Origin of the sequence: Bradyrhizobium sp. 63_E2_N1_3, from assembly GCF_052076005.1 — a bacterium.
Taxonomy (GTDB): domain Bacteria; phylum Pseudomonadota; class Alphaproteobacteria; order Rhizobiales; family Xanthobacteraceae; genus Bradyrhizobium; species Bradyrhizobium barranii.
Genome location: NZ_CP197235.1, coordinates 2,215,081 through 2,330,423, shown reverse-complemented (window position 1 = coordinate 2,330,423; position 115,343 = coordinate 2,215,081). Strand labels below are relative to the sequence as shown.

93 protein-coding genes, 1 tRNA gene and 5 pseudogenes (1 of these 99 running past the window's edge) are annotated in these 115,343 nt (G+C 62.8%); 38 read left to right on the top strand and 61 right to left on the bottom strand.

The features are described 5' to 3' along the window. Nucleotides 1–418, top strand: partial view of an AraC family transcriptional regulator gene (locus AB7531_RS10860; protein WP_084795007.1) — the final stretch only. It extends 623 nt beyond the left edge of the window; only the last 418 of its 1,041 coding nucleotides appear in the window; the start codon falls outside the window, past its left edge; it ends in the stop codon at nucleotides 416–418. Between the two features lie 250 nt (nucleotides 419–668). Further along, on the top strand, nucleotides 669–848 hold the full coding sequence (locus AB7531_RS10855; RefSeq protein ID WP_063981723.1) for a hypothetical protein: 180 nt from the start codon (nucleotides 669–671) through the stop codon (nucleotides 846–848). A 119-nt stretch (nucleotides 849–967) separates the two neighbouring features. Here the strand turns inward: AB7531_RS10855 and AB7531_RS10850 are convergent, their stop codons facing one another. The 3 genes from AB7531_RS10850 to AB7531_RS10840 all read right to left on the bottom strand — a co-directional run bounded on the left by AB7531_RS10850 (nucleotide 968) and on the right by AB7531_RS10840 (nucleotide 6,516). Beyond that, nucleotides 968–1,972, bottom strand: coding sequence for a helix-turn-helix domain-containing protein (locus AB7531_RS10850; RefSeq protein WP_245328571.1), 1,005 nt, complete (start codon nucleotides 1,970–1,972; stop codon nucleotides 968–970). 409 nt (nucleotides 1,973–2,381) lie between these two features. Next, the gene (locus tag AB7531_RS10845) at nucleotides 2,382–3,569 is read right to left on the bottom strand and encodes an ABC transporter substrate-binding protein (RefSeq protein ID WP_063981721.1); all 1,188 of its coding nucleotides are present in this window, start codon (nucleotides 3,567–3,569) and stop codon (nucleotides 2,382–2,384) included. A gap of 91 nt (nucleotides 3,570–3,660) precedes the next feature. Beyond that, nucleotides 3,661–6,516 carry an ATP-binding protein gene (locus tag AB7531_RS10840; RefSeq protein ID WP_063981720.1) on the bottom strand — a complete coding sequence of 952 codons (2,856 nt, stop codon included), beginning with the start codon at nucleotides 6,514–6,516 and terminating at the stop codon, nucleotides 3,661–3,663. A 408-nt stretch (nucleotides 6,517–6,924) separates the two neighbouring features. Here AB7531_RS10840 and AB7531_RS10835 point away from each other — a divergent pair, with 408 nt between their 5' ends. Continuing rightward, nucleotides 6,925–7,764 (top strand): Crp/Fnr family transcriptional regulator, encoded by an 840-nt coding sequence (locus tag AB7531_RS10835; protein WP_063981719.1) that lies wholly within the window; start codon nucleotides 6,925–6,927, stop codon nucleotides 7,762–7,764. A 188-nt stretch (nucleotides 7,765–7,952) separates the two neighbouring features. Here the strand turns inward: AB7531_RS10835 and ku are convergent, their stop codons facing one another. Further along, on the bottom strand, nucleotides 7,953–8,879 hold the full coding sequence (gene ku / locus AB7531_RS10830) for a non-homologous end joining protein Ku (RefSeq protein WP_063981718.1): 927 nt from the start codon (nucleotides 8,877–8,879) through the stop codon (nucleotides 7,953–7,955). 168 nt (nucleotides 8,880–9,047) lie between these two features. On the opposite strand from ku, the gene AB7531_RS10825 reads away from it, so the two are divergent. From AB7531_RS10825 to AB7531_RS10790, 8 genes are all read left to right on the top strand, one after another. Beyond that, nucleotides 9,048–9,416, top strand: a complete 369-nt coding sequence (locus AB7531_RS10825; protein WP_245328570.1) for a hypothetical protein — start codon at nucleotides 9,048–9,050, stop codon at nucleotides 9,414–9,416. A gap of 30 nt (nucleotides 9,417–9,446) precedes the next feature. Further along, nucleotides 9,447–9,896 carry a hypothetical protein gene (locus AB7531_RS10820; RefSeq protein ID WP_063981716.1) on the top strand — a complete coding sequence of 150 codons (450 nt, stop codon included), beginning with the start codon at nucleotides 9,447–9,449 and terminating at the stop codon, nucleotides 9,894–9,896. Nucleotides 9,897–9,898: 2 nt separating this feature from the next. After that, nucleotides 9,899–10,624, top strand: a complete 726-nt coding sequence (locus tag AB7531_RS10815; RefSeq protein ID WP_063981715.1) for an SOS response-associated peptidase — start codon at nucleotides 9,899–9,901, stop codon at nucleotides 10,622–10,624. A gap of 316 nt (nucleotides 10,625–10,940) precedes the next feature. Continuing rightward, nucleotides 10,941–12,137, top strand: coding sequence for an MFS transporter (locus tag AB7531_RS10810; RefSeq protein WP_063986161.1), 1,197 nt, complete (start codon nucleotides 10,941–10,943; stop codon nucleotides 12,135–12,137). Between the two features lie 2,277 nt (nucleotides 12,138–14,414). Beyond that, nucleotides 14,415–15,032, top strand: coding sequence for a LabA-like NYN domain-containing protein (locus tag AB7531_RS10805; protein WP_028160060.1), 618 nt, complete (start codon nucleotides 14,415–14,417; stop codon nucleotides 15,030–15,032). Nucleotides 15,033–15,726: 694 nt separating this feature from the next. Continuing rightward, entirely contained in the window at nucleotides 15,727–16,611 is an 885-nt protein-coding gene (locus AB7531_RS10800; RefSeq protein WP_441279947.1) for a hypothetical protein, read from the top strand. A 219-nt stretch (nucleotides 16,612–16,830) separates the two neighbouring features. Further along, entirely contained in the window at nucleotides 16,831–17,187 is a 357-nt protein-coding gene (locus tag AB7531_RS10795; RefSeq protein WP_063981714.1) for a PRC-barrel domain-containing protein, read from the top strand. A 146-nt stretch (nucleotides 17,188–17,333) separates the two neighbouring features. Next, complete coding sequence (locus AB7531_RS10790) at nucleotides 17,334–17,663, top strand: response regulator (RefSeq protein ID WP_245328568.1); 330 nt, start codon at nucleotides 17,334–17,336, stop codon at nucleotides 17,661–17,663. A gap of 92 nt (nucleotides 17,664–17,755) precedes the next feature. On the opposite strand, the gene AB7531_RS10785 is transcribed toward AB7531_RS10790, so the two are convergent. After that, nucleotides 17,756–20,785 (bottom strand): response regulator, encoded by a 3,030-nt coding sequence (locus tag AB7531_RS10785; RefSeq protein WP_256376498.1) that lies wholly within the window; start codon nucleotides 20,783–20,785, stop codon nucleotides 17,756–17,758. A gap of 39 nt (nucleotides 20,786–20,824) precedes the next feature. Continuing rightward, nucleotides 20,825–21,334, bottom strand: coding sequence for a PAS domain-containing protein (locus AB7531_RS10780; protein WP_063981712.1), 510 nt, complete (start codon nucleotides 21,332–21,334; stop codon nucleotides 20,825–20,827). Between the two features lie 1,155 nt (nucleotides 21,335–22,489). Between AB7531_RS10780 and AB7531_RS10775 the strand changes: the two genes are divergently transcribed. Beyond that, entirely contained in the window at nucleotides 22,490–22,825 is a 336-nt protein-coding gene (locus AB7531_RS10775) for a hypothetical protein (RefSeq protein ID WP_028160056.1), read from the top strand. On the opposite strand, the gene AB7531_RS10770 is transcribed toward AB7531_RS10775, so the two are convergent. Both AB7531_RS10770 and AB7531_RS10765 read right to left on the bottom strand, forming a co-directional pair. Next, nucleotides 22,806–23,393, bottom strand: coding sequence for a phosphatase PAP2 family protein (locus tag AB7531_RS10770; RefSeq protein WP_063981710.1), 588 nt, complete (start codon nucleotides 23,391–23,393; stop codon nucleotides 22,806–22,808). The two genes, AB7531_RS10775 and AB7531_RS10770, sit on opposite strands and share 20 nt — an antisense overlap. Nucleotides 23,394–23,496: 103 nt before the next feature. Beyond that, a complete protein-coding gene (locus tag AB7531_RS10765; RefSeq protein WP_187387967.1) occupies nucleotides 23,497–24,387 on the bottom strand; it encodes an SDR family oxidoreductase in 891 nt (296 codons plus the stop codon). 394 nt (nucleotides 24,388–24,781) lie between these two features. On the opposite strand from AB7531_RS10765, the gene AB7531_RS10760 reads away from it, so the two are divergent. Continuing rightward, on the top strand, nucleotides 24,782–25,900 hold the full coding sequence (locus tag AB7531_RS10760) for an NAD(P)/FAD-dependent oxidoreductase (RefSeq protein ID WP_084795340.1): 1,119 nt from the start codon (nucleotides 24,782–24,784) through the stop codon (nucleotides 25,898–25,900). 41 nt (nucleotides 25,901–25,941) lie between these two features. On the opposite strand, the gene AB7531_RS10755 is transcribed toward AB7531_RS10760, so the two are convergent. Then, nucleotides 25,942–27,276, bottom strand: coding sequence for an IS5 family transposase (locus AB7531_RS10755; protein WP_436855093.1), 1,335 nt, complete (start codon nucleotides 27,274–27,276; stop codon nucleotides 25,942–25,944). Between the two features lie 1,161 nt (nucleotides 27,277–28,437). Here AB7531_RS10755 and AB7531_RS10750 point away from each other — a divergent pair. Continuing rightward, complete coding sequence (locus AB7531_RS10750; protein ID WP_084795003.1) at nucleotides 28,438–28,599, top strand: DUF2934 domain-containing protein; 162 nt, start codon at nucleotides 28,438–28,440, stop codon at nucleotides 28,597–28,599. Nucleotides 28,600–29,271: 672 nt separating this feature from the next. Here the strand turns inward: AB7531_RS10750 and AB7531_RS10745 are convergent. Further along, nucleotides 29,272–29,904: pseudogene (locus tag AB7531_RS10745) on the bottom strand (IS110 family transposase); the annotation flags it as partial. A 340-nt stretch (nucleotides 29,905–30,244) separates the two neighbouring features. Here AB7531_RS10745 and AB7531_RS10740 point away from each other — a divergent pair. Further along, nucleotides 30,245–31,366, top strand: coding sequence for an IS630 family transposase (locus tag AB7531_RS10740; RefSeq protein ID WP_063981152.1), 1,122 nt, complete (start codon nucleotides 30,245–30,247; stop codon nucleotides 31,364–31,366). On the opposite strand, the pseudogene AB7531_RS10735 reads toward AB7531_RS10740, so the two are convergent. Further along, nucleotides 31,357–31,782 (bottom strand): annotated as a pseudogene (locus tag AB7531_RS10735) (IS110 family transposase); the annotation flags it as partial. The gene AB7531_RS10740 and the pseudogene AB7531_RS10735 overlap by 10 nt on opposite strands. Before the next feature lie 185 nt (nucleotides 31,783–31,967). Between AB7531_RS10735 and AB7531_RS10730 the strand changes: the two are divergent. Next, complete coding sequence (locus tag AB7531_RS10730; RefSeq protein WP_063981905.1) at nucleotides 31,968–32,318, top strand: transposase; 351 nt, start codon at nucleotides 31,968–31,970, stop codon at nucleotides 32,316–32,318. Continuing rightward, complete coding sequence (locus AB7531_RS10725; RefSeq protein WP_354133514.1) at nucleotides 32,267–33,115, top strand: IS3 family transposase; 849 nt, start codon at nucleotides 32,267–32,269, stop codon at nucleotides 33,113–33,115. Before AB7531_RS10730 ends, AB7531_RS10725 begins: the two co-directional genes overlap by 52 nt. Here the strand turns inward: AB7531_RS10725 and istB are convergent. The 4 genes and pseudogenes from istB to AB7531_RS10705 form a co-directional block, all read right to left on the bottom strand. After that, entirely contained in the window at nucleotides 33,079–33,981 is a 903-nt protein-coding gene (istB, locus tag AB7531_RS10720; protein WP_441279946.1) for an IS21-like element helper ATPase IstB, read from the bottom strand. The two genes, AB7531_RS10725 and istB, sit on opposite strands and share 37 nt — an antisense overlap. Before the next feature lie 8 nt (nucleotides 33,982–33,989). After that, a pseudogene (locus AB7531_RS10715) lies at nucleotides 33,990–34,613 on the bottom strand (Mu transposase domain-containing protein); the annotation flags it as partial. A gap of 2 nt (nucleotides 34,614–34,615) precedes the next feature. Then, nucleotides 34,616–36,019: pseudogene (locus AB7531_RS10710) on the bottom strand (ParB/RepB/Spo0J family partition protein); the annotation flags it as partial. A 538-nt stretch (nucleotides 36,020–36,557) separates the two neighbouring features. After that, nucleotides 36,558–37,802: an IS110 family transposase gene (locus AB7531_RS10705; protein WP_063982112.1), complete on the bottom strand. Its 1,245-nt coding sequence runs from the start codon at nucleotides 37,800–37,802 to the stop codon at nucleotides 36,558–36,560. A gap of 1,221 nt (nucleotides 37,803–39,023) precedes the next feature. Here AB7531_RS10705 and AB7531_RS10700 point away from each other — a divergent pair. Next, entirely contained in the window at nucleotides 39,024–40,046 is a 1,023-nt protein-coding gene (locus tag AB7531_RS10700; protein WP_441279945.1) for a tyrosine-type recombinase/integrase, read from the top strand. Nucleotides 40,047–40,107: 61 nt separating this feature from the next. On the opposite strand, the gene AB7531_RS10695 is transcribed toward AB7531_RS10700, so the two are convergent. The 6 genes from AB7531_RS10695 to AB7531_RS10670 form a co-directional block, all read right to left on the bottom strand. Then, a tRNA-Lys gene (locus tag AB7531_RS10695) sits at nucleotides 40,108–40,183 on the bottom strand. A gap of 180 nt (nucleotides 40,184–40,363) precedes the next feature. Next, entirely contained in the window at nucleotides 40,364–40,972 is a 609-nt protein-coding gene (locus AB7531_RS10690) for a Spy/CpxP family protein refolding chaperone (RefSeq protein ID WP_187387955.1), read from the bottom strand. A 199-nt stretch (nucleotides 40,973–41,171) separates the two neighbouring features. Next, nucleotides 41,172–42,185, bottom strand: a complete 1,014-nt coding sequence (locus AB7531_RS10685) for a TRAP transporter substrate-binding protein (protein ID WP_063981683.1) — start codon at nucleotides 42,183–42,185, stop codon at nucleotides 41,172–41,174. A 223-nt stretch (nucleotides 42,186–42,408) separates the two neighbouring features. Continuing rightward, nucleotides 42,409–46,011, bottom strand: a complete 3,603-nt coding sequence (locus tag AB7531_RS10680) for a beta strand repeat-containing protein (RefSeq protein ID WP_063981682.1) — start codon at nucleotides 46,009–46,011, stop codon at nucleotides 42,409–42,411. 173 nt (nucleotides 46,012–46,184) lie between these two features. Then, on the bottom strand, nucleotides 46,185–47,747 hold the full coding sequence (locus AB7531_RS10675; RefSeq protein WP_063981681.1) for a 2-isopropylmalate synthase: 1,563 nt from the start codon (nucleotides 47,745–47,747) through the stop codon (nucleotides 46,185–46,187). Between the two features lie 549 nt (nucleotides 47,748–48,296). Continuing rightward, nucleotides 48,297–48,542 (bottom strand): hypothetical protein, encoded by a 246-nt coding sequence (locus AB7531_RS10670; RefSeq protein ID WP_063981680.1) that lies wholly within the window; start codon nucleotides 48,540–48,542, stop codon nucleotides 48,297–48,299. 305 nt (nucleotides 48,543–48,847) lie between these two features. On the opposite strand from AB7531_RS10670, the gene AB7531_RS10665 reads away from it, so the two are divergent. Next, nucleotides 48,848–50,065, top strand: coding sequence for an SMP-30/gluconolactonase/LRE family protein (locus tag AB7531_RS10665; protein ID WP_063981679.1), 1,218 nt, complete (start codon nucleotides 48,848–48,850; stop codon nucleotides 50,063–50,065). Nucleotides 50,066–50,152: 87 nt separating this feature from the next. Here AB7531_RS10665 and AB7531_RS10660 read toward each other — a convergent pair whose 3' ends face one another. Next, nucleotides 50,153–52,042 carry a peroxidase family protein gene (locus AB7531_RS10660; protein WP_063981678.1) on the bottom strand — a complete coding sequence of 630 codons (1,890 nt, stop codon included), beginning with the start codon at nucleotides 52,040–52,042 and terminating at the stop codon, nucleotides 50,153–50,155. A gap of 225 nt (nucleotides 52,043–52,267) precedes the next feature. Here AB7531_RS10660 and AB7531_RS10655 point away from each other — a divergent pair, with 225 nt between their 5' ends. From AB7531_RS10655 to AB7531_RS10620, 8 genes are all read left to right on the top strand, one after another. Then, a complete protein-coding gene (locus tag AB7531_RS10655; protein ID WP_063981677.1) occupies nucleotides 52,268–53,368 on the top strand; it encodes an NAD(P)/FAD-dependent oxidoreductase in 1,101 nt (366 codons plus the stop codon). 299 nt (nucleotides 53,369–53,667) lie between these two features. Then, nucleotides 53,668–54,882, top strand: coding sequence for an ABC transporter substrate-binding protein (locus AB7531_RS10650; protein WP_245328639.1), 1,215 nt, complete (start codon nucleotides 53,668–53,670; stop codon nucleotides 54,880–54,882). A 102-nt stretch (nucleotides 54,883–54,984) separates the two neighbouring features. Next, nucleotides 54,985–55,860 carry a branched-chain amino acid ABC transporter permease gene (locus tag AB7531_RS10645; RefSeq protein ID WP_063981675.1) on the top strand — a complete coding sequence of 292 codons (876 nt, stop codon included), beginning with the start codon at nucleotides 54,985–54,987 and terminating at the stop codon, nucleotides 55,858–55,860. A 1-nt stretch (nucleotide 55,861) separates the two neighbouring features. Beyond that, complete coding sequence (locus AB7531_RS10640) at nucleotides 55,862–56,788, top strand: branched-chain amino acid ABC transporter permease (RefSeq protein WP_063981674.1); 927 nt, start codon at nucleotides 55,862–55,864, stop codon at nucleotides 56,786–56,788. After that, a complete protein-coding gene (locus AB7531_RS10635) occupies nucleotides 56,788–58,266 on the top strand; it encodes an ATP-binding cassette domain-containing protein (protein WP_063981673.1) in 1,479 nt (492 codons plus the stop codon). The genes AB7531_RS10640 and AB7531_RS10635 overlap by 1 nt, the downstream gene beginning before the upstream one ends. Nucleotides 58,267–58,307: 41 nt before the next feature. After that, complete coding sequence (locus AB7531_RS10630; protein ID WP_063981672.1) at nucleotides 58,308–59,543, top strand: ABC transporter substrate-binding protein; 1,236 nt, start codon at nucleotides 58,308–58,310, stop codon at nucleotides 59,541–59,543. Nucleotides 59,544–59,731: 188 nt separating this feature from the next. After that, complete coding sequence (locus tag AB7531_RS10625) at nucleotides 59,732–60,781, top strand: methyltransferase (protein WP_063981671.1); 1,050 nt, start codon at nucleotides 59,732–59,734, stop codon at nucleotides 60,779–60,781. A gap of 156 nt (nucleotides 60,782–60,937) precedes the next feature. Next, nucleotides 60,938–62,248: an ABC transporter substrate-binding protein gene (locus AB7531_RS10620; protein ID WP_063981670.1), complete on the top strand. Its 1,311-nt coding sequence runs from the start codon at nucleotides 60,938–60,940 to the stop codon at nucleotides 62,246–62,248. Between the two features lie 204 nt (nucleotides 62,249–62,452). Here AB7531_RS10620 and AB7531_RS10615 read toward each other — a convergent pair whose 3' ends face one another. From AB7531_RS10615 to AB7531_RS10575, 9 genes are all read right to left on the bottom strand, one after another. Then, on the bottom strand, nucleotides 62,453–63,622 hold the full coding sequence (locus AB7531_RS10615; protein ID WP_441279944.1) for a Gfo/Idh/MocA family protein: 1,170 nt from the start codon (nucleotides 63,620–63,622) through the stop codon (nucleotides 62,453–62,455). A gap of 49 nt (nucleotides 63,623–63,671) precedes the next feature. Next, nucleotides 63,672–63,986: a septal ring lytic transglycosylase RlpA family protein gene (locus AB7531_RS10610; protein WP_063981668.1), complete on the bottom strand. Its 315-nt coding sequence runs from the start codon at nucleotides 63,984–63,986 to the stop codon at nucleotides 63,672–63,674. Nucleotides 63,987–64,088: 102 nt separating this feature from the next. Next, entirely contained in the window at nucleotides 64,089–64,934 is an 846-nt protein-coding gene (locus AB7531_RS10605) for a CmcJ/NvfI family oxidoreductase (RefSeq protein ID WP_063981667.1), read from the bottom strand. 306 nt (nucleotides 64,935–65,240) lie between these two features. Then, complete coding sequence (locus tag AB7531_RS10600; protein ID WP_063981666.1) at nucleotides 65,241–66,179, bottom strand: ABC transporter substrate-binding protein; 939 nt, start codon at nucleotides 66,177–66,179, stop codon at nucleotides 65,241–65,243. After that, complete coding sequence (locus AB7531_RS10595; protein ID WP_063981665.1) at nucleotides 66,176–67,276, bottom strand: LLM class flavin-dependent oxidoreductase; 1,101 nt, start codon at nucleotides 67,274–67,276, stop codon at nucleotides 66,176–66,178. Before AB7531_RS10595 ends, AB7531_RS10600 begins: the two co-directional genes overlap by 4 nt. 29 nt (nucleotides 67,277–67,305) lie before the next feature. Continuing rightward, nucleotides 67,306–68,478, bottom strand: coding sequence for an acyl-CoA dehydrogenase family protein (locus AB7531_RS10590; RefSeq protein WP_063981664.1), 1,173 nt, complete (start codon nucleotides 68,476–68,478; stop codon nucleotides 67,306–67,308). Next, nucleotides 68,472–69,272, bottom strand: a complete 801-nt coding sequence (locus AB7531_RS10585) for an ABC transporter ATP-binding protein (protein ID WP_063981663.1) — start codon at nucleotides 69,270–69,272, stop codon at nucleotides 68,472–68,474. The genes AB7531_RS10590 and AB7531_RS10585 overlap by 7 nt, the downstream gene beginning before the upstream one ends. After that, nucleotides 69,266–70,288: an ABC transporter permease gene (locus tag AB7531_RS10580; RefSeq protein ID WP_063981662.1), complete on the bottom strand. Its 1,023-nt coding sequence runs from the start codon at nucleotides 70,286–70,288 to the stop codon at nucleotides 69,266–69,268. The genes AB7531_RS10585 and AB7531_RS10580 overlap by 7 nt, the downstream gene beginning before the upstream one ends. Next, nucleotides 70,266–71,369 (bottom strand): ABC transporter substrate-binding protein, encoded by a 1,104-nt coding sequence (locus AB7531_RS10575; RefSeq protein ID WP_063981661.1) that lies wholly within the window; start codon nucleotides 71,367–71,369, stop codon nucleotides 70,266–70,268. Before AB7531_RS10575 ends, AB7531_RS10580 begins: the two co-directional genes overlap by 23 nt. Before the next feature lie 475 nt (nucleotides 71,370–71,844). On the opposite strand from AB7531_RS10575, the gene AB7531_RS10570 reads away from it, so the two are divergent. Continuing rightward, nucleotides 71,845–72,825 (top strand): ABC transporter substrate-binding protein, encoded by a 981-nt coding sequence (locus tag AB7531_RS10570; RefSeq protein WP_063986156.1) that lies wholly within the window; start codon nucleotides 71,845–71,847, stop codon nucleotides 72,823–72,825. 128 nt (nucleotides 72,826–72,953) lie between these two features. On the opposite strand, the gene AB7531_RS10565 is transcribed toward AB7531_RS10570, so the two are convergent. Then, a complete protein-coding gene (locus tag AB7531_RS10565) occupies nucleotides 72,954–73,433 on the bottom strand; it encodes a hypothetical protein (RefSeq protein WP_063981660.1) in 480 nt (159 codons plus the stop codon). Nucleotides 73,434–73,770: 337 nt separating this feature from the next. On the opposite strand from AB7531_RS10565, the gene glgC reads away from it, so the two are divergent. The 4 genes from glgC to AB7531_RS10545 all read left to right on the top strand — a co-directional run bounded on the left by glgC (nucleotide 73,771) and on the right by AB7531_RS10545 (nucleotide 77,994). After that, nucleotides 73,771–75,033 carry a glucose-1-phosphate adenylyltransferase gene (gene glgC / locus AB7531_RS10560; protein WP_063981659.1) on the top strand — a complete coding sequence of 421 codons (1,263 nt, stop codon included), beginning with the start codon at nucleotides 73,771–73,773 and terminating at the stop codon, nucleotides 75,031–75,033. Beyond that, nucleotides 75,030–76,490 carry a glycogen synthase GlgA gene (glgA, locus tag AB7531_RS10555; protein WP_063981658.1) on the top strand — a complete coding sequence of 487 codons (1,461 nt, stop codon included), beginning with the start codon at nucleotides 75,030–75,032 and terminating at the stop codon, nucleotides 76,488–76,490. Before glgC ends, glgA begins: the two co-directional genes overlap by 4 nt. Nucleotides 76,491–76,736: 246 nt before the next feature. Further along, on the top strand, nucleotides 76,737–76,997 hold the full coding sequence (locus tag AB7531_RS10550; RefSeq protein ID WP_028150382.1) for a SemiSWEET transporter: 261 nt from the start codon (nucleotides 76,737–76,739) through the stop codon (nucleotides 76,995–76,997). Nucleotides 76,998–77,310: 313 nt separating this feature from the next. Continuing rightward, on the top strand, nucleotides 77,311–77,994 hold the full coding sequence (locus AB7531_RS10545) for a nucleoside deaminase (RefSeq protein ID WP_187387954.1): 684 nt from the start codon (nucleotides 77,311–77,313) through the stop codon (nucleotides 77,992–77,994). A gap of 24 nt (nucleotides 77,995–78,018) precedes the next feature. Here AB7531_RS10545 and AB7531_RS10540 read toward each other — a convergent pair whose 3' ends face one another. Both AB7531_RS10540 and AB7531_RS10535 read right to left on the bottom strand, forming a co-directional pair. Beyond that, nucleotides 78,019–78,789, bottom strand: coding sequence for a phosphorylase family protein (locus AB7531_RS10540; protein WP_063981657.1), 771 nt, complete (start codon nucleotides 78,787–78,789; stop codon nucleotides 78,019–78,021). Nucleotides 78,790–79,305: 516 nt separating this feature from the next. Then, a complete protein-coding gene (locus AB7531_RS10535) occupies nucleotides 79,306–80,100 on the bottom strand; it encodes a DODA-type extradiol aromatic ring-opening family dioxygenase (protein WP_063981656.1) in 795 nt (264 codons plus the stop codon). Between the two features lie 160 nt (nucleotides 80,101–80,260). On the opposite strand from AB7531_RS10535, the gene AB7531_RS10530 reads away from it, so the two are divergent. Next, a complete protein-coding gene (locus AB7531_RS10530; protein ID WP_014493109.1) occupies nucleotides 80,261–80,440 on the top strand; it encodes a hypothetical protein in 180 nt (59 codons plus the stop codon). Between the two features lie 7 nt (nucleotides 80,441–80,447). On the opposite strand, the gene AB7531_RS10525 is transcribed toward AB7531_RS10530, so the two are convergent. Both AB7531_RS10525 and AB7531_RS10520 read right to left on the bottom strand, forming a co-directional pair. Continuing rightward, on the bottom strand, nucleotides 80,448–81,920 hold the full coding sequence (locus tag AB7531_RS10525) for a carboxylesterase/lipase family protein (protein WP_441279943.1): 1,473 nt from the start codon (nucleotides 81,918–81,920) through the stop codon (nucleotides 80,448–80,450). Nucleotides 81,921–82,001: 81 nt separating this feature from the next. After that, entirely contained in the window at nucleotides 82,002–82,178 is a 177-nt protein-coding gene (locus AB7531_RS10520; protein ID WP_231143017.1) for a hypothetical protein, read from the bottom strand. A gap of 262 nt (nucleotides 82,179–82,440) precedes the next feature. On the opposite strand from AB7531_RS10520, the gene AB7531_RS10515 reads away from it, so the two are divergent. The 3 genes from AB7531_RS10515 (at nucleotide 82,441) to AB7531_RS10505 (ending at nucleotide 85,951) form a co-directional block, all read left to right on the top strand. Next, nucleotides 82,441–85,131 (top strand): flavin-containing monooxygenase, encoded by a 2,691-nt coding sequence (locus AB7531_RS10515; protein WP_063979743.1) that lies wholly within the window; start codon nucleotides 82,441–82,443, stop codon nucleotides 85,129–85,131. Between the two features lie 130 nt (nucleotides 85,132–85,261). Continuing rightward, nucleotides 85,262–85,534: a hypothetical protein gene (locus AB7531_RS10510; protein WP_063979744.1), complete on the top strand. Its 273-nt coding sequence runs from the start codon at nucleotides 85,262–85,264 to the stop codon at nucleotides 85,532–85,534. Between the two features lie 111 nt (nucleotides 85,535–85,645). Next, a complete protein-coding gene (locus AB7531_RS10505; RefSeq protein ID WP_063979745.1) occupies nucleotides 85,646–85,951 on the top strand; it encodes a hypothetical protein in 306 nt (101 codons plus the stop codon). Nucleotides 85,952–86,270: 319 nt separating this feature from the next. Here the strand turns inward: AB7531_RS10505 and AB7531_RS10500 are convergent, their stop codons facing one another. The 11 genes from AB7531_RS10500 to AB7531_RS10450 all read right to left on the bottom strand — a co-directional run bounded on the left by AB7531_RS10500 (nucleotide 86,271) and on the right by AB7531_RS10450 (nucleotide 100,748). Then, the gene (locus AB7531_RS10500; protein WP_166343542.1) at nucleotides 86,271–86,426 is read right to left on the bottom strand and encodes a hypothetical protein; all 156 of its coding nucleotides are present in this window, start codon (nucleotides 86,424–86,426) and stop codon (nucleotides 86,271–86,273) included. A 115-nt stretch (nucleotides 86,427–86,541) separates the two neighbouring features. Then, nucleotides 86,542–87,057, bottom strand: a complete 516-nt coding sequence (locus AB7531_RS10495) for a septal ring lytic transglycosylase RlpA family protein (protein WP_063979766.1) — start codon at nucleotides 87,055–87,057, stop codon at nucleotides 86,542–86,544. Between the two features lie 152 nt (nucleotides 87,058–87,209). Then, nucleotides 87,210–87,377, bottom strand: coding sequence for a hypothetical protein (locus AB7531_RS10490; protein ID WP_166101541.1), 168 nt, complete (start codon nucleotides 87,375–87,377; stop codon nucleotides 87,210–87,212). 30 nt (nucleotides 87,378–87,407) lie between these two features. Beyond that, nucleotides 87,408–88,658 carry a DUF1501 domain-containing protein gene (locus AB7531_RS10485; RefSeq protein ID WP_441279942.1) on the bottom strand — a complete coding sequence of 417 codons (1,251 nt, stop codon included), beginning with the start codon at nucleotides 88,656–88,658 and terminating at the stop codon, nucleotides 87,408–87,410. Nucleotides 88,659–88,660: 2 nt separating this feature from the next. Continuing rightward, nucleotides 88,661–90,124 carry a DUF1800 domain-containing protein gene (locus tag AB7531_RS10480; RefSeq protein ID WP_063981653.1) on the bottom strand — a complete coding sequence of 488 codons (1,464 nt, stop codon included), beginning with the start codon at nucleotides 90,122–90,124 and terminating at the stop codon, nucleotides 88,661–88,663. A gap of 185 nt (nucleotides 90,125–90,309) precedes the next feature. After that, the gene (locus AB7531_RS10475) at nucleotides 90,310–92,322 is read right to left on the bottom strand and encodes a serine hydrolase (protein ID WP_231143023.1); all 2,013 of its coding nucleotides are present in this window, start codon (nucleotides 92,320–92,322) and stop codon (nucleotides 90,310–90,312) included. A gap of 62 nt (nucleotides 92,323–92,384) precedes the next feature. Then, nucleotides 92,385–94,904: a M56 family metallopeptidase gene (locus AB7531_RS10470; RefSeq protein ID WP_063981652.1), complete on the bottom strand. Its 2,520-nt coding sequence runs from the start codon at nucleotides 94,902–94,904 to the stop codon at nucleotides 92,385–92,387. Continuing rightward, nucleotides 94,901–95,293, bottom strand: a complete 393-nt coding sequence (locus tag AB7531_RS10465; protein WP_014493096.1) for a BlaI/MecI/CopY family transcriptional regulator — start codon at nucleotides 95,291–95,293, stop codon at nucleotides 94,901–94,903. Before AB7531_RS10465 ends, AB7531_RS10470 begins: the two co-directional genes overlap by 4 nt. 208 nt (nucleotides 95,294–95,501) lie before the next feature. Then, entirely contained in the window at nucleotides 95,502–97,154 is a 1,653-nt protein-coding gene (locus tag AB7531_RS10460) for an NAD-dependent malic enzyme (protein WP_084794999.1), read from the bottom strand. A 162-nt stretch (nucleotides 97,155–97,316) separates the two neighbouring features. Beyond that, on the bottom strand, nucleotides 97,317–98,315 hold the full coding sequence (locus tag AB7531_RS10455; RefSeq protein WP_354102693.1) for a tripartite tricarboxylate transporter substrate-binding protein: 999 nt from the start codon (nucleotides 98,313–98,315) through the stop codon (nucleotides 97,317–97,319). A 99-nt stretch (nucleotides 98,316–98,414) separates the two neighbouring features. After that, on the bottom strand, nucleotides 98,415–100,748 hold the full coding sequence (locus AB7531_RS10450) for a mechanosensitive ion channel domain-containing protein (RefSeq protein WP_063981649.1): 2,334 nt from the start codon (nucleotides 100,746–100,748) through the stop codon (nucleotides 98,415–98,417). A gap of 727 nt (nucleotides 100,749–101,475) precedes the next feature. On the opposite strand from AB7531_RS10450, the gene AB7531_RS10445 reads away from it, so the two are divergent. After that, the gene (locus AB7531_RS10445) at nucleotides 101,476–102,360 is read left to right on the top strand and encodes an MBL fold metallo-hydrolase (protein WP_063981648.1); all 885 of its coding nucleotides are present in this window, start codon (nucleotides 101,476–101,478) and stop codon (nucleotides 102,358–102,360) included. A 142-nt stretch (nucleotides 102,361–102,502) separates the two neighbouring features. On the opposite strand, the gene AB7531_RS10440 is transcribed toward AB7531_RS10445, so the two are convergent. The 10 genes from AB7531_RS10440 to AB7531_RS10395 form a co-directional block, all read right to left on the bottom strand. Next, nucleotides 102,503–102,757, bottom strand: a complete 255-nt coding sequence (locus AB7531_RS10440) for a DUF3551 domain-containing protein (protein WP_063981647.1) — start codon at nucleotides 102,755–102,757, stop codon at nucleotides 102,503–102,505. 13 nt (nucleotides 102,758–102,770) lie between these two features. Further along, nucleotides 102,771–103,808: a patatin-like phospholipase family protein gene (locus tag AB7531_RS10435; protein ID WP_063981646.1), complete on the bottom strand. Its 1,038-nt coding sequence runs from the start codon at nucleotides 103,806–103,808 to the stop codon at nucleotides 102,771–102,773. Further along, a complete protein-coding gene (locus AB7531_RS10430) occupies nucleotides 103,805–104,734 on the bottom strand; it encodes a polyphosphate kinase 2 family protein (protein ID WP_063981645.1) in 930 nt (309 codons plus the stop codon). The genes AB7531_RS10435 and AB7531_RS10430 overlap by 4 nt, the downstream gene beginning before the upstream one ends. Then, nucleotides 104,694–105,713 (bottom strand): branched-chain amino acid ABC transporter permease, encoded by a 1,020-nt coding sequence (locus tag AB7531_RS10425; RefSeq protein ID WP_063981644.1) that lies wholly within the window; start codon nucleotides 105,711–105,713, stop codon nucleotides 104,694–104,696. The genes AB7531_RS10430 and AB7531_RS10425 overlap by 41 nt, the downstream gene beginning before the upstream one ends. Next, nucleotides 105,710–106,591, bottom strand: a complete 882-nt coding sequence (locus AB7531_RS10420) for a branched-chain amino acid ABC transporter permease (protein WP_063981643.1) — start codon at nucleotides 106,589–106,591, stop codon at nucleotides 105,710–105,712. The genes AB7531_RS10425 and AB7531_RS10420 overlap by 4 nt, the downstream gene beginning before the upstream one ends. Before the next feature lie 13 nt (nucleotides 106,592–106,604). After that, the gene (locus AB7531_RS10415) at nucleotides 106,605–107,309 is read right to left on the bottom strand and encodes an ABC transporter ATP-binding protein (protein ID WP_028150400.1); all 705 of its coding nucleotides are present in this window, start codon (nucleotides 107,307–107,309) and stop codon (nucleotides 106,605–106,607) included. Nucleotides 107,310–107,312: 3 nt separating this feature from the next. After that, nucleotides 107,313–108,080 (bottom strand): ABC transporter ATP-binding protein, encoded by a 768-nt coding sequence (locus AB7531_RS10410; RefSeq protein WP_063981642.1) that lies wholly within the window; start codon nucleotides 108,078–108,080, stop codon nucleotides 107,313–107,315. Between the two features lie 15 nt (nucleotides 108,081–108,095). Then, a complete protein-coding gene (locus AB7531_RS10405) occupies nucleotides 108,096–109,406 on the bottom strand; it encodes an ABC transporter substrate-binding protein (RefSeq protein ID WP_063981641.1) in 1,311 nt (436 codons plus the stop codon). A gap of 95 nt (nucleotides 109,407–109,501) precedes the next feature. Further along, a complete protein-coding gene (locus AB7531_RS10400; protein WP_063981640.1) occupies nucleotides 109,502–110,206 on the bottom strand; it encodes a hypothetical protein in 705 nt (234 codons plus the stop codon). A gap of 29 nt (nucleotides 110,207–110,235) precedes the next feature. Continuing rightward, nucleotides 110,236–111,261, bottom strand: coding sequence for an ABC transporter substrate-binding protein (locus AB7531_RS10395; protein ID WP_063981639.1), 1,026 nt, complete (start codon nucleotides 111,259–111,261; stop codon nucleotides 110,236–110,238). A 139-nt stretch (nucleotides 111,262–111,400) separates the two neighbouring features. On the opposite strand from AB7531_RS10395, the gene AB7531_RS10390 reads away from it, so the two are divergent. Beyond that, entirely contained in the window at nucleotides 111,401–111,850 is a 450-nt protein-coding gene (locus AB7531_RS10390) for a cupin domain-containing protein (protein WP_015684397.1), read from the top strand. A 73-nt stretch (nucleotides 111,851–111,923) separates the two neighbouring features. On the opposite strand, the gene AB7531_RS10385 is transcribed toward AB7531_RS10390, so the two are convergent. From AB7531_RS10385 to AB7531_RS10370, 4 genes and pseudogenes are all read right to left on the bottom strand, one after another. Then, the gene (locus tag AB7531_RS10385; RefSeq protein WP_063981638.1) at nucleotides 111,924–112,697 is read right to left on the bottom strand and encodes an anti-sigma factor family protein; all 774 of its coding nucleotides are present in this window, start codon (nucleotides 112,695–112,697) and stop codon (nucleotides 111,924–111,926) included. Continuing rightward, entirely contained in the window at nucleotides 112,694–113,203 is a 510-nt protein-coding gene (locus AB7531_RS10380; RefSeq protein WP_210387729.1) for a sigma-70 family RNA polymerase sigma factor, read from the bottom strand. Before AB7531_RS10380 ends, AB7531_RS10385 begins: the two co-directional genes overlap by 4 nt. Before the next feature lie 49 nt (nucleotides 113,204–113,252). Then, nucleotides 113,253–114,721 (bottom strand): annotated as a pseudogene (locus tag AB7531_RS10375) (YncE family protein). A 9-nt stretch (nucleotides 114,722–114,730) separates the two neighbouring features. Then, nucleotides 114,731–115,267: a DUF305 domain-containing protein gene (locus tag AB7531_RS10370; protein ID WP_063981636.1), complete on the bottom strand. Its 537-nt coding sequence runs from the start codon at nucleotides 115,265–115,267 to the stop codon at nucleotides 114,731–114,733. Between the last annotated feature and the right edge of the window lie 76 nt (nucleotides 115,268–115,343).

Genomic DNA, 115,343 nt, shown 5'->3' with positions numbered 1-115,343 from the left:
CCGCAGTCTAGTCACGCATATCGCAACTTTGGAGCGACCATGTCCACCAGATGTACCTCTTCTGCCCTCGCGCTTGGAACGCGTACAAGAGTACGTCGACGCGCACCTCGACGATCCGCCAACGCTAGCCACATTGGCCGGTGTGGCGGGATTGTCGCAAAGCCATTTCGCTGCGCAGTTTCGAAGAGCGACGGGCAACGGGCTACACGACTACCTTCTCCACAGGCGCATCGAACGCGCGAAGGTGATTCTATCGAGCACCGATATGCCAATCGTGGAGCTCGCTCTCTTCGTCGGCTTCCAGGGGCAGGCGCACTTCTCGACTGTCTTCAAAGCACGCGTGGGTGACACTCCGGCACGCTGGCGACGCAATGCTGCGAACAAGCGATATGAGCCTTCGAAGGTAAGCCACGCGTGAAGTTGGTCGTGAGCACCTGGCCCACTCGAATGCTTGATTTAGGCGATAGGCAGTACGCACAGCCAACCTGCCTCCTCGCTTTCCTGCGAGCGCGACCGGCGCCCCGTTGAGGCCCTGCGGTCCTGTATCGTCGCTGCTCAAAGTCCCCAAACCGGGCGGCTCAGCACCTCAACACCTGGTCCACTTTCGGCGCCGGCTGGTCAACCCGCGTCGCCAACGTCAAGCAGATCGGCCAGGTCTGGCGACCGGCGTGGTCGGGCCGAAGCCGATCGATGCGTACCTCCACCAGGACGAAGCCAAGGCTTACGCTAGCGACGTCGCGCAGCCCGCAGTGGACCCCGGCAATGCCGTCAAGGGCGGCTTCGGCTCGGGCACCGTCGGCACCATGCAGCAATGCGTGAAGCATCAGGTCGAGCCGATACCAGCTTGATTCCAAAACTAGCCTGCTGACGTAGCAGGAGCACCTGACGAAGATTGCAGAAGGAATCGCCCTCGGATTTTTGCTGGCAACGTCGTCGCTAATTGCCTGACAGTTCGGACGGCCGCGAATTATACGAGCGCCCCTTCTTGATGACGCGGGCTGACCAGGGGCCTTTGACGGCTCCGGTCAGATATCGCAGCCATGGCAGTTCTCCTCCAGCGCGCTGGAGTTTCATCCGTGAAACGCTTGAAAACAGTTGAGAAATGCGATTGCTCTTGAAAGCCCACGGCTAGGGCCACTTCAACGAGCGGCAGATTGGTGCCCGAGAGAAGCTCTTTGGCATGGTCAATTCGCCGGTGAAGCACATAATGATGCGGTGGGTAGCCGGTAGCCACCCGAAACTGTGCCGCGAAATACATCCGCGATAGGCCAGCCGCCTCGGCGAGATCGGCGAGGCCGATGGATTCCGCGAGATGCTCATCGACGTATTCGCGGACACGCTTGAGGCGCCAGTTAGGTAGAGCATTTTCAGCTTTTCGCGCGTTCCCTAACCGCGCAATGTGCATTGTCAATGTCTGGCAAAAACAATCCGCATAAGCGCCATCACTTGCCGCGGCATTCGCGATCAGCGTTTGGCCAAGCAATTCCGCTAGTGGATCGCGAATGACGAGGTCGTTCAATACCCCCAATGTCCGACCGAGACCAGCCTGCTCCCGGCATTTACGAAGATAACCGGACGATACATGCAAATGCAGAAAATCGCAGGGATCTCGAAATTCAGCAACCAAGGCCTTGCCCGGTCCTGCGATGTGTATCGTCCCCGCTAGCATTGGTCCGTCGAACACTGTCAACGAATCTCTCGTAATTTTGACATGTGTTGGCTTGAGGGCGACCGAGATCACATGCCGGAGAGATAACGGCGCCCGCACCTGTCGGCATACCGCGCGAATATCGGTCCAGCGCGAGACGACAATATCGGCATCGATCCGGGGGTCGCTTTCAACGTCAGGAAGACAACGCCAACTTCTCTCAGCGCGGAGGCGAAAGCGGTCTTTCCGGTAGAGCAATAGTTCCGTGGCGGACGGAACTGCAGTCGGCAGGCTGTAGCTGTCTTTGAATGCGCACGCGTGCATTGATGTCTCCCATCAGACAAGGTCGCTTTTGGCAGTTGCCATAGCACGCAGCATAGGATTTGCTTCGCAAAGAGGCCCGTAATTGCTCGTTAACCTCCGAAAAAACTTGTTGCTTGCATCTTCCGGCTCGGCGGCAAGCCGTGTCCTCCTTCCCACGCCCACACAATATTTGGTTCGGCGACGAAGCGGCCATACGCTCGACCCGATCGGTCACGTCCGAGCGTATTGCTACAGTTCCAACTCGTGCCGCCGAAGTGCCGTGGCCGAGCGCAGACTCGATCGCACTGAAACGCGCACAACGCGGCCCATTCTTGCCAGTAGCTTGATTTTATGAACGTTCAGCGGCAGCTGGTCCCAGACTGGGATATGCCGGCAGATTGGTCGGTGGATCGACGCGATCGAGACGCGCTTACCGATCGTCTAGTGTGTCACCGAAGCCAATCCAGCTCTTTCCGTTGAAGCGACGCAGCTGCGATTGTTGGAACGGCAAGTAATCCTCATGGCTGGTCGTTACCGTTATTCCGGGTAACAGTAGCGGCAGCGCAATCTCACGAAGTGATGCGGCCTGGCGCATGATGTTTTCACGACTGAGATCCTTCCCGCACGCTTGCAGAACTCTCGTCAAAAGTCCCGCATAATGATAGCCCGCGGAATAGTTGGAATTGTTTAGGTCTGCCCCGGGCAGGTATTTCTTCATGAATTCCAGGAAGTCCTTCACACCGGCGTCACCGGCCCATTGAGGATCGATCGTGTCCTTCTGATTGCTCGACGAAATCAACCCAATCGCATTTTCGAGACCCGCTGGCTCGAGAAACGAGATCGAGGAGGCCGACGCCGGAACAAAGAAGGCGTCCGGCTTCCAGCCGAGTTCGGCCACTCCTTTGATGAGCTGCGACGTGAATTTTCCGATCGTGACGCCGAACAACACATTAGCGCCAGATGCCTTCAACGTCGCCAATTGAGAGCTAATCGTTGGCGCGCTCGTCTCGTATTTTTCTTCGGCGACGATTGCGGCTTTTGCTTCGTTTCCCAGGCCCCGTTTGAAACCCGTCACATAGTCGCGGCCAAAATCGTCGTTCTGTGACAGTATTGCGATCTTGGCGTGAGGTATGTTCTGCAGGATGTGCTTGGCGTATATGGCCCCCTCGGTTTCGTAGGCGAGCATTCCTGGCATGGTCCATGGAGAATTTCTTGGGTCAGCCCATTTCGTGGCCCCACTGAGCACGAACAGCTGCGGAATGCCCTTCGCATTGAGGTAACGATGAACTGCACTGTTGGTCGCAGTTCCTAGCGAGCCGAACATCAACAACACCCCCTCCTGCTCCACCAATCTACGCGTCTGCTCGACGGTTTTGGGAGGAGAGTAGGCATCGTCCACGCTGATGAATTTTACCCTTCGGCCGTTGATGCCGCCCTCCGCGTTGATTTTGGCGAAGTAGGCTTCTTGGACCCGACCAATGATACCAAAGCTGGATAGCGGCCCACTATACGGTAGCGTTTGGCCGATGCGGATCTCGCCCATGACGCTGTCTGCTAGCCCGAGGGAGCTGCCGTAGACCAAAAATACAAAGGCCAATGCCGCTCGAAATAATGTCATTGCTGCCTCTTACTTTCCATGTGTGGCGACCTGCCCCCGGCACGCACAATTCGTTGCAGTCCACCCACGCAACTCGCCAGATCCGCTCAGACTAATCTAACCTGTCCAATACTGCCTTGCAGTCTTTCAGATCGGTCGTTTCAAAACCTTCGGTAAACCTACTATAGATCGGGGCAAGTATAGCTCGAGCATCGTCGATACGACGTTGAATAGCTCGCAATCTGGCCGCGTTTGTCGCCGCCCGCAGTTCCCAAGCCAAAGCAGACTGCCCGCCCGCAACCGCGAGTGCGCGCAGATAAAGGGCCTCGGCTTGGGACAAATCTGTTTGCCGAGCGGCCATGACGATAGTCCCCTTGATCCTCAGGAACTCCGGTAGAAAGAGCAGTTGCCCGTTTCTTTCAATGCGGGCGATGGCTTCGTCGATTTGTCTGAGCGCCTCCTCATATTGGCCCAGTATCCGCAACCCTTCTGCGGAAGCGGCGAGGAACGCAGGGTTGTGCAACTCATACCTGCCAACATGCAGGGTTTCGATAGCATCACGCACCATGCCGACCCCTTCTTTGGCCTGACCACGATTAATCAGCAGAGTCCCCCTAAGACCAATGCCGATCGCTTCGTAAGGCCCAAGAGAATGCTTTCTGGCGTGAGCGAGGAGACGGCCAATCATATCCGCCGCGTCCGCCTGATTGCCAAGTCTAAGAGATGTGAAACTCGTAAAAATCAGGCAAATGCAGAATGTTGACGGGTCCCTCAGAGTTGCGCCCTCCTTGATTATATCCCTGCCGATCCTCATGGCCTGATCCGGAAAGCCACGCACCCAGAGAACGGATCCCAAACCACATCGCGTACGCGCTTGGATGTCACGATCAAAAGCAACATTGGTCCCGTACGATCGAGAACTATCGCGTTTTGGCATTGGCGCCCCCCAATTCGTCTGTGCGCTTTTGCAGTCTCCCGCGAAGTAGTGGGAAAACCCCAGCGTCCAATTCGCTATCGCGACACTCGAGCTATCGCCAAGACTTGCGGCGACGTCCTCGCTCTGCTGCGCAAGGGCGAAGGCTTCGTGGCAGTCTCCTATCCTCTGATGGAATACATGCAGCTTTTCGAGAAGCCGCAGCTGATTCCGCAAATCTCCGAGCTCTTCGGCGAGTTTCAACCCTCTTAAAAGAGCGCCTCGTGCTTCGTCGCTGTTTCCCGTGGCAAACATTAGTGAAAGTCCAAGTGCTGATCGCAACTCCATCTCGCGAGCGCTCCCGCGATCCGATTCATCGAACGCGGTGATCGAGCGCTCGGCCCAACGACGACATTCAGTTAATAGTGACATCTCCAAGAACAACCGCACTGTCGCAGCCGCGAGTGCAATGCCAACCCGAATGTCACCGGGGTCAGAGAAACACCATTCGAGCCCTGCCCGCACATTATCGAGATGCTCGGCGTACGCTGAAAGGCCTTCGACCCCGGACGATGTGTGGTCGATTCGCTCAAAAATCCGTTTGTAATAGCTCGCGTGACGCCGTTTGATGTAGTCTAGTTCTCCGCTCCCAGCGAGCTTTCCCAAGCCATAAGCTCGGGTGGTGTCGAGCAATCGGTAGCGCGCCGCTTTGTTGTCGCCATCCGTCGCGAGGAGCGATTTTCCGATTAAGCTGGCAATTCCGGTGACGACTTGCGCGTCATCCAGGTCAATTCCAACAGCGATCGAGCGAGCCGCTTCGAGAGTAAAATTGCCCGCGAAGACCGAGAGCCTGCGAAGAATCAAGCGCTCAGATTCTGAAAGCAGGTCGTAGCTCCAGTCCAGGGTTGCGCTTAGGGTCTGATGCCTCGCGAGCGCGGTGCGCTTACCTTCGCCAAGGAGGTTAAGGCGGTCGTTCAACAGTGCCGCCGTTTCCCGAATGCCATAAGCATCGACGCGGCCGGCGGCGAGCTCAATGGCGAGGGCAATTCCGTCTAGTCGACGGCAAATATCACCAACTATCGAGGCATCGGCATCGTGCAGTTGGAAATACTGCCGCCCAACGGCGGCTCGTTCCACAAAAAGCTGCACCGCCGGAAAGGCGAGTGCCCGCGCCGCTGTGAGGTCGGCATCTCCTGGCGGGCTACCCAGAGCTGCAAGCGAATAGACATACTCGCCCTCAACCCTTAGCGATTCCCGACTTGTTGCGAGGATATGCACCTGCGGCGCGCTCGCGAAGATCTCTTCGGCTATTGCTGCGGCGGTCCCGATCACGTGCTCGCAGCTATCGAAGATCAATAGGCCCCGTTTGTCTCGAAGGAAATTCACAAGTCCCTTGCTGGGATCAGTGAAGCGAACCCCGAGTCTTAATGCCGAAGCTATCGCACTGGCCACCAGAGACGGCTCATTCAGAGGACCGAGGTCGGCAAAGCATACGGCACCTGCAAACTCTTCGAACAATCCGTGAGCCACCGAGACAGCAACAGTTGTTTTTCCTATGCCGCCCGGGCCGACCATCGTCACAAAGCGTCGCTCCGACAACTGACCTGATATCTCGTGGACCACTTCATCGCGACCAATCATTCGGGTCAAACGAGGCGGCAACTTTCGAGCGATGAATGAGGCTGGGTTGTGCGGAGCGTCGGCTTGCAGCGGCCCCAAGCGAGAGATTGGCGCCACGAAGCAATAGCCCTGGCCCGGAATTGTTGCCACATAGCGCGCTCCGGCGTCTCCTTCGCCGAGCGCCTTACGGAGCATGGCAACTTGAACACGAAGGTTTACTTCATCGATCGTGACGCCGGGCCATACTTGAGCGATCAAATCCTTCTTGCCGACCACTTTCCCAGCGTGCTCGACCAGAACGGCCAGAATTTCGAAGGCTCGGACCCCAACCTCAATCGGAACGCCCTCCTTTTCCAGAATTCTCCGCGAACCGGACAAACGGAAAGGACCAAACAAAATCTCTTGATCTGCCTTTGGATTTTTGCGGTCGATCATCTCAACACATTGCCGATCCGAACAGGTCGATCAACGTACGATCGTCAGCCTCCCAACGACACCCTGCCGCGTTCAAAACCATTACGGAGTTGATACTTCTGGGCCAACCGGCACTTTACGGCTGTTTGAGCACCCTCGTCGAGGGGCGCCGATTTCCTATTTAAAACCTCTGCCTTCGCACTTTCCGGAGATCGAATAAGGTTCTCTTGTGCGATGCACAAGATACAGCGTGGACGGAGTAAATGGCCCGTCATCGGAATGGTATGATTGCGACACGCACTCGCTCTGCGCCGAATAAAGGCGCCGCCTGCGATCCGATTGATCCAACTAGGGTGTCGGACTCGTTCAGCAACGTCAGCAAAGAGCGAGGTCCGAAAAATAACCGACTGCTTTGCGTGGGGTGATCCGATGAGTTCCAGTGCAGATCTTTCGACAATTCTAAACCGCATTCTTGATACGGCGGCGGATAATCTCAGGATCGCCAAGATTCTCGTTCAAATGGGGCTTGATCCCAACAATATCACTTACGACGCACTGTTTGATCGGCTGCTAGAAATTGTGTTGGCCAATATCACGCTCGCCAACATGTTTGCCTTGGTCGGCGCAATCTTCTTTGTCGCTACTTTGTTGATGCAGAGAATGGTGCCGCTGCGGGTCGCGAATATGGTCGGGTGTGCATTCTTCGCAACCTCTGGCGCGCTTTCCGGAAGCGTCGCCACCTTTCTGCTTTATCTGCTGTTGCTGCCGGTCAATGCCGTTCGTCTCCGCCAACTGCTCAGGCTCGTTAAGAAGGCACGTAACGCGACGCAAGGTGACATGTCGATGGAGTGGATCAAGCCGTTCATGACCGAACGCAAATATCGCCGCGGCGATACCCTATTCAAGATTCATGACACCGCCAACGAAATGTTCTTGACCGTGACGGGCAATTTTCTGGTCAAAGAGATCAACGTCGAGATCCCGCCCGGACGCCTCATGGGAGAACTTGGCTTCCTTACGCCCAATAACTGGCGAACCGGAACGGTCGAGTGCATAGAAGACGGACAAGTCCTGACTATAACTTATGAAAGGCTGCTTGAAATCTACTTTCAAAGTAATCAGCAATTCGGCTACTACATCCTCCTCCTCACCAGTCAGCGTCTGCTGGAAAACAACCAGCGCCTCCAGGAAAACATCGCGCGGCTGGAAGCAACTCTCGCACAGGAGAAGGCGGCGCGAGAGACGGCGGCCGCGCGTGGCATAGCTTAAAACCTTGGCCTTACTGCTCCACCATTGGTGGCACGACTGTCACGCAGTGCGGGTCTCGCGAGGCAGAGATGTCCGCTATGGGGTCATTAGCGGAAGTGGCGGCTTCCCTTTGCTATATCTGGTCTGCCCCCGAAAGCAGACATCCAGCGATCGGTTGAACTCGCCGTCAAAAGCGGCGGTCACCCCGCCTAAGCCGACTTCCGCCGCTGGCCCGACACGGGTTTCTTCGCCGCTACTTCCTTCACCGGCTTCTTGCCTTGGATCGTCATCAGCATCTCTTTTTGGCCCGCCGCCGCCTTGCGCGGCTTCTCGGCGGGCTTTGCTGCCTTCGCCGGCGCAGCCTCCCGACCGACGCTCTGCCGCAGCGCCTCCATCAGATCGACCACGTTTTCGCCTTTGGGCCGTTCCTTCGGGCGAATGGTCTTGCCTGCGCGCTTCTGGTTGATCAGGTCGACCAGCGCGGTCTCGTAATGATCCTCGAATTTCTCGGGGTCGAACGTGCCCGTCTTCTGGTTGACGATGTGCCTTGCGAGGTCGAGCATGTCCTTGGTGACTTTGACGTCCTGGATCTCGTCAAAGTACTCCTGCTCGGAGCGGACCTCGTAGGGGTAGCGCAGCAGCGTACCGACGAGACCCTTCTCCAACGGCTCGAGCGCGATAATGTGTTCGCGGTTGGTGAGAACCACGCGGCCGATCGCCACCTTGTCCATCTCCCGGATGGTCTCCCTGATCACCGCGAAGGCGTCGTGACCGACCTTGCCGTCGGGACGCAGGTAGTACGGACGGATCAGATAGCGCGGGTCGATGTCTGCCTTGTCGACGAACTCGTCGATCTCGATGGTCCGCGTCGACTCCAGCGCTAGCTCCTCGAGCTCCTCCTTGGTGACCTCGATGTACTGTCCTTTGTCGAGTTCGTAGCCCTTGACGATGTCCTCGTTCGCGACCTCGTCACCGGTATCGGCGTCGACCTTCACGTACTTGATCCGGTGACCGGTCGCTCGATTGAGCTGATTGAACGAGATCTTTTCGGATTCCGATGTCGCCGGGTAGAGAGCCACCGGACAGGTGACGAGCGACAGACGCAAGAAGCCTTTCCAGTTGGCTCTCGGGGCCATGTTACGCAGAACTCCAGTTCGGGACGGCTCGGATTCAAGACGAACGACAGGGCATGGTCCCGACAGCATGGACGGGCCCACCAGAGGATATTTTTCATGCCGGCTATCGACTCTTTTGTTCCTGTTATGTTCTATTGAAGCATGACGGACCGACCCGTGAGCTGGCGCATGCCGAACCCGAAGGAGATGGATAAGATGGCCGCTTTCGTCGGTAGAAACGTGCCTCGGGAGCCCGGATTGGCTCCGGAAGCTGATCTGCCGCCGGAATACTGGCAGGCGCTTCTGGACGACCCTCGCGCAGAGAGCAGGTCGGGCCCATCTGGAGGGGCGCTGCGGTTGAGCCAGATTCCTCAACATATTCTGAGGGTGGGGTGCCGGCGCTGCGCCAGGGTCGTCGAGATTCAGAAGGTCGATGCCGTCCGCCTTTATGGTCGGGAGGCGCTCTGGAAGGATGTCGGACGGCGGCTCTTGGACAATACCTGCACGCAGCGGACCGGGCGCCACGAGGAAGATGGCTGCTGGCCTGCGTTCGAGTAGTCGCCGGCGCGGCCGGAACTGGATGCTGCCATGGCACCGAAACATCACCCGACGCCCCTCAGCGGCGGCGACCGCAAGGCGCTCACCAAGGAATTGGGGAGGGCGCGCACGATGACGACGATTCTCGCGGGCCAGTCTGCCGAAGCCCGCGCCAAGGGCGAGATCCTCATCCGACAAGCCGACAAGCTGCTCTGCGAATCGTGGAATGAGAAAATATGGGCCGAAGGAGGACCGATCGACCCATCGCCGACCGTCGATCAGGCCATCAACGGCGGTTACGCCTGGCTTGAGATCGAGTGCTCGCGGTGCAAAACCCGGCGAGACGTCGACCTAGCGGCGCTGCGCCATCCACCGACCACATTCGTCCATGACTTGGCGAGCCGCCTCCGCTGCAGCAAATGTAGCAAAGCAGGTCGCCGGCCTTCAGCTACCCTTCTGCAACTCGCATCGCGCTCCCGCCTGGCCGTTCCGGAGACCTGACTGTGTGCAATCTCTATTCGATGACCAAAAACGTAGATGCGATCCGCCGCTTGTTCGGGGCGCTGAACAGCCGCGTCGGAAACCTGCCGTCGATGACGGGCATCTTTCCGGACTACCCAGCGCCGATCGTTCGCAACGGGGCCGAGGGACGCGAGCTCGTCATGGCACGTTGGGGCATGCCTTCTTCGGCGCAGGCGCTCATGGATGCGACCAGGAAACGCGCAGAGAAACTTGAAGCCAAGGGCAAGACGGTAGACTTCAAGGAGCTGCTGCGGCTGGAGCCGGACAGTGGCACGACCAACATCCGCAACACCAGCAGCAAGCATTGGAAGCGATGGCTCGGGCCAGACAATCGCTGTCTGGTGCCGTTCACCAGCTTCAGCGAATACGACACCATCGACGGCGAGAAGGCGCCAGTGTGGTTTGCTCCGGATGAGAGCCGCCCGCTGCTCGCGTTCGGAGGCATCTGGACGAACTGGACTTCAGTGCGAAAGGTCAAGGAAGGCGAGACAACCAACGACCTCGATGGATTTCTCACCACCGAGCCAAACGCCGAGGTATACGCCGCCCACCCGAAAGCGATGCCCGTTGTTTTGACCACGCCGGGTGAAGTTGAGACTTGGATGAAGGCGCCTTGGGATGAAGCCAAAGAACTTCAGCGTCCGCTTGCAGACGGCGCGTTGCGAATCGTGGCACGTGGCGTGAAAGAAGATTTGGCCGCAATATAAAACTCGTCGGGGAACGTCCCAACGCCGGACCCAAGGCCGCCGCGCGGAAGCTCCTCGAGCTCGCCGCCATAAGCTAACCTCTCGCCGGGAAACGGACCGCGCATGGGCGGGTCCGCGCAGGTCCAGAGAGGCATGGCAGAGATCCAGAAATGAGCGCGAGGCATTAGCGAGGTGACGTCGTTGCACTCTAATCGCCAAGGTCGGCGGAACTAACATGATGGGCACAGGTTATTTTCCAGTCCGCTCCGGCCATCGGCGGGCCATGTCCGCTTGCGCGAGACTCTATTCGATCGGCAGCTTCACGCTCGGCCTCTCTATGATATCGCGCTCCCCTTCCCGCATCTGGCCCCTCTACGCCGTCAACTTTTTCATGGCCGACATGCAGTCGGGCATCGGGCCGTTCGTGGGCGTATTCCTGCAGGAGCGTGGTTGGGCCACCGGATTGATCGGCACCGCGATGACGATCGGCAATGTCGCGGGCATGCTGGTAACGACACCGATCGGCGGCTTCATCGATTCTAGCCGCAACAAGCGGCTGTGGGTCGTCATCCCCGGCATCTGTGTCGTTCTGGCATCCGCAATCATCCTGATCTCACAGAATTTCTGGGCGGTGACGTTCTCGCAGGTTGCGCAATCGCTGGCGAGTGCCGCGATTGTGCCGGCAGTAACCGGCATCACGCTCGGCATCGCTAATCAAAAAGGCTTTAATGCGCTGAACGGACGCAACCAGGCATTCAACCATGCCGGCAACATGGTCGGCGCGGCGCTGTCGGGCTATCTCGGTTACAAATTCGGCTACGTGACCGTGTTCGTACTCGCCGCGATTTTTGGCGCCATCGCGGTGGCTTGCGTATTGATGATCCCGGCCAAGGCGATCGACGATCGCGCCGCGCGCGGCGGCAAGGAGGACGATCCGGATAGCCCGCCGAGTGGTCTGTCCATCCTGTTCAAGCACAAGCCGCTGCTCGTGCTTGCGCTGGCGCTCGCAATCTTCCATCTCGGCAACGCCGCGATCGTCCCGCTCTATGGCCTTGCGGCCGTCGCAGAAGCACAGGCCGACGGTCCGAGCTTCGTAGCAATCACGGTGGTGATCGCGCAGGGCGTGATGATCGCGACATCGCTAGTCGGCATGCAAGTCGCGGGCAAGCGCAACTACTGGCCAGTGCTGCTGGTCTCTTTCACGATGCTGCCTGTTCGCGGCGTGCTCGCTTTCTTCGTCATGGGATGGTGGGGTGTTGTACCAATGCAGGTGCTCGACGGCATCGGGACCGGACTGCAGACTGTCGCTGTCCCGGGCATGGTCGCGCGCTCGCTCAACGGCAGTGGCCGCATCAATCTCGGCCAGGGAGCCGTGATCACCGTGCAGGGGATCGGCGCAAGCCTCAGTCCCGCACTCGGCGGCTGGATCGCGCAATGGATCGGCTACGGCCCGACCTTCCTGCTGCTCGGCTGCTTTGGGCTGGTGTCAGTCGCGCTGTGGCTGGTGTTTAGCCCGGCCGTCAAGAATTATTAGGGATTGTCATGACGAGGAGCGCGCGACGAAGCCGTCCAGACTGCCTAAGCGAAGGGCTTCTGAGCAAGTCGTGCCTGCGCATTAAATAGGTTTCCCGGTGTGACCTAGCTGACATTGCGCTGCGACCGAGCTGCGGTAGGTTGTTGATCACCGGGGATGGCTGCATATTTCACTTAGATCATTTCACCCGATTTTTTTCGAGAATGAGGTCGCAGCAGTCCCCCTGGTGCGGCCTTCGTTCTAGCACCCCAGCCGCCACACTATTTTCATTTTTTGTCGGAATCAAAATGGTGTCGTTGCTTCATTTTTGAGGACCGCATTCATGACAAAGGAAAATTGCTTAGTCGTTCACGCGGCTGGAAAACAGTTGGATTTGCTGCGCGGAGAAGCTGCTCGCATTGCGAAGGGCACCAAATTGGGTGGTGGACCGATCGCGCAGACATCGGCACTCGCTTCTGCTTTGAGGATGCAAAGGCGAAGGAAGCCTTTGCGTTGACCTGCGACAATTTCGGCATTCGGTACCAGGACGGCTAGCTTAAAAGATGCCTGCGTCGGCCCTACTTCAACGTAATGCTATCGACCCGCTGGCATGGTCGACACAAGTAAGCGTGTACTGCGGGCAGGCTAGCAATCTTCGGAAGTGTAGCGAGATACACCATCGGTCGCCTACATTCTTGGCAGATGAGGATAGGCGGATTGTCCTTGTTGCGGCGGCCCGTCATTTCCTCGCTCACTTCAGAGCGCGGCAACATAGTTCTGGATGACGCCGAGCACACCTCCGTTGAAATACCGAAGCCTATCGAAATTCGGCAAGTTCAACGTGAGGCCCTTCGCGCAAGACGGAGGACGTTCACGAGACGTAAAGCACGCGCGCTAACATCGCGGCGGCATTGTTCACAAGTGGACCATGCGTGGGAATGGATGCAGCCTACCCTCGCTGAGCGTCGGTTGGATTCGCCTCCGTTCCGAAGCTCAAGCGGCCTCAGCTATCCCCCTTCCAAAGCTGAGGTCGCTTGCTCCGTCCGAATTGCGACACCAGAACTTCGGACGAGAGTCGATCCACGCGGGAATTTAGGCGTTACTGCGGCTTTGCCGGCTGCTGGTTCTCGGGCCGGACCGTCTTGTTGCTGTCTGGCATTTTGTCTCGACCCTGATCTCCATTGTCGTCTTTGCCGCCAGAAGTGGACGTACCACTTCCGCTACTCGAACCAGGCGACATGCCAGTGGTGCCACGCGGGTCTCTGCTCGGCGCCGTCGAGCTGGCTGCCGGGTCACCATTGACCGCCCCACGTCCGCTTGGTGAGCCGGCGGGCTGCGCCGACGCAGCAGCAATCGAGACAGCCAAGCCGGTTGCTAATAGTAGGATTAGTTTCACCGCAAACTCCCAGGGTTGTCGCGCTTAACCCGCAGGAAGTCCGATCCGTTCCAAAGACCTAAGCCGGCGCAAGCTGAAGAGGGATCAATGACCGTCTTCGTCTACGTGAACACCGCCAAACAGGTCGGCGACGTCGACCAAATCAAGGTCTTCGCCAGTGTCGATGCCGCAGAAACGGTTCGAGGAGAATGACCCCTAAGGGGTGGCATTTGAGTACGACGTGATAGGGCTGCCGGCGTCGTTCGTTCTCGCAGACGCAAACACTCCCAGCGCTTACGCACCGGAAGCGTTTTTCCAATCAACGAATTGGTTCTTGCAAAGTAGATCCGTACGCGCCACGCCACACTGCGCGAGCCCTCTCATGAACGCCGCGATGGAGAGCCTTTTCCGAGAGTCCGAGAGCATCCAAGCGCAATCGGCCTTTGGCTATCTCAGGCCAGTTGAGTTCGGGCGCACGTTGGGAATTATCTCAACCGGGTATACGTCAACCGGAAGCGGCACATTGCTGGGTCTCCAATACGACGCGGTGAGGAGCAGCAAAAAAGTCGCTCGTGCAGCCATATACTGTGCCGCTGGTCGGCTGCGCTCAGTACCCTGCAGGACGATTTTACCCGCTTCGCCAGAAACACACCAGCGCCAGCCGCGACCGCGCCGTGTGATCGAACTATCAAAGACAGGAAAATCCACATCGCTCATGAGACGCATACTCCAAAAACGACCACCTAAAATAGCCACATTACTCAAGAATTTTAAATGGGCTAACTTCTTTGTGGCTAAGGAGTTCCTCCTCGCCATGCGATTGCTTGAAGCTTAAAGTATTTTTCGTGCGTCTCGAAGTCCTTCGTTCAATTGCTGGTCTCTCGGCGAAGACCTAAATCGGCTCTCTGGAAAGCCCGCAAGTCATGTCATCCGCGTCGACTAACAAGATTGCGCTTTTCATCGATGGCGCGAATCTTTACGCGACGGCGAAAGCCCTGGGCTTCGACGTCGATTACAAACGCCTGCTGGAGGAATTTCAGAGCCGCGGGAAACTGTTTCGGGCATTCTACTACACCGCAGTCATCGAGGATCAGGAGTTTTCCTCGATCCGTCCCCTGCTCGATTGGTTGGACTACAACGGGTTCACGGTCGTCACCAAGGCGACTAAAGAGTTTGTCGATGCATCCGGCCGCCGCAAGATCAAGGGCAACATGGATATCGAGCTCGCGGTGAACGCCATGGAGCTCGCCGAACACATCGACCAGATGGTGCTGTTCTCGGGCGATGGCGACTTCCGCTCTCTGGTCGAAGCCGTGCAGCGCCGCGGCGTGCGAGTCACGGTGATTTCCACTATCGCCAGCCAGCCGCCGATGATCGCCGACGAGCTGCGCCGCCAGGCCGACGTCTTTACGGATCTCGTCGAGCTGCAGCCGAAGCTTGGCCGCGTCCCATCCGAGCGCCCTGCCCCACGTGATCGCGAACCGCGGGGACACATGCCGAAACTCTTACAAGAGCCGAAAGGAAACGACCCTCCTGGCTAGTAAGGGTCGCCCGCATCGATGAATTTGCGGCAGAACCACTTCAATAGAACAGCATTACCGACATCCAAGCAGTCAGCGACGCGCATAAACCAATTCCGAGATACGGCAATGCCTGGCGCATCCCAGACGCGAAAATATGCTGCCAGCTTCGCATTCCTGCCGGCGACCGACGCCGAATCTGCGTCTGCATCGACCGGCGCGGAACAACTAGCGCCGAAGGCCAATTGAGGACCTGCCAAGCATCGCCGCCGATGCTGGCGGAGCAGCCCCGGTCTACTTGCCCCCAAGCCCCCCAACCGGGGCCGTCTCCCCGACCTTGAGAAACGGCATGTGAGGATTTTACAAGTACGGCATGACCAAGGGCGGAATGATGAAGCCTGACGCGTCCGGCCAGGGCGGCTCTGGTCCCGGCAGCGATCAGGCCGGCCCCAAAGCAACAGGAAGTAAGCCTGGCTCCTCCGGGGATTTGCTTCCCAGCCGCGTTGTCTTACCCCGCCAACGCGGCTGTTCTTTTACGACCGGAGTCGCGCGAGTGCGCCACCTGGCGGGAAACGTCTGGATCGAGGAACCCTTACGCACGCCTGGCATTGAAGTGGCGAAGAGGAGGACTTCGCATGAATGGAATCATCTATCTCGTTGGCCTGATCGTCATCGTCATGTTCATTTTGTCTCTACTCGGTCTCAGGTAGACGCCATGGCCATTGAACCAATCTCCGGGATCGCATCCGAAACAGCCACCGCATCCAACTTAACCAGGCTCTGGGGATTGCAGTGGACACCCATCGTCGTTGGAGCCTTCGTCGCTACGAGTTTGTCCCTGATACTGATCTCCTTTGGAACAGCGCTTGGACTGGGCATGGCCTCCGCTGCGCTGACCTGGAGAGATGCTTCCGTTGCGCTATGGCTGTTGTCGGGCGTCTACCTGATCTTTCAGTCCCTCATCAGTTTTGGCTGCGGCGGCTATTTTGCCGGGCGCGTGCGGCCACCTTACGCTTCCGCGACCGATGACATCGAGACGCGCGACGGACTGTATGGCGTTGCTGCCTGGGCGCTCGCGGTCTTAATCGGAGCTGTTCTGACCGCGCTGATAGCGGGTGCTGCAAACCGCCCGTCCGCAACGACTCAACCGCCGTCTGCTACCGAACCGTCGATCCTAAGTTACGAGCTTGATCATCTCTTCCGTGCGCCCCGGCGGCCGCCGAACGTTGATCTGACGGGTGAGCGTGCTGAAGCCGCGCGAATTCTAGCCACTGCTTCGAGTCACGGCGGCGTCCTCCCCGAGGATCGCACCTATCTTGTTCAGCAGGTCACTGCATTGACCGGGCTCGCAGCGACGGACGCCGAGAGGCGAGTTGATACGACGCTGGCAAATGCGAAGAGCGCGATCTCGAGGGCTCGTGCGGCAAGTATCATCATCGCCTTCTCGGCGGCTGCAGCGTTGCTGTTCGGAGCCGCGGCGGCTTGGGCTGGTGCAGAAGCTGGAGGCCGGCATCGCGATGGCGAGCCGATTTCCGAGTGGATGGCTCATTCCAATCGATGGCACAAAAGCCGCGTCGCGGATCCCCGGCCACTACCTTAACCTCATTTTTCCGCACAGGGTGACAGGCTGGAAATCCTGTGACCTTCCGCTGCGCCGGTTGTCGGGGGTGGTGAATTCATCGCGACGCGCGAAGTACGAGATCAGTTTTTGCCGCGTCGCTCGCTTTTCCATAGCTCTCCCGCCGAACCTTTAAAACGTAGGAACGATCGCCTCTCGATCGCAGTTGTCGTGCGTCAATGTTTCTAGGAGGAGACGACGATGGAAACGGAAAGGCGTGAAACAGGTACGCTGATCGGTAGCGACAAGGTCGAAGGCACAGCGGTCTATGGGTCCGACGCCATGAAGATCGGTTCGATTGAGCGCGTCATGATCGACAAGGTCAGCGGCCAAGTGTCGTACGCGGTTCTCGGCTTCGGTGGCTTCCTCGGCATCGGGGACGATCACTACCCCCTGCCCTGGCAATCGCTGAAGTACGACACAGGTCTTGGCGGCTACCGGACCAATCTTACCGCCGACAGGCTTCAGGGCGCGCCGAAGTACGGCAACGACAATGCCTGGGACTGGAACGACCCGGGACGCGCAAGAGCGGTGAACGACTACTATTCTGGGTTCTGACGGTTACCGGCAAGCCCGCTTGCGAGAGCGGGCCTGCCGCGCCGGTCAACGCGCCTGCTGTCGGCAGAAGCGCTCCACCCGTCAGTTGAAGGAGTCGCCAGTGCGATGCTCGTCGTCGAGGACGACGCCTCATACGCGAGCTCGTCGTGGAAACTTGGCGGGAGGAAGGATACGACTACGCGGCGCATGGCGCAGAGGCATTGGCGTGGTGCGGGCGGCAGGTTGTCGACGTTCTGATCACCGACGTCAGGTTGCCCGGCGGCATCGACGGATGGAAGATCTCCGAACATTCTCGAGAACACGACCCCGATCTACCCGTGATCTATGCGACCGGTTTCTCTCCCGTCACACCCCGTCTGGTGTCCGAAAGGCTAACACCGCAGAAGCCCTATCATGCGGACGACGTCGTCAGGGCCGTCAGCCGGGTTCTGCGGATCGAGCATAGGGGCCCTTGCAGTTCCATCGATGGCTCTTGATGAAGATCAACGTTCTTGCTAGGCCGAGAACCAGGCCGTCTGACGAGGCGTGCATGTCACTGCTGAAGCCGAGCCGCAAACGAACCGCTGCGTCAGCCGCGGTCCTTGAGCAAGTATAGGCCCGAGCGTTCCGACCCCACGAGTTGCGAGGCCGTCTGAAGCAACTGTTCCTGCGTAAAGGGCTTCGTCAGCACCATCGACCGAGCGAAGCTTTCCGGCAACGCCTGACGCCCATAACCCGTCACGAACACGAATGGGACATTCCGCCGAGTGAGCGCCGCAGCAATCTCGTCTACGGGTTCTCCCCGCAAATTGGCATCAAGCAGCACTCCGTCGAACGAACCTTCCTCGACCGCCCGAAGCGCGTCCTTCACCGAACCGATGGGACCCTCGACGTTCACACCGGCGCCTTCCAGACCAGCGACGATGTCGAGCGCAATCAGGGGCTCGTCCTCGACGATCAGGAATCGCTTGCCTTTGAGCGGTTCGGCTGGTGCGGCCTGACGCATGCTGCGTGGACGACTTGACGATGTGGACCGGCCGCGCTCTTCCGGCGCAATCGATTTTTCCGCGCTGAGAGGCAGCGTGATCTCCCAGCGTAAGCCCTCCGCCTCCGCGGACACGTGAGAGCTTCCACCCTCGCTCTTCGCGGTCTGTTCGATGAGGTTGGTTCCGAAGCCGCGTTTGAGGGGCGATTTGACCGGCGGCCCACCTCGCTCGCGCCATTCCAGCCGCAGCTTGTCGTCGTTCACCGCCCAGCCCACGTACACAGTACCCTCGGGCTTCGACAGGGCGCCGTACTTGACCGAGTTGGTGCCGAGTTCGTGCAGCATCAGTGCCACGTGCAACGCGACCTGCGGCCCAAGCCGTACCGGGGGACCAGAAGCTACCACACGAGAAGCATCGTGCGCAGCAAGCTGATCGCGCAGAATGTCGAGGAGATCCGCGTGCTGCCAGCCGGACTGACTGAGGAGCCCGTGCATACTCGAAAGCGATTGAATGCGGCCGCCGAAACTCACCGCGAACTCGGCCGGGTCCTTCGCGCGCCGGAGCGTCTGCTGGGCGATCGCCTGGACGACCGCGAGCATGTTCTTCACGCGGTGGCTGAGTTCGCTGACCAGAAGGCGCTGCGTCTCGTCGTGCCGCCTTCGCTCGCTGACGTCGCGCGCGGATCCGAACCATTCGACGATCTCGCCGTCCTCGTCGAACACCGGAACGGCTCGCGAGTGCACCCAGCCCAACGTACCGTCGATCTGCTTGACCTGATGCTCGAACTCGAACGGTGTCTTGGTCCGGATCGCCTCGTCGATGGCCGACAAGACCTGCGGCTGATCGTCCGGATGAATGTACGTTTCGAGCCAGGTCTTGCTCGGGCTCTCCGTATCGCGGACGGAGTCCTTGCCCTGGAGGTTGCGCATCTCGCTCCAGTCTGGACTCATGCGATAGACAATGTCCGAGGTCGCGGTGACGAAGGCGCGGTACCGTTCTTCGCTTTGACGAAGGCTTTCCATCACCTCGCCACGCACGCTTGCGATCTTCAGATGCGCGTCTACGCGCGCCAGCAGTTCTCGCGCAGTGAACGGCTTCACAATATAGTCGTCCGCGCCGGCACGGAGGGCCTCGACCTTGGTCTGCTCGCCCGCACGCGCTGAAAGCAGGATCACTGGCAGTGACCTGGTGCGGGGGTCTGCGCGTAGCCGCGTCAGCAATTCCATCCCGCCAATCCGCGGCATCATCACGTCACTGAGCAGGAGATCGGGCAGTTTTCGGGAGATTGCTTCCAAGGCCGCCTCACCGTCCGGCACCGCGTGGACGCGGTAATGCTCGCCGAGAATGCGCGTCAGATATTCGCGCATGTCGGCGTTGTCGTCCGCCAGCAAAACGAGCGGCCGTTGCGCTTGAGGCGCAGCAGCCTGTTCCACGGGCAACGCGACCTCGATGATCTCGTTAGGCACGGCCGAGGTATCGGGAAGCCAGCGCAGCGCCTCTTCAACGAACGGCCTCGCGCTCAGGCCCGTCGAGGCTTGCGTGCGGACGCCGCCGATCTGCCGTTGTGGCAAATGAGCGGTGCCGTTGGGTATCGTCACCCGGAATGTCGAGCCTTTGCCAAGTTCGCTTTCGGCGGTGACCTCGCCGCCGTGTAGCCTCGCAAGCTCCTGCACAAGCGCAAGCCCGATGCCAGAACCTTCGTAGGTCCTGCCCCTCGCACCCTCCACGCGGTGGAAGCGCTCGAACAGCCGAGGCAGCTCAGCGGTCGAAATGCCGGTGCCGGTATCGGCGACGACGAGCTCGAACTGCTCGTCTGCCTGTCGCAGGGACACCTCGATCGTACCTTCGAATGTGAACTTGAAGGCATTGGACAGGAGATTGAGGACGATCTTCTCCCACATTTCCCGGTCGACGAAGGCGGTGTCCGAAAGCGGCGGGCAATCGACGACCAGTGTCAGACCAGCCTTCTCGATCGCCGAGCGGAATTCGCTGGCAAGATGCGCCGTCATCTCGGCGAGATCGGTCGCCTCATAGACGGCCTGCACGCGCTCCGCCTCAATCCGCGAGAAGTCGAGCAACGTGTTGACAAGTTTGAGCAGGCGCAAGCCGTTGCGGTGGACCAGGTCCATCTGATCGAAGTACGCGGCCGGAATCGTCGCTCCACCAGACTCGCGATTCATCTCTTCGAGCGACCCAAGCATCAAGGTCAACGGCGTGCGGAATTCATGGCTGATGTTGGAGAAGAACCGCGTCTTGCCGCGGTCGATCTCGGCGAGCGCCTCGGCTCGCCGGCGTTCGGCCTCCAACTCCCGCTGGTTCTGTTCGGCCCTGACCCGTTCCGTGACGTCCATGCCCGTCGGCACGACGACGACCACGCGGCCGGACGCGTCCCGCACCGGCATGCAGGCGAAGTCAACGATGTGCTCCGAACCGTCACCCCAAAAATACAGCGACTCGCCGCGGAACGGCTCGCCGGCTATAGCCTGCTCGACGGCGTGACGGACCCACGCCATCACCTCCTGCGACCGATTCCACCAACCGCACTCCCAGAACGGGCGGTCGAGGACGTCCGCACGCTGGAAGCCGCAAACCTCGAGGGCCGACCGATTGATGTCGAGGACCGTCCCGTCCAGGCGGAGGCGCGCGGCGAACAGGCCCTGGTCGTAGACTGCCTAGAACTGCTCGGTAACCTCCCGCAGTTGACGGTTGGCCTCCTGCAGCTCTTGCGCCCGCAGCATGACTTCGAGCCGCATGGTCTCGTCTGCAAGCGCGGCCACGCGGTCGCCCCGGGTGATGTCGGTGACGTCTTCGACCCGGTGCATGATGTATTGAGCCCGCCCGTCCGGTCCGATCACCGGAGAGTTCAGGGGCGACCAGTGCCGTTGCTCAAAGTCGCCGCCCGGTCCGCGGACGTCGTACCTCTGTACGGCCATCGTATCTGGTCGACCCCCGGCAAGGACTCTTTTGAGGGACGCGCGGAGGTTCGTGATTCCGGTCGCAGACGGATCTTCGGGGTTGTCCGGGAAGACTTCGAACAGAGGGCGACCTATGATCGCATCGCGTTCCGTGTGAGTGGCCCGAAGGTAGGCATCGCTGGCGTCCAGGATGGGGAAAGTCTCGTCGGCGCCGAGGACAAGGAATAGCGCGGGAGAGCTTTCGAAGATTTTGCGATAATCCACCATGACCAGCCGCGCCCCGTTTCAGAGTACCGAGCGATACCCGAAAAAAGAAACCTACCGGCGAAGCATACAATCCTACCGGTGATGCTAAAACTGAGAGATAACCGATTGTCTGGATTCAGGTTCCTTCGGGCCTGTTGGACGGGCAGCCCGATGCGGCCGTCACTGGCGCCGATCTTCGGCGCGCAAAACTCGGTTTTCGTGGCATCAAGCGGAAAAAAGACAGGCCATACCCGGCACCCGCGTGCCCCACGACTGCTGAAGATGCGCAAGGTCCGCGAAACGTGCCCACCTCCGGGCGCTGTCTCCTCCAACGGCTGTAACTTATGGCCGCGAGGCCCTCAATGTATCGGCACAAAGTGTAATAGCGAAACACTGAGGTTCTGCTTGTCTGGAGCGCGCCACGCCGATCTTTCTCAGCCCCAAGCTTCCTAGATTGGCGAGGACATGCAGGGTCCCCGTGCGGTCTTTGACCTCGCCGGGCCGGTGGTCGCGAGATAGTCCTAGACGATGGACGGAGCGGCAGACCGGCAACGGCGTTTGGAGTTGGGTCGCTGGTGAACAGAGCATGGTCCGGCGCGTGAACTTGCCACCATGGTGAGCGGCTCATTCGATGATCTCAGCCAATTCTGCCACCAGACGTATCTGATCAGTTCGTTGGTGGCTCTCGCGAAGGCGTGTGGCGCCTGGCGTGGAGCCCAGGCTTTAGCACAGGGCGAGGCAGCGAGCGTACGCCGGGTCCCGCTCTCCGATATTGGGCAGGAAACGGCCCGTTAACCCCCAAAGCCCATCATTATCCCGACTAGCGCATAGTCGATATCAACGAACTCCCACTGGAGTCGTCGCTGAACTCAACCCGGCGACGGCATTTTTGTTGGACCGATGGACTATCGAGCTTTCACAAACGACAGCATCACGATGATGTATGAAAGTGTTCGCGGCGCTCTCGCGTCGGACGATTCTCAGAAGGCTGCCGGAGAGAAACCGCGCTTCCAAGTTCGCGAAACGTCTAATTGGCGGGAGCATGCCGCCAATCTAGAGACCGAAATGCTTCGTCGGGGCATGTTCTTCGAGATTATTGATTGGTCCGAAGATCAGGGGCGATTGCCTCTCTAGTTCTGCTTTACGGAACTTTAATAGGACGTTGCCAACGTTGAGATGATTGCAAATCGTCGCGGAAAGCCTGAATGCGATTCTCCGGAAACGCGAAAGGCCATCCTCGATATCGTTTCGGACGATCATCGCAATCCGCTGGTCGAATTCGCCGCCAGGAATTCCACGGCCAAGGTCAGCCTGGAGAATAACAAGCCGCTCTACCTTCTCGGCGAGAAGATCGTGACGACCTCCAGGAGCAATCAGAAGCACACCTTGCAATGCAGCGGCGCGATTTCAGTCACGGTGGGTGATGTGAAGGCCTCGAAAGAGATCGAGTTTTCCGTGCAGAAGGCGACAGACGGCAAGCTCTCAGTATCAATCACGCCCTTTCAATTCTAGGGCGTCGCGGGTCGCGGCGACGTCCCGCCAATGTCCAAGGCCGCAAGAGTCGTTCGACCGCGGCGCCAAGCGCAAAACCGGCAACGACGTCGCTTGCCCAATGCGCAAGCAGCGAGATCCGCGTCAGCGAAAGTGCGACCGTGATAGCACGCACGGTGCGACGCCGCGCTGGCGGCAGCAGACCCGCTGCGGACGCCAGTGCACCCATGTGGACGGCATGACCGGATGGAAAGGCATCGCGTGCCCGCCCGGAGACGGGAACGCCATGCCGGTGACCGACGATTGTCAGCCGATCAGGTCTGGTCTGGTCGAACGCGGATTTGAGGATATGCGGTAGGACGGCCGTCACGAGTGAGGCCGTCAGAATGTGATTTGCGAGTCGGGCCTGCTGCGGCTTGCGGAGCTGGACATAAAGCCAGCCTGCCGCCGCCAGTGCGAGCAGCACATGCTCGTCCGCGCCCCAAGTGAGGGCCTTGGAAGCGTCCTCGACCTCGTAGTCGGTGTGAGCCGCGATCTCATCGGCGATCGCGACATCGATCCGTGTAGGTTTGACTGTTACGAGCGCCATCGGTCCAGGCAGGGGTCCAAAGCTGGCGACATGTTCTCCATGACAGTTTTGTAAAACTCAGGACCGATGATGGTTCCTGAGCTCAATCGTCTGCCTTCAGCGATTACGGCTGTCCTGATCCGCCTGCCGAGCCATAAACCTGCCCGGTCGCATAACTCGCATCCGCTGCGGCGAGCTGCACATAGATCGAGGCGAGCTCAGCGGGCTGGCCTGGGCGGCCGAGCGGCGTCATGCCGCCGAACTTCTCGAGCTTCTCCATCGTAGCGCCGCCCGAAACCTGGAGCGGCGTCCAGATCGGCCCCGGCGCAACGCCGTTGACCCGAATGCCCTTCGAGGCGAGCTGCTTCGCCAGCGACTTCACGTAGTTCATGGTCGCCGCCTTGGTCTGTGCGTAATCGTAGAGATCGGGTGAGGGATCGTAAGCCTGCTCGGACGTCGTGCCGATGATGCAAGAGCCGGGCTTCAGATGCGGCAGTGCTGCCTTGATGATCCAGAACGGTGCGTAGATGTTGGTTTTCATGGTCGCGTCGAAATCCTCCGACGAGACGTCGAGGATGGAGGTGCGCGTCTGTTGACGAGCGGCGTTGTTGACGATGATGTCGAGACCGCCGAGGCCCTGCATAGCCTGCTCGACCAGCTTCTTGCAGAAGGCTTCCTCCTTGAGGTCGCCGGGAAGCGCAAGGCCGGTACGGCCTTCCTTCTTGATCAGGGCGATGACCTCCTGTGCGTCGGGCTCTTCCGCGGGCAGATAGTTGATGGCGACATCGGCGCCTTCGCGTGCATATGCGATCGCGGCCGCGCGGCCCATGCCGGAATCGCCGCCTGTGATCAGCGCCTTGCGGCCGGCGAGCCGCCCGGAGCCCTTGTAGCTTGTCTCGCCGTGATCGGGACGCGGTTCCATCTTGCCGGCGAGGCCGGGCCAGGGCTGTGACTGCTTCTTGAATGGTGGCTTCGGATAGCGGGTGACGGGATCGACCAGGTCCTGCTCGGCCATATCAGTGTTTCCTTTCGCTGTTGAAGATGCCAGCGAAGCCGCAGCGAGCGTCGCGCTCGCCGCGCGGACGATTTGCCGGCGGGATACTGAAGTCTTGTCTCGATGTGCCATGAAGGGCTCCGCAACTTTGCAGTCTCAACCAGCGGAGCGGAGTATCGTTGCTAAACGAGGGCGCCGGATCCCATTTGAGATCCACAATCCCTCAGCTGCGCCGTCACGTAGGGAACGCCACAACCTTTGATGAGTTGCCCTTACGGTGCCCGAGCGTTTGTGGGAGCGTCTTATCTTTAGAGATGACAACATCGAACAGGACGACCTGCGAAGCCCATATTCGCCGTGGGCCAATCTACCACCCCCGAACATCAAGCCTGTGACCGAGAGTTTCCGCTGCGATGTGCTGATCGTTGGCGCCGGCATCACCGCCGCTCTGGTCGCCGAACGCCTGACCCGGCAGGGCCGGCAAGTGGTGGTGATCGATCGTGAGCTGCCGAGCCTCGGTAGCACGGTCGCAAGCACGGCGATGCTGCTGTGGGAAATCGACCGTCCGCTTCTCGAACTCACGCAGCTCTACGGTTTTGAAAAAGCAGTTCGCTGCTATCGCGCGAGCCACGGTGCAACGCGGGCATTGATGTCGCTCGTCGCGCATCATGGAATTCCCTGCGAAATGCGGCCGCGTCTTTCGCTCTATCTTGCCGTGGGCGATAGTCCAAAACTCATCAACGACGAGTATGCAGTCAGGTCCCGCGCCGATTTGCCGTCACATTTGCTCGACTATGCCGGATTACTGCAGCGTTTCACGGTCGGCCGGGCTGCCGCGATCCTGTCAAGCGATGCGGCCGACGCCGATCCCGTGCGACTGACGCGCGGCCTGCTCGGCATTTCTGTCAAGCGCGGCGCTCGTCTGCTCAAAGCCGATGCGATTGCGTTTGACAGCGCCGGATCGGGCGTAACTGTCGGTCTTGAGGGCGGACTGTCGGTTGAGGCGCGCGACGTGGTGCTTGCGACCGGTTATGTGATGCCGGACATTGTGCGACCCAGAGCCCAAAAACCAGCGTCCAGTTGGGCGATCGCAACGGTCCCGCAGCCACACAATCTCTGGCCTGAGCAAGCACTGATCTGGGAGGCGTCTCAGAACTATCATTATGCGCGTACGACAACGGACGGTCGAATCATCGTGGGTGGTGAGGATGATGACACTCTCATTCAGCCAGACGCCCGCGATGCAGCGACGCCGGACAAGGTGAAGGCGCTCAGGGCATATCTGAAAGCGCTTTGGCCGCAGGCATCCGGCGATGTGGCCTTCAAATGGTCGGGCGCCTTCGATACCACCAGTGACGGGCTACCCCTGATTGGGAGAGTTCCTGGTTACAGGAATGTCTTTGCTGCTTTCGGCTACGGCGGGAATGGCATCACATTCAGCTTTCTCGCGGCAGAGCTGATCGCCAGCCTGCTTTCGGGAGGCACTTCACTCCTACTTGATGATTTTGCGATCGACCGTGACATCGTCGGCTGAAGAATAGAGTCGTTCGTGAAGAACTGGCGGCGGCGCCCGGCTCAAGCGGTGTTTCGAGCCGGGACGGTCTCGAAGAAGGCTCGGATGATGACACGCAAGAGCTCTGCGAGCCATCGCAGCAGCAGACCGAAGTTATAGCCGGCGGCGGCGAGAACAGTGTTGATGCGGTCGCCGAGGCGTCCCTTGAGATAATTTCTGTCCATGCGGTGCTCGGCCTTGACGTGGCCGATGACAGGCTCGACAGCCGCGCGACGCTTCATCTCGCGACGGATGGAAGCTGTGACGCGGCGGACCTGACCCGAGATCCAGACCCTGAACCGATGCGGGTGGTTGTGACCGCGATATCCTTTGTCGACGTGGATACGGCGAGTCTCCACCCCGGTGAGCTTCTCCATGTCGGCGATTACGGGACCGAGCGTGTGCCCATCGAAGGGATTGCCATGCAGGGCCTTGGCATGGAGCACGAACTGGCCGCCCTTCGGAGACGTCACAGGGGTGGCGATGCTGACCTTGCAGCCGAACTCGTAGGGCGCGCGGGCTTTACCTTTGCCGATGCACTCAACCTCCGGAGCATGTAACGCATAGACCTTCGGACCGCGCTGATGCTGATCCTGGCTGCGCACCTGCTGCGCTAAACCGAGCAACGGGCCGAAGCGAGCTTCCAGCACCGTATCGCCATCAATCTTGCGGCGGATGTCGCGGATGATCCGGCCAAGCCGTGTCCGCAGGAACTTGAGCTGCCGCCGGGCGCGTTTGAACTGGTGGGCGTGGGTATAGCGGCCGGTCATGATGGCGGCGCGCTTGGCCAGGCGCAGATAGCTCTGGCGTAGCGGCACACGGTTGCACTTGGCGAGCCCGACCAGCTTGGTGATTGCTCGATGCAGCAGCCGCGCGTCGGTCGGATGTGCAACCGCCTTGGGCTGCACTGTGGTATCGACGACCACCCGTTCCAGGTCCTTGGGACCGATGGCGCCGGTCTTGTGCGCCACTGAAAGACTTTCCTGGATCAGGGCGACGAGCTGTTCCTCGCCGAGCCGCTGCCGCCAGCGTGTCATCGACGATCGATCGAACGGCAGACGGTGGCAGAAGCTCAATTCGCCGCAGAAGTATTGGTAATAGGGGTTCTCGATCCAGCGAGCGCACAGCACCTCATCTGACAGGTTGTGCATGTGCTTCAAAATGAACAGGCCGGCGACTAGCCGCGTCGGCAAGCCCGGCTGGCCCGACCCTGCTTGGCACACTGAACTGAAGCGCTCATTCAGGATGTTCCAGTCGATCAGCGCTGCCAACCGCACCAGCGGATGACCCATGTCGATGATCTGATCAAGCGCCGGAAGCAACAGGTCTTTCTGGCGATCATCCCTCGGCTTGCTCATCGCATTCCCCAATGTCGACGACGCCGTCAGGGAATCACGAATCGCCCAAAAGCAAAATCCTAAAACGCAAGAAAGCGAGGTCCAACACCCCGCTTTCCTGCAAAATCGAATACTACATCAAGACAAATTCTGCTTATTTCTCAGATCAATCCGCATTCTTCACGGACGACAATAGAGCTGGGCGTGAGGACAGGCCGGCTGCACCGCATTCACGCAAGCGATGGGCCATAAGGTGATGTAGCAGGATGGTGAGCACGAAAGAGGCCGCCAACTGAGGCGGCCTTACTCACTCTTGAATTCCGCAATCTTTCGATCTTGACACCATAGTTCTACGTCGCACCCGTCAGCTAAGGATCTGGCGCGCTTCCTGGCTTCGATTTCGTCCTCGCACATTAGATCGATGCGAAGCTCGATATGTCCGTCGAGGCCCATAATATATGCGCGGTACTCTTGTTTCTGCTGCCCGTCCAATGCTTGAAGCCCGTATTTTGAGTTACTGCGTGTTCCGTTCATGCATACACTCGCGTTTGCAAATCGTTCGATGAGTCGAATTCATTGATCTATTCCTCGGTTGGCCTGAGACGGCCTTATTCCTCCGGGGGTTGTAGGCCCGACGACGTTAGCCACCCGTCTATATGAGAAGCGGTTTCGTGCTGCCGCAGTTTGCGTTCTAGGAGATCACGCCGCGGTCCTGGCGGCGTGTTTTCCAATTCCGCTATGATGCGGGTTCTTTCCACGTTCAGATTGTCGTCAATGTGGGATTGTGGGCGTCGTCCCATGGCACTCTCCTTTCCCTGCGTGAATTGGGCGGGAGCGCAACCGGCGTTCTCATCACCGATCAAAGCACGGTGCCAAGCGGTGAAGGAACCAGTGTGCACCCGGAACCAGAGTGACGCCAGAACAATAGTAGCCCAGCAAACGTCTGCCGGGGTCAGAAGCCGACTTCGGGCCATCGGCCGGGATACGGCTGATATGGGCCTTGGCGGATGATCCGGCCGACAAGGCACGTGGCGAGACGAGGAAGATCGGGCGGCGGCATACCTGAAGACAAGGAACGACTCTCCGAAGCTCGAATTGGCTCTTTAGGATGAACTTGGCCCGGCGGTCCTGCCCTTTGTGCCTCCTGTCCAAAGCAGGACCTGCGCTCTGGGAGATTTCGTGATGGCCCACCCAACCGAGGAGCAGATACGGAAACGCGCGTTTGAGCTGTGGGAGCAGGCGGGCAACCCCGAAGGACGCCAAGACGAGTTCTGGGACCAAGCGCAGAAGGAACTACAGGGCGCAGAAGAGCGTGGTGACCCCAACAAGGGGGCCGACATTTAATTCCGCTGTCGCCCTACTTTGGCAGCGCTCCAATCTTAGTTCACCGTGCTCTGCCGTTAGCCAAGCGGGAGCATGCTCCGACCATGCGCTGAGGTGGGTTACTCGAACGTACGCGCGTCGCATTTATTCGCCGCCACCCCCGTCTCGCGCAAATGTCCGAGTTGGGTCATAAGCCGACCTCACGCCAACGGTCCCAAAAACGTCAGCTTAGGGCCAACAGGGGAAGCAGCGCGGCTTGGCCGTTCACTGAACAAGCGCGTCCTGATAGCGTCCGGTGCGGCCAAAGCCTGGAATGTCAATCGGCCCTTTAATTGCGGTTTGTTGTCAAGCTACCATTCTTCCTCTCTCCAGTGACACGCTGGTAGCGATTGCTCCGTCGGAGCTGGTCAGGTTGCGGAGACGGAGCGATCGCGGATGGCGAGACGATTGCCTAGCGGGATTGGCAATCGACGTCGTTGGCGGCTTCAGCGGGTTGGGTTGATGTCGTAGCTGGGGTCATGGTCCTTTCCGAGGTCGCGAGCGCCTCATGATGATGTCCGGATCGGGCGCCTCAACGTTTGCAGCGGAGTGCGGGCGAACCGCCACCAGCCGATTGACCGAGGTCACCACGACCACCGTCCCAGCGGGACATCGCCAGTCCGGCGGACCGGACCAGGAACTTGCGAGCAAATATCAGATTGGCTTCGGCTGGCCCCAGTCGAACGATGTGCCATCGACCCAGATGCAGTGGAGAATCACGGCGATCTTTCGGGCGATGGCGACCTTTGCCTTCTTCATGCCGATCCGCTTGGCGAGCTTCATGCCCCAGGCCTTTAGGGAAGACCACTTTTTGGTTCGATAAAGAAGGACAGTGGCGGCCTCGAACAAGTAAGTTCGGAGAAGCCGGTCGCCCCATCGAGATATCTTTCCGTTGGTGTCGGTTTCGCCGGATTGGCTGCGCCTCGGCGTAAGGCCTAGGTAGGCGCCGACCGTCGAAGCCGATCGGAAGCGCGAGGGGTCATCGATCGTGTGGCGGAACGTTAGGGCCGTCACGACACCGACCCCCGGGACCGTCATCAGGCGACGCGTCGTCTCGTCCAGCTTTGCCAACCGGCGGACCTCGTTGTCGAACTTACCTTGTTGCTGACAAACGTTCTCGTGGATCGAGAGCAGCGGCGATATCACGCTGAGAAGCAAATGATCGACGCCCAAGAGTTCGCTGACCTGGTTGCGGAACTGTTGGCCGATCGCGCGAGGGAAAAGCAATCCACATTCCTTGATCAAGCTGCGAACCTGGTTCTCGATGTCTCGGCGCATGGACACTAGTGGCTCTGCACAGTGATTTTGACAGGTTGGGTCCGGCGGTCAGATTAGCTCCGGCAGGAGTTTCGGATCAACGAGGACCTCGATGCTGCGAGGCGTCCTTGGCTGCCGTCTGATGAGGCGGGCGCGTTCCAGTGTCAGGACCATCTGGTGAACCGTAGGCGGGCTGACGCGGAAATATTCCTGCATGTCGGTTTCGGCCGGGGGCCTGCGATGCAGCCGGGTATAGAGGTGGATAAAAGCCAGATACTGCCCCTGCGTGGGCGTGAAGGGTTTTGTCGAAGGACTCACGCCGGCCATCCGATTCAGTTGTTCGTGCGTGCCTCGAACGAGGAGGCACGCCATGAATGTACGCTATCGGGTCGAACTCAGCCAAATCGAGCGCACCGAACTGAGGGCGCTGCTCAGCGGCGGCAAGCATGCGTCCCGCAAGCTCAAGCGAGCGCAGATTTTGCTGGCCGCCGATGCCGAGACCAGCGACGAGGAGATCGCAAGGAGCGTCGGCGTGAGCGGCTCGACCGTGTACCGGACCAAGCGACGCTTCGTGGAAGGCAATCTGGAGCGGGCGCTGAGCGAAGAGCCGCGTCCCGGGGCGGAGCGCAAACTCACGGGCAAGGAAGAAGCCTTGCTGGTGGCGACAGCCTGCGCCAGTCCGCCAAGGGGCCGTGCCCGCTGGACGCTAAAGCTGCTGGCGGGTGCGATGGTCAAGCTCACCGAACACAAGAGCCTGTCGCACGAGACGGTTCGGCGGCGCCTGGCCGAGAATGCCCTCAAGCCCTGGCGCAAAGACATGTGGTGCATTCCGCAGGTCGACGGCGAATACGTCGCCCGCATGGAGGATGTGCTCGACCTCTATGCCGAGGCACCCGACTCCAGGCGGCCAGTGGTGTGCTTCGACGAAAGCCCGGTGCAACTCATCGGCGAAACGCGTCAGCCCATCCCGGCCAAGCCCGGCAGGCTCGAACGTTACGATTATGAGTATCGTCGCAATGGCACGGTCAATCTCTTCGTTCTCCTCGACGTGCATCGTCCCTGGCGCAAGGTCAAGGTCACCGAGCGGCGAGCGGCAAGGGATTACGCCCAATGCATGCGTGATCTCGTCGACATCCATTATCCCGACGCCGAGATCATCCGGGTCGTCCAGGACAATTTATCGACCCACTCCGCCGGCGCCCTCTATCAGGCGTTCCCGCCCGCCGAAGCCAGGCGGATTTTGCGACGGCTCGAGTTCCACTATACCCCAAAACACGCAAGCTGGCTCAACATGGTCGAGATCGAAATCGGCGTCCTGCGGGGCCAGTGCCTGGATCGCAGGATCGACGACCCTAAGCGACTGCGCCGCGAAATCACCGCCTGGGAACGACAACGAAATGCCGCCCGCTCCCGCATCAAATGGATGTTCACAACAGACAAGGCTCGCGCCAAAATGGCTGGCGCCTACCCCGCCACTTCCAAAGAGTCATAATCTCTGTGACGAGGTACTAGCCGAGATCTGGCGACAAGGATCGCTCGGATCTTCTGGCTTTCCTCACTTTTGACTTTGACCTCTCGATACCATCCAACCCGCACCAGTTCGGCAAGGCCTCGCGCATCATTCTGATCGCTCTTGTTCATTCGGACCGACAAAGCTGCGTGCGCATGCCGAGCGTCGATGCAGACCACCGGAAGCTCAACCCTGCGGAGTTCATGCCATAGCCAACTCGCCATCGCACCGGTCTCGAAGCCGATACGCTCGGCATGAGGCGCATGTTTGCTAAGCAGGTCAGTCAAGACACCAGGATTAGACTTGGCTTTTCCTTCGAAGATTACTTGACCAGTCTCGTTGACAACGCACACAGCGGTTTCTCTCTGTGAGACGTCCAGCCCGACGTACTGCTTCATGGGAGCTCCTTCGAATCATTTGATTGCGAGGGCTCAACGATAACGGAGCTTGTCTGCCACGAGCGCCGACCGCAATTACGTCATCGTCTGTAAATTTGACCCCTCATTGGAGTGGGCCCTCCAGGGGGGACAGGTTGGCTTTCAGTAATTGACCGGACGGCCGGGCTTTCAGAGGATGAAGGCCCATGGCAAAGCACCGAACCCACAGCGTCGAGTTCAAACGGCAGGTGTCGCAAGAGTATCTGAGCGGCGAGACGCTGCACGGGCTCGCGAAGCGGCATGACATCTCCCGCAATCTGATCCGGATCTGGGTCGAGAAGTTTCAGGCAGGCGCTCTCGATGAAGATTTGGCGGCGGCCGATCTTCTCCAGGATTATGAGGCGCGAATTGCCGCCCTCGAGAGGCTGGTCGGGAAACAGGCCCTGGAGCTCGAGTTTCTAAAGGGGGCTCTGCATGCACGACCGCGGAGGAGAAGCGAGCCTACATCCGCGATCACCGGCCCCGCGGCCTCTCCGTCACGGAAGGATGTCGGCTGATGGGGATTGCGCGCTCGACTTACTATGACCGCTCTGAGAAGGCGGCCGATGATACTGCGATCGTTGAGGCGATCGCCACTATCTGCGACGAGTTCGAGCACTATGGCTGGCGTCGCGTCCAGGCTGCGCTTCGCCAGCAGGGCCTGATCGTTAATCACAAGAAGATCCGCCGCCTGATGCGTGAGCATGACCTTCAGCCGAGATTACGTCGCCGCTTCATGGTGACAACAGACAGCGATCACGGTCAGCCGACCTTCCCGAATCTCGCCACCGACATCACTCCCACCGGTACCGACCAACTCTGGGTGGCCGATATCACATATGTCGCCATCGCCGGCGGCTTTGTCTATGTCGCCGTCATCTTGGATGCCTGGTCACGGCGAGTGGTCGGATACGCCATCAGCCGCTCGATCGACGCCCGGCTGACGCTCGCGGCCCTGGCCGCCGCGATCGAAGGCCGCAAACCACCTCCCGGCTGCGTGCATCATTCCGATCGTGGATCACAATACGCTGCGGCTGCCTATCGCGATCATCTTGCCGCCCACGGCTTGATCGGCTCCATGGGCCGGCGCGGCAACCCATACGACAACGCCACGGCGGAGAGCTTCATGAAGACACTCAAGGTCGAAGCCGTTTATCCGATGGCATTCGAAACCTTCATCGACGTTGCCGAAAACCTTCCGCGCTTCCTTGAGGAGGTTTACAACCGTCGACGGCTTCACTCGGCACTCGGTTATCTCAGTCCTGTGCAATTCGAGGATCAACACACCCGGCGAACGGTCAAACCAGCAGCCTGACCCCGTCTGCTCCGAGGGGCCCACTCCACATCGGCGTCCAATTTTGACCCCTTCGTGCGCCGCGGTTTGACGGTAGCGCTCGGCTCGTTGGAGCTGGCCGGGATAGCGGAGACGAGACGAGCGCGGGTGGCGTGATCGTCGTCGCGGCTTTTGAAGCGCCAGCTGTCATTGCCGGTCTCGACGATGTCACAGTGATGGGTCAACCGATCGAGCAGCGCGGTGGTCATTTTGGCGTCGCCGAACACGCTCGGCCATTCGCCGAAGGCGAGATTGGTGGTCACGATGACGGAGGCGCGCTCATAGAGCCGGCTGACGAGGTGGAAGAGAAGCTGGCCACCGGACTGGGCGAAGGGCAAATAGCCGAGTTCATCCAGCACAATGAAGTCCATCCGGGTCAGATGCTCGGCGAGCCGTCCTTGCCGTCCGTTGCGGGTCTCGGTCTCGAGGCGATTGACGAGGTCGACTACGTTGAAGAAGCGGCCGCGGGCACCGGATCGGATGCAGCTTCTGGCGATGGCAATGGCCAGGTGGGTTTTGCCTGTGCCGGTGCCGCCAACCAGCACGACGTTGCGTTGTTGGGCGATGAAGCCGCCGCCAGCAAGATCATTGACGAGTGTCTGATTGATCGGCGTGCCGTCGAACTGGAAGTCGGCGATGTCCTTGGCAAGCGGAAGCTTGGCAATGGTGAGCTGGTATTTGATCGACCTGGCTTGCTTCTCGTTGATCTCGGCGTTGAGCAGGTCGCCGACAATGCGCTGAGGTTCGTGCTGGCGCTTGACGGCAGTTGCCATGATCTCGTCGAAGGCAGCCTTCATGCCGTAGAGCTTGAGTTCGCCCATGAGGTCGAAGATTTGGGTTCGTTCCATCAGATGGTCCTCCGGAGGTTGTCGTAGCGGGCACAATCGGCGATCGGTGCATGACGGAGCGTCAGTGCGGCCGGCGTCATGATGTTGGCCGGTGGGGCGGGTTCACGTTGACGGGCCAGGATATTGAGAACGACATCGGCCGAATGGACGCTGTGACTGAGCGCTTCGGCACAGGCCGCTTCCACCGCGGGCAGACCGTCAGTCAGCACCGCGTTGAGGATGTCGACCATCTGCCGATTGCCGTCGTCGGTGCTGGCAAGCTTGCGCCGGATCCGCTCGATCGCGGCTGGCAGCACCCAGTCTTTGAAGGGAGCACCGTTGCGCAAGGCGCCGGGTTTGCGGGCGAGCACCGGCACATAATGCTAGGGGTCGTAGACGGTATCGCCGCGGCCAAAGGATCGCGGGTGCTCGGCAACGATGCGTCCATCCTGACGGATCACGATGCGATCGGCATAGGCTTGAACCTCGACCGGTCGTCCGACTGCGCTGGCTGCGACCGAGTACTTGTTGTTGTCGAAGCGCACCAGGCAGGTCTTCGAGACCGATGCCGTCACCGCATGGAAGCCGTCGAAGCGGCCGGCATAGGGAACGAGTTTGGGGCGTTCGGCTTCGAACACTTCCCAGATCGTCTGGCCGCCACGATGGCGACGTCTGGCTGCTCACTCAGATTGAGGCGCAGCCCCAAGGTGCGATGCGCGGAGAGGTCGCGAACCAGCGTGTCGGACAGTCTCTGTTCCCCCTCTTCTTCCTCGTTTTCCTCGTCGCCTCCTTCACCATCGCGGGTGGCTTGATCGTCGCCGCCACCCTCCTCATCCGAGGCCAGTCCGTCACCGTCCTCCTCAGCTTCGGGATGGGTTTTGTCGTCCTCGGCGCGGATGAAACCCCGTTCGATCCTGACGCTGCCGTCATGATTAAGGATGACGAACGCGCCACCGCGCGTGACGTCGCCGCGATCGTAGGCCTGCCGTTTCGCCTCAAACTGCTCGATTTGGTTCTCCAACTCGCCAAGCCGCGCATCTACCTCGTCAGGCAGTTCGTCGGCTGTCTGATGCTGTTCGGTCAGCCGGTCGAACTCCGTTTGAGCGACCTCAAGGGCGGTCTGATCTTCCGCCGAAAGGTCGACCGGATGCGGGTAGGCACGGCGCATGCCGTGGGCGTGCGGGAAGTCGAGATGGGGCTCCGTCCACTTCCATCCCTCGGCTGCCCGTAAGGCGTCCGCCTCCCGGCCAAGCCGTGCTGTCACCAGGAGATCGAGCAGCGCCACGTCTTCCAGATAGCCGCCGCGATCCTCGGTAAAGAGGTCGCGCAGGATCGTACCGCCTGCCTCGATATAGGCCTCGAGCCCGACAAACCGCGCGCGGCGATCGGTTGCAGCGACATGGGTTTCGGTGAGCAGACGCCGGATCGTGCTGGCATCACGGTCGTAGGACAGACGCTCATAGACGCCTTCTTGCCGAGCCTGATCGTCGGTGATGGCAAAAGCCATCAACTGCTCCAAGATCAGTTCGCCATCGCGATAGAGCTCGATCAATTTTGGCGAAACCGCACCCAACCGCAGGCGTTGCCGCACCACATGCGGCGTCACCCCGAAGCGCGCGGCGATCTCCTCCGCGCCGAAGCCACGCTCCTCCGCAAGCCTCCTGAACGCCTCGAACTGATCGGCGGGATACATGTTTTCGCGGGTGACATTCTCGTCCAGGCTGATTTCGTGGGGGTCATTCGCGGTGTCGATGATGCAGCGGATCGGCTCGGTCTTCTTGATCTCCTTCCGCTTCACCCGCAGCAGCTGTGCAAGCCGCCTGCCCTCGCCGATGGTCACGAGATAGAACCCCGTGGCCGTTCCCGCTCCGTCGAACTCGGGCTCAACCACCAGATTTTGCAGGATGCCCTTGGCGGCAATACTCGCCGCATAACCCTCGATCGCCGCCTCGCTGTGCGGCGTCTTGCGCGCATTGTTCGGGGACTTCTTGAGCTTGTTGAGCGGAATGAAAACCTCCGTCCCGTTCGCGGGAATGATTTCAACTGATTTGGCCGACATGATCATTCTTCCTTTTGCTTCCATGGGTGCAGCGCGCACTCCGCGCCTGCACCCCTGCCCGTCGGCGAGACCGGGGGTAGCAAGCGCCAGGGCGACCCGAGCGGAGGGGACTCCCCACCTTTTGCAAGAGCCTTCTTCTCGCAAGTTCGCTCAAACATTTGCAGCTTCCCGTTCTCACCTTTGGGCAGGGTGAAGAGCGCAACATCGCGCTCGAAGCCCTGCCTCGCGGCGAGCAGCGGGTGTGCAAGCGGAGCGAGTGCCTTCGCGGGGAACCGGCTGCAGGGAGCGTAGATATCTGTCGCCGATCGCGTCAGTGAGAAGCGACCGAAGCTGGGCGGAAGGCACTCCGCAGCGCGCTGAGGGCGGAGCCCTAAGCCTTCGCCGCGGGAGCGCAGCGACGCGCAAAACAACGCCGGCACGGCAACAACACTCCAAGTGTCATCGCTCGCAGATGTGAAGAAACGACTGGTTACATCCGGGCCTGTCGTCGTCGCGACGCTACGCAATTTGGAAGCTTCGCGTCTCGCCGACGACAGGATCAGGCCGCAGCGGACTGCGGCGGTCGGCCGTTGTCGAAGAGTTCGCCGGTCCTGAGCATGGCACAAGCAACGCCAATCAACCTGCTGCCGATTGATCGGAGCGCGCGAGCATGGGAATGCCCGCGCTTGCGTAAGGCGGCATATCGATTGCGCGTTTGGAAGTCATGCAGCACCGCAACGCGTGCCCAATGATAGACAGCGGTCCTCAGACGGTGCGGACAAGACTGCCTCATGACCACGACAATTTGCTTACCGCTGCGTCGCGTGACGGGCACGACGCCCGATAATCCCCGAAGCGCCTGAGCGTCTCGGCGAACGATCGCATCGTGTCCTTCGGACAGAAGTGCCGCGAGGACGATCGTTCCGATTCCAGGCATCGACCGCAAGATCTCGGGATCGGCGTGAGGCGCGATGCCGGTCGCTGATGGAAGTTCGGCCACCGCCGAACACAGGCGCTCGAGTTCCTTCATGGCAAGCTTCATCTGCTGCATAACCAGCCGCAGACGGCCTAGAATGAGCTCGCAGTGCGCCACGCAGGCCTCCGTCACACCGGATGCAACAGATATCGGTGTGCTGCGGAGATGATTGAGCAAGGTGTCCGCAGTCCACCTCTTTACCCTGCTCTCCTTAAGGCGCCTTGCGATCGTCGACGTCCTCACGGCGCGTGCCCTTGCCGGCGTGGGGATCAGATCCCAAAGATCCAATATCCACTGCTGCGACCAGTCTTCCGCGAGCTCAAGCATTTGCGGGAAATAGCGCCAGAGCTGATGACGAAAGCGGTTGGCCAGGCGATTGCGTTCGGCAGACAAGTCCTCCGTCATGCGCGACCACTCACGTAGCTGAATGATCGTCGGATGCACTGGCTCCAGGAATCGATAGAAACGGCTATCGGTCCGCAGAGCATCAGCGAGCACGAACGCGTCGAGCCGATCATCCTTGGCGCCGGCCATGGTGAAGCGATCTCGAAATCGATCGAGCTGCTTTGGATTTAGCGCATGAACCAGGAAGCCCGAATCCATCAAGCTCTCGACGACGGGCCCATGCGGGACCTCGATGCCAATCGCGATCCGGCCTGGTTCAGCACCCGTCGTGCGCTGGATCCAGTCTGCCAGTTCAGCCAACCCGTCACCGCTATGTTGGAACGAACGATGGCCGAGTTTTGCGCCTTGGGCATCCAATGCGTAAGCGTAGTGTGTCGCCGATGCCCAATCGACACCCACGTAGGCAGCTATGTCTTCATTCATTCCCTTCCCTCCTTCGCAGTCGGGCAGCTGCGATCTTCGCCGGCCCTGTTCTGGCGCTCAATGGCGCAACTCCCCACGGGGCGTCGAACGCAGCTCATCCGTCGGGGCACTCGTCCCCTCTGGGCGCTCACGGCGCAGGATCACCAGGTGGCTCCCAACGAATCAGCCCGTAGGCCAACGATAGCCCCGTGAGGAGCATCCTGATTGGAACAGGGATCGCCCGCCCGCAAGGGCCGCTCGATAGACGCGGGTCTGCACGAGCGCATGTCAGCCGTTCGAGAAGGTGACGCCCTCGAAAGCACGGAAGACCGGGGAGACCGCTCGGGTCGGCGCCGGCGCCAGCCGGCGCTTTACCCTGGCGCGCGCGAGGGGCAGCGCCCATTAGGTCTCAAGCGTTAGAACGTTGAGCAAGTCAGCGCAGGCCAAAACAAGAGATCGAAAACAAGAGCAGAGTGAGAGAATCAAAAGAGGCACCCGCAGGAGGGTCAGCATAGCGCCGACGCGTAGCGGCGGGACCCGGGACCGAGTGCAGTCGCGAGACCGGTTAACAAGGCACCCGCGCGACGGGCAGTGATAGCGGTGCCGCGCAGCGGCAGCCCTTCGTGCGAGTGCCTCCGGCGAGCGACACATTATATCTGCTTGCGTGAGGGATCGAAGCCGAATGGCCGAGACGCAACGCGCTCGGTTCACGAGAGCCCGATGCGGCGACAACCGCACGCGCACCCAAATCAGAATCAGTGAGACAGCGGCGGGGAGAGTGAGCCGATCCAGGATCGCCATCTTCGGCGATCGACGGATTTCGTCGCATCTCAAGACAATGTGAGCCGCCTGATCTGGCTTGATTCTTCTTGCGTGATCGCATTCCTACAAGGCTGCAGCTTGATCTCCGTGCCGGTGCTTGCAGTTGCGCCAGCCAGCGAAAGTGCGATCTTCCAATTACCTCGGCGTGGTGCTGTCACGACTGGATAATTCCGATGGATTCTGTTCGGGGCGGTATTGGCCAGCGCCTGGTGTCGCGTGACCAAGCTGCCTCATACTGTGGTCTGTCAGTCAGCACCTTCTCGAACTGGGTAAAAATCGGAAGACTACCCTCTGCTCTTTCTGGCACGTCGCGATGGGACTTGAAAGCGATCGATCTCGCGTTAGACTCGCTGAGTGGACTACTCAGAACTCAAACTCCGGACGTTGCGACATCCGCGCTGGACGAGTGGAGAGCAAAGCGTGCGCGTCAATCTCAAAGGGATTCATAAAGTAAAGGTGACGCTCTCAAGCGGCGAACCAAAGACGTACTATTACGCCTATCGCGGCGGCCCCCAGATCAAGGCAGAACCAGGCACCCCTGATTTCGTCCAGCAATACCAGGAGGCGCATTCGAACTTACGGCAGCCACGCGGCGGCACCTTCATGTCAATCATCGCGCGATACAAGGCGGCACCGGAATTCACCAAGATCGCAGCGTCCACTCGCCGCGATTATCTGAGGTACATCAAACTCATTGAAGAAGAATTCGCTGACCTGCCGATCGCCGCTCTCGCCGATCACAGGATTCGCGGCGACTTCAAAGGCTGGCGCGACAAATTCGCCAACACGCCGCGCAAGGCTGATCTCGCCTGGACGGTGTTGGCGCGCATTCTGTCCTTCGCGAAAGATCGCGGCATTATCACCAGCAATCCTTGCGAGCGTGGTGGTCGGCTCTACGTCGCAGACCGCCGCGACAAGATCTGGACCGAGCAGGACATTGCCGCAGTTCTATCAGTTGCATCTGAAGAGATCAGGTTGGCGCTGATCTTGGCTTTATGGAGCGGTCAACGACAAGGCGACCTTTTGCGCTTACCTTGGTCAGCCTACGAGAGCCCTCATATTCGTCTCCGCCAGTCGAAAGGCGGGCGCCGCGTAGTGATGCCTGCCGGCACTCCCTTGAGAGCTCTGCTGGACACCACGCAGCGTCGGGGACCTCTTATCCTGACGAACACGCTCGGCCGGCCCTGGACTTCCGACGGCTTTCGAACATCGTGGGCAAAGGCCTGCGAACGGGCGGGCATTGGCGACCTGACGTTTCACGATTTGAGGGGCACCGCAGTGGTTCGGCTGGCGATCGCTGGCGCCAGCGTACCGCAGATCGCGGCCGTGACCGGCCACTCGTTAAAGGACGTCGAGGCCATTCTGGACGCGCACTATCTTGGTCGCGACATTCAGCTTGCAGAAGCTGCGGTACTCAAGCTCGAAGCGAGAACAAAACTGTAAAACGACCTGTAAAATGAGGTCGCCTACTCTACCAAGCCAGATGCTAAGTGCTTGATTTATATGGTGGGCGCACCAGGGCTCGAACCTGGGACCCGCTGATTAAGAGTCAGCTGCTCTACCAACTGAGCTATGCGCCCGAAAAGCGGTCAATGCCTTGCGAGGCCGGTCGTTTAGCAAAGCGATCCGGGTATGGCAAGCGATGTGGCGCATGTTTTCCAAGGTTCTTCCACAGGCCCGAAAATGCGAAAAGCCGCTGGATTCCAGCGGCTTCGCCAAGGCCAATCCCGGGGTTAATTCCTCGGGAAATACGGGGAGGCTCAGAGCCGGCCCTCGCGATCCCGGTCCGGGCCGCCGTCACGGTCGAAACGGTCGCCTTGGAAGCGGTCCATGCCGCGCTCCATCATGCGGTCCATGCCCCGTTCCATGAAGTGTCGGGACGGGCCGTCCCCACCGCCGCCGAACGGACCACGGTGGCGGGTCAGCACGGCAAGGCGCCGCTTCTGGCCCTCGTCGAGCGTCTTGTAGAGCGGATCGGCGGCATCGGCGATCTTCTTCAGGGCGGCGGAGGTCGCGCCCATGTCCTCGGCGCGCTGGCGCAGGCGGGCGACCGGATCCTCGGGCTTGTCGGCGTTCTTGCCGGCGTCACCCGGGCCGGCATTCATCCGCGCGTTGGCGCGGTCGATGCGCAGCTTGGCGAAGTCGCGCACGGCAGCCTCGACCGGCGGCCACAGCTTCTCCTGGTCGGCGTTGAGCTTCAGCCCGGCATGGACGGCGGCGATCCGCGCGTCGACGAAGGCGGCACGATCCTCCGGGTTCATGCGGACGTGGCGGAAGTGCTCCATCCACGGGCGATGAAACTGGGCATAGACCGCGCCCGAGCCGGCGATGCTGAGCACGGCGATGGCGGCGATGGTGAACTTCCTCATACGGACCTCCTCTGGAAGGATGCCGGCGAGGATGAGCGCCGGACGGCTGGCGCGCAACTTACAACTTGGACAGAGAGAGCGTTCTTACGAAGATGTAACTCCCCTGAATGTCCATTCAGATGCAGACTGAAATGTTTTGCAACAAAAAGGGCCTCCGCGCAGGCTGCACGGAAGCCCCGTCATTGATGGTCGATCCTGATCAGTTCGTCGTGCTCTTCGATTCCTTGAGGAACTCGTCGATCAGCGGCTGGCCGACGCGGCCTGCGGCGTCCTTGTAGACCGGCTCCATCGCCTTGCGCATCGCCTCGTCCTGCTGCGGCGTGAGCTTGATGATTTCGCTCTTGCCGCTCTTCTTGATCTCGGCCAGCGCGTCGTCATTCTCCTTCTGCGACTGCGCGTTGTTGAAGTCGGTCGCCTCCTTCATCGCCTTCGACAGCTGGTCGCGGATGTCGGCCGGCAGATCGTCCCAGAACTTCTTGTTCACGATCACGACGTAGCCGATGTAGCCGTGATTGGTCTCGGTGATGTACTTCTGCACCTCGTGCATCTTCTGCGTATAGATGTTCGACCAGGTGTTCTCCTGACCGTCGACGACGCCGGTCTGCAGCGCCTGATAGACTTCCGAGAACGCCATCACCTGCGGCAGCGAGCCGAGCGACTTGAACTGGGCCTGCAGCACGCGCGAGGACTGGATGCGGAACTTGACGCCCTGGTAGTCGGCGGGCGTGACCAGCTTCTTGTTCGCGCTCATCTGCTTGAAGCCGTTGTCCCAATAGGCAAGGCCGGTGATGCCCTTGGAGTCCAGCAGCTTGAGCAGCCGGAGGCCGAGCGGGCCTTCCGTCACCTTCCGCAGCGTCTTCAGGTCCGGAAGGATGTAAGGCAGATCGAACACCTCGAATTCGCGGATGCCGAGCGGGCCGAACTTGGAGTTGGACGGCGCCAGCATCTGCACGCTGCCGAGCTGGAGCGCCTCGAGCTCTTCCTTGTCCTTGTAGAGCGTCGAGTTCGGGTAGACTTCGATCTTGACCTTGCCGCCGGTGTACTTCTCGGCGAGCTCCTTGAACTTCTCCGACGCCTTGCCCTTCGGCGTGTCGGTGGCGACGACGTGGCTGAACTTGATGATGATCGGCGATTGGGCCGATGCCGGCCCGGTCAGGGCCAACGCCCCGGTCAAGACCGCAACCGATGCCGCAGCCCAAATGAGTTTCCGCATGCTTCCTCCCGCACGTTTTTTGGTGGGGCACGAACCGTCGCCCCCAAAGCCTTAGATTCAAGACTTGAAGGCAGGATTATAGGGAAGCGGACACAGGCGCCATTGCCCCTTAGCAGGGGGCGGCTTGCAAAAATGCGGTATCCGGAGGGGACATCTGCCGGACTGGCTCACGCAGGGCGATGGCAGGGAAACCCTGCCGTCGCCGCTGACGCCTCTCGCAACCTCAGCCGTGCAGCGCCGGCGCGAGCTGGGCCTGCTGCGCGACCGCCGGATCGGTGATCAGGGTGCCGCCGTGCCCGTCCGAGGACAGCGCGAAGTCGGCCGCGCTGTACTGACCGAGCAAGTGCAGCGTCGCGACGTGGGTGCCGTCGGAGACCGTCAGCGTGCCGCCGGTGTTGTCGTTGTTCTGCGCATAGGCCATCGACGTCAGACCGTCGCTGAACAGGATGTCGCCGAGATCGAGACTGTCATGGTCCTGCCAGCCGGAGATCGTTCCCGTGAAGGCCGACGCCTGGGCCAGCACCAGCGAGGCATTGGGACCGGCGAAGATCACGTCGTCGATCGTGCCGCCCGCATGGACAAAGGCGAGCGCGCCCGAGCCGATCGTGGTGTCATCCGCGCTGCCGCCGGCCTGCACGTACTGCGTGCCGGACAGGACCGTCGTGCCGGTCGCACTGCCATACACATATTGCACGCCGCCGTTGACGATGGTGGCGTTGGCGGCGCCCCAATCGACCTGGACTCCGCCGGCATTGATCGTGGTACCGGTCGCCGTGCCGTCGGCGTACACGCTCTGCTGGCTGCCGGCGTTGACCGTCGTGATCGACGCGTTGCCGTGGAGATACTGGAGGGCACCATTGCTGATCGTGGTCTGGACCACCGTGCCGCCATAGACCGACTGGACGCCGCCATCCATGGTGGTGTTGATCGCGGTTCCACCCAGATAGACGTCCTGCCCGCCGCCATGGATCGTCGTGTCCGAGGCCGTGCCGCCGCCCTCGACGGCCTGCAGGCCCGAATTGATCGTCGTGAGGCTCGCCGAGCCGAACACGTACTGACCGCCGCCGTTGATCGTCGTGATGATCGTGAAGCCCCAATCGATCTGGATGCCGCCGGCATTGATGGTGGATCCGGTCGCACTGCCGTCGATGTAGACGTTCTGCTCACCCCCGGCATTGACGATGGTGTTGAAAGCATTGTTGTGAACGTGCTGGAAGCCGCCATTCGCGACCGTGGTCTGGATCGCAACGCCGAAGACGTTCTGGGTGCCACCGTCCACGGTGGTGTTGGTCGCGATACCACCGCCAAGGATATCCTGGTCGCCGCCGGCCTCGATCGTCGTGCCGTCGGCCGAGCCGCCGATCTGGATGTACTGATTGCCCGAGATCACGGAGTTCGAGGCCAGACCGAACACCAGCTGCGCGGCGCCCGCGGCAACCACCATTCCATTGGCCGCGCCCTCCAGCACGACCGCCGCGCCGCTCTCGACCTGGATGTCGGAATAGCCGGCCGCGTCCTTGATCCGCCAGACGCCGCTCTGGACGTCGAGCTTCTCGACATTGACGACGGTGCCAAGGAGCGAACCGGAGCCACTTCCCGACAGCACCAGCGTGTCGACGCCGTCGCCGCCGTCGATCGTGCCGGTGACGATCGAAGCGGTGGCGAGATTGATGCTGTCGTCGCCTGCGCCCATCGAGACGTCGCCGATGATGGAGCCGCTGTTGGTGAGCGTATCGTTGCCGCCGTCGGTGGCGACGCTGCCGAAAATGCTGCCCGTGTTGATGACGGTGTCGCCGAAGGTGCCGACGATCGAGATCGCCTCGCCGTTGTTGCCGCGGATCGTGCCGTCATTGATGATGGTCATGACGCCGAAGGCGCTACCGTCATTGCTGTCGTCCACGGTGATCGCGCGCTGGTCACTGATGATCAGGCCGCCCACCTCGTTGTGGACGAAGCCGCCGCCAATCGCGAGCGCCTCGTTGAGGCCGTTGGCGCCGCTGGTCAGGCCGACCGCCGCGATCGTCCCGAAATTGTCGATCGAGACCAGGCCGTCGACATCGACGCCGTCGGCGTCAGCACCGCCGACCGCCGTGCCGGTGATGGTGCCGCGGTTGGTCACTGTTGTCGTCGTGTTAGCCGCGCTGTCCATGTTGATGCCGGAGCCGCTGCGGCCGATGATCGTGCCGTCGTTGTTGACGGTGATCGGCTGGTCGCCGGTGATGGCGTGGCGGGCGCCGTCGATGATTCCGCCGGCGTAGTTGTTGACCACGCCGCCGGTGTTGACCGACTGGAAGTCGATCGCGTCGTTGCCGGACGAGGCCGCCGAGGCATTGTGGCTGACGATCTGGCCGTAATTGTTGATGGTGGCGTTGGCGCCGGGCCGGATCGCGTCGGCATCGGCCGCCGAGATCACGCCGGTTGCCGCGTTGTTGATGACGGCATTGGCGCCGCTCGAATTGATGTCGTCGAGATCGAGCGCCTGGCCGGCATTGCTGCCGGTCCCCGTCGACGAGATCGTGCCCTCGTTGTTGACGGTGAAGGTGCCGCTCTTGCCCGAGACCAGGTTCGAGATCTTCACAGCGTCCTTGGTCGCGGTGATGGTGGCGCCGGCCTTGTTGTTGATGGTGAGGCTGCCGCTGGTCGAACCGCTGGTGGCGATCGCGCGGCTGGTGCCGGTGATAGTGCCGGAATTGTCGACCAGTGTGCCGGGCGAGGTGCTGCCGCCGATCCAGGTGACCGGGGTCGAGCCCGACAGGGTCGCGCCGGCGAGGACGGTCAGATGATCATTGTTCGCCAGCGTGATCGGGTTCGACGAGTTGCCGGAGACGAGAGTGCCGTCGTCATTGGCGATGGTGCCGGTCGCCGTCGCGGTGCCGATCGTAACCGCCGCGCCCGGATTGCTGGCGCTGGTGAGCGTGAGCGTAAAACTCTCGTCGGGCTCCGCGGTGGTGTCGCCTGAGATCGTGATGGTGATTGTCGCCGAGGACGCACCGTCGGCGAAGCTGCCGCTGAAGGTCGCGGCCGGCAGCGTGCCGCCGAAATCGGCTGCATCGGTGGTGCCGGCGGCGAAGCTGCCGGAGAAGCTGAGCACGCCGGTGGTGCCGCCGGTGCGCGCAATGGTGAAAGTCATGGTCTTGGTGCCGCTCTGCCCCTCGGCGACCGACACGCTCGCCGGCGAGAACGAGATCGTCTGCGTGGCTGGAGCCGCAACGGTGAAGGCGGTCGTCGGGAACGGCGCGTCGGGCGTGGTGCCGTCGGTGCTCTGGTCGCCGCTGCCGTTCTGGGTCGCCCAGTTGGCGGAGTTGCCGATCGCGGCGAGGTAGTCCGCAAAGCCGGCAAGGCCCGAGCGCGGGCCGTTATAGCCGACGATGTCGAGGCCGCCGGTGAAGCTGACCGCGGTCTGGCCGGCAACGAGGCCGGTGCCGGTCAGCGTGCCGTCCGAGGTCGCATAACCGACATTGGAGATCGCGGCGAGAAAGGTCGGCGCCGTCGAGGTGCCGACATAGGCGTAGACGACCTCGCTGTCGTTGGACAGGCCGGTATTGTTGGCGTTGGTGAAGGTCGCCGAGCCGGCGCTGGTGCCGAACGTGCCCTTGCCGATGTTGTTGATGTCGATGACGGTGCCGGCGGGAATCGCGCCGGTCGCGGTCCAGGCGATCGTGCTCTCAGCATTGCTGCCGGTGGCGAAGGCGGAGCCGTTCCAGTTGCTGTCGGTGAAATTGATGACAGTGCCCTGCGGGATGTCGGTCAGGGCGACAAAGGACAAATTATCGTTGCCGTCACCGTTGAAACCGGTGAAGGCGATCGAACCAGCGGAAAGGGGCATTCCAAATTCTCCAGCAGCAAGGGCGCGCGACGCTGCCGGTTAATGGAATGTTAACATGACATGTTAATAACATATTTATTGCGATGCACCCCCACATGACGGGATCGTGTGCCAAACGAAAAACGCGGCGCCAAAGACGCCGCGTTTGCCGATGAATTGACGAGGATGAAGCGTCAGCTCGCCGCTGCCGTCGTCACCGTATCGCGCTGGCGCTTCATGACGATCTTGTTGAGCGCGCCGAGATAGGCCTTTGCCGAGGCCACCAGCGTATCCGGATCCGCTGCGCGTGCCGTCATGGAACGGCCGTCATGGGACAGCCGCACCGAGACTTCGGCCTGCGCGTCGGTGCCTTCGGTCACCGCATGGACCTGATACAGCTCGAGCTTTGCCTCATGCGGCACCAGCGCCTTGATGCAGTTGAACACCGCGTCGACCGGCCCGTTTCCTTCGGCTTCCTCGATCCTGATCTGGCCGTCGACGTCGAGCTTCATGGTCGCGCGCTGCGGGCCGTGGGTGCCGGCGATCACGGTCAGCGAGGTCAGCTTGATGCGGTCGTGGGAGGCCGCCATCTCCTCGTCGACCAGCGCCTCGATGTCCTCGTCGTAGATGTCCTTCTTGCGGTCGGCCAGTGCCTTCATCCGCGTGAACGCATCCTCCAGCTGGTTGGCGCCGAGCTTGTAGCCCATCTCCTCCAGCTTGTGCACGAAGGCGTGGCGGCCGGAATGCTTGCCGAGCACCAGCGACGACTGCTTCAACCCGACCATCTCGGGCCGCATGATCTCGTAGGTCGAGGCGTCCTTCAGCACGCCATCCTGATGGATGCCGCTCTCATGAGCGAAGGCGTTGCGGCCGACGATCGCCTTGTTGTACTGGACCGGGAACGAGGTTGCGGCCGACACGACCTTCGAGGCGCGCGTCAGCTGCGTGGTGTCGATCTTGTTCCACCACGGAAACACGTCGTTGCGGACGTTGATGGCCATCACGACTTCCTCGAGGGAAGCGTTGCCAGCCCGCTCGCCGATGCCGTTGACGGTGCACTCGATCTGCCGCGCGCCGCCGGCAATGCCGGCCAGCGAATTCGCCACGGCCATCCCGAGGTCGTTATGGCAATGAACCGAGAATACCGCCTTGTCGGAGTTCGGCACGCGCTCGATCAGCGTGCGCATGAAACGGGCATATTCCTCGGGCGTGGTGTAGCCGACGGTATCGGGGATATTGACGGTGGTCGCGCCGGCCTTGATCACGGCCTCGACGATGCGGCAGAGATAGTCCATCTCGCTGCGGGTGGCGTCCTCGGCCGACCATTCGACGTCGTCGATCTGGTTGCGGGCGCGGGTCACGTTGGCGATCGAGAGCTCCATCACCTGCTCCGGCGTCATGTTCAGCTTGACGCGCATGTGCAGCGGCGAGGTCGCGATCACGGTGTGGACGCGGCCGCGCCTGGCGAATTTCACCGCTTCGGCGCAGCGGTCGATGTCCTTCGGGTTGGCACGCGACAGGCCGGCGATCACCGAGTTCTTGGAGCGGCGGGCGATCTCGCTGACGGCCTGGAAGTCGCCTTCGGAGGTGATCGGGAAACCGGCCTCGATGACGTCGACGCCCATGTCGTCGAGCATCTCGGCGATCTCGATCTTCTCCTCGAACGTCATGGTGGCGCCGGGGCACTGCTCGCCGTCGCGCAGCGTGGTGTCGAAAATGATGACGCGGTCCTTATCGGACTTGTTCACGGGGGCCATTGCAAAATTCCTTTTGAGCTTTTTTGCGCCGTCAGTCTGCTGGGCGCTTGAGGTGTCCGGTGATCTCGACCAACCCCTGAGCGCCCAGGCGCGTGGCGCCCAGCCGGCCCTCAGGGGCAAGTAAGAAGAAGGCCGCCAATCAGGAGGGTGGGCAGCAGCGCGGCCGGGATCGTGGCGGCGGCCAGAGCCACCTCCCCCGAAATCCCATCGATTTGGCCGCGAATCAGCATTGCCAGACCCTTTTGAGCCCTCAAATCCTCGGTCAAAACCGTTGACGGTTGGTTGCCGGGAGGCTCGATGCGCCGTTTCTAGACGAGAAATGGCCGCAACCGCAACGCCAAAAGATGGTCAGGAGGACTGACCTGCCGCCAGATCTGCAATGTACGGCGCGACGACCGGTCCGTCATCGCGCGGCTCATACGGCAAATCCGAATTACGTAGGCTGGAAATACGACGGTGTCGCCGGGCAGCGCGAGGGACCCACGAGACCGGAGCGATATACGGGAAGGTCGTCCGGATGTCGCACCCCGTACCCGCGTTGCGGTCAGGCTATCCCGCGCGGCGGGCGCGGGCCCTGCTCTCCCACCGATCCAGCATCTGGCCAAGCTCGCCGGTGGCCGGGGGCACGATCTCGTTGGTGTTGGCGGGTGCGGCGGCGCGGAGCCAACCCGGCTCGGTATATTCGCGCCAGCGGCGCGCCTCCGCGCGTCGTTTGCGGGAGGCGAGATCGCGGGTGAAATAGCCGGCGGCGAACGCGATGGCGAGCGCAATGACCAGTGCGACAACGGCTAACACAATGAACTCCGGCTGATACCCCGGAAACGTTCTGCCATCATCGCGCGTGAGGTCAAGGCTTGACAGGTCCTAAAAACGGCACCGGTTAACCGCGCAAAGCGCGACGACATGCCCCGAACGACGAGACCGGGACGAATTGCCGCTTCTGCCCTCGCCTCGCCGCAATGCCGCCGCGTTCCAGCCTTCGCAAGCCTGCCATCGCGCGGAGGATGCGCACCTGCCCCTCGCAACCGGCCGCGGACCGGACTAACCTTCGCCCGCTCGGCCGGATCAACCGGCCAGCCGAACATAACCGGGAGGACGCGATGAAACGCCCAGAGCAGCGTGACCAGGATGCTGCGCTTTCACGACGAACACTTGTGCGGGGACTTGCGCTCGGCGCTGCGGCGACCGTGGCCGGCCCTGCGCTGGCCCAGACCGGACCTGCCGCCCCGCCAACGACGATCACCACCCCGCCGCGCGATTTCGGCCCCAACGGCGCGCCGACGACTTATTTCTCGGACCCCGACATCATCACCGTCGATCCGTCCTTCGACGATCTGGCGCAGCCCAACACCGCGATCAAGCGCCTCTACACCGGCTTGTTGTGGGCCGAGGGCCCGGCCTGGAGCGCGCAGGGCCGTTATCTCCTCTGGAGCGACATCCCCAACAACCGGCAGATGCGCTGGACCGAGGACGACGGCCGCGTCAGCGTGTTCCGCACGCCCTCCAACAATTCCAACGGCAACTCGTTCGACTTCCAGGGCCGGCAGCTTTCCTGCGAACATCTGACCCGGCGGGTGACGCGCTACGAGCATGACGGTACCGCCACCGTGCTCGCGGATTCGTACCAGGGCAAACGCCTGAACTCGCCGAACGACATCGCCGCGCATCCCGACGGCAGCTACTGGTTCACCGACCCGCCCTATGGCGGCCAGCTCTATGAAGGCGAGCCCGACGTGGCGGGCGGCCCGAGCAATGCAGGCGGCAAGCTCAATCCGCGGATCGGACAGCCGGCCGGCTTCGTGCCGGGCAAGCGCGAGCTGCCCACCAACTGCTATCGCATCGATCCAAGTGGCCGCATCGACCTCGTCGTCACCGAGGACCAAGTGCCCGATCCCAACGGCCTATGCTTCTCACCGGACTACAAGAAGCTCTACGTCGCCTCGACCGGCAAGGGACCGGGTGACACCGGGCCCGGCGGCAAGGGCGAGATATTCGTGTTCGACGTCGGCGCCGACAACAAGCTCTCCAACGTGAAGAAGTTCAGCGACTGCGTGATCGACGGGGTGAAGTGCGGGCCCGACGGCCTGCGCTGCGACGTCAACGGCAATGTCTGGTCCTCCAGCAACGCCGGGCGCGCCGTCGGCTATAGCGGTGTGACGGTGTGGTCGCCGGCGGGCAAGCTGCTCGGCCGCATCCGCCTGCCGGAAGTGTGCGGCAATGTCTGCTTCGGCGGCCCCAAGCGCAACCGCCTGTTCATGGCCGCGAGCCAGTCGCTCTACGCCGTGTACACGGCGACGCAAGGCGCCGGCCCAGGCTGACGCGGGACGAGCAGGATCACGACACGGCGCCGGCGTGCCCCGCCGGCGCCGAATGATGCTGTATTGCTCGTTTGAAGCGACCCAGCATTATCCCCATTCGTGAAGATGCATCTCATGCGGCTTTACGCCCAGCAGGTCGATGGTCTCGGAGCCGACCTGCAACAGCGTTCCGCCATGATGGTCAGATGATTTCGTGACGTGAACGTCGTTCGAAAATTGCAGTTTGTCCTGTTTGGGATCGAAGTCGGTGATGACCGCGGTGTTGTGCTTACCTGCGAGAACACCAAGGTCGAATTCGAATGTGTCGGCACCGGCACCTCCGGTCATGGTCATGCGGCCGGCCGCGGCGACCAGCGTGTCATCCAGATCTCCGCCGGTCAGGGTATCCCTGCCGGGAGATCCGACCACAAGCTGCGCCATGCCTGCTGCAGCCTTTTCTCCGGTCGGGTCTACGCCGCCCAGCGTGCCGCTGTGCCGCTCGGTGGCGACGAAGGCATCGCTCTGCATCGCAGTGGTATCGGTGTCGCGCAGAATGAGGTCCGACAGCGTGGTGTTCTTTATCTCATTCAGGGTCTGCTTATCGAAGCCCTGGTTCTCGAAGTAGTAGCGATCGCCGTCGCGCAAAGCGGCGAACTGGTCGGCGATGATTATGCCGAAGGTGGGCCCGATGACGGCTCCTGGCGCATGATCCTCAGCCAATCCACCGGCCCACAAATCGACGGCATCGATCGAACCATAGGCTTTCTCGAACGCTGCTGCCGTCGCCGGATCAGAGCTGAACTGATCGAAGCTGGTGTAAGGCGCAAGCCCCAGCGCCTCCCGGGTTTGGTTCAGTGTACCCAGCCCAAGATCATGGCCGCGTTGGATATTGATCGCGGCCAGATCCATGCCGTCCGGAGGATCGAACAGGAGGTTTCGCAAGCCATCGACAATGTGAGCGTCCAGCGGGTTGGCCAGGTCCCCCGACAGATGCCGCAGCAGGCCATCCGCACCAGTCGCCTTGAAAGTCGCCGTGTCTTCGAAGAACGATTGCGCCAGCGTCTGCTCCGACGTAAAGGCGCCCAGATTGCTGGTCGCACTGATCTCGTCGGAGACGATGGAGTGACCGAAGCGAAAGGCCGCACCGGCAAACTCTTCGGTGATCCGCGCGTCCGCCGTGCGGTCATAGCCTTGGTACGGCTTGATGGCGCCCTCGCCCAACAGATGCGGCAGGAACTCGTTGTAGGTGATGTTGACCATCTCGGCCGTGGTGATGGCCTTGGCCGTCTCGTATAGCTTGTCGCCGCTCCAGTTCGGATGGTCCTCGTGCAGTCGATCGACCTGGTAATTGTGCTCGCGCACAAACAAGACTTGCAAGGCGGTCAGGTCGGGATTCTCCTGCGCCCGTACGTCACCGGCCGCAAAGACGTTGCCGTGCTCGGTCTCGACGATCGGGAGATTGTCTCCCGCCGACACCTTCATATGGCCGTCGGCCGTTCGCAGGCTCGCTGCGGTGGCCGCGTCGGAACCGTAGATCTGCGATCCGTCCAGCCAACCCGTCACCGTATTGATCGCGGCTGCCGGGTGCCCGGTGACCCCCGTCGCAGGATCGATCGCCACCCGCGTCAACGGGATCATGCTGCCGGGCGGCAGAAACTCATCATCAGCCGGGACCTTGATCGAGATATCATCCGTGCCTGTGCCCTCCTTCTGCAGATCCAGATCGTGATCGATGAACTGGCCCCACGCATACATCATGCCTGACAGCGCGACGCCGGCGTCATCCACCAGATGCGGGCCTTCCTCGCCATCGCCAATATCCGTCTGCGCCACGAAAATGTTGCTGATCTCACGCGGATTCGGACCTCGCGTCATTTCATTGACCCCATCGACGAAATTTGCCGGCCCCAGCCGAGCAAAGTCGGTGTCGGCCTGGTTCAAGGTGGGATCCACACGATTGTTGTTGGAGCCGTCGATGCTGCGGAATCTGAGCGCCATGGTTTACCCTCCCCGTAGAGTGTCCGCCCCAGCGCCTGCTCCATTGGCGGCTTGCGGCATGACGCTTTTATGATTCTTTATGACGCTCGCATGATCGTTGAGTGACGACATTCGATATACGACAGAATTGCACCTCTAGCGGCGAAGCGGCAATCTTGGCCTGAATGATCGTGCCGAACAGGCGATGTTGCGCACATCAGCGCAGCACTATCCAAGGAACAAGCCATGCGCGTCATCATCTGCGGCGGCGGCGTGATCGGGGCCTGCACCGCCTTGTTTCTCCGGCGCCACGGCATCGACGTCATCGTGGTCGAACGGACCGAGGTCGCGGCCGCAGCCTCCGGCAAGGCCGGCGGCTGTCTGGCGCGTGACTGGTGCGCCGGCTCGCCGCTCGACGCACTCGCGCGGCGGAGCTTTGCGCTTCACGCGCAGCTGGCGCAGGAGATCGCCGGCGATTGGGGCTATCGCCCGATGACCGCATATAGCGGCTTTGTTGCGTCCGACGGCGATCCGCGCCGGAATGCACCATCCGCGCTCGGCTGGCTCGCCAACGGCGTCGTCATCGCGCAGCGCATCGGTACGACGCAGACGACTGCGATCGTTCATCCCCGCAAATTTACGTCGGCCGTGATGAACGCGGCAGTCGCGCAAGGCGCCAAGCTTCGCGTTGGCCGCATCACGGGCATCGCGCGCGACGCGAATGGGACGACCGCGAAGGGTGTCGAGGTCGAAGGCAGCCTCGTTGAGGCGGACGCCGTCGTGATCGCGATGGGACCATGGTCGCTGCTAGCCGCGCAATGGATGCGCCTGCCCGCCGTTTATGGCCAGCGCAGCCCGAGCATCGTGTACGACATCGGCCCCGACGTTCCGGCCGATGCGTTGTTCCTGGAGTATGACGAGGACGGCAGCGCCGTGTCGATCGAGGTCTTTCCACGCGCCGATGGCAGCACGCATATCACCGCACTCTCGGACATCGCGCCGCTGCCGCTCGATCCGGCGGCCGTAACGCCGGACGTCGATGCGATCGCGCGCCTGCAAATCATGTGCGAACGGCTGTCGCCACTGTTTCGTCCCGAAAAGATCATCGCGCAGCAGGCCTGCTTCCGACCGGTGACTGAGGACGGCTTGCCGTTGATCGGCAAGGTGCCGCGGAGCGAAGGCCTCTATGTTGCGACCGGGCATAATGTCTGGGGCATCCTCAATGCGCCCGCCACCGGCGAAGCGCTGGCGCAGCTGATCGCCAAGGATGCGACGCGTGTAGACTTGTCGCCATTCGATCCGGCCCGATTGAGGCCGCTCGATCCATCGTTGCTGCAAGCGCGCTGAACCGGCATCGCTGCGCGTCTTGTAGCCCGGATGGAGCCAGGCTACCGCTCGCTGGAAGGCTTCGACGCTCACGCATGCCCGCCGACAGAATCTGCATGCCTGCGCGCGTCATGAGTGTCTCGCACCTATCCTGCCCGCAATTTACGCAGCGCTAGACTTTAGTCCGTCTCTACCAATCCTGAACGCGGTTTCACTTGCCGAGAATGCCGTCGCCGTTATAGTTGCGACATAATGGCTCACAAGAGGCCTGTTCAAAGGGAGAGAACAACATGAAAAAACGACTCTCTGTTGCATTGCGAATGGCGCTCGGTGCGGCCGCAACAGGCGCGATGATGGCAGCGTCAGGCGCGGCACTTGCAGCCGATCCCCTCAAAATCGGCGTGATCGCGGAAGCGCAGGCGATCGCAGGCGCCTCCATTCCGCAGGCGGCGCAGCTTGCCGCCGACGAGATCAACGCCAATGGCGGCGTCGACGGCCGCAAGATCGAGATCATCTCTTACGACAATCATTCCTCGTCGGCGGATTCAGTGCGTGCGTTCCAGCGCGCGGTGAACGAGGACAAGGTCAACGTGGTCATCGCCAGCTATATCAGCGAGGTCGTGCTGGCGCTGGAGCCCTGGGCCTCGCGGCTGAAGACGCCGTTCGTCACGCCGGGTGCCGCCTCCAACGAGATCAGCAAGAGCGTTCACGCCGATTACGAGAAGAACAAATACACCTTCCACGGCTATCTGACCTCCGCCGCGCTGGCGCTCTCGGTCTGCGACGGCGCCAAGGACCTGCTCGTCGACAGGATGCACATGAAGACCGCGGTCATCATGAGCGAGGACGCCGCCTGGACCAAGCCGCTCGACGTCGGCTACGAGGAATGCCTGCCCAAGATCGGGCTGAAGGTGCTCGACCACATCCGCTTCTCGCCCGATACGACCGACTTCACGCCGATCTTCAACAAGATCGAGGGCTCCAAGCCCGATGTGATCATCACCGGCATCTCCCATGTGGGCGTGCAGCCGACCGTGCAGTGGAAGAACCAGCAGGTGCCGATCCCGATGTTCGGCATCTCCTCGCAGGCAACCAACGAGACCTTCGGCAAGGACACCAACCAGGCGGCCGAAGGTGTGCTCTATCAGGGCGTCTCCGGGCCCGGCGTCGCGGTGACGCCGAAATCGGTGCCGTTCGCGGAGAACTTCAAGAAGAAGTTCGGCAATTATCCCTCCTATGCCGGCTACACCGCCTATGACGAGGTCTACTACATCGCCGACGCGGTGAAGCGCGCCGGCTCGACCGACGCCGACAAGCTCGTCGCCGCGCTCGAGAAGACCGACTGGGAAGGCACGATCGGCCGCGTCCAGTTCTACGGCAAGGACGATCCGTTCACCCACTCGATCAAATATGGCAAGGGCCTGATCACCGGGCTGATGCTGCAATGGCAGGACGGCAAGCAGAGCGCGGTCTGGCCCAAGGACGTCGCCAAGGTCGACGTCAAGTTCCCGAGCTTCATCAAGCTCAGCAACTAGCAGGACATGCTCCCGGGACCACCTCCCGGGAGCTTCCACATGCGGCTCTCCGCAGCACCTTTCCTCAAAGCGGCAGCTCGGCTGCCACCCGGCCAATCATAGATGCGAGCTTTCCAGATATTGATCGATGGCTTTGCCATCAGCGCTCTCTACGCTCTCGGTGCCACCGGCTTCACCCTGATCTTCGGCGTCTCCGGCGTGCTCAACCTCTCCCACGGTGCCATCATGGTGGCCGCAGCGGTGGCGGCCTGGGCCGCTGCCAGCATTCTCAACGTCGGCACCTATGCCGGTGCACTGATCGGGGTCGCCGTCGCTCTCCTCACCGCCTTTGCGACCTATTTCGCAGTGGTGAAGCCCATTCAGGACTCCCGGCGCATCCCCAATGAGGAGAAGGAGATCTTCGTCCTCACGGGAACGCTGCTCTGGGGCATCATGATCCAGGAGCTGATCGCCTATTTCTTTACCAACAACGCCAAGACCGTGCTGCCGATCGTCGAGGGAGTCGTCGAGATCCTCGGCGTCCGCACGCCGAAGAACGAGATCTTTACGGCGATCGTGTGCTGCCTCGTCATCGCGCTGCTGTGGCTGCTCGTGAATCGCACCCGCACCGGCAAGGCGGTGCTGGCGGCGTCGATGAACCCGCGCGGCGTGACGCTACTCGGCCTCGAGCTCACCAACATCTACATCGTGGTGTGGGGGATCTACGGGATCCTCGCCGGCATCGCCGGCGTGCTGCTCGGGATGTTCCTGGGCGTCAGCTCCTACAGCGTCGGACCGCTGACGGCGAGCGCGTTCTCGATCGTGGTGCTCGGCGGCCTCGGCAGCGTCTCCGGCTCGCTGATCGCGGCCTTCGTCGTCGGCTATCTCGAAACGTTGACGGCCTATCTGGTCTCGCCGGCCTACCGCACCATTCCGGCGCTGCTGCTGCTCGTGTTCGTGATGTATATCCGGCCCCAGGGCCTTCTGGGGAGGCGCTGAGATGTCCACCTTCTTCACCTCCCGCCTGTTCTTCATCTCGGTCGCGCTCGTCATCATCGCGGCGACGCTGCCGCTCTACGTCTCCGGCTACGTGCTCGGCCTGCTTACCGTCGCGTTCTATTTCGGCGTGTTCGCGATGGCCTGGGACCTGCTGTTCGGCTTCGCGGGCGAGGTCAATTTCGGGCCCACCTTCCTGATCGGCGTCGGCGCCTACACCGCCGGCATTCTCAATGCCCAGTTCGGCTGGTCGGTCTATCTCTGCATCGTGCTGGGGGCGCTCGCCTCCGTCATCGCGGGCCTCGTGCTGGCGTTGCCGGCTTTGCGCGTGCGCGGGCCGTATTTCGGCCTAACCACGCTGGTCGCGGTGTTGATGTTGCAGAATTTCATCGTGGTGTTCGCCGATCTCACCGGCGGCGAGATCGGCCTGACCATCCCCGACGTCATCACCATCAACGCCGGCGCCAACTACTGGATCGCGCTCGGCTTCATGACGATCTCGGCGGCGATCCTCTACGGCCTGTCGCAATCCCCGATTGGCCTCGTGCTCCAGGCCAGCGGCCAGGATCCGGTGCAGGCCGGCGCGCTCGGCTTCAACATCATCAAGCACAAGCTTGCCGCCTTCATCGTCAGCGCGTTCTTCTCTGGTTTATCCGGAGCGCTGCTGGTGTTCTATTTCGGCACCGCCTCGGTCGGTACCGTCGTCGACGTCGCGGTCGGCGTGAACGTGATCGTCTCGGCCGTGCTCGGCGGCCGGCGCACCGTGCTTGGCGCGGCACTGGGCGCGATCTTCCTGATCGTCGCCGGTGAATTCCTGCGTCCCACCGGCGAGCTCGCGACCTTCATCGTCTCGGCGGTCGCGCTGCTCGTCGTGCTGTTCTTCCCCGGCGGCTTCCTCGGAGCGGCCCTCTCGCGTGAGGCGCGCTCGTGATGGATATGATCGCAAACCGGCCCGTGCTCGACGTCCGCGGCCTGACGAAACGCTTTGGTGGATTGACGGCGGTGAAGAACCTCGGCTTCGAGGTGAACGCCGGCGAGATCTTCGGCCTGATCGGGCCGAACGGCTCCGGCAAGTCGACCGCGATGAAGAGCGTGATGGGCATCGAGCGCCCGACATCGGGCGAAGTCATCTTCGAGGGCGAGAACGTCGCTGGCCTGCCCGCGCACAAGATCGCGCGCAAAGGCTTTGGCATGGTGTTCCAGCACTCGCGGCCGCTGAACCGGCAGACGGTGCTGGAGAACATCATGGTCGCGCTGCTGCCGGACAGCCTGTTCATGCTGTTCCCGGACAAGGCGCTGGTCGAGCGCGCCAAATGGATCGCGGACCGCGTCGGGTTGGGCAGCGTGATGAACCGCCGGCCGCCGACGCTGCCTTTCGCCGATCTGCGCCGGCTGGAGCTTGCGAAGGCGATCGCGCGTGACCCGAAGGTCGTGCTGGTGGACGAACCCTTTGCCGGGCTGACGCGGGCGGAGGTCGACGTCTTCTCCGACCTGATCCGCAGCTTTCGCGACGAGGGCCGCGCCGTGATGCTGGTCGACCACAACGTCAAGAGCGTTGCAGCGCTGGTCGACCGCGTGCTCGCGATGTATCTCGGAGAGGAGATCGTCACGGGCAAGGCCGACGACGTCATGAAGAACGAGACGGTGCGCCGGGTCTATCTCGGCGGCGCCATCGAAACCCATGCGCGGCCCGAGACCAGCTTCAAGGACAAGGTGCCGCTGCTCCAGGTCGAGAATGTCAGCGTGTTCTACGGCAAGGCGCAGGCGCTGGAGAACGTCTCGATCCACGTCCACGAGGGCGAGTTCGTCTCAATCGTCGGCCTCAACGGCGCCGGCAAGACCACGCTGTTCAACACCATCTCCGGCTTCCTGCCCTATAGCGGCGAGATCGTGCGCGGTGGCGACAAGTTGCGTGGCACGAGCCCGGCGAAGATCGCGCGCAGCGGCCTCGTGCAATGCCCGGAATCGCGCGAGCTGTTCGGCGAGATGAGCGTGCGCGAAAACCTCGATCTCGGCGGCCAGCATCTCTCCGACGACAAGCGCGCCGCGCAGCTCGCCTGGCTGTTCGAGCTGTTCCCGATCCTGAAGGAGCGCCAGGGCCAGATGGCACAAACGCTCTCCGGCGGCGAGCAGCAGATGCTCGCGATCGGCCGCGCGTTGATGATGCAGCCGCAGATCCTGATCCTGGACGAGCCGACGCTGGGCCTCGCTCCCGTCATCCTCGAGCAATTGTCCAAGGCGCTGACGAAGCTGCGGCAGACCACCGCGATCACGGTGCTGCTCGGCGAGCAGAACGTCACCTTCGCGCTGCCGCATGCCGACCGCGTCTATGTGCTGGAGCACGCCCGCATCGTCTGGGAGGGCGATCCCGGCCGCTTCGCGAGCGAAGCCGGCGCCGATTTTCTTTAAGTCCGTCAACATCAATAAAAAACATAGAAAGGGAAACGACCATGCGACCTTCAATCCTCGGCAGCAGCCTCCTCACCTCCGCGCTGGCGCTGTGCCTCGCCGCCCCCGCCTACGCGCAGTCGAACGATCCGATCAAGATCGGTGTCATCGCCGAAGTGCAGTCGATCGCGGGCGCTGCGACCCCGGGCGGCGCGCAGATCGCTGCCGACGAGATCAACGCCAAGGGCGGCATTCTCGGTCGCAAGGTCGAGATCGTCACCTATGACAACAAGAGCTCGTCGGCCGACTCGGTGCGAGCCTTCCAGCGCGCGGTGAGCGAGGACAAGGTGTCGGCCGTGATCGCGAGCTATATCAGCGAGGTCGTGCTGGCGCTCGAACCCTGGGCGGCGCGGCTGAAGATGCCGCTGATCACGCCGGGCGCCGCCTCGAACGAGATCACCAAGGCGATCCACAACGACTACGAGAAGAACAAGTACACTTTCCACGGCTATCTGACGTCGGCGGCGCAAGCCCAGCTCGTCTGTGATGCCGCCAAGGATCTGCTGGTCGACAAGCTCAAGTTCAAGACCGTCGCGATCATGAGCGAGGACGCCGCCTGGACGAAGCCGCTCGACGTCGGCTACGAGGCCTGCCTGCCCAAGGCGGGCCTGAAGGTCGTGGAGCATGTGCGCTTCTCGCCCGATACCACCGACTTCACGCCGATCTTCAACAACATCGAGGGCAAGAAGCCTGACGTGATCGTCACCGGCATCTCGCATGTCGGCGTGCAGCCGACGGTGCAGTGGAAGAACCAGCAGGTGCCGATCCCGATGTTCGGCATCAGCGCGCAGGCGCTGAGCCCGACCTTCTGGAAGGACACCAATGGCGCCGCCGACGGCGTGCCGTCGCTCGCGGTGGCGACGCCCGATGTCGCCGTGACCGCCAAGACGAAGCCGTTCGCGGCCGCCTTCAAGGCCAAGTTCGGCACGCCGCCGGCCTATACCGGCTACACCGCCTATGACGAGGTCTACTTCATCACCGAAGCGATCAAGCGCGCGGGCTCGACCGATCCCGACAAGATGGTCGCTGAACTGGAGAAGACCGACTACGAGGGCACGATCGGCCGCATCCAGTTCTACGGCAAGGACGACGAGTTCACCCACGGCATCAAGTCCGGTCCCACGACCGTGTCCGGCCTCGTCTTCCAGTGGCAGGACAGCAAGCAGGTCGTGGTCTGGCCCGAGAAGATCGCGGAAGGCAAGCTGAAGTTTCCAGCCTTCGTGAAGCTGTCGCAGTAACCGGCTCGTCCCGGCATCAGGCCCACCGCTCGTTCGCGAGCGGTGGGCTTTTTCTTTGTTCTTCAAGAATCTTTGTCCTTCAGGAAACATGCTGCGCCGCGGCCGGCCCGTAGCGACCTTGGGTCACGTTGACGTTTTGCCGCAACCTCCGCCATGTACCCCGCCGGTGATGAAGCGGAGCATCTCAGATGGACGCAAGCATCTCTCCCGGACAATCTCCCGCACCTCAAGATTTCGCCCAGATATTCAGGCTGATCGGTGGGTACCGCATTTCGCAGGCCCTGCGCGTTGCCGTCGAGCTTGGCATTCCGGATCACCTGGCGGCAGGCCCGCGCCATTGCGACGATCTGGCGACAACGACCGGAAGCCATGCTCCGACGCTTTACCGGCTGCTTCGCTTCCTGGCCGGTGCCGGCCTGCTCGACGAGACGTCTCCGAAGCAGTTTGCGCTGACACCTCTTGGGTCTACCCTCCGCGCCGATATCCCGGCTTCGATCTGTCCGGTGGTGCGGCTATGGCTCAGCGAGTCGCACTGGCAATCCTGGAGCCATCTTCTGCACTCCGTACAGACCGGCCAGCATGCCTTCGATCACGCACACGGGACGGGGATCTTCGACTATTTGCGCGAGGACGCCGAGCTCTCCGCGATTTTCAACGCGACGATGACAACCAGCTCCGCCCGGTTGGCCAATGCACTTCTCAAGCACTACGATTTTCACGGGATCGGCCGCATCGTCGATATAGGCGGCGGACATGGTTTCACGCTCACAACGATTCTGGCCGATCACCCGACCATGCAAGGCGTGCTGTTCGACCTTCCCGATGTCGTAGCCGGTGCTTCTCTGGAGGCGATTGGAGGCAGGAACCGATGTGAGATCATCGGCGGGAGCTTCTTCGAAACCGTTCCGGCAGACGCAGACGCCTACATCCTGAAGCAGATCATCCATGATTGGGACGACGATCAATCGCTGGCAATCCTGCGAAATGTTCGCGCGGCAATGCCAGGACATGCTCGGGTTCTGCTGATCGAACGACGGATCGAGCCAGATCATCGCGACGCCATGCGCGTGCTCCATATCGACATGGAGATGCTGGTCAATGTCTCCGGCATGGAGCGCACCGACGCCGAATATCGAACCCTGCTGGAGCAGGCCGGATTCCGATTGGCGAGGGTGGTGCCGTTGCTCGACGGCGCAGGCTTTGCGGTATTCGAGGCGATGCGCTCCGACACGAACTGAAGTCGGGCAGATCGCTCGATGCGTCTTCGCAGTTGCGTTCTGCGCCATGACCCGCCTATCGACCTTTCGCCATGTTGACTTTCCATCGTCCCGCTCCCCATAATTCGCAAAAAAATAACAAGACCAATCAACAGACGGGTTTTGAGGGAGGATAGGATGCCGACTTCACGCAGGCAGCTGCTGAAGAGCACTGCGGCTGCCGCCGCTGCACTCAGCCTCGATTGGACCCGGGCCCAGGCGCAAGCCGAGAATTTGCGCATTGGCCTGATCTACGACCTCACCGGCCCCTTCGCCGCCGGCGGCTCGGTCGCCTCGTCAATCGGCGCGCAGATCGCGATCGATCTCGTCAACGAGAAAGGCGGTGTCGGCGGCAAGACCAAGATTGCTCCGGTCGCCGCGGATTCCCAGAGCAAACCCGACGTTGCGATCAACGAGGCCGAACGCCTGATCAGTCAGGAGAAGATCGACATCATCAACGGCGTCTATGCGAGCTCGCATGCGGTGCCGCTCGCGGCCAAGGTCGAGCAGCAGAAGAAGATCCTCTGGATCACGACCGCGGTCTCGACCGCCGTGTTCAAGGACAAGAACCTACAATACGTGTTTCGAGCGCAGATCCATTCCGACCAATATGGCCAGGCCTTCGCGAGCTTCCTCGCCGAGCATGCGCAAGGCAAGCTCGGTATGGATCCGAAGGACGTCAAGGTCGCGCTGATCCACGAGGACGGCCCGTATGGCGTCGGCGTCGCGGCGGCCGACGAGGCCTATGCCAAGCAGGCCGGCATCCAGGTGGTGCTGCGCGAGGGCTACTCCGCCTCGGCGCCCGACCTGTCGGTGCTCGTTACGAAAATCAAGCGCGCCAAGGCCGACGTGATCTCGCATGCCGGTTACAACCCCGACATCACCCTGTTCCTGCGCCAGGCGCGCGAGAGCGGATTGCGCTTCAAGATGTTGTTCGGCGCCGGCGCCGGCTACAGCCAGCTCGACAAGCTGCGCGCGACCTTCGGCGCCGACATCGACAATTTCTGCAACATCGATCCGGTCCCCGCGCAATTGCTCGATCCCGCAAAGCTCGCACCGGGCATCGGCGATCTGACCAACGCCATGGTCACGCGCTACAAGGCCAGGACCGGCGCGACCGAAGTGCCGCCACACTGCTCGATGGGTTTCAACCAGACCTGGGTGCTGCTCAACAACGTGCTGCCGGTCGCCAAGGAGAAATACGGCAGCTTCGATCCCGAGGCCATCCGCAAGGCCGCGCTCGACGTCGACATTCCCGCCGGCGGCACCATCCAGGGCTACGGCGTCAAGTTCTTCCCGCCGGGCACGCCGCTGTCGGGCCAGAACGAGCGCTCGACGCCGGTGGTGATGCAGAACGCCGGCGAGCGCATCTCGGTGGTGTGGCCGACCAACATCCGCACGCAGGACCCGGTGTTTCCGCTGCCGAAGGGCTCGACCTACGGGGCGTGAGGTGATGCGGACGGTCTCTTCCCCTCTCCCCTTGTGGGAGAGGGTGGCTCGCCGCGTAGCGGCGAGGCGGGTGAGGGGTTATCTCCGCAAGCAAATCTCTTACGTTCGAACTCGCGGAGGGAGACCCCTCATCCGGCGCTCCGCGCCACCTTCTCCCACAAGGGGAGAAGGGATGGCAGCGTGCCTGCGGTCTCTTCAGCGGCCCTACAACACCACCCGCTGTCCCTCCTCCGCGGCCCAGTAGCCCGCGTAGTTCACCTTGATCGTCTCATACGCCAGCGCCAGGTCCGACAGCGGCTGCCTCCCGCTCGCGGCGCATTCCATGAAATCCTGGATCTCCTGCAAGTACCCGCGCGTCCACTCCTCCTCGAGGCAGACATATTGCCAGCCGGTTTTGCGGTCGACCTTCTCGGTGATGTAGACGCTGGCGAGCTTCTCCTCGCTGGTCTGGTAGCTCATCAGATGCGTGTTCGGGGTGATGTTGGCGAACAGCGAACCGCCGGAGGTGTAGGTTTCGATCAGATTGCGCACGCCGCCCATGATCATGTCGCCGGAAAACACCGTCGCTTTGGTGCCGTCGGAGAAGGTCGCCGTCAGCGTGCCCCAATCTTCGACATCGACCGGATTGGCCTTGATGTAAGTGCGCTCCTCGGGCTTCAGGGCTGCCGTGACGTTGCCGACATCGCCGGTGACGCTGGCGACGTGGATGGTTTCGCCGCGCGCCCTGGCCTCCACCTGCTTGAGATAAAGCACGGCCGAGAGCGGATGGCAGCCCATGCGGATCAGCGAGCCGCCGCCGGTCATCGCCCATTGCGCAGCATGCGCGGCGTGCGAGCCGGAATGGCTCTCCTCACCCTTCATGAACAGGATCTTGTCTTTCGTCGCCCTGATGATCTCCGCGGTCTTGGTCACCGCGGGCGCGTAGACCCAATCCTCCGCATACATGAAGAGCTTTCCGGTGCGCTCGATCGCGGCGCGGGTCGCGTCCATCTCCTCCAGCACCCGCTCATACATCAGCGCCTTCGGTACATGCTTGCCGATCGGCTGCGCGTCGCCTGCACGGCCGAAATAGCCGGCGAACGGCTTCTCGCAGATCACGTGCTTGCCGGCCTGCATGCTGGCGACGATCATGTCGGCATGGAGATTGGGCGGGGTGCAGATGTCGATGACATCGAGCTCGCGGTCCGCGATCAGTTCGGCGAAGCTGCGATAGACCCGCGGAATCCCGTGGCGGCCGGCGAATTCGACGACATGATCGCTGCGCGCCGCGACCGCCGCGACCTCGACATCCACACCGTAGACGCGGCGGAACGCATACACGTGCAGCTCCGACACGAAGCCGCAGCCGACAAGCCCCACCCGAATCCTGGCCATAGCCCCCCCTTACCCTTGCGTTGGGCGGCACTATAGCGCGACGGCCAGCCTATTCCACCGAGACCCGCACCACGCCGGCACTCATCATGCCGAGCGCTTTGGCCGCCGGCACCGAGAGATCGACGATCCGGCCGCGGATGAAGGGACCGCGGTCATTGACGCGGCACTGGATCGACCGGCTGCCGTAGGAGACTCTCAGCACGGTGCCGAACGGGCGCGTGCGGTGAGCGCAGGTCAGTTCGCTGCCCTTACCGGCTTTTCCGTAGCCGTAGTATGAGGCAAGCCCGCTTTCGGCTTGCGCGACAGAAAATGCAGAAAGCGAAAAAGTGGCCAGACTGAAGAAAAGCGTCGTCTGCGTTCGCACGGCACCGCTCCCGGTTGCCCTGCCCGGCGCTGCAAACGTCGATTTGTTCCGGTAAGTTCCAGGAACACTGCCGGGCGCGCCCGGCAGTGCCATCACACATTGTTACTGTTTATGGAACACCAGCGTGCGGACTTCGATGCTTTCGCGCGGAGCCGCATCGGCCGGCGTGGTCGGATCGACGAAGGCCGTATGCGGCCCGAACCGCGTCCGGCCGTCGGTTGCGGAATCGTAGCACTTGAGCAGCAGCGCCTCGTCCGGCGTCATCTCCGGAAAATAGAACCAGCGGTGGTTCGGATTGTATTTCACCGAATAGGTCTCGCCGCGGCGATTGGGATAGATCAGATCGGAGGCGACGAGATCGTCGGGCGCAACCGTCGTGCCGTCTGCCATCGCCAGCGGTGAATCGCGCAAGGGTCCGCGGATCGGCCGCCAGAGGTTGATCACCTGCACACGGCCTTTCAACAGCGCGTCGGCTTCGTCGGGCAGATGCTCACGCACGCGGTTGGCGCCGGAGACGGCGGTCTGGTCGACATGGACGCGCGTCGCAGGCTGGCGCGGGCCGCCATCGCGAATATCCGCCGCCCCCTCGACACGCCTGCGCACGGTATGATCGAAGATGACGACCCGATCGGCCTTCAGCGTCGCCCGCAGGAACGCCTCGACGGCGGGGTAATAGACCGCCCGGATTTCCTCGTCGTTGTAAAAGTCCTTCACCTGCGTCGGGTGACGCACCAGCGCAAAGCCCTCGCGATCGAGCGAGAAATCGTCCGCGATCAGGCGCGCATCGAAGATCGGGACCTGATGCGGCTCCGGCAACGACGTGCTCTTGGGCTCGCCCGGCGGCGGATCGAAAGCATAGGTGCGCGGCTTGCCGGAAACCGGCGCGAGGTAGTTGAGTTCAGCAGTGACGAAGGGAAGCGATTCGATTTTTGTTTCTTGCAGGCCCATGGCCGGTCTCCCGATGTGGTCGTCTGTGTGATTTTTGCGGGGATGCGGTGTGGTGCAAGCGAGGCGATGCAAATAGCAATGGGGCTGTTGTCGGCGGTGAGGAACGCAGAAGAAATGTTTCGAGGGTAACCCGGCGTACGCTACTCCCCTTCTCCCCTTGTGGGAGAAGGTGGCGCGAGCGCCGGATGAGGGGTATCTATCCGCGAGCTCCATCGCGAGAGGTGGTACGCGGAGAGAGACCCCTCACCCGTCTCGCCGCTACGCGGCGAGCCACCCTCTCCCACAAGGGGAGAGGGAAAGCGCGCACTACAATCCCGCCTTGGCGATCGCATCCGCAAACGAACGGTCGACGATCTCGGCCGCATCGAGCTTCTGCTTGATCAGGCCCCAGCGGAAATAGAGGTCGATCGTGCTCTGCTCGTCCGCGACCACGCCGTCGTCGATCGGCGCGATGCGGATCTTTGCGCGCGACAGCCAGTTCTGCGGCACGGCGGTCGGGATGTTCATCAGCTTGCCCCAGGTCGCGGCATAGCTATCGACGTTGCTCAGCGACCATGCCCGCGCCGCCGTGAGGCGCCGGATGAAGTCCGTCAGCTCCGCGCGCTTGTCGCGGATGGCGTCGGGCCGTGCGACCTGGAAGCTCAGCCCCGGCGTCAGGCCCTCCGAGGTGATGACACGGCGCGATCTGAACAGCACCTCCTCCTGGCTCACATAAGGCTCCCAGGTCGACCAGGCATCGACGGAGCCTTGCGTGTAGGCGATCTTGGCATCGGACGGCGCCAGGAACGCGATCTGCACGTCGGACCCAGCCCAGCCGTTCTTCTCGAGCGCAGCGAGGATCAATTGATGACCGATCGAGCCGCGGCCGGTCGCGATCTTCTTGCCGCGCAGGTCGGCGAAGGACTTGATCGGCGAATTCTCGGGCACGAGGATGGCGAGCCCCTCGCGGGTCTGACGGATCGCGGCGATCGCCTTCACCGGCGCGCCGGAGGCGGCGGCGAAAGTGAAGGGTGCATCGCCCACGATACCGGTCTCGATCGCGCCGGCGCTGAGCGCCTCCAGCAGCGGTGCCGCCGCCGGAAACTCCTTCCACTCGATCTTGTACGGGACGTCCTTGAGCACGCCTGCCGCTTCCATCACGGCCTGCGAGTTGCCCTTCTGGTCGCCAACGCGCAAGGTGGTTTGCGCCGCTACGAGCTCCAACGAGCCGAACAGCAGCGCACCGGCCAGCATGAGACGGATCATTCCGCCGCCTCGCCGCGAACGGCCTGGCGCTTGGCGACCAGCTCGCGCGTCAGCGGGATCAGCTCGCGGCCATATTCAATGGCGTCGATCAGGGGATCGAAGCCGCGGATCAGGAAGTGGCTGATGCCGAGATCGTAATAGTCGCCGAACACTTCGGCGACTTGCTCGGGCGTGCCGACCAGCGCGGTGGTGTTGCTGTTGGCGCCGGTGAGCTTGGCGATCTCGGTCCAGAGCCGCTTGTCGATCCGGCTGCCCTGGTCGGCGAGCGCGAGCAGGCGCCGCGCGCCGGCCGTGGCATGGCCGTCGGCGGGCTTGCGGTAGCCGGTCTTGTCCTGGAGCGCGGTGGCACGTGCCAGAATCTCTTCCGCCTTCTCCCAGGCCTGCTTCTCGGTCGAGGCAATGATCGGCCGCACCGAGAGGCTGAAACGCGGCGTCGGCCGTCCCTGACGAACCGCCGCGTTGTGGACGCGGGAGGTGACGTCGCGCACCTGGGCATAGGATTCACCCCACAGCGCAAAGGTGTCGGCATGCTTGCCCGCGACCTCGATCGCCGCATCCGAAGCGCCGCCGAAATAAGTCCGGATGCCCTCGGGACGATACGGCTTCACCTGCGAGAACGCGTTCTCGACCTGGTAGTACTTGCCCTTGTAGGTGAACGGCTTGTCGCTGGTCCATTCGAGCTTGAGGACATCGAGGAACTCGGAGGTGCGGGCGTAGCGCTCGTCCTTGTCGTCGAGCGTGTTGCCATCCTGCCGAAGCTCGGTCGCATTGCCGCCGGTGATGACATGCAGGGCGACCCTGCCGCGGGAAAACTGGTCGAGCACGGCGAACTGGCGCGCCAGCAGCGTCGGCGCGGTGAAGCCCGGCCGCTGCGCGATCAGCACATTGAGGCGGTCGGTGACGCCCAGCACGTGCTGGGCAATCTGGAGCGCGTCCGGCGTCGTCGAATGAAACGCCAGCAGGGCGCGGTCGAAGCCGGCATTCTCGTGCGCCTTGGCCACCGTCTCGATGTGGGTGGGGTTGAGGACCGGCCCTTCGCGAACGACGGTCTCGGACGAATTGTTGTTGCTGATGAAGCCGATGAACTCGATCGACATGATCGTCTCCCTGTTTGTTGTCCTGAAAGCTAGAGGCCCAATGCGGCGCGGCCGAGGCCGGTGCGGGTGGCATCGTCCTGCGGCGTGTGCACGCGGCCGCACAAGACATCGCGATAGTGCCGCTCCAGCGGATTGGTGCGGGACAGGCCGTGATTGCCGGTCAGCGATAGTGCATCCTCGACCACGGCGACGGCGTTGTTGGTCACCGTCAGCTTGATCACGTTGGATTCGCCGGTGGAGAGATCGACGCCTTCGTCGAAGTCGCGGGCGAACGTCTCGATCAGCCGTGCATTGACTGCGAGCCTGGCCTCGATGGCACCGAGGATCTCCTGCGCCCGTGGCAAGGTCGCAAGCGGCGCGCCGAGGCTGGCGGGGACGCGCTGCTTCAGGAACTGGACGAACCAGTCGCGCGCGGCGCGGGCAACGCCGTCATAGATCGCGGCGACGAACACTGTGTGGACGGTCGCCTGCGCGATGTCGGGCGCACGCCACTCCTGGGGATTGCGGACATCGACCTCGGCATCAAGCGGGATCACGACATCGTCGAAGATGACATCATGGCTGCCGCTGGCGCGCAGGCCGTGATGATCCCAGGTCTCGACGATGCGGGTGCCCGGCAGTCCCGCCGGCACCAGGAACTGGCCGACGCGCGGCTCGGCCTCATCCGTCCGCGCCCAGACCAGATACCATTTCAGGATCGGCGACCCCGTCGAATAGATCTTGTGACCGGTCAGGCGCCAGCCGGTCTCGGTGCGGCGCGCGATCGTCGCCGGCAGGCCGCCGCGCGCGGGCGAGCCGAGCTCGGGCTCGACGCGGAGCGCGTTGACGAGTGCGAGGCCCTCGACGCTCTCACGCGCAAGCTTGCGCGACAGCTTCGCCGGCCAGGTCGGGCTGCGCCCCATCACCAGATGGTTGATGTAGTGCATCGACAGCACCAAGGCGGTCGAAGGATCGGCCTTGCCGATGATGCCGATGACGCGCGCGGCGTATCGTGCGCCCGCCCCGGCGCCGCCATGAACGGCCGGCACCGTCAGCGACAGCAAGCCCGCCTCGGACAGCTCGCGAAAATTCTCGAAGGGAAAGCTGCCGGTGCGGTCGTGCTCGGCTGCACGCGCAGCAAAGCCTTCGGCCAGCGCCTCGGCGCGCGCGATGTAGTCGGGCTCGCTATGGGCCGCCCGGCCCTTGGCTACAGAGGTCACCATGTAGCGTCCAATCCCAACAAGCCGAGGATCTGGCGGCGCAGATCCGCGAGATATGGATCGCCGCGATGGCGCGGATAGGGCCGGTCGACACGGATGTCGGCCTGCACCCGCGCCGGGCGGTCGCTGAACACGATGACGCGGTTGGCGAGCACCAGCGCTTCCTCGGCGTCATGCGTCACCAGCAGCGTGGTAAAGCCCTTGCGCTGCCAGAGCGAGACGAGCTCGGCCTGCATGGTGATACGGGTCAGCGAGTCGAGCTTGCCGAGCGGCTCGTCGAGGATCAGGATTTTTGGATCATTCACGAGCGCGCGGGCGAGCGCGACGCGCTGCGCCATGCCGCCGGAGAGCTGATGCGGATAAGCATTGCGGAACGACGACAGACCAACGAGATCGAGCGCGTCATCGACACGCTGCCGCTGGCTCTTCAAAATGCCCTGGGCCTCGAGGCCCAGGGCGACGTTGTCCCAGACCGACCGCCAGGGAAACAGGGTCGGATCCTGGAACACGACGACGCGCGATGGATGCGGCCGGGTGATGCGCGCCTCGTCCTCGCGGAGCGTTCCGGCCTTGGGCTGGTCGAGGCCGGCGACGAGCCGGAGCAAGGTCGACTTGCCGCAGCCGGAGGGGCCGAGCAGCGCGACGAACTCGCCCGGCTCAACGGAGACGCTGACGTCGCTGAGAACAGGCAGCTCAGTGCCATCGATGTCGAAGGCGTGGCTGACCTGCTCGATGTCGAGCGCGGCGCCGGCGGCCGGCGGGGGCGCGATTTCGGCCAGTGCGGTTGCGGCTACCATTTCACGGTCCCCTTCTGCCAGACCAGCAGGCGATCGCGGATGGCGAACAGCAGCGTGATGGCGCCGGAGCAGAGCAGCGACATCACGATCAGCGCCGCATACATGTTGGCGTAGGCGGCCCAGCCCTGCGCCCATTGCAGATACCAGCCGAGCCCGGCCTTCACGCCGATCATCTCGGCCACGACGAGCACGGCGAAGGACGAGCCGAGGCCCATGAACAGGCCGACGAAGACGTGCGGGAGTGCCGCAGGGATCGCGACCTTCAGCACCAGGAAGGACGGCTTTGCGCCGAGCGTGCGTGCGACGTCGTAATAGGCGTTGCTGACGCTCGCGACGCCGGACCAGGTCAAGACGGTGACCGGGAAGCCGGTCGCGAGCGCGATCAGGAAGGTCGAGGCGCTCCAGCTCGACGGGAACGTGAAGAAGGCGATCGGCAGCCAGGCGGTTGCCGGCAGCGGGCCGATGAAGCGCAGCACCGGATGCACCCAATAGCCGACCGCGCGCGACCAGCCGATCGAGACGCCGGTCAGGAAGCCGACCGTGGCGCCGATCAGATAGCCGCCAAGCTGCAGCTTGACCGAGGCGAAGACACTGTCGAGCAGCTTTGGCAGATCGTCGGTATAGACCTCGATGATCGACTGCGGCGGCGGGAAGAACGGCAGCGGCAGCCAGGCGAATTTTGCGGTGGCCACCTCCCACAGCGTCAGGAATGCGCCGAGCGCCACGAGCCAGGGCGCGCGCTGGCGCAAGGCCTTACCGGCGGAGCCGAGGTAGTCGGCGCCGACGGTGCCGAACAAGGCGATTGCGGCAACGATGAAGGCGGCGATGCCGAGCGAATGCGTCCGCGACCAGTCGCCGACATCCTCCCACCACAGGCAGGACAGGCCGAACGCGATCCACGCGACGCTGGCGAGAATGCCGACGCCGGATTCCCGGACCCAGCTCGCAAGAACCGGCGCGCGCGAGAGGCGCGGCGCGCCGGAGGCGAGGCCGTCAGACAGCGAATACGTCGACATAGATGCGCTCCGCGAATTTGGCGGTATCGGTGCTTTGCTTGAAGACCTGGACGCTCTTCAAATCGTCGGCATAGGACTTCAGCTCGCGCTTGAGCACTTCACCGACGGGATGATGATGGTGGGTGTGGTAGCGCACCATGCCCTCGATATCGGCGAGTGATGCCGTCTTCGGCGCATAAGGCTGGAACGACTTCGCCGTTACGGTCGGGTTCTGCGCGGTGAACATCGCGGCATCGAGCAGCGCCTGCGTCAGGGCGCGCGCGACTTGAGGTTCTTCGCGCACAAGCGAGCCGCGCAGGCCGAGGATGCAGCAGCTCTTGTCGCGATATTCGCCGTCGAGATTGGAGGCGACTTCCTTGTACTGGCTGTCCTTGAGCCAGAGATAGCCCAGCGGATCGGATGACAGGAAAGCCTGCACCTCACCCTTCTCGACGGCGACGTTGAGCAGGTTGCCGGGATAGGCGCGCCAGTCGACATCCTTGACCGGGTCGATACCGAGCTTGGCGAGCTGAATGGAGAAGAAGTTCTTGTCGGGGCCACCGAGGTCGCCGACCGCGACGATCTTGCCCTTGAGGTCGGCGAGCTTGCTCAGGTTGGAGTCGGCGCGGGTCAGGACGCGCATGCAGCCGCCATGGGTGCCGGCGGCGATCTTGACGTCAAAGCCCTGCTCCAGCGGCTTCAGCCAACGCAGCGCCATGCCGAGCCCGGCATCGCTCTTTCCCGTTGCGATCGCCTCGAGCAGCTGGTCGGTCGAGCCGGAATAGTTGATGAGCTCGATGTCGAGATTGTGCTTCTGGAAGAAGCCGTGCTCGATGGCGACGGGCACCGGGGCGAGACAGACCGCGCCGGCGTTCCAGGAGAGTTTCAGCTTGCGCGGCGCGCCGGTGAGGACGGGGCCATCCGCGGCCGTCCGGCACAGCGGAAACTCAGAGAGATCGACACCGGGCGCGATCGCCTGTGGCGCAAAGGCCTGGGCTGCACCAAAGGCACCAAGCGGCGCGGCGAATGCCGCCGCAAGCCCCGCCTGCAGCAAATGACGCCGGTCGATGCCCGATCCGCTGCCCTTGTTGTCGTTGCCCATCAGTCTCCACTCCTGCGCTGGCACAGCTCCGCCATTCACGCAACGTCTCGCGTTGCGCATGTTCCATGTGGAGCTGCGTTGAGAGAATAATTTTCGCGGGCGCTTACCACGCCGATTGATGCGATGCGCAAATCATGCGGCGCGCCCGCCGCATCGTCAATGAAATGGAATTTCGAATGTAGCGCGAAGCGAGGTCATTCTCTCCATCAGCGCATGGGACAGCGATGAAACGATTTTGGTTGCTGCATCATCTTGCAAGGATGCGCCGCGACTCCGCAGCCTGCATCATTCTTGCGCATCACCCGCCGCGCACGCGGTGCGTTCTCGAAAGCGGCGCTGCGCTGAAACGTCATTGCCCGACGCATCTGCAATACGGATAGCCATTTCATTGACTGCGCATCGCGCCGTCATAGACTTGATCGTCTCGCTGCATCGCTCGCTCACGCGTCGTGAGCAAAGCAACAAGACAGGCCAAATGAGCATCAACTTCGACGACCATTCCATCACACGCCGGCTCGCAGCATCGCTGTTCGCCGCAGCCATCACCTTGTCGACGGCTGCCGCCTCGTTCGCGGCCGACACCGTCGTGCTGCGCGTCGGCGACCAGAAGGGCGGCAACCGCTCGCTGCTCGAAATCTCCGGCTATGCGAAGGACCTGCCCTACAAGATCGAATGGTCGGAATTCCCTGCCGCCGCTCCGATCCTGGAGGCGCTGAACGCCGGCGCGCTCGACGTCGGCTACACCGGCGATCTCTCCTTTCTCTCGGTCTATGCGGCCGGCGCGCCGATCAAGGCAATCGGCGGCACAAAGTCGGATGCGAAGACGCAAGCGATCCTCGTGCGCCAGGATTCACCGATCAAGTCGGCCGCCGACCTCAAGGGAAAACGCCTCGCCGGCACGCGCGGCGGCTGGGGCCAGTTCCTGATCGACGCGACGCTGGAGAAGGCGCAGATCAAGCTGGAGGACGCGACCTTCGCGCCGCTCGGCCCGGTCGACGCCAAGATCGCACTCGTCGCCGGCTCGATCGATGCCTGGGCCGTGTGGGAGCCCTACGTCTCGTTCGCGACGCTGAAGGACAAGGCCCGCGTGATCGCCGACGGCGAAGGCCTGACGCCGACCATCACCTTCATCGTGGCCTCCGACAACGCCATCGCCACCAAGCGCGCGGTGGTGCAGGACCTCGTGCAGCGGCTGAACAAGGCACGGCTGTGGTCGCTCGATCATGTTGCCGAATACGCAAAGAGCACGGCCGAGCTGACAAAACTGCCGGAGGACGTACTGCTGTCGGCCTACACCGCGCAGCGTACCAGCCCGATCGTGATCGATCAGAACGTGGTGAAGGAGGTGCAGGAAGCCTCCGACCGCTCGACGCGCTACGGCATCCTGCCGAAGACGCTCGACGTGAGCAAAGCCGTCGACCGCAGCTTTACAGCCGCGGCCGCGGGGTCAAACTAGCGCGGGGCGCGGCGGGATGCGCAAGTCCAGCCTCAAGGCCGGCCCGTTGCATCTCGCCGCGATCGTGCTCGCGCATCTCGCCTGCATGAGCCTGATCGTGTGGCTCTCGCTCTAGCCGCGCAGGGTCCTTACCAATATCCGCGATCATAGGCCCGGTACGGCCGGTAGTAGCCGTAGCGAGGGCCGTAGTATGGACGATAGGCTCGATAGCCGTAGTAGCTGGGACGCGCGTAGTAGCCGCCATACCCATAGCTCGGCCCGTAGCCGCCGTAATAGGCCGGCGCATAGCCATAGGACGGAGCGTAGCCATAGCCGTAGCCCGAGCCATAACCATAACCACCATAACCGCCGTAATACGGGCCGCCGCCATAGTAACCATAGGGCGCGCTGCTCGCGATGGCACCGCCGATGATTGCTCCGGCGAGGAGGCCTCCTGCGCCCCATCCCCAGCCACGGCCGCGCCAATACACCGGGGTGACATCGTCACCAACGGCGGCCTTCATGGTCGCGACGTTGGTCGGCAGCGGAGCCGCTGCCGCCTGCTCGATTTGGCCGGCCATCACCGCGCCCGCCAGCGAACAGGCAATTGCGGTTTTCCAGATACTCATCCTCTTGCTCCCTGTCTGACGTTCGTTTGGAAAAGGATCGCAAGGCCATGATCGGGCATCCTTGCCCCAAGTCAAAGCCTCCGAAAGTCACAGCCTGCATTGCGTGCACCGCACAAGAATGCCCGCGCATGCCTCGATTGTGGTCCGGCCAACGCCGGCGCCCGCACGGACATGACACCGGTGCGACGGAGCCACAGGCCACAGCAAAGCATTAAGCTTCCCGGGCGTTCGCAACCAACAAGCACCTTCCCGATTTACTATTCGTACCGTTACTATCGGTTCCAATGTGCGCGGCCGGGAGGCTTCTCGCAAAGCGCCAGAGTTGTGGGAGGATGACATGAGTGCCGCGAGACCCGAGCCGCTTGCCCGTCAGGCGCTGGCGTTCGTCCTGGCCGGCGGACGCGGCAGCCGGCTCCTGGAACTGACCGACCGGCGCGCCAAGCCCGCGGTCTATTTCGGCGGCAAGTCCCGCATCATCGATTTCGCGCTGTCCAATGCGGTGAATTCCGGCATCCGCCGGATCGCGGTCGCGACCCAGTACAAGGCGCACAGCCTGATCCGGCACCTTCAGATGGGCTGGAACTTCTTCCGCCCCGAACGTAACGAGAGCTTTGACATCCTCCCGGCCAGTCAGCGCGTCTCGGAGAACATGTGGTATGTCGGCACGGCGGATGCGATCTATCAGAACATCGACATCATCGAGTCGCACAACGCACGCTTCATCGTCGTGCTTGCCGGCGATCACATCTACAAGATGGACTACGAGGTGATGCTGCGCCAGCATGTCGACAGCGGCGCCGACGTCACGGTCGGCTGCCTCGAGATGCCGCGCCAGGAATCATCCGGCTTCGGCATCATGCATGTCGACGAGAACGGCTGGATCCAGCAGTTCCTCGAGAAGCCCAAGGATCCGCCGCCGATGCCGGGCAAACCAGACGTCTCGCTCGCCAGCATGGGCATCTACGTGTTCGATACGAAATTCCTGTTCGACCAGCTCAAGCGCGACGCCGAGGATACGAACTCCAGTCACGATTTCGGCAAGGACATCATCCCCTATATCGTCAAGAACGGCCGCGCCATCGCGCATCAATTCTCGACCTCGTGCGTACGCTCGGGCAGCGATCCCCGCGCCTACTGGCGCGATGCCGGCACGGTCGATGCCTATTGGGCGGCCAATATCGACCTCACCGACGTCGTGCCGGAGCTCGACCTGTTCGACCGCGCCTGGCCGATCTGGTCCTATGCGGAGATCACGCCGCCCGCCAAGTTCGTCCATGACGAGGAGAGCCGGCGCGGCCAGGCCGTGAGCTCGCTGGTCTCGGGCGGCTGCATCATCTCCGGCGCCTCGCTGCGCCGCTCGCTGCTGTTCACCGGCGTGCGCGTCAACTCCTACGCCACTGTCGAGAACGCCGTGATCATGCCCTACGTGAACGTCGCTCGCGGCGCTCGCTTGAAGAACGTCGTGATCGACCGCGGCGTCGAAATCCCCGAGGGGCTCGTCGTCGGCGAGGACCCGGAGCTCGACGCCAAGCGCTTCCGCACCACCGAGCAGGGCATCTCGCTCATCACCCAGACAATGCTCGACAGGCTCAATACATGACGCCTGTTCGCGTCCTCGCGGTCGCCTCCGAAGTCTACCCGATCGTCAAGACCGGCGGCCTCGCGGATGTCGCCGGCGCGCTGCCGCTTGCGCTGAAGGCGCACGGCGTCGAGATGCGCACGCTGATGCCGGGCTATCCCGACGTGATGCGGATGCTGGGGGGAGCCGGCGAAATCCGGCGCTGGCCGGATTATTTCGGCGGCCCGGGCCGCCTGCTCGCGGGCTCGCATGACGGCCTCGACCTGTTCGTGCTCGACGTGCCGCATCTTTACGCGCGACCGGGCAATCCGTACGTCACCCCTGAGGGCGTCGACTGGCCGGACAACGGTGTGCGCTTCGCGGCACTGTCGCGTATCGCGGCCGATATCGGCCACGGCCTCGTGCCCGCGTTCGTGCCGGATGTCGTCCATGCCCATGACTGGCAGGCGGGGCTCGCGCCGGCCTATCTGCACTATGACGGCGGGCCGCGCCCCGGCACCGTGATGACCATCCACAACATGGCCTATCAGGGCAAGTTCGATCGCACGCTGACAAGCGCGATCGGCCTGCCCGCGGAGGCGGCGTTCGACGTTCACGGCCTCGAATATTTCGGCGGCATCAGCTTCCTCAAGGCGGGGCTTCAACTCGCCGATCGCATCACCACGGTATCCCCGACCTATGCGCAGGAGATCCAGAGCGATGAAGGCGGCATGGGGCTCGGCGGCCTGCTCCGCGAGCGCGCTGATGTGCTGAGCGGCATCCTCAACGGCATCGACACCGACGTGTGGAATCCGCAAACCGATCCGCACATCGCCTACCGCTTCGGCGCGGACGACCTCACGTTCCGCGCCGCGAACAAGGCGGTGCTTCAGCAACAGTTCAATCTCGATTCCTCGGACGAGGCACCGTTGCTCGGCGTCATCAGCCGCTTGTCCTGGCAGAAAGGGCTCGATCTCCTGCTCGAGGCCATTCCGACCATTTTGGGCGACGGCATGCAGCTCGCGCTGCTCGGCAGCGGCGATCGCGATCTCCAGGATCGCTATCAGGCCGTCGCCCGCGCGAACCCCGGGCGGATCGGCGTCGTGATCGGCTATGACGAGATTCTGGCGCACCTGATCCAGGCCGGATCGGACGCCCTCATCGTGCCCTCGCGGTTCGAGCCGTGCGGCCTGACCCAGCTCTACGCGCTGCGCTACGGCGCCGTCCCGATCGTGTCGCGCGTCGGCGGCCTCGAAGACACCATCGTCGATATCGGCGAGTCCAACACATCGGACCGCGACGCGACCGGCTTCAAGTTCGCGCCCGTCACCGTAGAGGCCCTCACCGGCACGCTGCGCAAGGCCAACACCGCCTTCCACAACAAGGCGACCTGGCGCCGGCTGCAATTGAGCGGCCTTGCGACCGACGTCTCCTGGCGCAACCGCGCCGGCGACTATGCCGTGCTCTATCGCGATCTCATGGCGGCGCGCCGGACCTGAGGCGGCAGGGCTGCCGCATGTGAATAGCGGCTTCCCTGCGGCCCATCCTTCGAGACGCCCGCATTCGCGGGCTCCTCAGGATGAGGGCGGAGTACGCGGCAGCAATTTCGACGGCACCGATGCTGCTTAGCCTCATCCTGAGGAGACCGCAGAGCGGTCGTCTCGAAGGACGAGGCGCGCGCGGGCCGCCGCCAAATGCCCGCACCAGAAGCACGGCCGCCGTCGAATCCATGCTATAGAGCCGGCATGGACCCTTTCGCGATCAAGCTGATCGGCTTTGCCGCCGCAACCTGCACCACCGTCGCCTACGCGCCGCAGTTCATCAAGGTCTGGAAGACCCGCTCGGCGCGCGACATCTCGCTCGGCATGTTCCTGGTCATGGTGCTGGGCCTGGCGCTCTGGCTCATCTACGGCCTGCTCTCTGGCGACGCCCCGCTGGTCGCGGCCAACGCCATCACCATGGTGCTCGCCGGCGGTATCCTGTTCATGAAGCTGAGGTATGGGTGAGGTTGAAGCTGCGTAGGACGGATTGGCGCGTGTACCCATAAAATCCGGGATGTCTGTTTTCGAGGGGCCCCGGAGCGGACATAGACAATCGATCATCGTGTGGTCCGTGCGGTACCTGAAAGGTAACGGTCCTTGATCCAGATCAAGTCAGACTGTTTGTAGCCCGCTGCTTAATTGCCAATATGCCAGGCCGCAGGAGCCGCCTCCGTAGCGGCGCCGGAAACATTCTTCGTCGCTACGACGCCGCCGTAATATGAAGGGGCGGCGACATACGCATTCTCAACACCGATCTCGCGTTCCCAAGGGGGCGCCTATGAGTAGATCAGAAGTTGACGTCCAAGATCTGCGAATGATGGAAAGGTGCCTCGAACTCGCTCGGCAAGGGGTGAAGCAAGGAGAGCTGCCATTCGGCGCCGTAATCGCGTCTCGAGGACAGGTCATCGCGGAAGCGACCAACCACGTTTCATCGGAATGCGACGTGACGCGACACGCGGAACTCGTGGCTCTTTCAGAGGCGCAGAAGATTCTAAAACAAAAGCGTTTGTCGGATTGCACCTTGTATTCAATCGTCGAACCTTGCCCAATGTGTTCTTTCCCGGCACGGGAGGCGCGGATTGGTCGCGTGGTGTTCGCCATTTCATCTCCGATCATGGGCGGATTTTCGAGATGGGACGTTCTGTCGGACAACAGTTTGTCGAGCAAACTGCCTGAGGTCTTCGGACCTGCGCCGGAAATCGTCTCGGGCTTGCTATCCCAAAGGGCCGAGCAGGTTTGGCGCGACTGGAACCCGCTCGCCTGGCGATTTATGAGACGACGAGGCTGCTTCGGACGAGCGGCCGAGCAGACTTCGTGCCACGCGGGCGCGCCTCGGCCAACGTTTTCCTGGAACGCGCTGGCGGATATTTTGGCCGCGCCGGCTCTTTCGGTGAGTAACGTCTTCCTGCGCCGGCGTGCAGATTCAAACACCATCTCGGACCTGGACAAGCCTGGAGTCTGAGATCGGGAGCGCGCTGTTGCAGGATCAGGCGCGTGTGGCTATCGTTTCAAGTGCACGCGTCGGAATGTGGAATCGGTCTCGTGAACACAGGTGCGGGAAACCAAAGTGAGCTCCGAGCCGTCGCTTGGCGCTGCGCAAAGCCATCACCGCCATGACAGAGTCAACGGCGAGCCGGCCAAGACCAGGGAGTTGCCCCGGGTCTTGAACAAGCGAACGTCCAATCTTGCGCAGTTCAGGCTTACCTGCTGGCCCGATATCTATGAGCGCTGCCCTCGGAAGTTTTCGATGAGCGGGGTTTAGAACAACACGACAGACGGCAAAGGGAATTCTGAGTTCGGAAGCAATTCGAGCGACGATCTGCGACTCCATATCGGCGGCAACCGCCCCGGTGATGCCATGGAAATCCCGTCTCTCTTCAAGACTTGTCATCGGGGAAGCGACACCAGCTATCGCAGAGTAGCTGGCACCCGGGATCATCCGAATGAGTTCCTCGGCCCAGGGGAGGTCAGCTGGATAAGCTTCATCTTTCGCGGCAAATACCGACGAGGCGATGACGATGTTACCTGGTCGGAGCTTCGGGTCTAGCCCGCCGCACACCCCGAAACTTATAATGCCGCGCGCGCCATGTCTGATGGCGTCACGCAAGTCAAAGGCGGTCCGGTCACCTTCAGCGATCATCGCTGGCGCGCCGGCTATTCTGGCCTCGATCGCAAGTCCAACGACGGCGATGACCGCCTTCACGTCACAGCGGGGGGCGCCAGTCTGAGCGTCGTTGACCGTGACATGCAGCGTCATCAGAGGCGTCGATAATCCTGAAACCGAAGTATTTCCAGACTCGGACAATCAAGAGTAAGCCGGCACTAGCACTGTCCGTCTAGACAAAATCGACAGGCCTCCCGATTGGAAGCCAGTTGTTGGAGAACTGTGCCTCGGACACCACAGCTGCCGCCTGATCGCGGCGGAGACTCGCACCTTCAATGGCGCAACGAACCCAAAGCGGACTCCTCGCAAATACCGTGAATCGCTGTGCTTCAGCGAGAGCGGTGCCATGATCGAATTTTGCCGCTGTTTTGCCCGACGTGTCAAACCCGTCGAAATACCGCTCGCGTATCCTGCCCGGCAAAAGTACTCTGCTAAGCCATTCTATTTGCTGGGCCGTTCTACTGTGCATGGGGTTGTTTTCGACATTTTTAGTCGGAACCCCGTAGGGTGGATTAGCCCGCGGCTGCGCGAAGCGCAGTCCGCCAGCGTAACCCACCACCTTCATTGCGGCTCGATGGTGGATTACGCTGCGCTAATCCACCCTACGATTCATCCAAACACATACGACGCCATCGCGACGCTCGCGACCTCGTCGACGAAGACGCGCTTGCCCGCGTCGCTGCCGGCGGCACCTGCCGCGACCATCAGCGGCAGCAGATGGTCCTCGCGGGGATGCGCGAGACGCGCGCTCGGCGCGTTCTCCCAGTCGACCAGCATCGCGTTGCGGCGCGCCGCATCCGGGTTGCTGATTGCCTCGTTCAGATAGGCCTCGAAATCATACGAGACCGGCTTGGACTCCGGCCGGTTGAAGCCGCGCATGTTGTGATAGGTGAGCCCGCTGCCGACGATCAGGATGCCTTCGTCGCGGAGCGATGCGATCGCCTGTCCGACCTTGATGTGCTCGGCCGCATCGTAGCTCGACTTCAGCGACAGCAGCACGATCGGCATGTCCGCGTTCGGATACATCAGGCCGAGCGGCACGAAGGTGCCGTGATCGAAACCCTGATTGGGATCCTCCCGGCAATCGAGGCCGGCGTGCTCGAGCAGCGCCCTCACCTCCGCAGCGAGCTCGGGCTTGCCCGGCGCCGGATATTTGAGGTGATAGGTATGCTCGGGGAAACCGTAATAGTCGTACACCATCGGCGGATGCGCCGAGGTCGACACGGTGAAGGCGTCGGCCTCCCAATGGCCGGTGATGACGAGCACGGCCTTGGGCTTCTCGGGGAGAAGCTGCGGCAGCCGGCCGATCTCCGCGGCCGTCTTGGCATATTGCACCCGCCGGTCCTCCATGAAGGGCCAGGGGCCGCCGCCATGCGACAGGAAGAGGGTTGGAAATCGCGTCATGGATGCCGGCTCGTCTCGTTGACAACATGCGCGTGCGAGCTGCCCGCGCGAACGGCGGCGAGCATAGGCAAACCGGTATGGTTAGCAAGTCGTTAACGATTTGCCGCCCACAATCCGGCCGTGGCCGAAGGAGTCGGCCTGAAGACAAGCGAGACGTGAGATGAAGAAGTTTGCGCTGGGGGACGTCGTCAACAGTGACAAGGGCCGCCGTGGCGTCGTTCGCGCCGCCTACAGGTCCAAGGACGGCCAGCAGTTCTACGCCGTCGAGAAGGACGGCGCGATGGACCATCTGGAAGAACACCGGCTGAGCCCGGCGCCGCGCGTCGAGCTCGCGGCCTAAGCCCAACTCATTTTCTGCTCTCACTTGCAAGCCGGTCCAGGCGATCCGACCAGGGGTCGTCGCCGCTCGCGATGCGATCGTTCGTGATCAGCAGCAGGCGATCGCGGTCTGCGGCCGCGTCCCAATGCGGCAGGTCCGGGCCGTTGGGATTGCCAGTCTTCGCAAAGTTGATCCAGTAACCGCGCATGCGGGTCGCGACCTCGCGATCCCCCCATGTGAGCGGTCCCGCGCCGGGCACGCCTTCCGCGCCGAAGATGAACTGCAACTCGCGCCCGTGCCCTTCGTCGGGATTTGTGCGCCGGGCCTCGGTCACGTAAGCGAAGCGATAGCGAAACGTTGGCGCACCGGTTGCCGCATGGAGGCGGGCAAGCAGCCTGACCGGCTCGGAGAAAACCTTGTCGGTATAGAATTTGGCTGCGCGCTCCGATGGCCTGGCGATGTCAGGGTAGAGCTTGCGCAGCTCATCGCCGCTCTCGCCGGAGGACGCCAGCGTCTCCTTGATCTCCCGCTCGCCGTCGAAACGCGTCTCGTCGTCATTCGAGCCGATCATGAGTGGAATGCGGCTTTCATGCCCTGCCGCAAATCCCGCGGCCACGTCTTCGCGCACCAGGATTCCATCCATCGCGGGCGCGAAGCTGCGCTCGGATTTGGCGAGCAGTTTTTGTTCGGTCGCAAGCAGCCGCGCCGGCGCGGCGACGCGCAAATCCGCCTCCTGCCCAAGCGCCGCCACGAATTGCCGGCCCATGGCCTCCGCCTCCTGCACCGGGCGCAGGCGCGCGCGGCCGGGCAGCGATTGCAGAATGGCTTTCTGGAAGAGGTCGCGCGATGGCGCGCACAGCATCAGCAGCGCGATCGACGTCGCGCCTGCGCCGCTGCCAAACAAGGTGACATTGTTCGGATCACCGCCGAAGGCTGCGATGTTGTCGTGCATCCAGTGCAGCGCCGCGATCTGGTCCATCAGGCCGTAATTTCCGGAGCCACCTTCCGACAGCGCGGGATGAGCGAGCCAGCCGAGCGCGCCGAGACGATAATTCACGGTGACCACGATGAGGCCGGATTGCGCGAGCTTTGCACCGTCGAACAGCGGATCGTTCGCGGTGCCGCTGACGAAGCCGCCGTCATGGATGAAGACCATCACCGGCAGCGGGCCGTCGACCCCGAAGGGACGGAATACGTTGAGCGTGAGGCAGTCCTCGCTCGTATCAGGCAGCGAGGGCTGAAGACATGGCGCGCCGTACTCATAGGCGGTGCGCATCTCGGGGTTCTCGGCCGTTACCTGCGGTGGGCGCCAGCGCAGTGCGCCGACCGGAGCCGCCGCGTAGGCCAGCCCCTTGAACGACGCCACCTCGCCCTCGACGGCGCCGAGCATCTGTCCTTCACGCGTCAGCGCGAACGGAAACTGCCCGACGGCCTGAGCGACGGCAGCACCGTCCCAGCAGAGGAGTGAAGACGCCACAACGAGCGCAGACTGCAGCCGCATCCTGGGGGATCTCGATGCGCCAAAAGGTTCCCTGACAGGTTACGTCTGCGGCCCGCGATGAGGCAAGCTCGGCGGCGCCGGCTAACCGCCCTTGGCGACGATCTCCGCCAGCGCGCGGCGTGCGACGATGCCGAGCTCACCAAGCGTGGAATGGCCCGATTGCGCCGCCTCGATCAGGCGTTCGGCGATGAACCTGCGGCTGTCGTGATCGCCGCCGTGCGGCAATTGGCGGCACGTCTGCTCTAGGACGACGTCCATGTTGGCTTTCGTCCGCTCGCTCAACTCTGTCATGACGTCCGGTTGGTACGCGTGGCTTGTAACCGCAAGCATACACAGAAGGATGTGGTCTGATTAGCCCGGACAATCCCGGCGGTTGTGCATCGCGGTGCGTGTATCGCCGCAACCTTCGCGCGGCCACGATGGTGCCGCAAACAACTACCGAAGATTGTACCTGTCCTGATGACAAGCCAAGCCTGCGGCGATAGCCTGCCGGCAAAACAAAAGACACGGGAGGAATACCATGCCAGACGCAATGGTCGCCGCACGTGAGTCCAAAGCGGCGAGTGGAACAACCCAACAGGTCGACGTTGCCGTGGTTGGCGCCGGATTTGCCGGCCTTTATCTTCTCCATCGCCTGCGCAAGTCCGGCCTCACGGCGGTCGCCCTCGAGGAAGCCGGCGATGTCGGCGGCACCTGGTACTGGAACCGCTATCCCGGCGCCCGCTGCGATATCCAGACCATCGACTACAGCTACACTTTCGATCCCGAGCTCGATAACGCGTGGACCTGGTCGGAGAAATACGCGACCCAGCCCGAGATCCTGCGCTATCTCGGCTTCGTTGCCGACCGCTACGATCTGCGCCGCGACATCCGCTTCAAGACCAAGGTCACCGAAGCCAAGTGGGATGAAGCGACTGAGCGCTGGCAGCTCACCACGAGCAGCGGCACGCCGGTCTCCTGCCGCCACTACATCATGGCTACAGGCTGCCTCTCCGCGCCGAAGCCGCCCGAGATCGACGGCGTCAAGGATTTTGAGGGCAAAGTCTATTTCACCGGGCGCTGGCCGCATGACGGCGTCGATCTCGCCGGCAAGCGCGTCGCCGTGATCGGCACCGGCTCGTCAGCCATCCAGTCGATCCCGCTGATCGCCGAGCAGGCCGCGCATCTGACCGTATTCCAGCGCACGCCAAACTTCGCGCTGCCGGCGCATAACGGCCCCTCGCCGTCCGATCGCATGGATATTTTCCAGAGCGACCGCGCGGCCTATCGCGAGCAGGCGCGACAGTCGATGACCGGCGTGCCCTATCCGCAGCAGACCGTCGTGAGCTGGCAATTGAGCGATGCCGAGCGTCGTGAGCGGTTCGAACGCGCCTGGGCCGCCGGCGACCTCGTCCACATCCTGACCCAGCTCTGGGCCGACCAGGGCGTCGACTTCGACGGCAATGCGCTGATCGGCGAACTGATCCGCGAGAAGATCGGCGCGGCCGTGAAGGATCCGGAGACGGCGGCGGCGCTGATGCCGCACGACCATCCCTTCGGCGCAAAGCGCCCCTGCCTCGATACCAATTACTACGCGACCTACAACCGGCCGAATGTCACGCTGGTCAATCTGCGCCAGGAGCCGATCAAGGCGATCACCGCGAACAGCATCACGACGGCCAGGCGCAGCGTCGATGTCGACGTCATCGTGTTCGCGACCGGCTTCGACGCCATGACCGGCGCGATCCGCGCCGTGCATCCGATCACCGGACGCGGCGGCAAGTCGCTGACCGATGTCTGGGCGCAGGGGCCGCAGACCTATCTCGGGGTCACGGTCGAAGGGTTCCCCAACTTCTTCATGATCACCGGGCCCGGCAGCCCGTCGGTGCTGTCGAACATGGCGGTGTCGATCGAGCAGCATGTCGACTGGGTCGTCGACCGCATCGCTGCGCTGCGCGACGCCGGCTTCACCACGATCGAGCCGACCGAGACCGCGCAGGCCGGCTGGGGCCGGCACATGACGGACTGTTCGATGGTGACCCTGCACCGGCTCGCCAACACCTGGTACACGGGCGCCAACGTCCCCGGCAAGGTGCAGGGCCTGATGCCTTACACCGGCGGCGTCGGCCCCTATCGCAGCATTTGCGACGAGGTCACGGCCCGCGGCATGCTCGGCTTCAAGCTGACCGGCCCCAACGGCGCCGCGCAATGCAACGACGGCGAGGTGGTATGCCTGCAGCCTGATGTGCGGCTGGTGCTGAACCTGCTGGCATCGCTGAACCTGCCGCCGATCGAGTCGATGGGCGCGCTCGGCGCACGCGCCTTCGTCAACGAGTTCAACAAGGGCCGGCCCGCGGGACGGCCGATCGGCGAAATCGTCGACGGCACGCTGCCCGGCGCGGACGGCCCGCTGCCTTACCGGATCTACAAGCCGGCAACGCCGGGGCCCCATCCGGTCGTGGTCTATTTCCACGGCGGCGGCTGGGTGCTCGGCGACGAGCAATCGGACGAGCCGCTCTGCCGCGATCTGGTGCGGCGGACCGGCATGATGTTCGTCAGCGTCGGCTATCGCCACGCGCCCGAGCATCGTTTCCCGACCGCGGCCGAGGACGGCTATGCGGCAACGCGCTGGATCGCCGAGCACGCGACCGAGCTTGGCGGCAGGCCGGGCCCGGTGCTGGTCGCGGGCTGGAGCGCCGGCGGCAACATCGCCGCCGTCACCTGCCAGCTTGCGCGCGATCGCGGCGGGCCTGAGATCGCCGGCCAGCTCCTGGTCTGCCCGGTCACCGATTGCACTTTCGACCGGCCCTCCTACAACGACAATGCGACCGGCTATTTCCTGACGCGCTCGCTGATGCACTGGTTCTGGGACCTCTACTGCTCACCGGCCGACCGCACCGATCCGCGCGTCTCGCCGCTGCGCGGCAACGTCGCCGGCCTGCCGCCGGCCTTGGTCGTCACCTGCGAATTCGACCCGTTGCGGGACGAGGGCATCGCCTATGCCGAGGCAATGGCGGCCGCCGGCGTCCCGGTCGAGCAGCTCAGGGCGCGCGGCCATTTCCACTCGTCCTTTGCGATGGTCGACGTGGTGATCACCGGTGTAGCAGGCCGGGTGCAGATGGCCGAAGCCTTGCGGCGCTTCGCCGGGCTTCCGCCGAAAGTCAGCCGCGGCGATGAGGATAGCCACGATCATGCCAGCCCGGGCCACAGAATCGCGGCGGCCGCGAGCTGATTTGCGACAAGGCGGCCGGGAACCTTTTCCCGGCTGCTGCGTTAAGCGCTTGGCATTGAGATGCAGTGATAGGTGTGGGCCCCGGCACGCAGATCCGCGTGTTGGGGCAATTTTTGTTGCGTGAGGGACGATGGGAGACGTGGTTGCGGATTCAAAGGTCGATTTCGGAGCGCCTGCAACCCTGCATAAATGGCCGTCGCTTGCGAACCAGCGCCGACCGGACAGGGATTCTTATCAGGTGAGCGAAGGTACGCTCGACCAGTGCATATCGGCCTTCATGGAGAAGCCGGCCACGACCAGGCATCTCTATGAGATTCACACGATTGCGCAGCCGCCGCTGGTCACCGATATCCTCTCGCCCGAACACGTCATCGAGCTATCGCGGTTGAGAGAATTTCTCTGATTGCGTGCAGACGCGGAAGCTGCACGCGCGCGACAAGCTTTTCATGAGGCAGGAACCTTCTACCGGATTTTCCCGTTAACCGGGATCGGAAGTCGAGACGAGAGCCCCAAGATGCTTGAAGCCGGCGCACCATCCGCGGTCGTGCCCTATGGCGCAGACCAGACCCTGTTCGTGGTGATTGATCGCCGCGACAAGGCGACTGAAATCCGCATCGAACGAAGCGATCTTGAAGCCACGATCGGCGAGCTCGTCGCCGGCTGCTTCAACGATCCGATCAAGGTGATCTCGTTCAACACGCTCGAGCACTGGATGAAGGACATCTCGACCGAAATCGCCGGTGAGATCAAGGCGCGCTGCGACATCGATGGCGTCCGGCTTCCCGACTATCTCAGCGACTTCGTCGAGAGCCATAGCTGACCGCGTCTCGTCCTCGTTGATACGTTTCAAATCGCAGGCAAAAAAAGCGCCGCTTCCGCGGCGCTTTTCGTGTGGCAGCATTATTGTGTGAGCGTGATCTTATCAGAGAACCACTTCACGCTTTTCCGGATCATGCTCTAGTGGTGCCAGAACAATGCCAGCAGCAGAACGATCGGCAGCGGCACGCCAAGCAGCCAAAGCAAAGCACCTCGTCCAAAACCCATGACTTCCTCCTCCACGTTCATCATTGACATGACGCCAGAGACGAACAGAAGTTCCGCGCCTCGCAGCGAGGGCGAATGCGTTCAGTGCATGGTTATCAGGCACGCCGGTACCTGCCGGCGATGACCTCGATTTCGCGGCGGCGTTCGCCGGCGAAGGTCAGGAGCTTTTCGATCGTCAGCGTATCCGTGATCCGTTTGGCGAGCCGCTCGGCGCGCGCGGCCTGATCTTCGAGATACTGGATCGTGTTCAAACGCCGCCTCCCCCGAGGACCCCAAATTGGAGCCCCGACTTGTTTGGGCAACCATGGTGCGCCAGGGCGACTAACACTCGGTTAAGCGAGGCGACTCAAGTCAATCGATCGCGTTCTATCGCACCACGTCGAGCCGGACATTGGTGATGCCCTTGTCGACCATGCCGAGCGCCTCGGCCGCGGACGGCGAGATGTCGACCACGCGCCCGCGAACATAGGGCCCGCGGTCGTTGACCCTGACGGTCACGAAGCGGCCGGAGGAAACGTCCGTCACGCGCAGCTTTGTGCCGAACGGCAGGCTGGGATGCGCCGCCGTCAATTCGTTCTTGTCGAACCTCTCGCCGCTCGCGGTCTCCGTGTCCGAATAGAAGCTGGCAACGCCGTGCGAAGCGGTTTGCTTTGCGTCACGGTCGGGGACGCGTACCCGGCTGATCGGACGCGGATGCAAGGCCGCTACCCTATGGGGCCGCTGGACCGCAGCCTGCCGATAGGTGCCAAGATCGGCCTTCTGGCGGCCGACCGGCGATTGTGCGCAGGCGGCGAGCGATGCGGCACCGACGATGGCGAGCAGCAACCGGCATGAGCTTGCGAGGGAAATTCGGGCACTTTCGGCACGTGCAATGCGAGACATGGTACGCCCTCCGAACTGCCCGGAGTTTCGGCGGGCAATGAGGGCAGAACCTTGGCTGAAGGAAAGCAGGCTTAGGGCCACGACCGTTTCGCGCCGGCTGTGGCGATTCCACCACAGTGGCGTGTCCTAAGTCGAGCCAGACTCGCGAAAAACTAACCCGATACAACACGCCAGACGATCGGGCGCGTCTCCAGCTGCGCGTCGCTCGCCTCGGTGTCACCCTTCAGGAGCCGCATCAGCTCGCGCCGATAGAGCCGCCGCCAGCCGGTTTTCAGACTGGCGAGAAAGTCGAGTTCCCGTTGCGTCAGTGTGCACATCATGGACCCGATCCGGTTGCGCAGGCCGCGCCGTCAGCCGACGAGGCCGCCCATCGGCTTGACGTCAGCACTGCCGGGGAAGACCGCATCCGCCAGCACCTTCTCCTCGACACGCAGATGATCCCTGAGCAGGCCCTTCAGCACGGCGCGGAGATCGGTGGTCGGCTTGAGGTCGCGATCCTCGAACAGTTGCGCCGGCTTGAGGCCCGGCCAGTCCGCGATCACGCGGCCGCCGGCGAGCGCGCCGCCAATGAGGAAGGCGACCGTGCCCGTGCCGTGATCCGTGCCCTGCGTGCCATTGATGCGCGCGGTGCGCCCGAACTCGGTGACGACGGCGACGACCGTCTCGCCCCACACCTCGCCCATGTTGCTCTCGATCGCGGCAAACGCACCGTCGAGCGCGCCGAGCAGATTGTAGAGCTGGCCTGACGCTGCGCCTTCCGCGATGTGCGTATCCCAGCCGACGAAGCCCATCGCGCCGACGCGCGGGCCGTCGGGCTTGGCGAGATAGCGCGCGGCGGTGCCGGCGGCTTCGGCGAAGTAGGCGCGCACGCGCGCGATGCCGGGCGGCATCAATGTCGGATCGTCCGACATCGGATCGCCCGTGCCGGGCGCGCCGCCGAGCGAGGCGAGCTTCATGCGTGCCTGGAGCACGGTCGCAAGCTTTGGATCGGTGTGCTGGTAGAGATCGAGCAGGCGGTTCTGCGTGTCCTCGCTCGCCGGTAACAGTTTTTGCGGCACCCATGTCATGACGGGCGCCGAGCCGCGCACCACCAGCGGCGTCACCGAGCCGATGCCGAGCGCACGGCTGCCGCGCGGATCGACGCGCCCACCCGACTCCATCGCGAGCAGCGCGCGGTTGAGCCATCCCGATGCGGTGGCACCGGGCTTGGTGAACCCGCTCTCCAGCACGTCCTGGCCGTCGAAATGCGAGCGCTCGCGGTAGGGCGTCGCGGCGGCATGGACGATCGCCGCCTTGCCGCCCTTGTAGAGCCGGTGCAGGTTCGGCATCGCCGGGTTGAGCGCGAAGAAGGAATCGAGCGGCAGCGCCGGCGGCTTGCCGTCCAGCACCAGCGCGCGATCGCCGCGCAAGCCGACCCAATCGGGATCGCCGACCGGCGCGACCGCACCGAGACCGTCGAGCGCGCCACGCAGGACGACGACGAGAAGGCGCGGATCGCGCCCTTCGGCGCGTGCGATCCGCGGCATCTGGCTCCACGCGAACAGCGCACTGGAGCCGACCAGAAGCTCGCGCCGCGTGGGCAAATGATTGACGAAGCCCATGCTCACCTCCTCTGAAAATCTGCCGACATGAACAGCAGCGCCAGCGCCTGCTGGCGGCTCTCGGCGCGGCCGACCGCCTGCTTCACCTCGGGCGCGATCTGCGATGCGAAGACGTCCTCGATGATCCCCTGCGGATCAGCAGTGGCCGCCACGCGCTCGGCAAAATTGTTGGCGATGTCGAGCCGCCGGCCAATGCCGTCGATCCAGCTTGCCTCGTCATCCGGATAGCCCTTGGGCGCCGACGGCCGCCACAGCCCTTCGCCGAGCAGCTCCTGGCCGCCGGTGAAGCGCACGGGATCGACGGTCGTGATGCCGGTCGCGCGCACCATGCCGACGCCCCATTCGGCCGGACGCTTCAGTTTTGACGGCGGCCCGCGCCACGCGTCGTCCGACGAGACCATCGTAATCGCGACCTGCTTGAGATCGCCCTCGGTGTCGCGGAACGTCTTCGCCATTTGTTCGACGAGTGGCGGAGGCGGCTCGTCGGCCACCAAATGCCGTGCGAGCTTGGTTGCGACATGGGTCGCGGTCGCCGGATGTGCAGCGAGGTCGCGCAGCACGGCACGGCCCTGCTCGGCATCCTCCTGCTCGTAACGCTTGCCGAGCACGGTCTGCCCGCCGGGCTCGTGCAGCCGCGGATTGAAGGTGAATTCGCCGCCGTGCTCGGGATTGTCTCCGGGCGGAACAAGCGTCCATCCCGTCAACACATTGGCGAAGCTGATCACGTCATCCTGGGTGTAGCCGGTCCGCACACCCAGCGTGTGCAATTCCATGATCTCACGCGCAATGTTTTCGTTGAGGCCGCGGCTGCGGTTGATGCCGGCGATCGAGTTCGCGCCCATCGAGCCGAGATTGTCGAGATAGAACAGCATCGCCGGGTGGCCTTCGACCGCCAACAGAAGATCGACGAAGTGGCCGAGCGCATTGGCACGAACGGCCTCGCGCTCGTAAGCACCCGACATGCTCTGGATCTTGTAGGCCGAGATGCAGAAATGATTGGACCAGAACCACACCAGCCGCTCGGCAAAACCGATGTCGGTGGCGAGCGCGGCTTCGGTGCGCAGCTTGGCTTCCTGCAAGTAGATCGGACGGCCGGGATCGGGAACGGCATCGGCCGCCTGCTTGGCCGCCATCTCGGCGGCATCCTTCGCGGAGCCCTGGCCTTGCGCCTCCCCTTGCGTTTGATCTTCGGACATGACGGGCGCCGCCGCCGTCTGCTGCTTCTTCGCCTGCTGCTGCGCCTGCTTGGCGCGCGCCGCGCGCCGCGCATTGGCGTCGGCCACCGTGCGATAGGCCTTCGCACTGGAAGGCAGGCTTGCCGCTGCGGTCAGCACCAGCGGCCGGTCGAGCTCGGCAATCAGCGCGCCGCGCGGATCTGTCCCGACAGCGGCAACCGACCCCGGTCGCGGCCCCATCCCGAAACGATGAAGCGCCAGCACCGCTTCAGCCTTTGCAGAATTGTTCATGGCGAACGCCCAATTCTCCGAGCCACCCGACGGCAGCGCGATGTTGCCGCGTGCGGACTACGAACCGTAATGCTACAGACCGTAACACTAGAGATCGGCTTGCGCAAGCCGGGATTGAAAACGCCGCCGCACTATCTCGGTAGAACAAGCGCGCATCCGCTGCCCGGCAGACGCGCGTGAGAGGCCTAGAAATTCGGCCCGAGCGCGATCTTCGCCGCGTGCTGCTCCCAAGGCCCAGGATTCAAGATGAGTCCAGAGACTTTGCCCGCGGCGTCCCTGACGAAAGCGATCCGGGTACGATCTTCGTCGGCTGCGGTGAATTCGTTGCTTGATGTCGCCACGAACGGGGTCGCCTTGCCCTTCTCGAATTCGAGGACCGGCCAGACCCCCGTCGCTTCCGCGACGAGCTTGCCTTCCGCGACGCGAACCTGAAGCCGGACCGAGTTGACACGGCGGTCGGCTCTCACGACACTGAGGTCGTTCACGCCGTCTTGCCCCTTGTGGACGAGCTTCATCTTGATCGTCGAGTTGGCTGGCCCTCGCAGCTTGGCCAGGACATCGGCGAGCGCGAGGCCTCTCAGCGGCGCGCCGTCAACTTCAGTGATGAGGTCACCCGCCGTCACACCGGCCTTGGTTGCGGGGCCGCCGCCAGGGTTCGGCTTGTTGATCCTCAGCCCCTCCTGCTCCATGGCGACGAAATTCCCGATTCCAAGCCATCCGGTTTTGCCATCGGCCAGGCCCTGCCTGTCACGCGAGCTCACCGTGGCGCCGAAGTCATAGGTTCCGGCATAATCGGCGAGCGCTTCCGGGCTCAGGGTCACCGGCGCAGCCGGCGGGACGGCGGTCGACTCGGGAATCGTCAATGCGCCATAGACGAGGTGATTGATCCCCGAATACAGCACCGCCTGGCGCCCTTTGCTGCCGGGCGTCGCCTGGACCATCTGTACGCCGATCAATTGCTCGGCCGGATCGATCCAGAAATACGTGCTCCAATGTCCAGCCCAGGAAAAGCTCCCGACCGCGCCCGGTATCCAGCTTTGGACCGGATCGGTGCGGATGGCGAAGCCAAGCCCGAAGGTTGTTCCGGCGCGGGCGCCAACCTCGTCGCCTCCGAAGATGCTGACACCCGATGGCAGTGCGTTCGTCGTCATCTGCTTCACCGCATGCGGGCTGAGCACGCGCACGCCATCGAGCTCGCCGCCATTGAGCAGCATCTGGCAAAAGCGGAGATAGTCGGGCGCGGTCGATACGAGTCCGCCGTCGCCGGAAAACAACTTTGGCGGCGTCGTGACATCCCAGATCGGCGGCCGTTCCGGCATGGGAGAATCGACCAGCCGATCGAGCTTCTCCTTCGGCACAAAGAAGCCGGTGTCGACCATATGCAGCGGCCCGAAGATGCGGCTCTCCAGGAACTGATCGAAGGGCTGACCGGACGCCACTTCAACGACCCGGCTCAGCACTTCGACGCTCCAGCCATATTCATGGACCTCGCCAGGCTCATGCGCGAGCGGCAGGCGGGCCAGGCTCGACACGAAATCCGCTAACGTCGTGTCGCGTCTCCGCACGGCCCTCAAGCCGTAGAGCCCATGGATCATCCGGATCCCGAAGTCGGCGCTTGCGTCGGCAAGGCCCCGTTCCGGGTAGGCAAAATCGAGCTCCGGATAGATCAGGCCAGACGTATGGCGCAACAGATCGCGAACCGTCATCGCACGTTTTGCTGGTTTTGGCAGACCGAGCCCGTACTCCATTTCGCCTGTCGCCGGGTCCGCCTTCTGGAAAGCGACCCGCATGTTCGCAAGCTCCGGCAGATATTGCGATACGGGAGCGTCGAGGTCGAGCTTGCCCTCGTCCACCAGAATCATGGCGGCGACACCGGCCACCGGCTTGGACATCGAGGCGATCCAAAAAATGGAATTCGTCTTCATCGGGACGGTCTTGGCGCGGTCCTGAAATCCGATGGCCTGCAAATAGGCGAGCTTGCCGCCCTTCGCGATTGCGACGACGGCACCGGGGAGAAGGCCGTCCGACGGCGAGAAAGAATCGAAGCGCGCCTGATACCACGGCGCGATCCGCGCCAGACGCGCGGCCGAGAATCCCAGGCTTTTTGCATCGCCCGGCGTCGCGAGGTCATCGGCGAACGCGGTCCCCAACAGGCAAAGCACAACGGGAATCGCCCACATCGATGCGACGAGTCTCATTCCGCAGTCTCCGCAGAAGCACAACAAATCTGAACAGGCACTCCTGCGGCAGATGTGAACCGTTAGAAATTGGGTCCGAGCGCGATCTTCGTGATCGTGCCATTCCTGACGCCGATGCGCCATTCCGCCGAGCCGTTGGCGAACTGCGCGACATAGATGTCGCTGTCGAGCGCCGTGACACCGCGGAAGGAGACCGCACGCAACGCACCGAGCCGCGCCAGGATCGCCTGATCGAACGGAAGCTGCTGGCGCGTGATGTCCGCCACCTCCGACGTCATGCGCTCGTAGTCCGGCTGTCCCTTGCCGACGCCTTCGATATAGCGGCGCAGCATCTCCTCGCCATTGGCGATCGGAACGGCGCGGCGCGCCGCGCGCCCCGGCCGCGCGCCGATGTTCGACGCTTCGACATTGTGGAAGCGGGTCTGCCGCCCCGGCAGCAGGACCTCGAGGCAGCGCCCCGACTTGTCGGCGATCATCCAGGGATTGTTCACGGTGGTCGTGGACGCCCAGGACACGTTGGGCCTGACGGTGCTCTGCATCCTGCGATTGCCATCGGCGTCGAGATTGAAGACCTGGATGTCGTCGCCCATCTCGTTATAGACCATGATCCTGATCGGCGAAGTGCCGGCGTGGCCACGCACGCGCGCTTCCTCCGAGCAAGGCAGGATACCGCCGAGCTCGTCGTTGCCGTCGGGCCGGAAGATGACGTCGCCGGCCTTGCCGTCGGGCTCGATCATCAGGCGGAATTCAGCCGTGCCGTTCTCGAACTTCGCGCCATAGATGTCGTAGCCGCCGGGGCCGACGCCGCGGAAGAAGATCGACTCCACCACGCCGAGCGCCTGGAACGCCTCGCGCATTTCATTGAGCTGCCGGTGGACCTTGGCCGCGAGCGGTGCGCTCATGCGATCGTAGTTCGGCGTGCCGGCGCGCAGGTCTTCGATCCCGCGCAAGATCATCTCCTTGCCGCCCGCGACCGGGACCTGCTCCCTGAACCTGTCAGGAACTTCGGCAAGGCGGCGCGTGAAGTCCGCCTCGACCGCCTGCGCCACCGTCGCATCGACGCGAGGCGCAAGGCGCGCGCCGAACATTGCGCTCTGCACCAGCACGCGTGCGACCTTCGACTGCTCGTCGCGCAGGAATATCAAGAGATGGTCGCCGCGGAAGGAGAAGGCGTCAGCGCCCTCGGCGAGGACCTGCGTTGCGCCCTGTCCCGTCTCACGCAACCAGAGACGATCGCCGTCACGCCGCAGGGTGAGCACGCGGTTCGGCGCGATCCTGTACCAGCCGACATATTGATCGAGCGACGCGGGATCGACGGCCGCCGTCGGCATCTCGGCGACGCGAACCGCGCGGATATCGCGGCCGTTCATGCGCAGCGTCAGCTCGGAGGAGCGGCGCTCCGCATCGAGCGGGAACGTGATCTCGCCGGACGAGGCCGCGTAGGCCGCGGTGCCGTCACTGCCAACCGTCAGGCGCAGCCTGCGCTGTCCGGTGAGCTGGCCGTAGAGGTCGTCGCCCTCGCGGAAGATGGCGAACACCGAGGCAGGACCCATGGCGTAGAAATTGACGAAGGGGCGGTAATGCTGGGCCGGCACCTCGCCGGTATCCGCGGCGACGGGCACGGGATCCGGGGTGCGATAGGCGATCATGCCGGCGGACACGATCACAGCCGGAATGATCGCGGCTGCGATCCACAGCCGCTTGCGCCAGCCGACCGCGACGGGCATGGCGGCGGCCGCGATGATGCGCTCAACGCGTGCGCGCACGGTCGATACCCGCGCCATCGCGAGCTCCACCGGCCGCGGATTTTCGCTGGTTGCGACATCGAGCAGGATTTCGGCATAGGACCACCGGTCGTCGATGACTTCGATCGCCTCGGCGTCGCTGATGATCTCGGCGAGCTCGGCAAGGCGCGCGAGCTGCCACCACGAGAACGGACTGAACCAGAACACTGCACGGTTGAGCGAGGCGAGCAGCAGGACGTAGAAATCGCGATTGGCGACGTGCGCGCCCTCATGCGCGAGCACCGCGAGGCGCTTCTTCGCATCCCAGCCGGAGAACTGCGGCGGCACCAGAATGGTCGAGCCGAACGTGACGGGCCCGCCGACCTCGCGGCTGACGCGCACGTCGGCGTCGATCAGCTGCGGGCCGCTCATCGGCCTTGCCGCGCGTGCCAGACGCCAAGTCAGGCAGAGACCGATGGCCAGCCGCAGCAGCAACGCGCCGGCGACGCCGGCATAGACGATGGTGGCGACCAGCCACCAATTGATCGATACAGCAGCTTTTGCCGGCGCCACGACAGCAGCGCCCGGCGGAATCGGCAGCGCGGGTTGCGGGGCCTCCAGCATCGAGATGTCGGCCGGCAGGAAATCATCCGGCACGGATACCGGCAGAGGCATCCGGGTGATCGTCAGCGTCGGCCAGTGCATCACGAAAGGCATCGCCAGCGATGCCAGCAGCACGACGACCCACGCCGTCATGTGGACGTGCGGATTGCGCACGCGAAACAGGTTGAGACCGAACCAGACGACGCCTCCCAGCACGAAGGAGCGTAGCGCCGCCTCAGCCAGAGTTGCGATCATTCTTTCTTCACTCCCCTCGCCTTCTTCGCCTTGGCCACCTGGTCGGCCAGTGTACGCAGCTGCTGCTGGTCGAGCATCGCATTGTCCACCATACCGACGAGGACTTCCTCCATCGAGCCGTTGCAGAACCAGTCGACGATACGCTGCACCGCCTTGGCCGCGACCCGCGCGCGCTCTTCCGCAGCGTGGTAGACATAGGTGCGTCCGTCCACGGTGTGCCGAGCATAGCCCTTTTCTTCCAGCCGGCGCAGCACCGTGCGGACCGTGGATTCCTTCAGACGCCGCGACAGCCGCTCGCGCACGACCTCGGCCGTAACGGGACCATGGGCCCAAACCAATTGCATGACCTCGTGCTCGAGGTCGCCCAGTTCGGGCAAACGATCGTCCATGGCATCTGACCTTGCGGATTGAGTTTTCTTGTAACGCTACAGATCGTCGCATATGCGGCCGCGCCGCGCAACGGCGATTCCACCTGAAATGGTGTTGCTATGCCGTCATGCCCGGGCTTGTCCCGGGCATCCACGTTCTTCGTCCCGCGCGGCAAAGCGTGGATGGCCGGGACAAGTGTTTAGCCCGGCCATGACGATGTGGAGGCAGTCAGTACTGCGGCTCGTACATCTGGGACTGGACCAGGCCCTTCACGTCGTTGGGAGCGGGTCCGTCGGCGAGACCGCGCTGGTAGGCGACGTCTGCCACCGCAACGGCGATGCGGGCCGAAACCTCGCGAATGCGAGGGAGTGCCGGATAGAGGCTGCCCTGCGCGAGGTCCTCCTTGCCGACGCAATCGGCGAGCGTATGGGCGGCCGCCATGAACATCTCGTCCGTCACCAGGCGCGAACGGCTGGCGATGACGCCGAGGCCAACGCCGGGGAAGATGTAGGAGTTGTTGCCCTGGCGCGGCACGAAGGTGCGGCCGTTGAGCTTCACCGGATCATAGGGACTGCCGCAGGCGAACAGTGCGCGGCCCTCGGTATAGCGGTAGGCATCCTCGGCCGAGCATTCGGCCTTCGAGGTCGGGTTGGAGAGCGCGAACACGATCGGCTGCTCGTTGAGCGCGGCCATCGCCTTGAGCACCTCGGGCGTGAAGGCGCCGCCGACCGCGGCGACACCGATGATCGCCGTCGGCTTCAGCGTCTTGATCGCGGTGAGGAAATCGGCGATCGGCGCCTGGCCGGCATGGGCATAGCGCAGCTTATGGCCAGAGAGGCCGTCACGGCCGCCGACGACGAGGCCGCGGGAATCCACCAGCCAGTTGCGCCGGAGAGCTTCCGCCTCGGAAATCCCCTCCGCCATCATGGCGGAGACGACGAGATCGGCGATGCCGGTTGCCGCCTCGCCTGCACCGAGGAACAGGATGCGCTGATCCCTGAGCTTGCCGCCATTGACGCGCAACGCCGAGAACAGCCCGGCGAGCGCCACGGCCGCGGTGCCCTGGATGTCATCGTTGAAGACGCAGGCCTCGTCCCGATATTTGTGCAGCAGCTTGAACGCCGAGTGATTGGCGAAATCCTCGAACTGGATCAGCACCCCCGGAAACGTCTTTCGCGCAGCCTGCATGAACTCGTCGACGAAGCTGTCATAGGCCTCGCCGGTGAGCCGCCGCTCGCGCAGGCCGAGATAATAGGGATCGTTCAAGAGCTCATCGTTGTTGGTTCCGACGTCGAGCACGATCGGCAGGCAATGCTCGGGATGCACGCCGGCGCAGGCGGAATAGAGTGAGAGCTTTCCGACCGGGATGCCCATGCCGTTGGCGCCGAGATCGCCCAGCCCGAGGATGCGCTCGCCATCGGTGACGACGATCAGCTTGGCCGGATAAGGCCAGTTCTTCAGGATCTCGGCGATCTGGCCGCGATCGCGCGATGAGATGAACATGCCGCGCGGCCGCTGGAAGATCAGGCCGTATTTCTGGCAGGCGAGCCCGACCGTCGGGGTGTAGATGATCGGCTGGATCTCGTCGATATTGTCGACGACGACGCGGAAGAACAGCGCCTCGTTGCGGTCATGCAGCGAATTCAGCGCGACGTATTTTTCAAGGTCCGTCGGCAGCGTGCGCAGATTGGTGAGCACGCGCTCGACCTGGGTCTCCATCGTCAGCACGCAAGGCGGCAGCAGGCCGCGCAGGCCGAGCGCGTCGCGCTCCGCTTCCGTGAAGGCGGTGCCCTTGTTGAGCAAGGGATCGCGCAGCAGCGTCATGCCGTGAGCGGGGTCGGATGATGTCGAATGGGCGCTGACCCGAGCAGGTCTATTCACGAAATCCCCCAGGGAGTTTCTTATTGAAGGGCAAGCATTGTCGGCCAGCGCTCACCTGAGATCAAGGACGTAGAGACTCAAGGCTCGATTGTGATCTCGCACCGCAGCGAGATTTCGTGAAAAGCCGGCATTTGCGCGCGAGAAGAGGTCAACGCAGCAGAACTACTCGGGCTTGATGTCGGCGGCCTTCACGATCGGCCACCATTTCTCGGTCTCCGCCTTCTGGAATGCGCCGAGCGCCGAAGGCGATTGCTGGTCGGCAGGCGGAATCTCCTGCCCCAATTCGGCGAAACGCTGCTTGACAACGGGATCGGCAAGCACCGCGACGATGGCCGCGTTGAGCTTTGTGACGATCTCCTTCGGCGTGTTCTTCGGTGCCCAGATGCCGTGCCAGTAGGAGATGTAGAGACCGGGCAGGCCCGCCTCGTCGACGGTCGGGATATCAGGCGCGGACGCGAGCCGCGTCGGCGACGTCACCGCGAACGCCTTGATCGCGCCGTTCTTGTATTGCGGCAGCGAGTTCGAGGCCTGGTCGAACATGATGTCGATCTGGCCGGCGACGAGATCGATCATGGCGGGTCCGGCGCCGCGATAAGGCACGAACTGGAAATCGGTCCCGGTCTTCTCCTTGAAGAAGACGCCCGCGACGTGTGCGCCCGTGCCGGCACCAGCCGTGCCAGCAGTCGCCTTGCCGGGGCTGGCCTTCAGCCACGCAATCATCTCTTTCAGATTGTTGGCCTCGAGCGACTTCCGGCCAACGATCAGCTGCGTTCCCATCGCGATCGTCGCGACCGGCTCGAAATCGGCGATCACATCATAGGGCAGCTTGAAGATTGCGCCGTTCAGCACATGCGTGCCCCAATGGCCGATGGTGATCGTCGTGCCGTCAGGCGTCGCGCGCGCGACGCGGGCGCCCGCAATGCTGCCGGAGGCACCGGCGACGTTCTCGACCACGACGGTCGTGTGCAGCTGAGCGGCGATCCGCTCGGACAGGATCCGCGCCAGCGTGTCGGTCGGGCCACCCGCCGCGAACGGCACCACGAGGGTGATGGGGCGCGACGGGAACGGCTGGGCGCCCGCCGGTACGGTCCACGCCGCACATCCGATCAACGCGCAAATGACGATCACATGACCGCGTAGTCCGGCCCACAGCCCCTGCATTCCATCCACCCTTTTTCATCGCCCGCATGTTGTCAGCGGGCTGGGGCCGGAGTGAACGCTGCCGGGCGGGCAGAGGCAAGCTGGAAATTATGCCGAGCGCTAACCAGCCGCCCGCCGCGGGGCCAGATTGGTGGCGCCATCAGCCGGCGGCGCGATCTGCATCAGGATAGTCTGGACCGGGGATGCGACCTCGATGCCGTTCTGCTGGAAGCGCAGCTTCATGCGGCGGTTGAATTCGCGCTGGACCGGCCAGCGGCCGGCCTCCGTGCAGCGGATCTGGCCGACGATCGACACCATGGCACCATCGACCTTGTCGATGCCCCACAGATCGAGGTCGCCGCGAATTGCCGCGCGAAACTCCGGCTCGCGGCGCATCTCCTCGACGATGTCCTTGAGGATCTGGCCGGCGCGGTCGGTGTCTTCCTTGTAGGCGACATTGACGCTGACGGATGCATTGCCGGCGCCGCGGCTGGCATTGGTGATGGTCGTCACCGCGCTGAACGGCACGATGTGCACGGCGCCGTCGCCGGCGCGCAGACGAATGGTGCGGATCGAGACGTTCTCGACCACGCCGGACAGCCCCGAGACGCTGACATTATCGCCGACCTGGACCGTGTTCTCCAGCAGCAGGAACAGGCCGGTGATGAGATCCTGCACCAGCTTCTGCGAGCCGAAGCCGATGGCGATGCCGACGATACCGGCGCCGGCCAGCAGCGGCGCGACGTTGACGCCGATCTCGCTCAGCGCCGTGAGGCCGACGACCGTGGCGATCAGGCAGAGCAGCGCCGTCCGCAGCATCGGCTGGAAGGTGCGCAGGCGCGCGGCGCGGGCGTAGTGCCCGTCGCGCGACAGCGTGTTGATCTGGCGGTCCAGCAGCGCGTTGCTGGCTTCCCAGATGGCGGCAGCAATGAGCACGGCGATGCCGATGGTCGCCACCGCCGAAATCAGCCGGCCGCCGATCTGGCCTCCATAGAACCAGACGATGGCGTCGACGCCCCAGACTTCGAGCACGGCCACGAAGCCGATGAACGCGATCACGCTGGATACGATCTTGCGCAGCAACGGCAGATAGCGGTTGGCGCGGATCTCGAGGCCCGGAAAGCGCTGGAGGATCTCCGGCCTGATGCGGAAGCCGCGGTCGATCAGGCTCAGCGTCACCATGATGGCGACGCGCGTGATCAGCGCGACCACGACGGTGCCGACGAAATATTGCAGCAGCAGCGAATAGCCATTGCGGATGTTGAGCGCCCACACCGCCCACAGCGCAAGGTCGAGCGCGATGGCGAGATAGTGCCAGCCGCCGGCAATGCGGTTGCGCAGGCGCGCCGCGATCCCCTGCCGCTCCGCCGGGGCGCGGATGGCTTCGGCGACCTGGCGGCGGCATTGCAGGATGATGACGACGACGAAGAGATGCACGACCAGCAACACCATGCGCAGCAGCGCGGCATAGCCGGCGCGATGCAGGCCGAGCAGCAGCGCCACATTGGCGAAGGCGATGCCGGAGACACCGACGCCGACGATGCGCCGCGCCCAGATCTCGATATAGGCCGCGGTTTCTGCCCGAACCGGAACCAGGCCAAACGGCCCCGCCAGCGCGCGGACGACGCAGATGAGCCCGCGCGAGAACGCATAGGCATTGACGACGGCCAGGATCACGAGGCGGACGGTTGCTGGATCGCCGATCTCCGTGCCGAGCAGTGCGGTTGCGACACCGATGAAAACGAACACGGGAAGCAGCTCGAGCAGGAGACGCCCGAGCACGAAGGGCAGCCGCAGCAGCAATTGCCAGACACGTGCGAGACTGTGGCGGCGCTTGTGCAGTTCGGGCGCGGGCGTGACATCGGCGACCGATGAGGGCGGATCGGCGATGGGCAGCACCTGCGCCGGCAGGCGCGCGGTTTGGGGTACGCGTCCTTCCAGGAAGGCGACCGGTCGCCGGATCGCGCGGAAGATCACCCACTCCGCCGCAATGGCGCAGCCGAGCACCAGCGCGAGCTTCCACGCGATCTCGATCAGGAGGTTGTAGGCGACGGGATCGTTGGCGGTCCGTACGATCCAGTAATAGAAGGCGGGGAAATGCGTCAGCGTCCGCGCCACGTCGGCGATCTCGCGCGATATCTCGCCGATCTCTTCCGACACCGTGAGCAGGAGCTGTGCGCCAAGGCCGTCGGCCGAGAGCGGGATCGGCGATTTCTGCTCGGGCGCGGCGGGCACGGGCTGCTGCTGACCGGGCACATTCGCGATCACGCGCAGCGTATCGATCATCTTCGCACGTTTTTTGTCGTCCTGGAGCGTCTCCAGCGCCCGCTTGGCTTCCTCCGGCGACAGTGCGGCGGCCCTATTGGCGGCCGGCGGCTCGGCGCGAACGGTGGAAAGAGATGAGATCGCGATGAAGAGAGCGGCGAGGAACGCCGGGGCAAGCTTGTGCGACACGAGGATTCCCTGGAAAAGCGCATGCGCCGGCGGAGTCGGGACTGTCGCCGCCGAAGCACTGCGTCATGTCGTATCGACGCTATTCGCCCCGGCGCTGTGTCGGAAGTTGGCCAACGCGGCGACATTCTCTTGGCATTTGCCGCGGTGCAGGAACGGGAACCGTCGGCCCCGTGCGGCCGAACATCAACCGAGTGCGATGCGCACAGCAAAGCTCGTCCGTCATTCCGGGAGTCGGCCCGGAATGACGGCGAGGAGGAGGAGGAGAGAGCAGGATGTCAAAGCGCCTATCGCGGCGGCCGCATCACGGCCATCCGACATGATCGGTGTGATGCAAAATACAGCGCCGGGAAGGTAGGGGCTTTGCCTCACTGATGCAGCCCGCTAAACCTTGACCCGGCGTGCCGTTCGCGGTTTCTGCCGCTATGCGATAGTCCGAACGAGCTCCATCGCACTTAACGCGGCTGGATCTGCGGAGGTGGAGTCATAGACCTCCCCTTGCTCATGAGGTGGACGTTACGCGTCGCGTATTCGCGACCAGCACGATGCTCCTCCCGTGACATAAAACTGTCAAGCAGGATCAATGGTGCCGGTATCACATTTGAGGACGTGTTCCCTCCCACCTCGACAGATTGATCACAGTGGATCAGGGAATAAATTCCCTCCCGCCGCGTTTGTGTCAGAGAGTCCATTCGCCTTCCGCATTCCATCCATTTCCAGAAAGCAAGACATGAAAGCATTACTTTGCATCGCCGCTGTCGCGGCCCTCCTGACTGGATCAGCCTTCGCGCAGACCCCGCCGCAGACCTCGACCAAGAAGGTCGACGGCACCGAGAACGTCTACGTCTTCCGCTATGGCGGTCATCAGTCGATGTTCATCGTGACGCCGCAGGGCGTGATCGCGACCGACCCGATCTCGTATTTGCGTCCGGCAAAGCCCTATATCGACGCCATCAAGGCCGTCACCGACAAGCCGATCAAATACGTCATCTACAGCCACCACCATTACGACCACATCGCCGGCGGCCAGCCCTTCAAGGATCTCGGTGCCACCTTCATTGCGCACCGGCGGACCAAGGAGCGCCTGCTCGAGCTGAAGAAGCAGAATTCGCTGCTCGCCGATGTCGTGATGCCGGACCAGGTGATCGACGACAAGAAGAGCATCACGCTCGGCGGCACCACGCTGGAGCTGAACTATGTCGGCCGCAACCACTCCGACAATTCGCTGGTGATGCGGCTGCCGAAGGAGAAGATCGTCTTCGTCGTCGACTTCGCGCCGATCGAGTCCGTGCAGTTCCGCAACATTCCCGACAACGCCTCGCCGGTCGAGTATATCGCCTCGCTGAAGAAGCTGGCCTCGCTCGACTGGGAGCGGATGATCCCCGGCCATCCCTATGCCGGAGGGCGCTTTGGCACCAAGAAGGACGTCGAGGACGACATCGCGTACATGGAAGATCTGTCCGCGGAGGTGAAGAAGGCCGCCGATGCCGGCAAATGCTTCGACACCGCGATGAAGGAAGTGAAGCTGCCGAAATACGAGAAATGGGCGAATTACGAGACCGCCCTTCCCGCCAATATCGAGCGTTTCTGCTACTGGTGGGGCCGCGGGTATTGAGGGTCGGCTTGCTCAGACGCGACGAGCTTCGCTCGCGCTGAGATCGTAGGGTGGGCAAAGGCGCTCTTGCGCCGTGCTCACCACCTCTCGCCGGATGAAGATTGGTGGGCACGCTTTGCTTTGCCCACCCTAGGGATCGCCGCTAGCGAACGCGCCGCCCTGTCCTCGCCGACGGCGCCTGCGCGAAATACGGATTCGTCAGACATGTCGCCGGACGCCCCTGCGCGCTTGCCTGACACTGGGCGAACGAGGAGAAAATGCAGTCCATCCGCTCGCCCTCCAACTCGCCGAAGACGTGCAGGCAGACCGGCGCATCGCCCCCATAGGTCTGGGCGCGCGCGGAACCGGCGATCGAGAGCGCGGCGAACAGGGAAACGACGACAGCAGGCTTGTACACGACAACCTCGAAATCAGAGAAACATTTCAGTCAAATCAACCGTCGACGAGCTGCCGATCAAGTCGAAGTTTTGCGTCAGCCAGCTTCGCGCGGCCTCGCGCCCCTCGTCACGCAGACGGCACAACAGACTCCATTCGGGATGGAACTGCGTGGCCGTTCCGAGCTGCGACATCAATTGGTCGTTTCCAATCCAGTGCATGAACATGCGGCTGTGCGTGTTGCGATCGAGCTCGCCATTGTCGATCAGCCGGGTCGCGAAGGCAATCGCGCGCATCTCACGCATCAGTGACGAATTGAAGCTGATCTCGTTGATGCGATGGAGAACGTCGGCGGCGCTCGCCGGCAGTTCGTCACGCCGGATCGCGGTCACCTGCACGATGATGACGTCTTGGCTACCTTTTCGATAGATCAGCGGAAAGATCGCGGGATTTCCGAGATAGCCGCCATCCCAATAATGCTCGCCGTCGATCTCGACCGCCTGGAAATATGGCGGCAAACAGGCCGAGGCGAGCACGGTCTCCGCGCTGAGCAGCGGCGTCTGGAACACCTTGATCTTGCCGGTACGGACATTCGTTGCGTTGAGAAAGAGCTGCGGTGCGTCCGGCGATGAATTGAGCCGATCGAAATCGACCACGCGTAGCAGCAACGACCGGAGCGGATTGAAGTGGAGGGGGTTGAGCAGGTTCGGCGGCACCGTGTGCGTCAGCGTGTGGATGAAAGCATGGACAGGGTGATATTCCGGCGGCAGCTTGAGGGCCTGGATCAACTGGTTGAGTGGCGAGAACAGGTCATAGACCTGATCCATCCGCGAGACCTCGTACCAGAACGCATGCAGGTTCTGCCGCGCCGCCTCGGCTCCACCGATGGCCATGCCTGAGGCCAGCACCACCGCATTCATCGCGCCCGCGCTTGTAGCGCTGATCGCCTCGATGGCGAGCCTGCCGTCCTCGAGCACGTGGTCCAGCACGCCCCAGACGAAGGCGCCGTGCGCGCCGCCGCCCTGGAGCGCGAAGTTGACGTTCTTCTGGTTGCTGGTCTCACGGGCGGTCACTTTGCGGGCTTCCGGCCTCCCTTCCCCTCGCGCTCCAGCGCCTTGCGCACCTCGTCGAATTCGCCAAGCGAGGCCTTGTCGGCGCGGGGGAAGCGCAGGTCGAGCTTTTCGAGCGCCGCGACGATCGCCGAGCCGATCACGACGCGCGCGAACCATTTGTGGTCGGCCGGCACGACATACCAGGGCGCGTGCGACGTTGCCGTATGCCGGACGATGTCCTGATAGACCGCCTGGTAGCGCGGCCACAGCGCGCGCTCCTTGATGTCGTCCATCGAGAACTTCCACTGCTTGGCCGGTTCCTCGAGCCGCTCAAGGAAGCGCTCGCGCTGCTCCTCCTTGGATAGATTGAGGAAGAATTTCAGAACCACCGTGCCGTTGCGGCTGAGATGGCGCTCGAAAGCGGAGATGTCCTCGAACCGCTCCTTCCAGATGTTCTTGGTGACGAGCCCTTGCGGCAGCTTCTGCCTGGCAAGAATCTCCGGGTGCACCCGCGTGACCAGGCACTCCTCGTAATGGGAGCGGTTGAAGATGCCGATATGGCCGCGCTCGGGCAGCGCGATCGCGTGGCGCCAGAGGAAATCGTGATCGAGCTCCTTGGTGCTCGGCGCCTTGAAAGCATGGACCTCGCAGCCCTGCGGATTGATGCCCTCGAAGATCGCCTTGATCGCAGAATCCTTGCCGGCGGCGTCCATGGCCTGGAGCACGATCAGCACCGACCAGCGGTCCTGGGCGTAGAGCTTCTCCTGAAACTCGATCATCCGCTTCTTGTTGGCGTCGAGAATCTCCTGCGCCTTCTCCTTGTCGAGATCGCCCTTCTCGTTGGTCTTGTAATCCTTGAGGTGAAACTTGCCCGATCCGTCGTAACGGAACGGCGTGATGTAGCTGTCAAGTTCCTGGGCGAGCGATTTGGACGGCTTCTTGCTCATGAGCGCGGGGCACCTTGCGTTGCGGCTTCAATCGGTCGAGCAGGCTACCAAGGATGCCCTTGGGAAGGAATATGATGAAAAGGACCAGCAGCACGCCATAGACGAGGTTGTCCCAGCCGACCGCCTTGGTGCCGAAGCCGATACGCAGGGTTTCCGCCAGCAGAATGGTGATGACAGCGCCAAAGGTCGGGCCGAGCGAGACGAACAGGCCGCCGACGATGGCCGCGAACACCATCTGGAGAGACACCGCGATGCCGCTGACGGTGTCGGGGGTGATGAACATCTGGTACTGGCAGTACATTGCGCCGGCGAGCGCCGTCATCACCGCACTGAGCAGCGTGATCTTCAGCTTCTCCGCGGTGACATCGACGCCGGCGGCGGCCGCGGCATCCTCGTCCTCCGAGATCGCCTCGAGCGCGTAGCGGGCCATGCTGCGGTCGACCCAGTGCCAGACCACGATGCCGAAAAGCCAGACCCCGAGCGCGATCAGATACCAGGTCGTCTTGTCGTCGAATTGCAGCGCCAGCAGCTTGTTGCCGGAGGCGCGATTCGGCGTATAGCCGAGCGAGCCGCCGGTATAGTCGCGCGTCGCGGTAATGACCTGAAGCACGATGCCTGACAGCGCCAGCGTCACCAGCACGAAATAATGTCCGGTGATACGGAAGCGGAAGCAGGGATAGCCGACGATTAGCGCCAGCGCACCCGCCGCAACCATGCTGATGGGGATGCCGATCCAGGGCGACCAGCCCAGATGATTCCAGAGCAGCGCGGTGACATAGGCGCCGATCCCCATGAAGCCGCCATGGCCGAGCGAGACCAGACCGAACCGTCCCATCATCGACCAGGACGTGTAGGCGAACGACCAGATCAGGATCAGCACCAGAATGTGCAGATGATAGGGGTCGCGATAGAGGAAGGGCAGCGCGATCAATGCTGCAAGCCCGATTGCCCACGCCACAAGCCGGCCCTGCCCCATCATCGGCGCCTCGCAAGCAGGCCCGCGGGCCGGATGAACATCATGACGATGAAGAAGGCGAAGGCGAGCACGTAGCCCCATTCGAGGTCGGAGAACAGGCCGCCGAGCGAGATGATCTCGGCGAACACAAAGGCGGCGATGAAGCCGCCGATGAAATTGCCGAGCCCCCCGAGCACGCAGATCAGGAAGGTGATCGGTCCGAAGGAGAGGCCGACGAAGGGATGCACGTCATATTGCAGCACCAGCAGGCAAGCGGCGAGCCCAGCCAGCGCGCCGCCGAGCGCGGAGGTGATGAGATACATTCTCTTCGTGTCGACGCCCATCAGCGCCATGATCTGCCGATCCTGGGAGATGGCGCGGATCGCGGTGCCGGTGAAGGTGCGGGTCATGAACAGGTACACTGCGACCATGCCGACCAGCGCGGCCAGAAAGGATAGCAGCCGCGCGTAGCTGAAATTCATGTCGCCGAAGGCGAGCACCGGCAGGCGGATGCCGAGATTGCGGAAGTCGATGCCGAAGGCGACGGTGGCAAAGCTCTGGAGCACGAACAGCACCCCGCCTGTCGCAAGCAGCTGGTTGATCGGCGGCGCGGTGAGCAGCGGCGCGATCACGAGGTAGTGCAGCGCGGCGCCGAGGATCGCGACGAGCAAAATGGTGAACGGCGCTGCGATGAAGTAGCTGAGGCCGTAATACTGCACGATGAAATACATGGCGTACATGCCGATCATCACCAGCTCTGCGTAGCAGATCCAGGTCACGTCGATGACGCCAAAGATCAAATTGAGCCCGAGCGCGAGCAGTGCCAGCACGCCGCCGAGCAGGATGCCGTTGATCACGGCCTCCAGCAGATAGATGTCGAAAATGCCCAAAAAAGCTTGCATGCCTGCATGAACCTCATACCCCGAGATACGCTTCCTTGACCGTGTCGCTCGCCAGCATCTCGGCCGAGGTGCCGGACGCCCGGATCGTGCCCGCCTCGATCAGATAGGCGCGATCAACCACTTTCAGCACCTGCTGCACGTTTTGCTCGACGATCAGCACCGTCAGGCCACGGGCGCGGATCCGCTTCACCAGCTCGAACACCTGCTGCACCACGACTGGCGCCAGCCCCGCCGACGGCTCGTCGAGCAGCAGGAGTTTTGGATTCGACATCAGCGCGCGGCCGATCGCGCACATCTGCTGCTCGCCGCCGGACATGGTGCCGGCCATCTGGTGGCGGCGTTCCTTCAGGCGCGGAAACAGGTCGAACACGACATCCAGCCGCTCGGCATAGTGGCCGCGCGCTTCCTTCATGAAGGCGCCCATCTTGAGATTGTCGTCGACCGTGAGCTGCGGAAACAGCCGCCGGTTCTCCGGCACATGGGCGATCCCGAGGCTGACGATCTTGTGCGGCGGCGTCGCCACGACATCGACGCCCTCCATCCTGATCGACCCGCGCGTGGGACGGATCAGGCCGGAGATGACGCGCATCAGGGTGGTCTTGCCGGCGCCGTTCGGACCGATGACGCCGACGGCCTCGCCCGCTTTCACGTCAAGATTGACGTCGAACAGCGCCTGGAACGTGCCGTAACCCGCGCTGACCGAACGAAGCTCCAGCATCGTCTAGCCTCCCGAGCGGCGGCGCGCTTCCGCCGCCGCGGCCTGCGTGGTCTCGGCATCGGTGCCGAGATAGACCTCGATGACGCGCGGGTCGCCGGCAACCGCGCTCGGCAAGCCTTCCGAGATCTTCTCGCCGTGATCGAGCACCATGACGCGGTCGACGACGCGCATCAGCACGCCCATGATGTGCTCGACCCAGATGATCGTGATGCCGAGCTCGTCGCGGATGTTGCGCAGCATGTCCGCCGCCTGGTCCATCTCGGTCTCGTCGAGACCGCCGAGGCTCTCGTCGGCAAGCAGCAGTTTTGGCGCGGTGGCGAGCGCCTTCGCCAATTCGAGCTTCTTCAGGCCGGCTGCGCCCAGGCCATCGACGCTGGCATGGCGATCGGTCGGCAAGCCCACCATCGCAAGTGACCGCTCGGCCGCCTCCTCCGCCCTGGCACGGCTGTGGCGGCCCTGGCCGTAGAAGCCGGCCAGTGCGACATTCTCGAAGATTGTCAGGCGCCGGAACGGCCGCGGAATCTGGAAGGTGCGGCCGATGCCGCTGTTGATGATCCGGTGCGGCGCAAGGCCTGCGATCTCGGCGCCGCCGAACAGGATCGAGCCGGTTGTCGGCGCCAGCGTGCCGGAGAGCATGTTGAAGATCGTGCTCTTGCCCGAGCCGTTGGGGCCGATCAGGCCGAGGATCTCGCCCTGATCGACCCGAAACGACACGTTGTTGACGGCGGTGAAGCCACCAAACCGCTTCACCAGCCCGCTGACTTCCAGCACCGCCCTGCTCCGCCGCTACTGGTTGCTGTAGGTGGTGCCCTTCGGCAGCGGCAGCACGGCCTCGCGCTGCGCCTGACTCTTGGGCCACACCACAGAGGATTTGTCGTCGATGTACTGGATCACGACCGGGAATGAGCGCTCGTTCTGCCCGGCCATCGGCGTGCCCTCGCCGTAGAACTTGACGCCGAAGCCGAGCATCGTGCCGCCTTCGGGGATGTCGGTGTCGAGCGCGGCCTTGCGCAGCGCGTCGGGATCGACGCCGCCATACTTTTTGATCGCGCGCGGCAGCACATCACTCATGAACACGTAAGTGTTGGACGCGCCGATGCCGACATGCGCCGAGCGGATGGCAACGCCGGGCCTGATCTTGTCGAACTCCTCGCCGACCATCTTGATGACGGGCGGGAGCTTGGGATCCATGGTCTTCTGGTTGGCGAGCCAGATCGAGATCGGGTCGGTGTTGAAGATGTAGGTAGCGTCGACCCCCATCCCCTCTTTCAGCTTCTCGTAGACGCCGTAGCCGGCGCCATGGCCCATCAGCGCGCCGAACTTCAGGCCCTGCTCGCGGGCCTGGCGCAGCAACAGCGTGATGTCAGGGTTGTAGCCGGTGTGGAAGATGACATCGGGCTTGGCACGCTTCAGCTTGGTCACCAGCGCGGAGAGATCGGGCGCCGTCGCCGAATAGCCTTCCTTCATCACGACGTTGAAGCCCGCCTTCTTCGCGCCTGCCTCATTGCCCCTGGAGACGTCGACGCCATAGGCGCCATCCTCGTGGATGATGGCGACGCGCAGGTCCTTCGGCTCCTTGTCGAACTTCGCCTTGGCATTCTGCGCGATGAAATCCATCGTCATCATGCCGAACTGGTCGCCGCTCGCCTGCGGGCGGAACACGTATTTGTAGCCCTTGTCGTTGAACACGGCCGACGAGATGCAGGTCGTCATCCACATGAACTTCTTGAGCTGCTCGACGCGGGCGGCGACCGGCACGCATTGCGCCGAGGAGAAGAAGCCGAGCACCATGTCCACCTTCTCCTGCTCGAGCAGGCGGACGGATTCGTTGATGGCGATGTCGGGCTTGCTCTGCGCGTCGGCGTAGACCGCCTCGATCATGTAGCCCTCGACGCCGGTCTTGGCGAAATGGTCGAGAATAATTTTTGCGCCGATATAGCCGAGCTCAGATCCACCGCCCGCGAGAGGCCCGGTCAGGTCGAAAACAACGCCGATCTTGATCTTCTTCTCTTGAGCCTGGGCCGAAGCCATCAAGCCCGTCGCTGATATCGCGACCAACAGCCCACGTACCAAGCGGGCAGCCATGCGCAGGCGCATTAAAACCTCCCTGGACGATTGTGCATTGCAGTCTTCTTGCTTTTGCTTTTTGGCCCATCACATGGGCTGGGGGCAGCGATGTCAAGCCTCGCGCTTCAGCGCGACGCGAACTGCTGCTCGATAAAGGCCGTGACAAATCGCGGCATGGTCGGCGTGAGATCACTCATCCCGCGCACGAGATGAATGGCCGACAACTCCGGTTCGGCTTCGCGGGCGAGGTTGGCCTCGATCCGGGCCCGGGCCACGTCACCCGGCATGTCCAGGTTGATGATTTGAATCATTGCAATCGACGGACCAGTGACGACACAGTGCCAGTCCGGCTGGGTCCGGTAGTCGGCCGCGGTCAAGCCGGTCTCTTCCCCGAGTTCGCGGATGACACTGCCGGGAATGTCGAGCGCGCCGTCACTGACGTCGTCCAGATCGGGCGTGCCCGAGGGGAAATAGATGCGGCCCGCATTGGCGGTGTGCTGCGCCATCTCGCCCATGATGAAGGCGCCGTCGGAGGCGCGCAGCGCGCCCATGCCAAAACCGTTGAACACGGCCCTGTCGGGAAAGCCCCAGTCGCGCCAGGCAAGGAAGCTCGCGAAATCCGTCTCGAAATAGGTCGCGGCGAGATGGCCGTCCGTGAACACGGCATCGCGCCCGAGCAGGACGCGGCCGTTCCACATCTTCGGCCGCTCGCGCTGCTTCTCGGCGAAATGCGCCGCGATCTCGGCGCGGCGTTCCTCCGCGAACGGCCAGGCGATTGGCCGCACGGCAAGATCAAGCGTCGTGACGCGATGAATGACCAATGACGTCATGACAGCTGATTACAATGCCTTCGCGTCAGTTATTTGGCATTCCCCGTGGTCTTCTTGGCCTGATCGACATACTTGTTGGTAAAGGTCTTGCTGACGTCGATCTTGGCGGCGGCCACCTCGGGCGAGCCGACGCTGAACACCGCGAGCACCGCGTCCGCGCCCTTCGGGTCCATCTTGCCGGTTTCGGAGAACATCGGGATCGTGTTCTTCAGCGCGGCGAGATAAAGCTCCTTGTTCTTGCCGACCATCTCGTCCGGCATCTTCGCCATGATCTCCTCCGGCGAATGCGAATGGATCCAGCCGATCGTGGCCAGCATTGCGTTGGTGAGCGCCTGCGTTTCCTTCTCGTGGCCGTTGATCCAGGCCACGGTCGAGTACAGCGCGCCGCCCGGATATTCGCCGCCGAACGTCTCGAGCGTGTCCTTCTGGGTCCGGGTGTCGCTGAGGATGAGCAGATCCTTGTGGCTGCCTTGGAGCACGGTGACGGAGGGATCGAGCATCACGGCGGCGTCAATCTGCCCCTGCTCCATCGCGGCCACGGCGGTGGCGCCGAGGCCGACGCCGATCACGGCGGTGCCGGCGGGATCGAGCCCGTTCTTCTTGAGCAAATATTTGAGGAAGAAGTCGGTCGAGGAGCCGGGCGCGCTGACGCCGACCTTCTTGCCGGCGAGATCCTTGATCGACTTGATTTCGTTCGTGTGCGACGGCGAGACCACCAGCACGAGGCCGGGATAACGGTCATAGACCACGAAGGCTTGAAGCTCCTGCTTCTTGGCGGCGAGGTTGACGCAATGGTCGAAATAGCCGGAGACCACGTCGGCGCTGCCGCCGAGCACGGCCTTCAGCGCGTCCGAGCCGCCCTTGAGGTCCACGAGCTCGACATTGAGGCCCGCCTTCTCGTATTCGCCGAGCTGCTTTGCCAGCACCGTCGGCAGATAGCACAGGCAGGCGCCGCCGCCGATCGCGATGGTGACCTTGCTTTGCGCCGCGGCAAGACCGGTGGTGAGCGTGAGCGCGAGCAGCGCGCCGGCGAGCCTGGCAATCGTGTTCTTCATTGGTTTCCTCCGTTCGGCCGGCGGCACCATAGAGCAGCGGGACTGGCTTGAGAAGCACCGCTTAAGTGGCACTGGCCATTGGCCTTTCGGCGCAATAACATGCTCAGACAAGAACAATTCTTGATGGGGAGGATCATCCATGAATCGCCTTGCAATCGGGCTGTCGATCGCCGCCGCCTTTGCCGCCGGATGCGGCGCAAACCAACTGCTCCGGCCGGCGCTGGCCGCGGAGAACGTCACCGCGCAGATCATCCATACCGGCGAGATGGAAGGCGACGCGCTCGGGCCCGCCAACAATGTCGGCTACCGTTCCAAGATGTTTGCCAGCGCCGACGGCGCCACCATCTCGATCCAGGTCGGCAATGTGCCCAAGCACATGCATCCCAACACCAACGAGATCCAGTACATCCTGGACGGGACCGGGACGATCTGGCTCGGCGACAAGGAGGTGACGGTGAAACCCGGCGACCTCGTCATCATCCCCAAGGGAACGCCGCATGGCGGCACCAAGCCGATCAGCGGTCAAGTCAAGGCCATCGCGATCAAGACGCCTCCGCAGGCGCCCGATGACACCAAGCTGCTGGATTAGGCTCCCCGCAACTCGGGCCGGTTGAACGTTCGGGCTCGCACTGCCGTGCGGGCCCATTTCGTCGGTTTCGAGGCTAGATCGGGCGCGTCTGCTTCCGGATCTCGTTCGCGATCGGCTTGAGGGTGTCTCCCGGAAGCTGGCCGACGAGCGTGTAACCCATGCCGCCATCTGCCCACACGAAGCCCGCGACATCGCCGGTCGATTGCGGCATCATCGGCGTATCCAGGTTGCGGTTGCTCATCGGACGCGTCAGCACGACAAGCCGGTCGCCGCGATCGTCATCGTACATGAACATCGCGGCCGGGCCGTGCGACGTCGCAACCAGGCGACCGCCCATCAACCGATAACCTGAGCCGGAGAGGTCCGGCACCTTGACCGGCTGTTTCAGCCGATTCGATACCCATCGCGTGAGCTCGGCACTGTCGGACGCCCTTATCTCGACCGGCCGCACGCGGTCCGGTGCGTAAACGCCATACGAATAGGCCGCCTCCTGTGCCAGCGCAGACAGTCCGTTCGAGCCCTCCTGCAAGACGCCGCGCATGGTCCATCCGCCGAGACCGCCGATGCCGAGAAGCAACATCGCAGCGATCGCCCACCACGCCCGCATGGGAGACCGCCTCCGGCTTTCGATGATGTGCGACAGATTCAGCTCGGCCGGCAACGGCTCGTCGGCGATCGACGCAAATGCCCCGCGCAGCTGCTCGCGCTGGGTGGCGAAGGCCGCAACGCGCGTGGCGACATCCTGATGATCGTCCAGATAGGATGCGACCTCCGCGCGCCGCTCAGGCTCGAGCGCCTGGTCGACATAGGCGTGGAGATCATCCTCGGTGATCGGCCGGCGGTTCATTTCACGCCCCGCAATGCCACGACGTTCCCTGGAGCCACGCCCTCCATCTCCTGCAATAGCCTCTCCCGCGCGCGCGACAGGCGTGACATCACGGTCCCGACCGGGATCTTCAGCACTCCCGCGGCGTCCGCGTAGGATAGATCCTCAACCGCAACAAGCAACAACACGGCACGCTGCTCTTCCGGCAGTCTCGCAAGCTTTTTCAGGACATCCTGATAGATCAGCCTGTGCTCCTGCGCGGCGGCACTGACAAGCTCACGCTCGCCTGCATCGTCGATCGGCATATGCCTGCCCCGCGCCGTCGCCTGACGGAATTGCGTGACCGCCAGATTGTGGAGGATGCTGAACAGCCAGGCGCGCACGCTGCCGTCGCGCCGCTGATGCCAATGGCTGACGGCACGCTCCAGGCAATCCTGAACCAGATCATCGGCAGCCACGCGATCGCGCAAAAGCGCGCGCGCGTAGCGGCGGAGCGCGGGGATAAGCGGCTCGACCTGAACCAGCATGTCCTTCACGAGCCGCTCCACCTGCCCTTTGCCGACGTCGGACGGCGCGTCATCGCGCCTCGATCTGGACCGCCTCACCAGGCATGGCCGCGTCACCGGCCGCAATCACCAGGTACCGCCTTGCTTCAGCGGCGGACTGGTCGACGATCTGCCGGATCGGACCGGCCACATTGACGATGGCAGATCCAGCCGGATTGGTCATGAACGCCGCCAACGGCTGCAACGGGCCACTGCCGTCGCCATGCTCCGCCAGGGCAAGCACATATTTCTGCTTGGGCTGAAGTCCCGTCACCGAAGCCTGCAAGATCTGAATCAGGCCCTGATCGAACAGCGACACGCTGGTCGGCGCCGTGCCGTCCTTCGCACCGTCCTTCGACGCAAGCGTGAGATGAGCGACTTGGCCGGCAACGCCGAGGGCCTGCAAATTCTGGCGGTCATCAGGGTTAGGCGCAGCATTTGGAACATACGCGATTGCCTGCGGCGCCTGGCCGATCGGAACGTTCCCGACCACCTTATTGGTCGCCGTGTCGATGGCCGCGAGTGCGTCCGCGTTCTCCAGCCCCACATAGATGCGCGTGCCATCGCCGGACGGCCAGACGCCGTGCGGCAGATTGCCGACCGGGATCGTCGCGACCTGCGAGAAATCGTCGGTGCGGAACACTTTTACTTCGTTCAGGCCACCGATGGTGACGTAGGCGAACGTGCCCTTGGCGGTGTGCGCGAAATTGACGTGGTTGGTGATCGGCCCGGTATCGATCGTCTTGATCGCGTTGAACGGTGGCCTGGCGTTGAACACCTGTGTCCGGCCGACGTCCTTCAGCGTGAACCACACCTGGTTTCCATCCGGCGTCGCCGCGATGTTCGGGCAGAATGGGCTCTCCTGCTTCACCGTGGCGATGATCTTGTGCTCGGCCACCGAGACGACGTCGGTCTCGGGATTGAACGACGAGCAGATGTAGCCGTATTTGCCGTCGGGTGAGAAAATCTGCATGCCCGGCCCGTTCGGGGTCGTGATGCGAGTCTTCTCCTTGAAGCTGATCGGATCGATGACGGAGACGTAGTTCTCGCCGCGAACGGTGACCCACACTTCCTTGCCGTCCGGCGTGAAGAACGCCTCGTGCGGCGATCGTCCGACGTAAGTGATATGCTTGACCGCGTTGGTCGCGGTGTCGATGAAGCTCACCGAATTGGAACCGATCGACACCACGGCGAGCGTCTTGTGATCGGGCGAAAAGCCCATACCGTGCACGAGCACCTGCCCCTTGTAGAGCGGGCTGAAATTGCCTGGCTGCGGGTCGCCCAGCCGGATCACGCCAAGCAGCTTGTTATCGACGGGATCGGTGACCGAGACCGTATTCGAGAACTGCTCTGCGGCGTACACACGGTCGTGGTGGCTGATCGGAATATCGGGGCCGGACAGCGCGCCCGGCGCCTGCCCGCCCTCGCGACCGAACCCGTCGCAAGCATCGTGGCCGCCAGGAAAATGCTCTTCATCATGGTGCTTCGTGACGTGGTCATCTGCGACTCCTACTTCTTCATTCCCGTGGACATATCCATCTGCATGCCCGGATGATGATGGACGGTTGTGTTGGGAGCGGAGGGCGGTTGGGTCGGGGCGGGCGTGGTGTCTGTCGCCGGCTCGCCGATCGCGAGCTTCATGGCCGCGATCTCCTGCATCTGGTCGACGATGATTTCCTGGGCGATGCGCCGCAGCTGCTCGTTCTTGCCATAGCGCAATTCGATGACCGCCATCTCGATCGCGCCCTGATGATGCGGACTCATCATTGCGACGAAGTCGCGATCGATGTCGCCGGTCGGCTTGGCCGCCATGTCGTTCATCATCTTGGTCATCGCCGCTTCGTTTTCTTCCAAAAACGCACGCTCCTCCGTGCTCACCGCGGCCGGCGGGGCGGCCGGATGGGATTCATGCGCGAACACGAGCAGCGGGAGTGCGGACGCGACCAGAATTGGCGCGGCAAGGAACGCCGTACCGAGGCCGGGCCTGGGCCATCGGCATCTGCCTGCGAACACCGCTACGGCGCGGCGGAACTGTGAGGGGGGCATCCTGAACTCCCATGCAGGTGGTTGCATGGGGGTATGACGTATGGCCGGGCGTTCTATTCCGGGCGGTCAATCACAT

Coding starts and splice junctions, on each gene's coding strand:
- AB7531_RS10445 (WP_063981648.1), top strand. CDS start 101,476: ATGAAAGCATTACTTTGCATCGCCGCTGTCGCGGCCCTCCTGACTGGA.
- AB7531_RS10490 (WP_166101541.1), bottom strand. CDS start 87,377: ATGATGTGCACACTGACGCAACGGGAACTCGACTTTCTCGCCAGTCTG.
- AB7531_RS10640 (WP_063981674.1), top strand. CDS start 55,862: ATGTCCACCTTCTTCACCTCCCGCCTGTTCTTCATCTCGGTCGCGCTC.
- AB7531_RS10390 (WP_015684397.1), top strand. CDS start 111,401: ATGAATCGCCTTGCAATCGGGCTGTCGATCGCCGCCGCCTTTGCCGCC.
- AB7531_RS10795 (WP_063981714.1), top strand. CDS start 16,831: ATGGAAACGGAAAGGCGTGAAACAGGTACGCTGATCGGTAGCGACAAG.
- AB7531_RS10535 (WP_063981656.1), bottom strand. CDS start 80,100: ATGACGCGATTTCCAACCCTCTTCCTGTCGCATGGCGGCGGCCCCTGG.
- AB7531_RS10660 (WP_063981678.1), bottom strand. CDS start 52,042: ATGGCGCTCAGATTCCGCAGCATCGACGGCTCCAACAACAATCGTGTG.
- AB7531_RS10605 (WP_063981667.1), bottom strand. CDS start 64,934: ATGGGCCTGCAAGAAACAAAAATCGAATCGCTTCCCTTCGTCACTGCT.
- AB7531_RS10600 (WP_063981666.1), bottom strand. CDS start 66,179: ATGATCCGTCTCATGCTGGCCGGTGCGCTGCTGTTCGGCTCGTTGGAG.
- AB7531_RS10615 (WP_441279944.1), bottom strand. CDS start 63,622: ATGGCCAGGATTCGGGTGGGGCTTGTCGGCTGCGGCTTCGTGTCGGAG.
- AB7531_RS10565 (WP_063981660.1), bottom strand. CDS start 73,433: ATGAGTATCTGGAAAACCGCAATTGCCTGTTCGCTGGCGGGCGCGGTG.
- AB7531_RS10590 (WP_063981664.1), bottom strand. CDS start 68,478: ATGGTGACCTCTGTAGCCAAGGGCCGGGCGGCCCATAGCGAGCCCGAC.
- AB7531_RS10595 (WP_063981665.1), bottom strand. CDS start 67,276: ATGTCGATCGAGTTCATCGGCTTCATCAGCAACAACAATTCGTCCGAG.
- AB7531_RS10620 (WP_063981670.1), top strand. CDS start 60,938: ATGCCGACTTCACGCAGGCAGCTGCTGAAGAGCACTGCGGCTGCCGCC.
- AB7531_RS10580 (WP_063981662.1), bottom strand. CDS start 70,288: ATGTCGACGTATTCGCTGTCTGACGGCCTCGCCTCCGGCGCGCCGCGC.
- AB7531_RS10655 (WP_063981677.1), top strand. CDS start 52,268: ATGCGCGTCATCATCTGCGGCGGCGGCGTGATCGGGGCCTGCACCGCC.
- AB7531_RS10810 (WP_063986161.1), top strand. CDS start 10,941: ATGATATCGCGCTCCCCTTCCCGCATCTGGCCCCTCTACGCCGTCAAC.
- AB7531_RS10845 (WP_063981721.1), bottom strand. CDS start 3,569: ATGACATTATTTCGAGCGGCATTGGCCTTTGTATTTTTGGTCTACGGC.
- AB7531_RS10495 (WP_063979766.1), bottom strand. CDS start 87,057: ATGTCTCGCATTGCACGTGCCGAAAGTGCCCGAATTTCCCTCGCAAGC.
- AB7531_RS10690 (WP_187387955.1), bottom strand. CDS start 40,972: ATGAGGAAGTTCACCATCGCCGCCATCGCCGTGCTCAGCATCGCCGGC.
- AB7531_RS10645 (WP_063981675.1), top strand. CDS start 54,985: ATGCGAGCTTTCCAGATATTGATCGATGGCTTTGCCATCAGCGCTCTC.
- AB7531_RS10480 (WP_063981653.1), bottom strand. CDS start 90,124: ATGAACAATTCTGCAAAGGCTGAAGCGGTGCTGGCGCTTCATCGTTTC.
- AB7531_RS10770 (WP_063981710.1), bottom strand. CDS start 23,393: ATGGCGCTCGTAACAGTCAAACCTACACGGATCGATGTCGCGATCGCC.
- AB7531_RS10405 (WP_063981641.1), bottom strand. CDS start 109,406: ATGCGCCTGCGCATGGCTGCCCGCTTGGTACGTGGGCTGTTGGTCGCG.
- AB7531_RS10675 (WP_063981681.1), bottom strand. CDS start 47,747: ATGGCCCCCGTGAACAAGTCCGATAAGGACCGCGTCATCATTTTCGAC.
- AB7531_RS10570 (WP_063986156.1), top strand. CDS start 71,845: ATGAGCATCAACTTCGACGACCATTCCATCACACGCCGGCTCGCAGCA.
- AB7531_RS10370 (WP_063981636.1), bottom strand. CDS start 115,267: ATGCCCCCCTCACAGTTCCGCCGCGCCGTAGCGGTGTTCGCAGGCAGA.
- AB7531_RS10485 (WP_441279942.1), bottom strand. CDS start 88,658: ATGGGCTTCGTCAATCATTTGCCCACGCGGCGCGAGCTTCTGGTCGGC.
- AB7531_RS10415 (WP_028150400.1), bottom strand. CDS start 107,309: ATGCTGGAGCTTCGTTCGGTCAGCGCGGGTTACGGCACGTTCCAGGCG.
- AB7531_RS10775 (WP_028160056.1), top strand. CDS start 22,490: ATGATTGCAAATCGTCGCGGAAAGCCTGAATGCGATTCTCCGGAAACG.
- istB (WP_441279946.1), bottom strand. CDS start 33,981: ATGGAACGAACCCAAATCTTCGACCTCATGGGCGAACTCAAGCTCTAC.
- AB7531_RS10465 (WP_014493096.1), bottom strand. CDS start 95,293: ATGGACGATCGTTTGCCCGAACTGGGCGACCTCGAGCACGAGGTCATG.
- AB7531_RS10525 (WP_441279943.1), bottom strand. CDS start 81,920: ATGCGGCTGCAGTCTGCGCTCGTTGTGGCGTCTTCACTCCTCTGCTGG.
- AB7531_RS10515 (WP_063979743.1), top strand. CDS start 82,441: ATGCCAGACGCAATGGTCGCCGCACGTGAGTCCAAAGCGGCGAGTGGA.
- AB7531_RS10780 (WP_063981712.1), bottom strand. CDS start 21,334: ATGGTGGATTATCGCAAAATCTTCGAAAGCTCTCCCGCGCTATTCCTT.
- ku (WP_063981718.1), bottom strand. CDS start 8,879: ATGGCCCCGAGAGCCAACTGGAAAGGCTTCTTGCGTCTGTCGCTCGTC.
- AB7531_RS10835 (WP_063981719.1), top strand. CDS start 6,925: ATGAGTTCCAGTGCAGATCTTTCGACAATTCTAAACCGCATTCTTGAT.
- AB7531_RS10730 (WP_063981905.1), top strand. CDS start 31,968: ATGGCAAAGCACCGAACCCACAGCGTCGAGTTCAAACGGCAGGTGTCG.
- AB7531_RS10635 (WP_063981673.1), top strand. CDS start 56,788: ATGGATATGATCGCAAACCGGCCCGTGCTCGACGTCCGCGGCCTGACG.
- AB7531_RS10550 (WP_028150382.1), top strand. CDS start 76,737: ATGGACCCTTTCGCGATCAAGCTGATCGGCTTTGCCGCCGCAACCTGC.
- AB7531_RS10575 (WP_063981661.1), bottom strand. CDS start 71,369: ATGGGCAACGACAACAAGGGCAGCGGATCGGGCATCGACCGGCGTCAT.
- AB7531_RS10820 (WP_063981716.1), top strand. CDS start 9,447: ATGGCACCGAAACATCACCCGACGCCCCTCAGCGGCGGCGACCGCAAG.
- AB7531_RS10520 (WP_231143017.1), bottom strand. CDS start 82,178: ATGGACGTCGTCCTAGAGCAGACGTGCCGCCAATTGCCGCACGGCGGC.
- AB7531_RS10800 (WP_441279947.1), top strand. CDS start 15,727: ATGGCCATTGAACCAATCTCCGGGATCGCATCCGAAACAGCCACCGCA.
- AB7531_RS10385 (WP_063981638.1), bottom strand. CDS start 112,697: ATGAACCGCCGGCCGATCACCGAGGATGATCTCCACGCCTATGTCGAC.
- AB7531_RS10840 (WP_063981720.1), bottom strand. CDS start 6,516: ATGATCGACCGCAAAAATCCAAAGGCAGATCAAGAGATTTTGTTTGGT.
- AB7531_RS10475 (WP_231143023.1), bottom strand. CDS start 92,322: ATGAGACTCGTCGCATCGATGTGGGCGATTCCCGTTGTGCTTTGCCTG.
- AB7531_RS10750 (WP_084795003.1), top strand. CDS start 28,438: ATGGCCCACCCAACCGAGGAGCAGATACGGAAACGCGCGTTTGAGCTG.
- AB7531_RS10425 (WP_063981644.1), bottom strand. CDS start 105,713: ATGATGGGGCAGGGCCGGCTTGTGGCGTGGGCAATCGGGCTTGCAGCA.
- glgA (WP_063981658.1), top strand. CDS start 75,030: ATGACGCCTGTTCGCGTCCTCGCGGTCGCCTCCGAAGTCTACCCGATC.
- AB7531_RS10740 (WP_063981152.1), top strand. CDS start 30,245: ATGAATGTACGCTATCGGGTCGAACTCAGCCAAATCGAGCGCACCGAA.
- AB7531_RS10380 (WP_210387729.1), bottom strand. CDS start 113,203: ATGCTGGTTCAGGTCGAGCCGCTTATCCCCGCGCTCCGCCGCTACGCG.
- AB7531_RS10540 (WP_063981657.1), bottom strand. CDS start 78,789: ATGACGCTGCATGTCACGGTCAACGACGCTCAGACTGGCGCCCCCCGC.
- AB7531_RS10545 (WP_187387954.1), top strand. CDS start 77,311: ATGAGTAGATCAGAAGTTGACGTCCAAGATCTGCGAATGATGGAAAGG.
- AB7531_RS10685 (WP_063981683.1), bottom strand. CDS start 42,185: ATGCGGAAACTCATTTGGGCTGCGGCATCGGTTGCGGTCTTGACCGGG.
- AB7531_RS10680 (WP_063981682.1), bottom strand. CDS start 46,011: ATGCCCCTTTCCGCTGGTTCGATCGCCTTCACCGGTTTCAACGGTGAC.
- AB7531_RS10825 (WP_245328570.1), top strand. CDS start 9,048: ATGCCGAACCCGAAGGAGATGGATAAGATGGCCGCTTTCGTCGGTAGA.
- AB7531_RS10530 (WP_014493109.1), top strand. CDS start 80,261: ATGAAGAAGTTTGCGCTGGGGGACGTCGTCAACAGTGACAAGGGCCGC.
- AB7531_RS10765 (WP_187387967.1), bottom strand. CDS start 24,387: ATGGCCGAGCAGGACCTGGTCGATCCCGTCACCCGCTATCCGAAGCCA.
- AB7531_RS10805 (WP_028160060.1), top strand. CDS start 14,415: ATGTCATCCGCGTCGACTAACAAGATTGCGCTTTTCATCGATGGCGCG.
- AB7531_RS10395 (WP_063981639.1), bottom strand. CDS start 111,261: ATGAAGAACACGATTGCCAGGCTCGCCGGCGCGCTGCTCGCGCTCACG.
- AB7531_RS10470 (WP_063981652.1), bottom strand. CDS start 94,904: ATGATCGCAACTCTGGCTGAGGCGGCGCTACGCTCCTTCGTGCTGGGA.
- AB7531_RS10755 (WP_436855093.1), bottom strand. CDS start 27,276: ATGAGCAAGCCGAGGGATGATCGCCAGAAAGACCTGTTGCTTCCGGCG.
- AB7531_RS10420 (WP_063981643.1), bottom strand. CDS start 106,591: ATGCAAGCTTTTTTGGGCATTTTCGACATCTATCTGCTGGAGGCCGTG.
- AB7531_RS10585 (WP_063981663.1), bottom strand. CDS start 69,272: ATGGTAGCCGCAACCGCACTGGCCGAAATCGCGCCCCCGCCGGCCGCC.
- AB7531_RS10510 (WP_063979744.1), top strand. CDS start 85,262: ATGGGAGACGTGGTTGCGGATTCAAAGGTCGATTTCGGAGCGCCTGCA.
- glgC (WP_063981659.1), top strand. CDS start 73,771: ATGAGTGCCGCGAGACCCGAGCCGCTTGCCCGTCAGGCGCTGGCGTTC.
- AB7531_RS10400 (WP_063981640.1), bottom strand. CDS start 110,206: ATGACGTCATTGGTCATTCATCGCGTCACGACGCTTGATCTTGCCGTG.
- AB7531_RS10705 (WP_063982112.1), bottom strand. CDS start 37,802: ATGAATGAAGACATAGCTGCCTACGTGGGTGTCGATTGGGCATCGGCG.
- AB7531_RS10430 (WP_063981645.1), bottom strand. CDS start 104,734: ATGAGCAAGAAGCCGTCCAAATCGCTCGCCCAGGAACTTGACAGCTAC.
- AB7531_RS10850 (WP_245328571.1), bottom strand. CDS start 1,972: ATGCACGCGTGCGCATTCAAAGACAGCTACAGCCTGCCGACTGCAGTT.
- AB7531_RS10625 (WP_063981671.1), top strand. CDS start 59,732: ATGGACGCAAGCATCTCTCCCGGACAATCTCCCGCACCTCAAGATTTC.
- AB7531_RS10665 (WP_063981679.1), top strand. CDS start 48,848: ATGAAACGCCCAGAGCAGCGTGACCAGGATGCTGCGCTTTCACGACGA.
- AB7531_RS10650 (WP_245328639.1), top strand. CDS start 53,668: ATGGCGCTCGGTGCGGCCGCAACAGGCGCGATGATGGCAGCGTCAGGC.
- AB7531_RS10455 (WP_354102693.1), bottom strand. CDS start 98,315: ATGCAGGGGCTGTGGGCCGGACTACGCGGTCATGTGATCGTCATTTGC.
- AB7531_RS10630 (WP_063981672.1), top strand. CDS start 58,308: ATGCGACCTTCAATCCTCGGCAGCAGCCTCCTCACCTCCGCGCTGGCG.
- AB7531_RS10505 (WP_063979745.1), top strand. CDS start 85,646: ATGCTTGAAGCCGGCGCACCATCCGCGGTCGTGCCCTATGGCGCAGAC.